This is a genomic window from Sphingomonas sp. (assembly GCF_035714405.1).
In the GTDB taxonomy this organism is placed as follows: domain Bacteria; phylum Pseudomonadota; class Alphaproteobacteria; order Sphingomonadales; family Sphingomonadaceae; genus Sphingomonas.
Map to the genome: position 1 here is coordinate 388,101 of NZ_DASTMA010000018.1, position 112,394 is coordinate 500,494.

Genomic DNA, 112,394 nt, shown 5'->3' on the forward strand with positions numbered 1-112,394 from the left:
CGGTTCCGTTCAGTGCCGCCTGCCATATCTTGCGCTCGCCCGCGGGTGGAGGGCTCAGGCCCCGGTCGGCCGCGAGTTGGGCATGAAGCGGTAGGATCGAGGGTCCGCCGCAGACCCGCTCCACCGAGACACGCCCGAACTCTGCGCGGAGCCGCGCCACCAAAGCATCCTCGAATGAGTCGGCCGGGGCAAAGCCGATATGGCCGCCCTCGGTCTCGATCACGTCGTAGCAGCCGGCGCCGCGCACAAGCTCGGCGCATCCCACGCCGGTGCCCGGGCCGCAGATGGTTATGACGCCGCCCGCAGGCAGCGGCGTGTCGGGGCCGCACAGATGCTGGAAGCCGGCCGAGTCCAGATGCTGCACCGCATGCCCGACGGCGCCGAAATCGTTGATGAGGAGGTGGGTGTCGACCCCCAACGCGGTGCGGAGCGCATCGTCGTCTAACGACCAGATGTCAGAGGTCAGGCCCCCGCTCGCGGCACCGGAGGACGAGGCGACGCCCAGTGCGGCGGCACGGGGGAGGGGGCGGCCGAAACGCGCGCCTGCCGCGCGCCATGCACTGTCCAGGTCGTCGTACTCGCGGGTGTCGAGCGTCACCGGCTCGCCGAGCCGGATAACCTTTCCGTTCGCGACTTCCGCCATCGCGAAGCGAGCGTGGGTGCCGCCGATGTCGGCCGCGACCAGCTCGGTCACGGGGCCCAGTGAATGTCCACCGGCAGCTCCACCTCGGCGAGCACCCGCCCGATTGGATAGGGGGATGATTCCCCCTGCTTGATCGCGTCCTCCAACACCTTGCGCTTCGCCGCGCCGGCAATGATGATGGTCAGCGCCTTGGCGGTGACGATGCCCTGGCGTGACAGGGTGACGCGCGCGACCGGCGCCTCCGGCGGCAGCGGATCGGGCATGACGCCGAGCGCGCGGCGCTCGCGCGGACCGGACAGCGCCTCGTCATAGTCCGCGCCGGGGAAGATCGACGCGGTATGGCCGTCCTCTCCAATCCCGAGCAGGCAGAGGTCGAGCGGCCAGTGCAGATCCTGCATCAGCGCGTCGGCGGAGCGCCCCGCCGCCTTGTGGTCCGTAGTCGCCTGCGGAACGATCGGCATGACGCGGGCGCCCTTGGGGATGAAGGTCTTGCCGATCATCGTCACGTTCGACAGCTTGTCGCCCAGCGGCACGATGCGCTCGTCGGTGGGGATGATCGTCACCCGCTTCCAATCGAGCTTGGCGGCGGCGAGCTTCGTATAGGCGGCGCTGGGCGTGTTGCCGCCGGCCAGCGCGATCACTGCGGTGCCACGGGCGTCGAGCGCCGATTCAATCACGAATTGGAGATCGCCAGCGACGGCGGCCGCGAGCTCCTCCGCGTCGTCATATTCCCACCACTCTACTTCGATCATCGTATTTCCTTGTTCAGTCGCACGCGCAAAACCCGCTCCCACAAACATCGGAGAGGGTTAGGCTCAATCATCTTGCCACGTCACGCCATCGCGCTCGGTCAGCGCAATCGCGGCCGATGGTCCCCAAGTGCCCGCCGGATAGCTTTTCGGCCTCACCCCGTTGGCCGCCCAGCCGGCGCGGATCGCATCGGTCCACGTCCATTGCGCCTCCACCTCGTCGCGCCGCACGAACAGCGTCTGGTCGCCCTCGATCAGGTCGAGCAGCAGGCGTTCATACGCGATCCGTCGCCGCGCGCCCTTGAACTCGGCGTCGAGGCTGAGGTTGAGCGGCACCTCGCGCAGGCGGACACCGTCACGGTCGAGCCCGGGCTCCTTGGCCATCACCAGCAGCTGGACATATTCCTCCGGCTGCAGGCGGATCACCAGCGTGTTGGGCTGCAGCAAGCCGCCGCGACCGACGAACATGGAATGCGGCACCGGCTTGAACTGGATCGCGATCTCGCTCCGCCGGGTGGTCATGCGCTTGCCGGTGCGCAGGTAGAAGGGGACGCCCTGCCATCGCCAGTTGTCGACGTGCGCCTTGACCGCGACGAAGGTCTCGACGTCGGACTCCTTGCCCAGCTCCTCGTCATAGCCCTTGACGATCTCACCCTTGACGGCGCCGCCGATATACTGGCCGGTGACGGTGGTCGCCTTGACGTCCTCGGCGGTCATGAGCCGCAGCGAGCGGAACACCTTTGCCTTTTCGTCACGGATCGCGCTCGGCTCATAGCGGGCGGGCGGCTCCATCGCGACCAGGGCCAGTAGCTGGAGGATGTGATTGGTCATCATGTCCCGCAGCGCGCCCGCGCTCTCATAATAGCCGGCGCGATCCTCCAGCCCGACCGTCTCGGCGATGGTGATCTGGACATTGTCGATCCCGCGCGCGTTCCAGACGGGCTCGAAGAAAGAATTGCCGAAGCGCAGCGTCAGGATGTTCTGTACCGTCTCCTTGCCCAGATAGTGGTCGATCCGGAAGATCCGATCCTCCGGGAAGACGGCGGCCACCGTGTCGTTGATCTCGCGGCTGGAGGCGAGATCATAGCCGAGCGGCTTTTCCAGGCCGATGCGCACCGTGGAGCCGGCGAGCCCAACCTTGTGCAGGCCCCGCACCGCCGGCTCGAACAGAAAAGGCGCGGTCGACAGGAAGATCGCCAGGCCGCCGGAAACATCGCCGACCTTGTCCGCCAGTGGCTGGAACGTCGCCTCGTCCGACAGGTCGGCGGGCTGATAGGTCAGGCGCTGGAGGAAGTCGGTGATCGCCTCCTCCTGCTTGCGGTCCGCGGGCAGGAACTCGTCCAGAGCCTTACGCGCGAAGTCGCGATAGCCTGCGTCGTCGAGCGGCTGCCGCGCCGAGCCGACGATCGCCAGCCCTGCCGGCAGCAGCGCGTCGGCATGAAGTCCATAGAGCGAGGGCAGCAGCATCCGCTTGGCCAGATCGCCCGTCGCCCCGAACAGGAGCAGTTTCGCCACCGGATCGCGCTGCATCACGGGCTCCTACAGGATCAACCCGGCGAGCGGATCAAGCCCGGCCATCAGGTTCAGGTTCTGCACCGCGGCACCACCGGCGCCCTTGCCGAGATTATCGAGGGTGGCGATCAGCCGCGCCTGCGTACTCGCGGCGTCCGTCGCGACATAGAGGTCGAGCCGGTCATTGGGTGCCTCGGCGGTGGCGATCAGCAGCTCGTCGGGCATGACGTCATGTACCCGGATCAAGGGTCGATCCTCGAACGCAGCGCCTAACGCGTCGAGCAAGGCCGCGCGCGACGGCTTGCCGGCGAGGGTGGCTAGGTGCAGCGGCACCTCGACGATCATGCCCCGGAACGCGCGTGTGACGCTCGGGGCAAAGATCGGCGAATGGATAAGCCCGGCATGGACCCGCATCTCGGGGACATGTTTGTGCTCCAGGCCGAAACCATAGCCGCGCAATGCCAGCCCCGCGTCCGCCTCGAACCGCTCAATCAGCGCCTTACCACCACCGGAATAGCCCGACACCGCGTTGACGGTCAGGGGCCAATCAACAGGCACCAGTCCCGCGCGCACCAGCGGTGTGATCAAGGCCAGAAAGCCGGTCGGATAGCAGCCGGGATTCGAAACGCGGGACGACGCTGCGACGTCGAAGCCGAGCTCGGGGAAGCCATAGGTCCAGCCGCCCGCCACGCGATGCGCGCTCGATGCATCGATGACCTTCGTATCCCCGTCGCCGATCAGCGCCACCGCCTCTCTCGCCGCCTCATCGGGGAGGCAGAGGATAGCGATATCGGCATCGTTGAGCGCCTCGGCCCGCGCCCGAGCGTCCTTGCGCCGCGCATCGTCGAGGACGATCAGTGCCAGGTCCGCGCGGGTGCCTAGCCGCTCGCGGATTTCCAGCCCGGTGGTTCCGGCCGCGCCGTCGATGAAGACGCTGACCGTCACGCCAGTTCTAGCGCGGTACGGTCGCAATACCCCACCAGCCCCGGCCCCGGCGCAATCCCCCAGGCATAGCGCCCGGCCAATTCGAGCAACTCGAAGTGGGTACCCGCGGTCAGTTCCGCCACCGGTTCGCCGCCTTCGGGCTTGCTCAACAGCGGCGTGGCACGGCTGATCAGGCATGCCATCGGCTGTGCGTAATGCGGAGCGAACACCTGCTCCGCCAGCCGCACGTCGGCGAGATCGCCGCGGACCGCGTGGATGCGCGGATCGAGCCGCGCCGAAGGTCCGGTCAGCGCGAAGCTCGGCCGCGAGCCGGCCTCAAGCGGGGACGTGCTGGGGGGCCGTGTGCCCGAAGAGCGCGGGCCGGGGCTCGCCTTCGCCGATGAATTGCCCGAACTCTTCAAGAAAGGCCGCCCCCTTGGGTGTACGCGCGACGAAGATGTTGCGCTTGTCGCTGTCATCGCGCTGGCGGCGCAGATAGCCGAGCGCACCCAATCTGTTCAAGGCGCGCGTCACCACCGGCTTGGACACGTTGAGCGCGCGCGCGAGACCGCGCACGGTGTGGGGTCCGGGATCGAGGTAGACCACCATGAGTAGCGCCATCTGCCGGTTGGTCAGGTCGGGCTCCCCCGAGCGGACATAGTCGACCAGGGTCGTCATCCAGCTCGACAGGGTTGGGATCAAACTCGCCACGACGTTGCTGCTTCCGCATACAGGCCCCGTGCGGGGCTTGTTTCGCGATCATAACGCCTTGGCTAATGGCTAGTTTCCGACGTCGCACATATTGCGTCGAGGCGTTCCGGTTGATCGCCGGAACGCCTCCGCCTATGTCGCCGGTCTTCACCCGCATTACCCGAGGCCGTTCCAGCCCATGTTTCCGTTTTTGCTCGTCGTCCACGCGATCGTCGCCGCCGTCCTGGTGACGGTCATCCTGATGCAGCGTTCGGAAGGCGGCGGACTGGGCATGGGCGGCAGCCCGTCGGGGCTGATGTCCGCGCGCGGCGCCGCCGACTTCCTGACCCGCGCGACCGCAGTGCTGGCGAGCGTGTTCGTCGCGCTCTCCATCCTGCTTGCGGTGCTCGCCGCCAGCCGGCAGAGCGCGGCCATCGACACGTCGCTGGCCAGGAGCAGGGCGCCCGCGCCTGCTTCCAACGCGCCGATCGTCGGCCCGGGCGCGTTGCCGGCCGCGGCACCCAACGTCGCCGATCCGGCAGCGCCGCCGGCAAACGGCCAGGTTCCGCTCGGCCAGTAATCCACAGATTAAGAACGTAGAGGCGCGTCCTGCGGCGAGCAGGCGCTTGCCGTTCGCGCGTGTTCCCGACTAAGCGAGTCCTCCCATGGCCCGGTTCATCTTCATCACCGGCGGCGTGGTGTCTTCGCTGGGCAAGGGCCTGATGGCCGCCAGTCTCGCCGCGTTGCTTCAGGCGCGCGGATACAGCGTGCGCATCCGCAAGTTCGATCCTTATCTGAACGTCGATCCTGGAACGATGAGCCCGTATCAGCATGGCGAGGTCTACGTCACCGACGATGGCGCGGAGACCGATCTCGACCTCGGTCATTACGAGCGTTTCACCGGCGTCGCATCGCGCCAATCGGACAATGTGACGTCCGGGCGCATCTACAAGCAGATCATCGAACGCGAGCGCCGCGGCGACTACCTCGGCGCGACGGTGCAGGTCATTCCGCACGTCACCGACGCGATCAAGGCCTTTGCCAAGGCCGAGACCGAGGACCTCGATTTCGTGCTGTGCGAGATCGGGGGCACTGTCGGCGACATCGAGTCGCTGCCCTTCATCGAGGCGATCCGGCAGCTCAAGAACGAGGTCGGGCGCGGCAACGCGATCTCGATCCACGTCACCTTGGTACCCTATATCTCCGCCGCCGGCGAGCTGAAGACCAAGCCAACCCAGCATTCGGTGCGCGAACTCGCGGCACTTGGGGTTCAGCCCGACGTGCTGGTGTGCCGCTGCGAACACCCGCTACCGCCGTCCGAGCGCGCCAAGATCGCGCTGTTCTGCAATGTGCCGGCCGCCGCCGTCATCCCCGCGCTCGACGCCAAGAGCATCTATGCGGTGCCGATGCAGTATCACGCCGAGGGGCTCGACTCCGAGGTGCTGCGCGCTTTCGGCATCGAGCCCGGCGCGGCGCCGGACCTCGGCCGCTGGGTCGATATCGTCGATCGTCTGACCAACCCGGAAGGGGAGGTCACGGTCGGTGTGGTCGGCAAATATGTCGGGCTGCAGGACGCGTACAAGTCGCTGAACGAGGCGCTGGTGCATGGCGGCATCGCCAACCGGGTGAAGGTCAACATCCGCTGGATCGACGCCGAGCTGTTCGAGGGCGAGCAGGCGCAGGTCGCCGCCGCGCTGGAGCCCTGCCACGCGATCCTCGTTCCCGGCGCGTTCGGCGAGCGTGGCGCAGAGGGCAAGATCGCCTCGGTACGCTTCGCCCGCGAGCGCCGCGTACCGTATTTCGGCATCTGCTTCGGGATGCAGATGGCGTGCGTCGAGGGCGCGCGCGACCTCGCCGGCATCGCGGCGGCGAGTTCGACCGAGTTCGGCCCGACCCCCGAGCCTGTGGTCGGGCTGATCACCGAATGGATGGGGCGCGACGGCCTGGAGAAGCGCGAGGCGCAGGGCGACCTCGGCGGCACGATGCGGCTGGGTGCCTATGAGGCGCGGCTCGACGGCAACTCGGTGGTGTCGAGCATCTATGGCGGCACGGCGATCACCGAGCGTCACCGCCACCGCTATGAGGTGAACACCGGCTACAAGGCCGCGCTCGAACAGGGTGGCCTCGTGTTCAGCGGCATGTCGCCCGACGGTACGCTGCCGGAGATCGTCGAGCGGCCGGACCATCCGTGGTTCGTCGGCGTCCAGTTTCACCCGGAGCTGAAGAGCAAACCGTTCGACCCGCATCCGCTGTTCGCGAGCTTCATCGAAGCGGCGGTCAAGCAGAGCCGGCTGGTCTGAGCTTTACCGCATCTTCACCATGATCCGGCATCGCTGGTGGTGCTCGCCGCTCGGCTGAAGCGCGGCCGGAGGGGAGGGGATGTTCGCTTACGATCGCCGGCCCCAGATCGGCTGGATGACGCGCGCGTTCGTAACGGCGGCTATCCTGGTCGTTGCGGCTACCCTGCTCACGCTCGCCTTCCTGCCCCGACCGCTGACCCCCGATGTCACCGGCCAGCTCTGGATCGCCGATCAGCTCCGCCACGGCGCCCGCCTGTATCTCGACATCAGCGAACCCAATCCGCCGCTGTGGTTCTGGCTGGCGATGCCGATCGACGCGATCGCGGACACGGTGCGGGCAAGAGCCGCCGACGTGCTGATCGTCGCGATAGGATGCGTGACGATGCTCAGCCTCGCCACCTGTGCGAGATTGGGCTCGGTCCGGCGGTTGTTGCTCGCCTATGCCGCGGCGATCCTCATCATCATGCCGATGCGCGACCTCGGGCAGCGCGAGCAGCTGACGCTGATCCTGTCGCTACCGTACATCTTCCTTGCAGCCATGCGCCGGGAGGGGATGGCCCTGCCGCTGTGGCTGGCGCTCCTTGTCGGGGTTCAGGCCGCGCTGGGCTTTGCGCTCAAGCACTATTTCGTCGCCGTGCCGGTGCTGCTCGAACTATGGCTTGCCGTGTCCCTTCGCCAGCGATGGCGCCCGCTGCGGATCGAGACGCTTACCCTCGCGGCCGGGGCCGTCGCTTACGCCGCCGCCGTGCACGTCCTGACGCCCGAGTTCCTCACCGCCTCTGTGCCAGCAACGATGCTGGCCTATCCGGCCGCGAGCACACCCGAGCTGCGCTTCATGATCCGTCCCGCGCAGCCGATCTGGGCGCTCGTGATCCTGGGCATCATCGGCTTGCGCCGATCGAGCGGGCGGGCGCTGCCCTCCTTGAGTGTCGCGTTCTTGCTCGCCGCTGCAGGCTTCGCGACGGCCTGGCTCATCCAGCTCAAGGGTTGGCCATATCACAGCATCCCGACCACCGGCTGCCTCGCTCTCGCGCTGGTGGCGTTTGCGTTTGGTGGGGCAGGGGATCGGGGGCTCCGACTCGGCGTGCTCCCGCTCGCCGGGTTGATCTTGCCACTCCTCCTGTTCGCCATCCCGACGCAGTGGCGCCCGGACGCGCGAACCGACATCGCGCCGGCCTTTGTCGGGCTCGGGGAAGGCGATGTGGTCGCGGTTATCGCCAGGGAGGGCTGGACCAGCTGGCCTGGTCTCGCGAACCGCGGCCTGCGCTTCGCCGGCCAGGGCGGGTCGCTGTGGATCCTGCAAGCCGTTGACGGCAATGAGGCAGGCGCCCGCGATCCGCGCATCGCGGAGCTCGGTCGGCAAATGGTGCGCAAGACCGCGCACACGTTCCGGTGCCTGCCGCCTCGGCGCGTCGTCTTCTATCCGGGCCGGGTGCCCGACATAGTCACCAGCGCGGCCGATAACCCACGGCGCTATTTTCTTCAGGGCGCTGACTTCGCGAGGGTGATGGATCACTATCGACAGGTGCCGACCACAGGCCTGTTCGACGCCTTCGAACAGGTCCGCCCGCTTGCGCCGCCCGTTAGAGGTCACTGCCCTCGGCGACCCTGAAGCGGTTAAAAGATGAGGAGCGCCCGTCCGTTCTCGGTGCGGGCGCTCCCCTGTACGGCTAATGACGACTTAGGCGGCCTGCGCCTGATCGTCGGCCTTGTTCTCGACCGCGGCGAGCGGCGTGCCGGTCTTGATCGCCACCGTCTTGGGCTTCATCGCCTCGGGCACCTCGCGCACCAGGTCGACAACGAGCAGCCCGTCGTTCAGCCGGGCGTCCTGCACCAGCACGAAGTCGGCGAGCTCGAAGCGGCGCTCGAACGAACGGTTGGCGATGCCGACGTGGAGGAAGTCGCCGTTCGGCGCCTTCTCGTCCTTGCGGCCGGTGACGAGCAGCAGGTTCTGCTGCGCGGTGATCTCGATCTCGTCACGGGTGAAGCCGGCCACCGCCAGCGTGATGCGGTAGCGGTCTTCGGCGACGCGCTCGAGGTTGAAGGGAGGATAATTGTCGCTGGTCGCAGCCTTGGCGCTGGTCTCCAGCAGGTCGAAGAGCCGGTCGAAGCCGATGGTCGAACGGCGGTAGGGGGTCAGGTCCAGACGCATGATCAAATCCTCATCAGAGCGAGTTGACAATGGGGCCGCCCGCCGGAGCCGGCGTCCCACGCGGCCCTTCAGAGGCGCCGCGCGGCGAGGAAATGGGATCGCATTCCGTAGCGTCAAGAGGAGTTCAGGCCCCGATCTCGCAATTTTTCGAAGCGACTAAAGCTGCCCTTCACGCCCCCCAACATTCGCCTCCGCGCATTTCCCATCGAACGAGTAGAGGTTCGGCTCTCCTGATCGCGGAGCCTTCCATGTCGCTGACGCTAGCCCTGTTGCTCGCCGGACAAGCCGCGGGTGCGTCCGCGCCGGTCGACCAGACCGCCGGTCCGCCTGCTCCGCAAGAGGAGGTCACCGGCCGTCTGGGCACCGCCCAGCAAGGCGGCGGCGACGTGGTTGTGACCGCGCGGCGACGGGCCGAGACGGTGCAGCGTGTGCCGATCGCGATTTCGGTAATCGGCGGCTCTGCCATCGCGGAGACCGGCGCTTACAACGTCAACCGGATCACCCAGCTGCAGCCGTCGTTGCAATTCTATTCGACCAACCCGCGCAACTCGGCTGCCAACATCCGCGGTCTGGGCGCGCCGTTCGGCCTGACCAACGACGGCATCGAGCAGGGCGTCGGCATCTATGTCGACCAGGTCTATTATAGCCGCATCGCGTCGGCGACGTTCGACTTCACCGATACCGAGCGGATCGAGATCCTGCGCGGGCCGCAGGGCACGCTGTACGGCAAGAACACGACCGCAGGCGCGATCAACATCACCACGCGGCCGCCGAGTTTCGAGCCGGAGGCGCGCGCCGAGCTGTCGATCGGCAACTACGACTTCTTCCAAGGCAAGGCGTCGATCTCCGGACCGCTGGTCGCCGACACGATCGCGATCCGCCTGTCGACCTCCGTTACGACGCGGCGCGGGACGATCTACAATGTCCGCCAGGACGAATGGCAGAACAGCCAGGACAATCTGAGCGGCCGGGCCCAGATCCTGTGGCGGGCGAGCCCCAATCTCGACCTGACGCTGTATGGCGATTACAACCGCCAGAACCCGAACTGCTGCGTCCAATATTATGTGCGCACCGGTGCGACGCAGCGGCCGCTCAACCGGCAATACGCCGCCCTGACCGCAGCGCAGGGCTATGCCGTGCCGTCGACCAACGCGTTCGACCGGATCACCGATGTCGACACCGATTTGCGCGCCAAGCAGGAGTTGGGCGGTCTGTCGCTGGTCGGTCGCCTCGACCTGGGAGGGGCGGAGCTGACCTCGGTCACCGCGTGGCGGTTCTGGCACTGGGACCCATCGAACGACCGCGATTTCATCGGGCTGCCCATCACCACCGTGTCGGCCAACCCGTCGCAGCAGAGCCAGTTCAGTCAGGAGTTGCGGATCGGCTCCACCGGCGAGAACCGCGTCGACTATACCCTAGGCGCATTCTATTTCTATCAGACGATCGACACTCAGGGGCTGCAGGTGCAGGGCCCCGCGGCGAGTGCGTTTTTGCTCAATCCGACCAGCGTCGGCGGCCGCAACCCCGCGACGCTCAATGGACTGACCAGCACCAATACGATCGGCTTCACCAACACTAGCGCGGCGCTGTTCGGCAAGCTGACGTGGAACGTCAGCGAGCGCCTGTCGATTGCGCCGGGGCTGCGGCTGAACTATGACAAGAAGGACGGCGACTATGTCTCCGTCGTGCGCACCGGCGGCGGCGAGCTGGTGACCGGCGAGGCGCGCTTCGCCGACCAACGCGGGGTGCTGGCGCCGCAGAGCTATCAGCCCGCATTCGACAACTGGAACCTCTCGGGCGACATCACCGCCGCTTTCCGCGTGACGCCGGACATCAATGCCTATGCGACCTTCGCGCGAAGCTACAAGTCCGGCGGCATCAACCTGTCAGGCCTGCCGCTCGACCTCGCCAACAATCCGATCCTCGCGGCCGCGACCGTGCGGCCGGAAAAGGTCAACCATTTCGAGCTCGGATTGAAGACGCAGTTCCTGGACCGGCGCGCGACGGTCAATTTGGCAGCTTTCCGCACCGACATTTCCGATTATCAGGCGACGGTCACCAATGGGCAACTCGGCGTGCTGCGCGGCTATCTCGCCAACGCGGGCAAGGTGCGGACCCAGGGGATTGAGATCGACTCGGCGTTCCGTCCGACCGCACGGCTCAATCTGTACCTCAACGCCGCTTATACGGACGCCAAATACGTCCGCTTCGTCGACGCGCCGTGCCCGCCCGAGCTGTCGGGCGGCAGCGCCGCGTCGGCGACCAGCCCCGCGAGCCCGGCCGGGACGATCGGCGGCGCATCGCCGGCGAATTGCGACATCTCCGGACAGCGCCTGCCGGGCGTATCGAAATGGGCGCTGTCCTATGGCGCGGAATACGGCATCCCCGCGCAACTCGGTGGCCTCGATGGCCAATTTTATCTGGGTTATGACGGCAGCTATCGGTCCGGCTTCTCGTCCAACCCGTCGCCGTCGGCCTATACGAATGTCGCCGGCTACGCGCTCAGCAACTTCCGTGCAGGCTACAAGGTGCGGGACAGTTGGAACGTGTTCGGCTGGGTGCGCAACGCCTTCGACCGAGACTATTACGAGGTGCTGGCGGTGCAGTCCGGCAGCACCGGATTGGTCGTGGGGCAGCCGGGCGATCCGCGGACGTACGGGGTGACGGTGTCGCGCTCGTTTTGAAGGAAGTGCGGCGCGGCAAAGCCGCACCGTGACGTCGGACGGGTCGGCCCGGCCGCCCGCCGGCCGGTTGCGGCGCTGCTCGGCTGGGCCGCGCAACGGCGCGGACGTTGCCGCGCCTGCGCCACAACGCAAACGCCCGGGCCGCTCTCGCGACCCGGGCGCCTGCGTGACGATCGCTCGTCAGCCCCCAATCCTGGCTCCCCGCCCGCGCGCTTCGATCAGAAGCGGGGCAGGAGCGCCTGCATCCCCGAACCACGGCCATTGCCTGTGTCTCGATACAGCGCGGCTAGGTCCAAGCGACGGCCTTGTCACTAGCGGGCGCTACGCTCCCGTATCGATTGCGGCGACTCTGTGGCCGTCGCGCCACAGGGCTGGCGGTTGCCGCGCCGTCCCCCGCCCCCTAGAGCCCCATCATGCTGCTTTCTCGATATGAACGGATGATCGTCCGGCGCTATCTGCTGCCGGGCAAGGGGGAGCGGTTCATTGTCCTTGTCGCCGGCTTCAGCTTGGGCGCGGTGATGCTCGGCGTCGCGGCACTGGTGATCGTGATGAGCGTGATGAACGGTTTTCGCGCGGAGCTGTTCGACAAGATTGTCGGGTTGAACGGTCATGCCGTCATCCAGGGTGTCGGCGGCCGGCTGCCGAATTGGCGAGACATCGCCGAGGAAGCGCGGCGGACGCCGGGCGTCGTCCGCGCGACGCCGCTGATCGAACAGCCGCTCGCCGCCACCTATAACGGCCGCGCGGAGGCGGTGCTGGTGCGGGGCATGCGCGTCGAGGATATCCGCGCCAACCCGACGCTGAAGGGCAAGGTCGTCGCCGGCGACCTGGCGAGCCTGGCGCCCGGAGGCAACCGCATAGGTTTGGGTTCGCGGCTGGCCGAAAGCCTGGGTGCGCAGGTCGGGTCGGAGGTCTCGCTGTTCTCGCCACAAGGGCAGACGACACCGTTCGGCACCGTGCCGCGCATCGTCAGCTATCAGGTCGGGGCAATCTTCGAGATCGGTGTTTGGGATCTCGACAAGGCCTATGTGGTGATGCCGATCGAGGACGCGCAGACCTTGCTGCTCATGGGCGATCAGGCCGGGATGATCGAGGTGCAGACCACCGACGCCGACCGCGTCGGCGAGATCCTGGCGCCGTTGCAGCGCAGGATCGGCGGCGAGGCGGTGATCCAGGACTGGCGCTCGATGAACGCGCAGCTGTTCGGCGCGCTGGCGGTCGAGCGGGTGGCGATGTTCGTGGTGTTGTGCATCATCATCCTGGTCGCCGCCTTCAATATCGCGTCCAGCCTGATCATGCTGGTCCGCGCCAAGACCCGGGATATCGCCATCCTGCGGACGATGGGCGCGGGGCGGGGCGCGATGCTGCGCATCTTCATGACTGTCGGCACCTCGATCGGGGTGCTGGGGACCATCGCGGGGCTGCTGCTCGGCTTTTTCTTTCTGTTCTACCGGCAGGGCGTGGTCGGCATCGTGCAGTTCGTGACCGGCCAGAACCTGTGGGATCCGTCTGTGCGCATCCTCACCGAGCTGCCGTCCCAGCCCGACCCGGTCGAGATCACGCTGATCGTGGCGATGGCGTTGCTGTTCAGCTTCCTGGCGACGCTATATCCGGCCTGGAAGGCGGCGAATACCGATCCCGTGCAGGTGCTGCGCTATGAATGAGCCGGTCCTTGCCACCACCGGTCTGGCGCGGGCCTTCACCCAGGGCGGCGAGACGATCGAGGTGCTACGCGGCGTCGATCTTCAGGTCGCGCCCGGCGAGATCGTCGCGCTGCTGGGGCCGTCCGGCTCTGGCAAGTCGACGCTGCTGCAGGCGGTTGGGCTGCTCGAAGGCGGCTTCGCGGGGTCGATCCGCATCGCCGGCGTCGAGGCGGCGCAGCTTTCGGCCGCGGAGCGGACGGTGCTGCGACGCGACAAGCTCGGCTTCGTGTATCAATTCCACCACCTGCTGCCCGACTTCAGCGCGCTCGAGAACGTTGTCCTTCCACAGCTGATCGGCGGGCGCGCTCGGGCGGATGCGGACGCCCGCGCGGCCGAGCTGTTGACGGCGCTCGGCGTCGGCCATCGCCTCCAGCATCGCCCGTCCAAGCTGTCGGGTGGTGAGCAGCAGCGCGTTGCCGTGGCCCGTGCCCTCGCCAACCGCCCGGCGCTGGTGCTCGCCGACGAGCCCACCGGCAATCTCGACGAACAGACCGCCGATCGCGTCTTGGCAGAGTTCCTGCGCCTGGTGCGCGGCGAACGCTCCGCCGCGCTGGTCGCCACCCACAACGAGCGGCTCGCGGCCAAGATGGACCGGGTGGTGCGGCTGCACGAGGGCACGCTCGCGTGAACGTGTGGCGCGAGACCCCATCGCTGAGCGGAGAGCATGTGACGTTGCGCCCGCTCGCTGCCGACGACCTCCCTGCGATTGCCGCCGCCGCCGCGGAAGACGATTTGTGGGACACCTTCTACGCGGTGGTGGCGCAGTTGAAGCAGCCCGATCAGTGGCTGGCGTCGACGCTGGCACAGCGCGAGGCGGGGCGGGCGCTGCCGTTCACCGTGCTGGACGCCGTTGGCGAGATCGTCGGGACCACCCGGTTCATGCGCATGAGCGAGCGTGATCGCCGCGTCGAGATCGGCGGCACCTTCTACGCACGCCGGGTGCAGCGGACCGGCGTGAACACCCAGGCCAAGCTGCTGCTGCTCGGCCATGCGTTCGAGGCGCTGGAGTGCCAATGCGTGCAGATCCGGACTGACTGGCTCAACGGCAACAGCCGTCGCGCGATCGAGCGATTGGGCGCCAAGCTGGACGGGGTGCTGAGGGGGCATCAGCGGCTGCCCGACGGCCGCTTGCGCGATACCGCGGTCTACTCCATCCTCGACCGCGAATGGCCGGGCGTGCGCGACAACCTGCGCCTGTTGCTCAAGGGCGGAGGACGGCGATGACCGCAATCACCGACATGGAGGTGCGAGCAGCCGATGGCGGCGTCGTCAGCCTCGACACTTGGCGCGGCAAGGTGCTGCTGATCGTCAACACCGCGTCCAAATGCGGTTTCACCCCGCAATATGAGGGGTTGGAGCAGCTCCATCGCGACTATGGCAATCGGGGCTTCGAGGTGCTCGCATTCCCGTGCAATCAGTTCGGGGCGCAGGAGCCCGGCGACGCGGCCGAGATCGCGAACTTCTGCTCGCTGACCTATGATGTGACGTTCCCGGTGTTCGCCAAGGTCGACGTCAACGGCCCGGGGACCGACCCGCTGTTCCAGCGGCTGAAGGAGGCTGCACCCGGCGTGCTCGGCTCGCGCGGCGTGAAGTGGAACTTCACCAAGTTCCTGGTCGACCGTTCCGGCAATCCCGTGCGGCGTTATGCCCCGACCGTGAAGCCGGAGGCGCTAACCGCGGACATCGAGGCGTTGCTTTAGGCGTTTCCCGAATCGGCGGCGGCGGCCATGGTGGCGCGATGCATGCCGGCTTTGTCCCTCTTCGCGTTTTCTCCTCCTACACGATGCTCGATGGCGCGATCGAGCCGAAGGACATCGCCGCCCATGCCGCCAAGCTCGGCTTTCCTGCGGCGGCGCTGACCGACCGCAACGGGCTCTACGCCGCGATGGCGTTCTCCGAAGCGGCGCGGAAGAAGGGTGTGCAGCCGATCATCGGCACCATGCTCGCGATCGCGCGGCCCGACATGCCGGAGGGCACCGCGCCCGTGCTCGACTGGCTCGCGCTGTATGCGCAGGACGAGGGCGGTTACCAGACGCTCTGCGCGCTGGTCAGCGAGGCGCATCTCGACCGGCCGATCGAGCAACCGGCGCATGTCACCTTCGCCGCGCTGGAGGGCCGCACCGCCGGCTTGCTGGCGCTGACGGCGGGAGGCGAGGGCGCCGTGGCGCGGCTGCTGGCGGAGGGCCAGGCGGCGCGCGCGTCCGCCTATCTCGATCATCTCGAAGCGTTGTTTCCGGAGCGGCTGTATGTCGAGCTCTGCCGCCGCGACGACGCGACCGAAACGGTGGCGGAAGCGGGGCTGATCGATCTTGCCTATGCGCGCGACCTGCCGCTGGTCGCCACCAACCCCAGCTGCTTTGCCGAAGCGCAGTTCGGCGACGCGCATGACGTCATGCTGTGCATCGCCAGCTCGTCCTATGTCGACAGCGAGGACCGGCAGCGGAGCTGCCCGCACGCCTGGATCAAGCCGGCCGCGGCGATGGTCGAGCTCTTCGCCGACGTGCCGGAGGCGATCGCCAACACGCTGGTCGTCGCGCAACGCTGCGCGGTGGCGGCGCCGTCGCGCAAGCCGATCCTGCCCAGTCTCGCAGGCGACCCGGCCGCCGAGGCGGAGCTTCTGCGCACGGACGCGCGAGCAGGGTTGGAGGTGCGGCTCAACCGGATCGTCGCGCTCGGCTTGGCGGGCGAGGGCGACTGGCAAACGCCCTATCGCGAGCGGCTGGAGTTCGAGCTCGACGTCATCATCCAGATGGGTTTCCCCGGCTATTTCCTGATCGTCGCCGACTTCATCGGCTGGGCAAAAGACCATGACATTCCAGTGGGGCCGGGGCGCGGCTCGGGTGCGGGCTCCGTCGTCGCCTGGGCGCTGCGGATCACCGATCTCGACCCGCTGCAGCTCGGGCTGCTGTTCGAACGCTTCCTGAACCCTGAGCGCGTATCGATGCCGGACTTCGATATCGACTTCTGCGAAACCCGGCGCGGCGAGGTGATCCGTTACGTCCAGGAGAAGTACGGACGCGACCAGGTGGCGCAGATCATCACCTTCGGGAAGCTGAAGGCGCGTGCGGTGCTCAAGGACACGGGGCGGGTGCTGCAGATGAGCTATGGCCAGGTCGACCGGCTGGCGAAGCTGGTCCCCAACCACCCGACCGATCCGTGGACACTCGACCGCGCGCTGAACGGCGTCAGCGAGTTGGCGCGCGAATATGCCAACGACAATCAGGTCCGGCGGCTGCTCGACCTGGCGATGAAGCTGGAGGGGCTGCCCCGCCACGCCTCGACCCATGCCGCCGGCGTGGTGATCGGCGATCGGCCGCTGGCGGAGCTGGTGCCGCTGTATCGCGATCCGCGTTCCGACATGCCGGTCACGCAGTTCGACATGAAATATGTCGAAGGCGCAGGCCTGGTGAAGTTCGACTTCCTGGGTTTGAAGACGCTGTCGGTGCTGCAAAAGGCGCTGCAGCTGCTCGCCAAGCAAGGCATCACGGTCGACCTCGACGCGCTGACCTGGGACGATCCGGAGGTCTACAAGCTGCTGCAGCGCGGCGATACGGTGGGCGTGTTCCAGCTGGAGTCGGAGGGAATGCGCCGGACGCTCAGCGCGGTGCGGCCGTCCAACTTCGGCGACATCATCGCGCTGGTGTCGCTCTACCGTCCCGGACCGATGGATAACATCCCCAGCTTCGGGCGCCGCAAGCAAGGGCAGGAGCCGATCAGCTATCCGCACAAGCTGCTCGAGCCGATTCTCGCCGAGACCTATGGCATCTTCGTCTATCAGGAACAGGTGATGCAGGCAGCACAGGTGCTCGCCGGCTTCAGCCTCGGAGGTGCCGACCTGCTGCGCCGCGCGATGGGCAAGAAGGTGAAGGCGGAGATGGACGCTCAGCGCGCCGGCTTTGTCGAGGGCTGCGCGAGCGTCAACGGCATCGGCCGGCAGCAGGCCAACGAGCTGTTCGACCTGATCGACAAGTTCGCAGGCTATGGCTTCAACAAGTCGCACGCCGCCGCTTACGCGCTGCTCGCCTATCAGACCGCCTGGCTGAAGGCGCACCATCCGGCCGAGTTCTACGCAGCGTCGATGTGCTACGACATGGCGCTGACCGACAAGCTGGGCTTGTTCGTCGAGGACGCGCGCCGGCTTGGCGTGCCGGTGCTGCCGCCCTGCATCCACGCGAGCGCGGCCGAGTTCGACGTCGAACAGGCGGCGGACGGTCCCGCTGTTCGCTATGCGCTGGGGGCGCTCAAGTCGGTGGGCGAGGGGGCGATGGATCGACTGGTGGCGGAACGCTCGGCTGCCGGGCCCTTCAAGAGCCTGGACGATCTCGCCGCCAGGGTCGATCCGCGCCTGCTCAACAAGCGGCAGCTGGAAACGCTGGCCGCGGCGGGGGCCCTGGACGCGATCGACGCCAACCGGGCCGGCGTGTTCGCGGTGGCGGAGACGGTGCTGGCCGTCGCCGCTCGGACGCATGCCAATCGGACCAGCGGCCAGGGCGGGCTGTTCGGCGAGACCGAGGTCGCGGGTAATGCGATTACGCTGCCGATCTCCGCGCAATGGAGCCTGGCGCAGCGGATGGAGCAGGAAAAGGAGGCATTCGGCTTCTACTTCTCCGCGCATCCGATCGACCGCCATGCGCATCTCGCGCGGATGCACGGCGCGCGTGCCTATGCGAAGCTGGGCGAGTTGCAGATCCCCGACGACGGGACGCGGGCGGGCGCAACGATGGCGGTGCTGGTCGAGGAAGCGCGCTGGCGCACCTCGGCGCGGGGCAAGCGATACCTGATGGCAACGCTGTCGGACGCATCGGGTCAGTTCGTCGCCACCTGCTTCGAGGACTCGGTGGCCAAGGACCTGGAGGAGGCGGCGGCGAACGGCGGCTGTGGCCTCGCCACCGTGGAACTGGATCGGCGGCCGGGAGAAGAAGCGCCGCGTGTCACCGTCAAGCGCATCCAGCCGTTCGAGGCGCTCGCCTCAACCGCGCGCTTCGCTGTCGAGCTGACCGTGACAGATCGGTCGGCGTTCACTGATCTGGCGACGCTCCTCGTCCATCACCGCGGTGCGCGCGGAGAGATACGCGCGCGGGTGACGCTTGCCGACGGCCGCGAAGCGCGGCTGCTGCTCGGGCGCGACTTCCTGCTCGACGCCGAGCTTGCGGGACGACTGGAGTCGTTGCACGGTATCTCGACGGTCGAATTCAAGCAGGCCGAAACGCGCCTGCAGCTCGTCGGCTAGAGGAGAGAAGCGTTGATGCTGGGCGGAATGCAGGACTTCGAACTGCGGGTGCCGCGGCTCCTCGAACACGCCGAGCGCGAGCATGGACGGCGTGAGATCGTATCGCGCTGGGCCGATGGATCGGAGACGCGCAGCGACTGGGCGACGGTCGCCATGAATGCGAGGAAGCTCGCCCAGGCGCTCGAGAAGCTCGGCTGCGGCGTCGGCGACCGGGTCGCGACCTTGGGCATGAACCATGCCCATCACCTCACCGCCTGGTACGGCGCGATCGGCATGGGTGGCGTCATCCACACCATCAACCCGCGGCTGTTCGACGAGCAGCTGGTCTATATCGCCAACCATGCCGAGGACCGCGTGTTGTTCTATGATCGGGCCTTCCAGCCGATCGTGGACCGGCTGAAGCGGCAGTGGACCAGCATCGAACATTATGTCTGCTTCGACGATGGAAGCTTCGACCGGCTGATCGGGGCGGAGAACGGCGATTACGCGTGGCACGAGGGCCCGGAGCGCGAGCCGTGCATGCTCTGCTACACGAGCGGGACGACCGGCCACCCCAAGGGCGTGCTCTACGAACACCGCTCCACCATGATCCACGCCATGGCCGAGATCGCGCCCGCGGTGTTCAATCTCGACACGCGATCCGTCGTGCTGCCGATCGTGCCGATGTTCCATGCCGCGGCGTGGGGGTTACCCTTCGCCGGCGCGCTGGCGGGCGCGAAGTTCGTCTATTCGGCGACCAATGACGCGACCGTGCTGTGCGACCTGATGAACCGCGAGAAGGTCACGCATTCCGCAGGCGTGCCGACCGTGTGGCTGGCCCTGTTCGGTCATATGGATGTAACCGGCGAGGCGCCGCGCTACCTGCAACAGGTGACGATCGGCGGCTCGGCGGCACCGCGAGCGATGATCGAGCGGATCATGGGCATGGGCGTGGAGGTCAAGCACCTGTGGGGCATGACGGAGACCTCCCCGATCGGCACCGCCGGGTCGCCGCCGCCCGACTGGGACGAATATACCCACGATCAGAAGCTCGACCGGATCAGCAAGCAGGGCCAGGTGCCGTTCGGGGTCGAGCTGCGCGTCGTCGACGATGCAGGTGCCGAGCAGCCGCGCGACGGCCTCAGCTCGGGGCGGCTGCAGGTGCGCGGACCGTGGGTGGTCAAACGTTATTTCCAGGCCGAGGCGGACGCGATCGACGCCGATGGCTGGTTCGATACCGGGGACGTGTCGGTGATGCACCCTGACGGCACGATGCAGATCACCGACCGCGCCAAGGACGTCATCAAGTCGGGCGGTGAGTGGATCAGCTCGGTCGAGCTGGAGAATGCCGCGGTCGGCTGCCCGGGCGTGGCCGAGGCCGCGGCGATCGGCATATATCATCCGAAATGGGACGAGCGGCCGCTGCTGCTGGTCGTGCGCAAGCCGGGGAGCGACGTGACCGAGGCGGCGGTTCGCGCGCATCTTTCCGGCACGGTCGCGAAATGGTGGCTGCCGGACGCGATCCTGTTCGTCGACTCGCTACCCCACACCGCGACGGGCAAGCTGCTGAAGACCGCGCTGCGTGACACTTACAAGGACTTCAAGCTGGAAACAGCCTGACCGGTCAGCCCGACCCGCCGATCGCGCAAGCAACCGGCGGGTGTTAACCCTTACTGCGTGCCTGCGGCTGGCTCGTCCGGCTTCTCGGTTTCCTGCGCATGGCTGCCATAGCCGGCGCCGGACTCAGCTTCGGGTTCCGCACCGTTACGGTTGAGCTTGTCGGCCGCGGCCTCGCGATCGCTGTCGCCCACGATCAGTGACCCGCCGTCTCGCCGGCGGAGCGGAGCTCGGCATATTTACGGGTGACGGCGGGGATGCTGTCGAGCACCAGCTGCGCCATGCGCTGCTCTTCGCCCAACGACTGCTGCAATGCCACGGTGGCGTGGCCAAAGCTGCCCAGATCCGCCATCGTCAGCAGGGACGTATAAGCGGCGATCTCAAAATTCTCGAATGCGTGGTTGGCGAAGCTGTTCTTCAGGATTTCGTCGGGTGCGGGCATGTGCGCAAGCGCCGCCATGTTGCCGGTGAAGCTCAGCACCGCGTCCTTCAGCGCGGACGCTTCGGTGCCGAAGCCGGCGAGCAGCTCGTCGATGCGGGCGATCTGCTGTTCGGTCTCGACGCGGTGCATCCGCAGCATGTCGGCGACCTCCGGGTAGTTCCGCAGATGCTCGATCTGCCGGTCCATCAGCTGCAGCGCCTGGTGTTCGACACCGTGCGCGTTCTTGAGGCCGGTGATGAAGAGTTCCTGCATGTAAGCCTGATCGGGCATGACGCGATTCCTTGTTCGATTGTAATGCTCTAACGGTCCGTCATCGCGATTGGTTCACCCGAACAGCTCGCCTTGGGGCCCGCGCGGCGGGCAAAAGAGATCGGAGCGGAGCTGTATCCGCTCGCTATTCAATCCATGTTTTCGGCACGCCCGATGAAAGCGGGTGCGGAGCAGCTCCGCCCAGGGGCCGCTGCCGCGCATTCGCGTGCCGAAATCGGGATCATTGTCGCGGCCGCCGCGCAACGACTGGATGATGCTCATCACCTTGCCCGCGCGCTCAGGAAAATGCTCGTCCAGCCAGGCGCGGAACAGCGGCGCGACCTCGTGCGGGAGGCGCACCGGAATGAAGAAGCAACCGCGCGCGCCGGCCTCGGCCGCGCGTTCGATCAGATGTTCCAGCTCGTGATCGGTGATCGCTGGGATGACGGGAGCGATGGAGACGAAGACCGGAACGCCGGCATCGGCCAGCCTCCGCACCGCCGTAAGCCGGCGCTCTGGCGAGGGCGCGCGCGGCTCCACGGTCATCGCAACCTTGCGATTGAGCGACGTGATCGAAAGGCACACCACCGACAGCCGTTTCGCCGCCATCGGCGCCAGCAGATCGAGATCGCGGACGACGCGGTCCGACTTGGTGGTGATGGTGACCGGATGATCACAGTCGCGCAGAACCTCGAGCACCGAGCGGGTCACCCGCCACTCCGCCTCGATCGGCTGATAAGGATCGGTGTTGGTGCCCAGCGCCATCGGCCGAGCCTCATAGCCGGGCTTGCCGAGTTCCGCCCGCAGCAGAGCGGCGGCGGTCGGCTTGGCGAATAGCTTGCTTTCGAAGTCGAGCCCCGGCGACAGATCATGAAAGGCGTGGGTAGGGCGAGCGAAACAGTAGACGCAGCCATGTTCGCAGCCGCGATACGGGTTGATCGAGCGATCGAACGGGATGTCGGGTGACGTAACCCGGTTGATGATCGTACGCGGCTGCTCGACGGTGACGGTGGTCCTCAGCGGCGGCGGCGCACCGTCCACATCGCCCCGCGCGTCGAGCCAATCGCCGTCGGCCTCGGTCGAGGGCAGATTAAACCGGCGGCTCTCCGCATTTAGCGTCGCGCCCCGGACGGGGCGAGTCCCGGCCATCGCGGCAGGCTAAGCCCACCAACGGAACATAGCAAGAACTAGTGCACTGCCGCCCGGAGCAGCAGCGATCGCATTAGACCTTGACTGATCGGAGTGTCGAAGCGGCAGCCCGCACGCCCATCGCTGGCCCACGCGACGCGCGCGGTGATCGGAGCGGCATGAGGCAGTCTGAGCCAGATGCGCTTGCCGCTCTCCAGCGGTTCCGCTTCTATCAGCCGGCAGCCGAAGGTGGAGATATCCTCGAGCTGTGCGACGAACGACTCCTCCGTTTCGCCGCCGGCGGTGGCGCGCACGCACTCGACCCGGTGACGCGGTTCGTTCCGCTGATCGTAGTATGCTGATTCCCGTCGGCTGAACGCAACGCGTGTCGCCATATCCCAACTTCCCCGGCGGTTTGCTCACCCATGTTTGCGCAGGCCGAAGCTGCAGGGAAGATGAACGGACTGTCAGTTCAGGGCCGCGGCGCGACGAGGTGCGTCGCGGAGACGATGAACCGAAACCTTTCCAGCGGCTTGGGTCGCATTGCTCAAGCCCGAGTCAACGTTCGGTGAGTCTCGGCATCAGTTCGACGAAGTTGCAGGGTCGATGGCGGCTGTCGAGCTGGTCCTTGAGGATGCCATCCCAGCCGTCCTTCACCGCGCCGGTGGAGCCGGGCAGCGCGAAGAGATAGGTGCCGTGCGCCACCCCAGCGCAGGCGCGCGACTGGATGGTGGAAGTTCCGATCGTCTGGAAACTCTGCCACCGAAACAGCTCGCCGAACCCGGGAATCTCTTTCTCCCACACCCGTGCGAAGGCTTCGGGCGTCACGTCGCGGCCGGTGACCCCGGTGCCGCCGGTCGAGATTACGCAATCCACCTGCGGATCGGCGATCCAGGTCGCGAGCCGCGCCACGATCGCATCCGCATCGTCCCGTTCGATCGCGCGGTCTGCCAGGACGTGCCCGGCGTCGCTCAGCCGGCCGACCAGGATGTCGCCCGACCGATCATTCGCCAGCCCGCGCGTGTCGGAGACCGTGAGGACAGCGATGCGGACAGGAAGAAAGGTCAGTGCCGAGTCGATCGGCATCCGGTCAGTCGGTTCCGGAAGAGGGTGCTACCGACGCAACCGCGGTGGTATTCGGCCGCGCGTCGAGCCGGACCGCGGGGGCGCCGGGCAGGCCCGGAAAGCGCGGCCACATGCCCTGCGCAAGTGCCGCGCGGCTGACCGATTTCGGTTTCCCCGTCTGCGCCTCATAGACCCAGTAGTTGCGCAGCACGGTGGTAACGTAGCCGCGGGTCTCCCAGTAGGGGATGCTTTCGATGTAGAGCAGCGGGTCGCCGCCGTCACGGACGATGGCGTTCCACTCGCCGACCGGTTTCGCGCCGGCATTGTAGGCGGCGATGACCTTGGGCAGCAGCCCGCCGGTGGTACTGGTCATGTCCCGCAGCCGCTCAAGATGGCGCTGGCCGACATCCATGTTGACCGACGGGCGGGTCAGCGCGGCGCGATCGACCTCGGGCAGCCCGCGCTCACGCGCGAAATCGGTCGCCGCCGCCGGCATGATCTGCATGAGGCCGTATGCGCCGGCGGGGCTGATGACCTTATGCCGGAAGCCCGATTCCTGCAGCGTGTGCGCGTAGACCAGCGACGGATCGACCCGCCAGCCGCTGTCCGGCTTCCACTTCGGCATCGGAAAGCGCGCCTCGGGGGCGGCGCTCGAGCCCGCCGGCACGTTGTGCGCCATCCAGACGGTGGTCGCGGGGAGGTCGAGTGCCTCGGTCAGCCGCACCAGCGACGCGAACTCGCGCGGCTCGCCGATGCGGGCCTGCTGGCGCACGACCCTGTCGGCCAGTTCGGTCTCGCCGATCTCGGCCAGCGCGGCCGCGACGCGGACATTGGGGCGCTTGTCGAGCGCCGCCCAGTCGGCCGGGATCATGCCGCCGGTTGCCTTGGCGGGGTTGCGCAGCCCCAGCGCCTGGCGGGAGAGCTGGCCGTAGAAGCTCTCGTTCCATTGCGCCGCAGTTTTCAACCGCGCCTCGATCTTGTCGGGCCGGCCGGCGGCCATGTCGGCGCGTGCCGCCCAGTACAGCGCGGCGGCGCGCAGATCGACATCGCCCGCGCGCGCGGCGACGCCTTCGAAGGTCGTGCCCGCGACCGCGAAGTCGCGCTGGCGCCAGGCGGTTAGGGCCAAGACCCAGCGCGCCTGGATCGCCCAGTCGCCAACGCCTTCGGCGCCCTCTGCCGCAACCCGGCGCGCGTCGGCATCGCGGCCGGACAGATAATACATCCACGCGACGCGCTGGCGCCATTCGGTCAATGCTTCCGGTGTCAGGCCCTCCGTCGCCAGTAACAACGCCTCCGCTGAAGCCCCGTCGTCGACCTTGACGAAGGGCTGCATGGCGAGCGCGAGGTCGGCGGCGACTTGATCGCCCTTGGTCGCCTTGGCGCGGAGGCGGGCGGGGGCGCCGGCCTGCCAGATCAGCGCCCGCGTGACGGGCAGCGGCGGCAGCTCGACCGCACCGCGCGCCCTGGCGAGCCGGGACAGCGCCTCGCTCTGGGGCAGTTCGGGCGCTTCCGTGAGCAGCTGGACGACGGGTTCGAGTTCGACCTTTGGAGAGCCTTTGGCGGTATACAGCTCGGCGCGCGCGATCGCGTGGAGCGGACCCGGCTTGATGGTCTGGAGCAGCAGCTGCGCGTCCTGCCAGCGCGATGCCCGGATCGCGGCGAACACCGAGCGATAGCCCTCGCGCTGCGTGCCATCGAGTTGCGCGGGCACCGTCGCCGTCCCGGCCAGCCGTGCCTCCGCCACCGGCTCCGCCGCCAACACGGGTAGAGGCGACGTCGCACCGAGCAGCGCCACGAACGTTGCGAACTTCATCGTGATCCCATCAGCATTTGCAAATCCCGCCAGGCGTCCGCCTTCTGCGCCGGCCGCTCGAGCAGCAGGCGCGGATGGAAGGTCGCCACGGTCAGGCTTTCACCACCCGCATGGTTAAAGGCGCGTAAAGTCCCGCGTGCGCGCAGCACTTCCGATCCCGTGACCGCGCGGCTCGCGGCGTCACCCATCAGCAGCAGTCGCTCGGGCGCGAGCAGGCCTACGTGGTGCACCGCAAGCCGGTGCAGCTCCGCCTCGATCTCGCGCGGCATCCGGCCCGCGAGCGGGCGGCGGCTACATACCGCTGCAAGGTGGACGTGCCCGCGACTGAGCCCGATCGCCGCGAGCATGCGGTCGAACAGCCTGCCCGCCGCGCCGTCGAGCAGGCAGTCCCGGTCGTCGCGGTCGGGGCAATCGACCAGCACCATCAGCTTGGCGTCGAGCGGCCCGGCGGCGCTGATCGAGGCACCGCGCCATGCCGTCTCCGGCGCGGCGCCGCTCACGCGCCAGGCGAGGAATTCCGGGAGGGTGACGGGCAGGGCGGTGGGCGCCGCAAGCGGTGTGACGACGGCCGCAGTCTGCGTGGGCCGTGCGAGCCAGTCGCGTGGCGCATCATCGACCAGGGTGTCGACGCCGGCCTCGCGCCACCAGTCGAGCGTGCTGATCGCCGCCGCCTGCCATTGACCCAGATGCTCGACACCCACATCTGCCGGGTTCACGCGGTTGACGCGGCGGTCAACTTACTTGATCGGCTTATACGTCAAGACGTTGCGCCGCCGCGATATGCCGCGCGGACGGCCCGGGAGCGAAGAGAATGTCCGAACGCGAGTCGATGCCCTATGACGTGGTGATCGTCGGCGCGGGGCCCGCCGGCCTGTCCGCCGCGATCCGCCTGAAACAGCTCGCCGAGGAGCAGGGCAAGGAGCTGTCGGTCTGCATCCTCGAGAAGGGGTCGGAAGTCGGCGCCCACATCCTGTCGGGCGCGGTGATCGACCCGAGCGGGCTCGACAGGCTGATCCCGGACTGGCGCGACACCGACTGCCCGCTGGCGCAGACGCCCGTGACACAGAACCTGCACTGGGTGCTGACGCCCAAGAAGAAGTTCAACCTGCCGCACCTGTGGACGCCGCCCTTCCTGCACAACAAGGGGACGTACACCGGCAGTCTCGGCAGCCTGTGCCGCTGGCTGGCGGGGCGCGCCGAGGCGCTGGGCGTCGAGATCTTTCCCGGCTTCGCCGCTGCCGAGATCCTGTTCCACGAAGATGGGCGGGTGAAGGGCGTCGCGACCGGCGACATGGGCGTCGCGCGCGACGGAACGCGCAAACCGGACTACCAGCCGGGGCTGGAGCTGCACGCCAAATACACCTTTTTCGCCGAGGGTGTGCGCGGGCATCTGACCAAGGAGGTGATCCGGACCTTCGACCTCGCGCGCGATTCGCAACCGCAGGTCTATGGCCTTGGAATCAAGGAATTGTGGGACATTGCTCCCGACAAGCATGAGCCCGGCAAGGTCGTGCACACCCAGGGCTGGCCGCTGAGCGAGACCGAAGGATCGAACGGCGGCGGCTGGATCTATCACCAGGCGAACGGCCAGGTATCGATCGGCTTCGTCACCTGGCTGAGCTATACCAACCCGTACCTGTCGCCGTTCCACGAGATGCAGCGCTGGAAGACGCATCCGGCGGTGGCCGAGCTGCTGGAGGGCGGTAAGCGCGTCTCCTATGGCGCCCGCGCGATCAACGATGGCGGGTTGCAGTCCATGCCCAAGCTGGTGTTCCCCGGCGGCGCGCTGATCGGATGCTCGGCCGGCTTCCTCAACGTGCCGCGGATCAAGGGCACGCATGGGGCGATGCTGAGCGCGATGATGGCGGCGGAAGCGGCATTCGAGGCGGTGCAGGGCGGGCGCGAGGGCGACGAGCTCCACGCCTATCCGGACGCGTTCGACCGATCGGACCTCAAGAAGGAGCTATCTACCGTCCGCAACGTCGTCCCGCTGGTCAAGAAGTTCGGCGACCTGATGGGTTCCGGGATTTCCGGCATCGCGATGTGGACTGAGCATTTCGGCTTGAAATGGCCGGTGACGCTGAAGCACCATCCCGACCACCAATCATTGTGGCGCAAGGACATGGTTCAGCCGATCGCCTATCCCAAGCCGGACGGCGTGCTAACCTTCGACCGGCTGTCGAGCGTGTTCCTGTCGAATACCAACCATGAGGAGGACCAGCCGGTCCACCTGACGTTGCGCGATCCCGATGTCCCGATCGAGTACGACCTGCCGATGTATGACGAACCGGCGCAGCGATACTGCCCGGCCGGCGTGTACGAAGTGGTGGGTGAGGAAACGGACGACCCGAAGTTCGTGATCAACGCGCAGAACTGCGTCCACTGCAAGACCTGCGACATCAAGGATCCGCTGCAGAACATCAACTGGGTGGTGCCGGAGGGCGGCGGGGGGCCGAACTACCCGAATATGTAGCGCAGCCGGCACGCCGCAGCGCAAGCTGCTGGCGAGACCGGCAAGCTCGGCCGGCCTCAGCACCGAGGTTCGACGACGCGGCTTTGCCGCGGCGTGGCGTTGAACTTGATCCGCGAAAGCCGGACTCCAGAACGAGCGTTCCGCGAGGGCGGTCCGACCCAGTGGCTTCATCGCAACTGGGCCCCCGCCTTCGCAGGGAAAGACTTGACGCTTACCCGTCGGCCAACTTACCGCCGCCGCTTCCGGCTCTGCTCGTCATACGCCTGGCGGAACTCCTTCGCGAACACGTCCATGAACGCCTCGTCCGACCCTTGTGCGACGCCGGAGAATTCGCGCTCGTAGGTCGTCCAAAGCGTCGCCTCGCGGCCGCCCGGCAGTAGCCGTTGTAGGAAGCCACCCGTCTCCGCCCTCTTCCGGATCGCATCCGGCGAGAACCGGTCCAGGGTCGCGCGCAGCGCACCCTGCATTGCCTTCAGCGTCGCCATCTGGTGCGACTGCAGGTCGAAATAGGCGTCCTCGATCGCCTTTTCCGCCGGCATGAAGCCGCGCTCGGGCGGGTTCAGCAAGGCGGCGAGCGCCTGATCGGGGCTGCGCGCGAACTTGATCGGGTTGTTGCCGTCGAATTCGAGGCCGGTCTGCTCCGCGCCCATCTGCGACTTGGCGCGCGCTCGGGCCTCAACCATCACGACCAGACCGGAAATCAGGCGCCGCAGCAGCTCGCCGGCGCGGGTCAGCGTCTCGGGTCCGGGTTGCGTGACCTGCTCGGGCTTCAGACCCGCGGCCATTGCGAGCGCCATCGCCAGAGCCGCCGCATCCGGTGCGGGCGGCGCGGCGACACGCGGCGGCGGCGCTGACGGCAGGGACGCAGCACGATTCGTCGGCTCGACAGCCGGGGTAGCAGCTGCGGCAGCAGAGGGCGCGGCGACCGCTCCCCATCCACCGGGTGCCATCGGCGCCCCTTGAGGCGCGCTACTCCAACCCCCGTCGCCGGCGGGTGGCGCCTGTGGTTGCGGCCCCGTCGGCAACTGCCTCGGCAGCGCATCCGCGGCGAGCTTGTTCAGGCCGAGCGGATCGGCGTTCTCCGCCTGCTTCTGGCCGAAGTCGGCGCGCGCCCAATCGACGACATTGCTGTTCTCCATCGACCCCCAGATGTCGTTGGGGGTGGCGGCCTTGGGTCGGTCCGGCACCGCGCTCGACCAGGCGGAGGATTGCTGCACGGGCGCCTGCGCCGAGTCCCAGGGGGAGGCGGCGCGCGCCTCCGCCTGCACCGGCGCCGGCGTCCAGCTGTTGCCGCTATCCATTGGACCCGACGGCGGCGCCGCACCACCAGCGCCGCCGCGCGCGGCATAGGGGGTCGGGGCGCTGAGGCTCGGGCCTGCTTGCGGCGCCCAGGCGGCGGCGTCCGGCGCGGTCGGAGCCAGTGCCGCGCCCCAGCCATCGTTCGAAGAGCGTGCACCGCCCCAGTCGCCACCAGACGAGGGTGCCGGAGCATCGTCCCACCCGCCGCCACCACCCGTCGGCGCGCTCCAGCCGCCATCGAGTGGCGCGGCCGCGCCGCCCATCCCGCTGGCGAGACCGCTGTTCGCGGGCGCGTCACCCCAGCCACCGCGCTCGGGCTCCGGTGGTGGAGTGCTCGCTCCGCCATGCGCGTCCCAGCCCCAACCGCCTTGCTCGTGCGCGGCGCTCGCCTGCTGCGCGTCATGACGCTCGACGGCCGCCGCCGCTTCGCCCGAAAGCGACGCGACCACTTCATAGTGGCCGACCAGGAACAAGTCGCCATGCTCGATCCGGTGCGGATCGGTCATCCGCTCGCCGTCGCCATTCAGGAAGGTGCCGTTGGTGCTGATGTCGTTGAACAGGTAGAAGCCGTCGCGGTACACGATCTCGCCGTGCCGCGAAGAAATGTAGTTGCGCGGGTCGGGCAGGCTCCAATCGCAGGTGGCGGCGCGCCCGATCATCGCGCCGCGCCGGTTGAGCACGAATTCGCACGGCATGCCGTTGTCGAGCCTGTCGACGTTCCGGATGGTAAGCGTCAGCGTCATCGCAGCGCGGTTGTCCCTTCGGCGGCGATTCGTTCGCCGAGGTCAAGCGCACGGTCGAGCAACGCGTTCCCGTCCTGCACCCGCGCCGCGGCCAGGATCACCGCAACGGCGGCGAACCGGCCCGCAAGTTCGGGCGCGGGCAGGATCACCGGCAGGTCCGGTTCGGAGATCGACCCGCCGGAGAAGAACACGCCGGTGGCCAACATCCGCTCCGGGCTGCGCTCGCCCGCCGACTCGGCCGCCTCCATCGCGGTACGCCTCGTCGCATCGCCGGGATCGCCGAGCCACCGCAGCGCATGTTCCAGCGCCTGTTGGTCGGGACGGCGGAGCTCGCGGGTCGCAGCTTCGGTCTCCAGAACGCGTCCGGCCCAGGCGAGCGCCTCAAGCCGGGGCAGGGCATGACCCAGGAACGTGACCGCGGTGCGGCGGTCACCCGCCGATCGAAGGCCCGCGAAATGGACGTGCGGCGCGATGCCCGATTCGGGCAGGGCCTCGTCCTCCACCCCCATCAAAGAGGCGATCTGATGCGCCTCCGTCCACCTGACCTGATTCCACCCCATGACGGGCGTTTTAGTTGATCATGACGACTCCGCCAGTGATCTTGTTCATGCCCGACCCCTCCAATTGGGTCAGGGGGCTGGACAGCTTCGCCATCGCCTGACCCTTGATGTTGATCATGATGCCATCGAGCGTGATGCCGCTCTGGTCGATGATGATCTTGTTGCCACCGACCTGCAGCGTGATCGACTGGTTAGCGGTGACGGAGATGGTGGTGCCCGCCTCCACCGTCTGGGTCATGCCTACCGTCAGCTTGTCGTCGGCCTTGACCTCGATCGTGCGGTCGGCCTTGATCGTTTCGGTCTGGTTGCCGGTGACCGTCAGCGTCTGGTCCTTGCCGATGATCGTCCGCTCGTCGTTCTTGATCTCGTCGTCGCGGTCGTAGCCGATCGTCAGCTTCTCGTTGTGACCGACCTGCAGCGTCGAGTCGTGGCGAACGCGGGTGTTCAGGTCCTTCTCGGCGTGGAAGAAGACCTCCTCCTTGCCCGACTTGTCCTCAAAGCGGAGCTCGTTGGCGCCGGGGTCGCCGGTGTCGAGCTTCATGGTGTCGGGAAAGGACGACGACTTGCCGCCCGGATAGCTCCGCGTCCGCCACAGCGCACGCGTCTTGTTATCGGGCAGCGGATAAACCGGCATGTGCGCCTTGTTGAACACCCAACCCATCACGATCGGGTCGTCGGGGTTGCCGTGCAGGAAGTCGACCATGACCTCTTGATGGACGCGCGGCAGGATGATGTTGCCGAGCCCGCCGAACTGCGCGACGCGGATCCAGCAGGTGCTCTTCTCGCCGGTCGTGTCGGCGCGATCCCAGTGGAACCGGACCTTCACCCGGCCATATTCATCGGTGTAGATCTCTTCGCCATCGGGGCCGCTGACGATCGCCGTTTCCAACCCCTGCACCACCGGCTTGGGAGTGACGACAGGACTGTGGAAGGTCGTGCTCGCGGGGATCGCGTGAAACTCGACATGGGTGTCCTCCTCGTCGTCGAGCTTCTCTTGATCGTCGCCGCCGCGATAGTCTTCGGCCTGCACGACATGAACGGTGTGGGTAATGAGATAGGTGGAATTGAGCCGCCCGGCGGGATGCTTCGTCACCGCGAGCGTGGTGCCGCAGGCGAGGCTGATCGCCCGGGTGCGACCCAGATATTCCTGTCGATCACGGCGGAGTGCCGCAAGCTGGACGGCGGTCAGGGCGGCCCCGTCCGACTCCTGCGTATAGCGGCCGGGATAGGTGTAGAATTCCTTCTCGTCGTGCGGGTGCTTGCCCTTGTCCTGCGACTGCGCCTGCAACGGCCGCTCCGGTTTTTCGAAGTCGAAGGCGCGGAGCGTGACCAGCGACTCGCCGCCGCTCGAGACCTTCTCTCCCAGTTTCTCCAGGAAGTGCCGGTGCTCGCCGCGTTGCGAGGAACCGACGCGGTTGATCGAGGCGGTCGTGATACTGCACTCGAGATGAGCGGGCTTGCCGGGCGAATGGCCTGATGGCGCGTCGGCGAAGACCATGACATGCTTGCTCGGTTCGTGGCGCCAATAGTAATAGATGCCCTCCTCCTCCATCAGCCGCGTGAGAAAGGCGAAGTCGCTTTCGCGATACTGTACGCAATAGGTGCGCGGCCGGTAGGCTCTGGTCGTCTTGAACTCGAAATCCGTGATCCCGCCCGCGCCGAATACTTTCTTGATGATGTCGAGGACGCTCAGATCCTGGAAGATGGCCATGTCGCGATTGTGCGACAAGAACCAGGTGAATGGCCGGGCGATCAGACGATAGTGAAAGCCGGTCTGGCTTTCATGCGTGAACTCGCCGGCGGTGATGAGGCCGTGGAACTCCCGCACCAGATCATCATCTTCGTACAGGTGAACCGCGATCGGTTTGCCGAGATGAGGCATCAGGTCGATCTCGCCGAGCGCCGCGATGATGTCGACCTGCAGCAAAAAGGGCTGGCCAAGTGTCTCGGTGCATCTGGCCCGTTCCAGCACCACCTGTTCGCCGCCCAGATCGACGGTCATCTGCGCTTGCCGGGTGTCGCTTACAGCGGCCATTGCCGTCTTCCCCTGTTTCTCGTCCGGGCGGCGGCGCAACACCGTCGCGCCCCCACCGAACGGCCTGGCGTCCGTACTCTACTATGGTGCGGGCGCCAAACCTGTCTTAACCCGCGACAGGCGGGTCGCTTGTCAACATGGCCGGATTGGAGTACGCCGCGCTTCTGCTTTGGGCTCAGTATGAGACGAACAGGGGGAATTATGCGCGGTATTTTTGCGACTGCGACGGCGATGGCCGTGGCGATCACCGGCGCGCCCGCCATCGCGCAGGACGCGGACGTGAACAGCTATCTGTGCACCTTTGCCGGCAAGTGCGGCGCAGAGACCGCGCCGGAGGCAACGCCGACCAAGGCCGCGCCGGCGACCAAGGGATTCCGTCTCGCGACGTCGCAGCAGCCGACCCTGCCGGCACCCGCGACCAAGGGGTTTCGGCTGGCCACCGGTGTGAACCAGCCAACCGTCGCCGCGCCGTCGACGCGTGGCTTCCGGGTGGCGAGGACGCCGTCGGTGGCGGCCATCGGGCCCGCCCGTCGTGCACCGCGCATGGCCATCGCTTCGCCCAGGCGGAACTATGCCGCCGCTACTCGTCCCGAGACATCGACGCCGGGCGCGGCTCGCGCCGATCTGATGCTGACCTTCGAGTACAACTCGGCAGCGATGACCAAGGCGGCCGAGGGCCGCGCCCGCGGCTTCGCGCAGGCGCTGCTGCTCCCGGAACTGAAGGATAAACGTTTCCTGATCGAGGGGCACACCGATGCGCGTGGATCGCGCGCGGTCAACATCGACCTGTCCCGTCGCAGGGCGCAGGCGGTGGCCGACTTTCTCATCGCGCAGGGTGTCGAGCGGAGCCGGGTCGAGACCAAGGGCTATGGGCCCGACGAGCCGCTGCCCGGCCGCGCCGCCAGTGCCGAGGCCAACCGTCGTGTCGAGGCGGTGTTGCTCTCCTGAGCTGAGCTGCAAGGCTGATGGCCGGCCTCTGGGGGGAGGGTTGACGCGACGTGAATGTTGAAGCGTTGGTGACGCCGCTCTCCGAAGAGGAGGGCGCCAAAGCTGGGCCCGACCTCGGCTATTCGGATGCGCGCGCGACCATCGAGGCGCCGTTCCAGCTCGACGCCAACGGCAGCGAAGTCGATGCCGGCGCCTGGCGCGACTCGATCAAGGCGATCATCACGCAATCGGAGGAAACCCGCGACCTTTGGCTTGCAGTGTATCTCGCGCGCGCCGGTGCAAAGGTCGGCGATCTCCAGGTCGTTACCGACGGTACCGAGATGCTGGCCGGCTTGCTCGAGGGTTTGTGGGACGAGGTGCATCCGACGCTGGAGGAGGCTGACTTCGTCGGTCGTAAGACATCGTGCGACTCGCTGACTAAGATCCGCGAGTTCCTGGGCCCGCTTAAGAAGGTGATAGTTTTCGAGCATCGCCAGGGCAAGGTCTCGGGCGAGGACCTTGAGCGGTTTGCTACCGAGGGTGGCGCGGCCGATGGTTATGCGCAGTTCCGCAGCGCGATCGAGACCAACGATCCGGAGCGCAAGGCGGAGATTACCGAAGCGTTCGCGGCGGCGGTCGGGAAGCTCGATAGGATCCGCGACGCGCTGAAGCGCACCGATGCGGTGCTGGTTGCGCACGCGGGCAACGATACGGGCACCAACTTCAGCGCGACCTACGAGGCGCTCGCCTCGCTGCGTCAGGCGGTCGCTCCCTATGCCGGCCTTCGCGAGGAGCCGGCGGGGGAGGCGCCGCCGAGCGGGGCGGGCGAGGCCGGGTCGACGGGCGGCGGCGCGGTGGCGGCCGGTCCTGGCCTGACCGGCCGGGTAAACACGCGCGAAGACGTCTTGCGCGCGATCGACGGAATCGTCGAATATTATATGGCGCGGGAGCCCGGAAGCCCCGTGCCGATACTGATGAAGCGCGCGCGCCATTGGGTCGGCATGGACTTCCTCGAGGTTCTGGACGATCTCGTCCCCGACAGCATGGTCGATGCCAAGCGGGTGCTCGTCTCGAAACTCGACGAGGCCGCGGCGGAATCGGACTATTGATTCAAGGCGCGATGGGCGTAACCTCCGGCTAGCATGGGGCCGGCGGGTGCGACTCGGAAACGCTCGGCAGGTAAACTGGGGGAACGGCAATGGCGGGAAAGAGCGGACAGCGATTCATCCGGGAAAACCGGGCGCCGCGAGTGCACATCGAGTATGAGGTCGAAACCTACGGCGCCAAGCAGAAGGTCGAGTTGCCTTTCGTGATGGGTGTGATGTCCGATCTGTCGGGCAAGAGTCATGTCGAGAAGAAGGAAGCGTCCAAGCGCGACTTCGTGGAGTTCGACATGGACAATTTCGAGCAGCGCATGGAGGCGATCGCGCCCCGGGCCGCCTTCAACGTCGAGAATTCGCTGACCGGCGAGGGCAAGCTGGCGGTCGACCTGACCTTCAAGAGCATGGACGATTTCGCTCCGGGAGAAGTCGCCAAGAAGGTGCCCGCGATGGCCAAGCTGCTGGAAGCGCGCCAGCAACTGAACGACTTGATGCTGTATATGGACGGCAAGGACGGGGCGCAGGAGTTGCTCGACAAGGTCTTGAAGGATCCCTCGCTGATGCAGGCGCTGTCCTCGGCGAATCAGAACAGCGAAGCACCGGCTGCGGACGACGCTCCGGCGGCACAATAGAGCATCCACGGCGGCCGTAGCGGTCGCCGTCTTTCTTTCAGCGACAGGCCCGATGGCGGGCGCGGAGACGTGGCATGGCCGAGCAAGCACTTCAGGGCGGTGGGCAGACCCAGGGCGAGACGATCGCGTTCGATGACTTTTCCTCGCTCCTGCAAAAGGAGTTCAAGCCACAGGACGACAAGAAGGCCGATCGCATCAGCCTCGCGGTACAGACCCTGGCGCAACAGGCGCTCGCGGACGCGGCGGTGATCGGCGACGACGTATTCACCACGGTGGACGCGATGCGCTCCGCGCTCGACCGAAAGATTTCCGAGCAGATGGACGCCGTCATCCATCACCCCGATTTTCAAAAGCTCGAGTCGGCTTGGCGTGGGTTGCAATACCTCGTCATGAACACGTCGACCGGCAAGGACATGAAGATCCGGGTGATGAACATGTCCAAGGACGAGTGCCGGAAGATGTTTCGGCAATATCGCGACGCGGCCTGGGACCAGAGCCCGCTGTTCAAGAAGATCTATGAGTCGGAATTCGGGCAGCTCGGCGGCCAGCCTTATGGCGCCTTCACCTGCGACTACAGCTTCGACCACAGCGCCCCCGACCTGGAGGTCATGCGTGGCCTCGCCAAGATCGGTGCCGCGGCACATGCGCCGTTCATCGCCGGCGCCGCGCCGACACTGTTCGGCATGCAGTCCTGGACGGAGCTCGCCAACCCCCGCGATCTCGCCAAGCTGTTCGATGCTACCGACTATGCCGCCTGGCGTTCCTTCCGCGAGTCCGACGATGCGCGCTACCTCGCGCTGACGATGCCGCGCTTTCTCGGCCGACCGGTTTATGGCGCGAAGACGGAGCCGGTCGACGCTTTCGACTATGAGGAGAACACCGCGGGCGATCACGACAACCACCTGTGGGTCAACGCCGCCTATGCCATGGCGACGCGGATCACCGAGGCGTTCCAGACCTGGGGTTGGTGCACGCGTATCCGTGGCGTCGAGTCTGGCGGGACGGTCGAGGGGCTGCCGACCGCGACCTTCCCGACCGACGATGGTGGGGTGGATATGAAGTGTCCGACCGAGATCGCAATTTCCGATCGACGCGAGGCGGAGCTGTCCGCAGCCGGGCTGCTCGCGCTGGTGCACCGCAAGAACACCGATCAGGCGACCTTTATCGGGGGGCAGACGCTCCACCGCCCAAAGGCGTATGACAACCAGGATGCGACCGCCAACGCCAATCTGTCGGCCCGGCTGCCCTATATCTTCGCCTCGTGCCGCTTTGCGCATTATCTGAAGTGCATGGTCCGCGACTGGATCGGCGGTACCCGGGAAGCGCCGCAGCTGCAGCGCGATCTGAACGACTGGGTCATGCAATACGTCGACGGTTCGCCGCAAAGTTCGAGCGAAGCGACCAAGGCCAAACTACCTCTCAAGGGGGCGCAAGTAGAGATCCTGCCCGACCCGGAGAACCCGGGTTACTACAAGGGGAAGTTTATGTTCGTTCCACATTACCAGATGGAGGGCATGGACATCGCCATGAGCATGGTCTCGCGTCTGCCCAAGGCCGCCTGATACCCAGGCAGCACAACATCGGGGCCTGCCGACAGTGAAGGCGGGCGGCCACAATGGAGGATAGATCAATGTCAGCCGACTTTTTCCTGAAGATCGACGGTATCGAGGGCGAGTGCACGAAGCGGGGTCACGAAAAGGAGATCGACATCCACTCGATGAGCTTCGGCGTCAGCCAGCCGTTGCAGGTTGGACGTGGCGGCGCGGGTCTTTCGGCCGGCAAGGCCTCGTTTGGCGAGATCCACTTCACCAAATTCACGGACAAGGCGTCGCCCAAGCTGTTCCAGGCAGCCGGCGGCGGCACGCACATCCCCTCGGTCGTATTCACCAGCCAGAAGGCTGCGGGTGACAAGCCGATGCTTTATTACAAGGTCACCCTCACCGACGTGATGGTGTCGAGCTTTCAAAACGCGGGCGCGTCGGGTAGCGAGATGACCGAGCAGGTCTCGATCGGCTATTCGAAGATCGAGTTCGAGTATATCGAGCAAGGCAAGACCGGCGGAGCCGGTGCCAAGAACATGGCGTCGTTCAACGTCGTCGAGGGCGAGGCGGCCTAACCACTACAAGAGCGCGGCAGGGGGCGGCGATGGCGACGGATGCCGACCAACTGCTGCGAGCAGGGGACCTCGACGGAGCGCGACGCGCGCTCGTCGAGGTCGTCCGTGCCAAGCCCTCCGACGAGGGCGCGCGCATGTTCCTGTTTCAGCTGCTCGCGATCGCGGGCGAATGGGACAAGGCGCGGACTCAGCTGAGCCTGCTCGCCCAGCTCTCGCCCGAGGCGCAGATGCTGAGCACCGCCTATGGCCAGGCGCTCGAGGCGGAGCGCGAGCGCGCCGATGTGTTCGCAGGCAAGACGCGCATGCAGCTGCTTCTCGCCAGCGACTGGGCCGAGGGCCTGTGCGACGCGATCCAGCTCTACGGCAACGGTCGCGCCGATGAAGGCAGCGATCGGCGCGACGCGGCGTTCGAGGCAGCGCCCGACACGCCAGGCGCACTTGACGGCACCGCTTTCGATTGGATCGGCGATGCCGACAGCCGCTTTGGTCCATCCCTCGAGGCGATCATCGGCGGGCGCTATGGTCTGGTGCCGTTCGATACGGTCGCGAGCATCAAGAGCGAAGGGCCCAAGGACCTGCGCGATACGGTCTGGTACCCCGTCCAGCTCGCCTTCAAGTCCGGCCAATCGGTCGCGGCGCTGCTGCCGACCCGCTACCCGGGCAGCGAAGCGTCGAACGACGTGAACGAGCGGCTCGGCCGCGCCACCCGCTGGCGCGACACCGACTGGGGTCAGGTCGGCAGCGGCCAGCACCTCTGGGCGCTCTCGAGCGAGGACGAGCGCGACCTGCTGTCGGTCCGCCATCTCGTCTTCGCCTGAACGGACGCGCATGGCCGCCGTCAAGCACCGCCTGACGCCCACCCTGTTCGACAAACTCGTCGCCGACATCGACATGGCCGGCCTGGTCGATAATGAATCCGACCGCACCACCGTCGCGCGCGAGAACTTCCGCTTCTACACGGTACCGCAGATCGAGCGCTTCAACGAGGCGGCACTACGATCCACCATCAAGCGTGAGCTCGGCTGGCTGCTCAACACGACAAACCTGGGCGCCACCCGATCGCTCGAAGCCTATCCCCAGGTCGAGACGTCCGTGCTCAACTATGGCCTGCCGGACATGGCAGGCCGCGCGCAGCACCGCCGCTCCGTGCTGCAGCGCGCGCGCGAGATCCGCACCGCGATCCGCTATTTCGAGCCGCGTATCGAACCAAAGTCGCTGGTGGTCGACCTGATCGAGCGCGCTGAGCATGTCCACCAGGTCACGTTTGTGATCCAGGGCGACATCACCGCGGCCGCGTTTGCCATGCCGGTCAAGTTCCACACGCATATCGACCCCGACACCGCCTCCGTTGCGGTCGAGGAATAGGCACCGGTGGACCCGCGCCTGCTCCGCTTCTACAATGACGAGCTAGGCTATCTCCGCGAAGCCGCGCGTGAATTCGGCGAGGAGAATGAGACCGTCGCCGGTCGCCTCGGCCTCAAGACGCCGACCGATCCCGATCCCTATGTCGAACGGCTGCTCGAGGGCGTCGCGTTCCTGGGGGCGCGCGTCCAGCTCAAGCTCAACGATCAATATCCCGAGTTCACCCAGCATCTGCTCCATGCCGTCCAGCCGCATTACCTGGCGCCGATGCCGTCGATCTGCGTCGCGGGCTTCGACCCCAAGGAAGGCGACCAGATCCTGATCAAGGGGCACAAGGTGCCACGCGGGACCGAGCTGGTGGCGACTGCGAGCGATCAGGGTAATGCCGCGGTTCCGTTTCGGACCGGTCACGAGGTTACCCTGTGGCCGCTGCGGATCAGCGAAGTCGAGTATCTGTCCAGCCGCGCCGCCGTCGCTCCGTTCGCCGCCGCCGCCGATGTGCGCGCGGAAGCGGGTCTGCGCATCCGCTTCGAAGCGACGGGTGGCGCGGAGCTGCCCAAGGTACTGCCTTCGAATCTACCGATCTATCTGGCCGGGGCGGAGTCGGTGCCGGGCGAGTTGTACCGCCAGTTGATCGGCGAAAACCTGGCGGTGCTCGCACGGTCCAGCGACGCCGCCGCCAATGCGCCCTGGGTGCGGCTGCCCGACCCGGTCCAGCGCGGTTTCGACGACGACGAAGCACTCCTGCCGGCAGAGGAACGCTCGTTTCGTGGCTATCGCCTGCTGTCGGAATATTTTGCGTGCCCCGAACGCTTCCTGTTCGTCGACGTGCTCGAGCTGGCGCGCGCCTTCAAGCAGTCGCCGACCGCATGCGACGTGGTGTTCCTGTTCTCGCGCTCGTCGGCCGTGCTCACCGGCGCGATCGAGCCTAGCAACTTCCGGCTCTATGCGACGCCCGCGATCAACCTGTTCGAAAAGCAGCTCGGGCGGGTTCAGATCACGCCCTATGAGCATGAATACCACGTCGTTCCCGATCGGACGAGGCCGCTCGATTTCGAGGTGTTCCGGCTCCTTGAGGTCAAGGCCTATGACCGCGAGAACGTCAACGCCCGCACTGTGGCGCCGCTCTATGCCTTCGGCGCGCTGCTCTATGACTGGCGGGAGGCGCTGTTCTATACCTCGCAGCTGCGCGCACGGCGCCTGTCGACGCGCGAGCAGCGGCTGCGCAGGCGAACCGAATATGTCGGCACGGAGACCTGGATAAGCCTGACCGCGCCCGGCGATGCATCACGCCTCGACGATATCCAGGAGCTGTCGGTGCGTGCGCTGGTCACCAATCGCGAGCTGCCCGAGCTGTTGCAGTTTCGCGGCGATAAGCATTTCCTGATCTCCGGCGTGCCCGCGCGTGGCGTATCCGTGCTGCGCGCGCCGACCCGACCCAGGCCGCCACTGGGGTTGGGCGACGCAGCCTGGCGCGTGATCGGTCATCTGACGCCCAACTATATGACGCTGGCGCCGGAGGATCACAGCGACCCCTCGGTGCTACGCGATCATCTCGCGCTTTATGGCCGCCAGGACGACGCATCGCTGCGGCGGCAGATCGACGGTGTGCTGTCGATCCAGTCGCGCAAGGTCGCGCGTCGGGTGCCGGGTCTGGACCGCATGGCGATCGCGCGCGGGCATCGCATCGCGATCAAGCTCGATGATGCCGCCTTCGACCGCAGCCGCATGTTCCTGTTCTCGGCGGTGCTCGAACGCTTCCTGTGCGAGTTCGCCAGCATCAACTCGTTCACCGAAACATGTTTCGAGAGCCCGCTAGAAGGAGAGTTCGCGCGATGGTCGCCGCGGATCGGCCGCCGGCCGAACATCTGACTTTCCTGCAACGCGCGGGCGCGCAGGTCCGCCGATACGGCATGTTCCCGCTCGTCCGTGGTGCCGAGGCACGCGCGCCGGCGATGCCACGCGTCGGCCGATCGCGGCTGCCGGCCCAGAGCATCGTCGACCTCGCTCAGGTACCGCATCTGGGCTTCCCCGATTCGACGATGCAGGAGGTCGAGGTTCGCCATGGCCGCCCGACCGCGCACGGGCTGTGGCTCGGCCTGACCGGACCGATGGGGCCGCTGCCGACCCACCTCACCGAATTTGCGTTGTACGAGCGGCGCTACGGCACGACGCGGCCGTTCGGGCGATGGCTGGACGTCATCGCCAACCGCATGCTCCAGCTCTTCTACCGCGTGTGGGGCGACTCTCAGCCTGCGGTGCAGGCGGACCGGCCCGAGGATGACCGCTTTGCCCATTATCTCGGCGCGCTGTCGGGCGCGGCGGAAGGGGTGGGGGAGGATGCGCTGTTCCCGGCCAGAGCGCGCCTCTATTATGCGGCGTTGTTCGGATCGCGGCGCTCGGCCGTGGCGATCGAGGACGCGCTCGGCCACCTGCTGCGGCAGCCCGTCCGGGTGCTGGAGTACCAGCCCCGCTGGCGCGACATCGAGGTCGCCGACCAGACCCGGTTGGGGCGCAGCTTCGCCCGGCTGGACGAAGGCGTGGTGGTCGGTGCGCGGACCCGGGAGGCGTCCGACGCCTTCCGGGTCGCGATCCGCGCCAATTCGATGAAGGAATATGAGCGGCTGCTGCCGTCGAGCCCGCGCTTCGCGATCGCGTCCGAGGCGCTCGACGCTTTCGCACCCAGCCATCTGGAATGGGACATCATGATCGAGATGGAGGAGCGGCACGCCCGTCCGGCGCATCTCGACGGGCGCACGCAGCTGGGTTGGACGGGCTGGCTCAAACCCGGCAGCGGCGATAACATCCGTTCGGACGCACATCTGACACGTCGCGCGAGGGGAATGCGCGCGACACTTGGGGGGAACACCACATGACGGAGATCAGTCGTTCGGCCTTGTTCGGCCGACTCAATCCGACCGGGCTCAAGTCGGTCGAGACCGCCACGGGCTTCTGCAAGATGCGCGGCAACCCCTATGTCGAGCTGGTGCACTGGATCCACATCCTCGTGCAGGATGCGCAGAACGATCTGGCGGCGATCCGCACCGCGTTCGGACTAAACGACACCCAGCTGGCGCGCGACGTGGTGGCGCAGCTCGACTCGCTGCCGCGCGGGGCGACCGCGATCAGCGACTTCTCGCCCCAGATCGAAGAAGCGATCGAGAAGGGCTGGCTGTACGCCTCGCTGCAATTCTCGGCCGGCCGCATCCGCACCGGGCACCTGCTGTACGGCATGCTCAAGACCGCGACGCTCCGCAACGCGCTGTTCTCGATTTCGGGCGAGTTCCGCAAGGTCCAGGTCGAGAAGCTCGGCGCTGAGTTCGAACAGATCGTCCGTGCCTCGACCGAACAGACGCAGCGCGACGCTGGGCCGGGTGCCGTCGCCGAGGGCGGCGAGGGCGAAGCCGGCCCGGTCGTCGCGGGCGAGTCGCTCGCCAAGTTCTCGGTCGATCTGACCGCCAAGGCGCGGTCGGGCGAGATCGACACCATCGTCGGCCGCGACGCGGAAATCCGTCAGGTCGTCGACATCCTGCTTCGACGCCGCCAGAACAATCCGATCCTGGTCGGCGAGGCGGGCGTCGGCAAGACCGCCGTGGTCGAAGGTTTCGCCAAGCGCATCGTCGACGGCGACGTGCCGCCGAGCCTGCAAGGCGTGACGCTGCGCTCGCTCGACATCGGCCTGATGCAGGCGGGTGCGAGCATGAAGGGCGAGTTCGAGAAGCGGCTGCGCGCCGTCATCGACGAGGTCGAGTCGAGCCCCACCCCGATCATCCTGTTCATCGACGAGGCGCACACGCTGATCGGTGCCGGCGGCCAGGCCGGCACCGGCGACGCCGCCAACCTGCTCAAGCCCGCGCTGGCGCGTGGCCGCCTGCGCACCATCGCCGCGACCACCTATGCCGAGTACCGGCAGTATTTCGAAAAGGACCCGGCGCTGACCCGCCGCTTCCAGACCGTCGACGTCGCCGAGCCCGACACGGCCAAGGCGATCGCGATGATCCGCTCGGTATCGCCGATGATGGAAAGCCACCACAACGTCGTGGTGCTGGACGAGGCGGTCGCCGCCTCCGTTACCTTGTCGCAGCGCTACGTGCCGGCGCGGCAGCTGCCGGACAAGGCGGTGAGCCTGCTCGATACCGCCAGCGCGCGCGTCGCGGTGTCGCAGCATTCGACGCCGGCGCAGGTTGAAGACCGCAAGCGCCGCGTCGAGCTGCTCGACGTCGAGCGCGAGATCGTCCAGCGCGAACGTTCCGGTCAGTATCGCGCGGACGATCGCCTTGAGAAGATCGACGAGGAACTGACCGAAGCCCGTGCCGCGGCGGAGGCGATCAATGCGAAGTGGGCGGCCGAGAAGGCTGCGCTGGAGAAGCTGGTCGCCGCGCGGGATGCGCTCAAGAAGGGTCGGGACGATCACGCCGCCAGCGCCGGTCCCGAGGTTCCATTCCCGATGGAGGCGCAGCTCAAGGGCGACCTCGACACAGCCATCGGCGAGATGAAATCGGTACAGGGCGACCAGCCGATGGTGTTCGGCGTCGTCGACCAGGACGCGGTCGCCGCGGTCGTGGGCGACTGGACCGGCATCCCGATCGGTCGCATGGTCAAGGACGAGATCCAGTCGGTGCTCAAGATCGCCGATGAGCTCAAGAAGCGCGTGGTCGGCCAGGATCATGCGATGGATGCGATCGCCAAGCGCATTCAGACCAGCCGGGCCAAGCTCGACAACCCGAACAAGCCGGTCGGCGTGTTCATGCTCGCGGGCCCGTCGGGCGTCGGCAAGACCGAGACCGCGCATGTGCTCTCCGAGCTGCTCTATTCCGGCGACGATTCGATGATCGTCATCAACATGAGCGAGTTCCAGGAGGCGCATACCGTCTCGACGCTGAAGGGCGCGCCCGCCGGGTATGTCGGCTATGGCCAGGGCGGCGTGTTGACCGAGGCGGTACGGCGGCGACCCTATTCGGTGGTGCTGCTCGACGAGGTCGAGAAGGCGCACCCCGACGTCCACGAGATGTTCTTCCAGGTGTTCGACAAGGGGTTCATGAACGACTCCGAAGGGCGGTTCATCGACTTCAAGAACTGCCTCATCCTGCTCACCTCCAATGCCGGCACCGACCTCATCACCAGCATGTGCGAGGACCCGGAAATGGCGCCCGAGCCCGAAGCGCTGGCGACCTCGCTCCGCCCCGACCTGCTGAAGGTGTTCCCACCCGCACTGCTCGGACGCTTGGTGGTGCTGCCGTACTTCCCATTGTCGCCCGAGATGCTGGGCGGGATCGTCAAGCTCCAGCTCAACCGCATCAAGAAGCGCATCGCGGAAAACCACAAGATCCGCTTCGAATACGACCAGGCGGTGGTCGACCTGATCGTCAGCCGTTGCAACGAGGTTGCGTCCGGCGGCCGCATGATCGACGCGATCCTGACGAACACGATGCTGCCGGAGATGTCGATCGCGCTGCTGGGCAAGCAGATGTCCGGCGATGAGGTCGAGGGGATCGTGGTCGGGGTGGACGGCGCTAACGGGCAGGGCGGCTTCACCTACGACTTCCAGGAAAAGGGGCGGGGTGGTCGAGCCGCGCCTGCGCCCGAGGTGCAGGACGTCACGCTCGCCGATGACGAGATCGTCGCCGAACCGACCGACCGGGCGCAGAGAAAAAGCAGGACGGTCACGGCAGGTGCGGTGGGAACGGTGCCCGCCTGAGTCGAGGTCGGACGATCAGGTCCGGACGTACAGCCATCGGTCAGGCCCGCTTTCGCCGCCGACGAAGCTGTAGCCGTCCCAATCGAAGGCGCGCATGTCCTGAGGCTGCGTGACCCGGTGCTCGACCATCCAACGCGCCATCGCGCCGCGCGCGCGCTTGGCGTTGAAGCTGACAAACCTCCGCGTCTCGCCCTCGCGGAAATCGACGGCGATCACGGTTACGCTCGCGGGCAGCCGCCCCTCGACGGCGGCCCAATATTCATTGGATGCAAGGTTGAGGACCGTGCCCGAGCCCTCCTCCACGAGATCCTGGGCCAGCGCGGTCGCAATCCGGCCGCCCCACCAGTCGGTCAGGCGATCGCGCCGCGGCGCCCACCGCGTCCCCATCTCCAGCCGATAGGGCCGCATCAGGTCGAGCGGCCGCAGCAGGCCGTACAAGCCCGACAGCATCCGCAGGTGATCTTGCGCGAAGTCGATCGCCGGCTCATCCAGCGTCGCCGCGTCGAGCCCTTGGTACACGTCACCCGCAAAGGCGAACATCGCCGGCCGCTCGGGCGCGTAGGCGAAGTCGGTGAACCGCGCACGATTGAGCTTCGCCAGCGCCGGGGAGATATGCATCAGCTCGCGCAGCCGCTTCTGCGGCAATCGCGCCGCCGACCGGGCGAGTGCCGCCGCCTCGTCAGCGAAGCGCGGCACCGTCGGCGTCACCGACGGCAGGGCGGTCTGGTAGTCCAGCGTTTTTGCGGGCGAGATGACGGCGATCATGCGCGGACGGGTTAGCGGCCGTTCAATCTCCGTTCAACGCCGCGCCGCCACCGGGTACGGCGACGCAAGCCAAGGTCGCTTGAAGGGTTTATCCGGCGCCATTAGAGCCGTGCCGCGTAGGCGCGGGTGCTGACGCGCCCTGAAGGAGAGTAGTGATGAAGTCGATGTCCAAGCTATTGCTCGGGGCGCTGCTTGCCACCGGCGCGACCGGGGTCGTGCTGAGCGCACCCGCCGTCGCGCAGAAGAAGAAGGAGGAGGCAAAGGGTCCGACATTGAGCGCCAAGGCCGCACCGGCGGCCAAGGAGGCGCAGGACGCGCTCGCCCTCAACAACCCCGCGGCCGCCGACCCGCTCGTCACCGCGTTCGAGGCGGTCGCCACTTCCGATTTCGAGAAGTATATTGCCGCGCGCTTCCGCTACAGCGTCGAAGCGCAGAAGATCAACGCGCTCCGCACCGCCAATCCCAAGGCGGCGGTGGACGAGAACGGCCTCGCGCGCGCGCTCGACACGTTGATCGCCAACCCCGTCACTCCGGCGGAGGATCGGCCCAAGTTCCTCGTCGCACGCGGCGAGATGGCCTATGCGTCGCGCCAGTATCCGGTCGCGCTCGACTACTACAACCGTGCCCGCGCGGGCGGCTACACCAGCGACACGCTTGCGCTCGCGATCGTCAAGACGAAGGTGGACAGCGGTGACGTCGCCGGCGGCATGACCGAGCTGGAGCAGGTGATCGCCGCGACGACCGCGAAGGGGCAGAAGGCGCCGGTCGAGTATTACCGCTTCGCGATCAGTCAGTCGAACAAGAAGCGCCTCGGCCCGCAGACCGTCGCCTGGATGAATCGCTATCTGGCCGCGCATCCCAGCCCGCAGGCCTGGTACGAAGTCTTGGCGACCTATGGCTTCCAGCAGGGTTCGACCGCGACGCTGACCAACCCGCAGAAGATCGACCTCTTCCGCCTGATGCGCGCCTCCGGTGGATTGCCCGACCATTATTTCTACATCGAATATGCGCAAAAGGCGCAGAACGCCGGTCTGCCGCTGGAGGCGCAGGCGGTGTTGAAGGAGGGGATCGCCAACGGCAAGATCCCGGCCAGCAACACCGAAGCCAAGGCGCTGCTCCCCGAACTCGCCCGCGCCGCGGCGGCGGAGGGTTCGCTGGCCTCGTTGGAGACAAAGGCCAATGCGTCCCCGAACGGTCAGCTCGCCGGCCAGACCGGCGATGCCTATCTCAGCCAGGGGAATTACACCAAGGCGGCCGCGCTGTACCGCACCGCCCTGCAGAAGGGCGGCGGGGATACCGATGCGATCAACACGCATCTGGGGATCGCCCTCGCCCGCTCGGGTGACAAGGCGGGGGCACAGGCCGCGTTCGGCGCGGTGAAGACCGGGCCGCGCGCGGAGATCGCGTCGTTCTGGACCACCTGGCTGAACAACACGCCGTCTGCCTGATCCAAGGGCGACCCGCCGCGCCGTGCTGCGCGGCGGGTCATTCTATGGCGATCGGGATCCCCGACAATGCCTTGGCGGTGCGGATGGTCAGCGATGTCTTGACGCTTGCTACGTTGGGAGCGGAGGTGAGCTGGGTCATCAGGATCGTCTGGAAGGCGCTGAGATCATTTGCGACGATCTTCAGGATAAAATCGATCTCGCCATTCAGCATGTGGCACTCGCGCACCTCCGGAATAGCGGCCACATGGCGTTCGAACGCCGCCAGATCCTGTTCGGCCTGACTGCGCAGCGACACCATCGCGAACACCCTTAGTGAATAGCCCAGCTTCGCGGGATTGAGCTGTGCATGATAGCCGAGGATCGCGCCCGCTTCCTCCAACGCGCGCACACGCCGCAAACAGGGTGGGGCGGTCAGCCCGACGCGCTCGGCCAGATCGACATTGGTCATCCGGCCTTCGGTTTGCAGGAGCGACAAGATGTGTCGATCCGTCTTGTCGAGCGTCATGTCGGGCTCCCGTCGCGACGATTAACGTCCGCCGCCGTGGACGATCCTGTAATAAAATTGCGGGGTAACGCAATCGTCCCACATTGCGACGCGCTCAATTCTGTCATTCCCGACGACGCATGGTGTCGTTAAGGAATCCCTACCGCACCCGGCCTCTCGCCCGGCGCGGGGGAGAATTCCGGGTGCGGTTCGACGACAGCCTGGCCACCGTATTGGCGGCCGACACGGCAACGGACTTTGGCGCGCAATCGGCGTGGCGTCAGCTCGTCGACCTGATCGCGCGCCGTCGCGTTCCGGATCTGGCGGAGGCCGTTGGGCGGCTGCGCGCGCTGCGCGAGCAGGTACCCGACGCCGTCCGTGCCGCGAGCGGTCGCGCATTGGCATGGGGTGAGCCGCCGGCGGCGTTGGTCTCGTTCTTCGCGGAAGAGGAACTGGCGGTCGCAGCGCCGGTGTTGCGTACGGCGACGCTCACGGCACGCGAATGGGCGGCGCTGTTGCCGCGCCTGACGCCCGCGCAACGCGCGGTGCTTCGCCACCGCCGGGACTTGCCGGGAGAGGTAGAGCGCGCGCTCGGAAGCTTCGGCGCGACCGATTTCGTGCTCGATCATGAAGGCGCGCTCGCCGTGGCACCGCCGGCTCCCATCCATGAGCCCGCCGCGCCCCAGCCCCCTGTGCAATCGACGGGAACGCCTTTCGTGACGTTAGGCGAAGCCGCCCGCGCGCTACCCGTGGTCGCGGCGGCGATGCGGCACGCGCAAGATCCGTCGCGGTCGCAGATCGCCGATCTCGTCGCGCGGATCGACGCATTCCGGCGCGACAAGCCGGTGGCGACAACTCCTCTTGCGTCGGCCACGTCCGAGCCGCCGGAAAACTTCCGGTTCGAAACCGATGCGGCCGGCGTCATCCGCTGGGTAGACGGGGTCGCACGCGGCCCGCTGATCGGCCTCACCCTGGCGCACAGCGCCTTACAGGGCGTGGCACAGGTCGACGCGGCGGCGCGTGGTGCGCTGCGCACCCGCTCCACCTTCCGCGACGTGCGCCTGGAAGTGGCGGGCGATTCCGCCGCGGCAGGTTCGTGGCGGCTTTCGGGTGTGCCGCGTTTCGAACCGCTGAGCGGGCGCTTCGAAGGGCTGAGCGGCACCGCCCGCCGCCCGCGCCGCGAGGAAGCCGTCGCCGCGCCCGCAACCGCCTCGGATGCGTTGCGCCAGCTAGTTCATGAACTCCGCACCCCTGCCAACGCCATCGCCGGCTTTTCGGAGCTGATCGGCACCGAGCTGCTCGGCCCGGTGCCGATCGTCTATCGCGATCGGGCGCAGCTGATCCAGCGTCAGGCCGCGGCGCTGGTTGCGGCGATCGACGATCTCGACACCGCCGCCCGCATCGAAGGCAGCGCTCTGGAACTCCGACCCGACGCGCTGGACCTGGGTGTGCTGCTGAGCCGCATCGCCGCCGACCTGCGTCCGCTCGCAATCCAGCGTGGAGCGACCTTGATCGTCGACAGCGAGCAGGGTGCGCTGGTCCACGCCGACGACCGCGCCGTCGCGCGGCTGCTCGACCGGCTGCTGACCACCGCGCTGGCTGTCGCAGAGCCGGGCGAGCGGTTGCGCGCACAGCTCGCCGTCAAGACCCGCACCGTCCGATTGCACGTTACTCGGCCGCAAAGTCTGACCGCGACCGGCGATGACGCATTGCTCGCCATCGACACGGACGTGGAGCTGGTCGACGGACCGTTGCTCGGCACCGGCTTCACTCTACGCCTGGTGAGCAACCTGGCGACGGCGCTGGGTGGCTCCTTCACGGTCGCCGCCGATCGCTTGACACTGCGGCTCCCCGCCGCGCAATCGTCGGGCATGGAGCGGACGGCGTCGCAGTGACCGAAGGGGCAGGAAGGGAGTCCTTCCGCCCGGTGCCCGGCGATCCGGTGTGCTGGCCGGACAGCTTCGGCTCGCGCTTTCTGGTGACCGTCGATGTGGAGGAGGAGTTCGACTGGACGGCTCCGCTCGATCGCGCGCAGCGGTCGACGCAGGCGATGGCGGCCTTTCCCGACGCGCATCGCCGCTTTGCCGCGGCGGGAGTGCCGCTGACCTGCCTGGCCGATTACCCGATCGCCACCGATCCACGCTCGATCGACATCCTCCGCGCCGTCCACGGCGACGGGCGTTCCGCGATCGGCGCGCAGCTGCATGCCTGGGTCAATCCGCCGCATGAGGAGATCGTCAGCCCACGGACCAGCTTCTCCGGCAATCTGCCCCGCAGGCTGCAAGCCGCCAAGATCACCGCACTGACCGAGGCGATCACGCGCGCATTCGGGCATCCGCTGGCGTTTCGTGCAGGCCGCTATGGTCTGGGGCCGGACACGACCGCATTGTTGGTCGACGCGGGTTATCGGCTCGATAGCTCGGTGCGTGCGGGCTATGACTACACCGCGCAGGGCGGACCGAATTATTCGCGCGTCGGCAGCGATGCCTGGCGGATGGCGGGTCTGATCGAGCTACCGCTTACCACCGTATATACCGGCAGTGCGCGCGCGGGAGGCGCGGGGTTGTACAGTCTGCTCGGACACTTGCCGAAAGGGCGTGGCCTGTTCGCTCGCGCCGGTTTGCTGTCCCGCATCGCGCTGACGCCCGAGGACATGCCGCTCGCCGCTGCATCGGAGGCGGTCCGCGTCGCCGCAGGGGAGGGACTGCGCCTGCTCACCTTCTCCTTCCACTCGCCGTCCCTCGCGCCCGGACACACGCCGTATGTCCGCGACGCCGCCGATCTCCGGGCCTTTTGGCGCTGGTGGAATGAGATGCTCATCCTGCTCGACCGGCTCGGGATCCGTCCCGCTTCCTTGGTCGAGGTGCTGGCGGCGGCAGGATGATGGTCGGGGAGACAGGATTCGAACCTGCGACATCCTGCTCCCAAAGCAGGCGCGCTACCAGACTGCGCCACTCCCCGCCGGTTGCGGACGCCGGTAGCGGAGCTACCGCCGACGCGCAACCGGCGCGGACGGCGGGTCGGCGAACCCAAGCCCGTTCGACGTGAGCCGCGGGCATTCCCCGTGGCGTGGCCTTTCGCGTCGGGACTGCCTCCGCTAAGCCGCGCCCTGGTGGGGCCCGTAGCTCAATGGTTAGAGCTGGCCGCTCATAACGGCTAGGTTGCGGGTTCGAGTCCTGCCGGGCCCACCAGCTTCTCCATTCAAGAAAAAGGGCGCCCTCGCGAACGAGAGCGCCCCTCCTTTTCGGCTGGCCTGACGCGGACGTGACTTCCGCGTCGTCGAACAGGCCCGGCTTTGCCGACCTGCCGGCCGGACTTGCGCGAGTCCTGCGCCAGCATGGCGCAGGCCGCACGTCGCCTTATTGCAGGTTCGCCTTGGCGGCCTCGGCGGCATCCTCGACATTGTCCTTGACGTCTTCGACGTTGTCGGCGGCGGACTCGAGGGCGTCGGAGACGTTCTCGTCAGCGGCGTTCTCGGCAGCGGCTTCGAGGTTGTCGGCCTGGTTCTCCAGGCTGGCCTCCATCGCGGCGGCGTTGTTGTCGATGGCCGCAGCCTCGGGCGAGCTGTTGCCGCCGCAGGCGGTCAGCGACAGGAGGGCGCCGGCGACGGCGACGAGTGCGATCTTCTTCATGGGTATGTCTCCAGGTCAGTCAGGACGAAAACGCGGCCTCAGTTAACGTCGGTGGTGTCGTCGGCATGATCCTCGGCATTCGCCGCGGCGTCATGCTGGTTGGCGGCGGTGTTCTCGAGTGCCGCTTCGGCGACATCGTTGCCGGCGTCGTCGGCAGCCTCGGCTGCGGTGTCGTTCGCGTCTGCGGCGGCTTCGATGTTGTCGGCGACCGCTTCCCGGTTCTGCTCGACAGCTTCGTCGGCCTTGGAGTTGCAGGCGGTCAACGACATCAGGCCGGCGCCAAGCGCGACCAGAACGATCTTCTTCATCAGGGTTCCCCCAAGAGAGCCAATCGCGTCCAGCCCCGCGCCGTCGCGATGGGATTTCAATATCCTACCTAGTTGGGGGGTCAAGAAGAAAATGCGGCAGAAAAGTGGCAGCCATCACAATCCGCCTATTTGGCGGGCGTGACCGGCCCAATGTCCTCGGGCGCGTAGGCGACCACCGCGAGCATCGCGGTCCACGCCGCGACATTCTGTCGCAGCTGCTCCGGGTCGATCCGGTCGATCGTGTCGTTGGGCGTGTGGTGGGTGTCGAAGTAGCGGATGCCGGACTGGTTGAGGTCGATGGCCGCCGTGCCGCGCGCCATGATCGGGCCGACATCCGCGCCGTCGCCCGCGACGCCGGCGCCGCGTGGAATGCCGAGCGGGGCGAGTGCCGCCTGCAACCGGTCGCCGACCGCGTTGGCGCCGGCAGGCAGATTGGTCTCAAACCGCCAGATGCGGTCGGCACCGAAATCGGACTCCGCCGTCAACGCGTGACGCTCGGGATGCCGTTCGGCATAGGCGCGGCCGCCGAACACGCCGACCTCCTCCGCGCCAAACCAGACCACGCGGATGGTGCGGCGCGGCCGGCGCCCTGAATCCATGATCCGCTTCGCCGCCACCGCGGTAATGGCGACGCCGGCGGCATCGTCGATCGCGCCCGTGCCCAAGTCCCAACTGTCGAGGTGCCCGCCGATCAGCACCACGCCGGCGCCGGGATCCGTCCCGGGCACCTCGGCGATGACGTTGCCCGATTCCGCCTGGCCCAGGAAGCGCGGGGTGAGCACCAGACGCATCGTCACCGGCCGGCCGCGCGCCGCGATCCGCTCCAGCTGATCGGCGTCCGGGTTGGACAGCGCCGCTGCCGGGATCGGCGTCACCCCGGCGGGAAAGCTGGTGCCGCCGGTATGCGGCAGCCGATTGTCGCTGGTGCCGATCGAGCGGATCACCACCGCCACCGCACCCTTGCGCGCCGCCGCCGCCGGGCCAGCGCGACGGGCGGCGCCGTACGCGCCATAGCTCGATCCGTCCTGTGACGGCGCCATCGCATGGCCGATATAGACGATCTTGCTGGTCAGCGATCCGTCCGGCGCGGCGAGCAGATCATTATAGGTCGGGAACACCACCACCGGCGCGGTCAGCCCCTCAGGCGGCGTTGCGCCGGAATTGCCGAGCGCAGTCAGCACCAGCTTCTGCGCGAAGGGTGAAACGATCTCCGCCGTCTCCTCGCCGCGCACCCAGGCCGGCATCTGGAACGTCTCCACCCGCACGTTGCGGAAGCCCATCGCACGCAGCTTCGCCACCGCCCAGCTCCGCGCCCGCGCCTCCGCCTCGGTCGCCGCCAGCCGCTGCCCGACCTCCGTCGTCAGCCCCTCGACGAGGTCATACGCCATGTCGTCCTTCAGCGCCGTGTCCCGCAATCTGGCGACGAATGGGTCCACCTTCGCCGGGATCGAGGCAGGGGCGGCGGCGGGCGCTGCCGCGGGTGTCTGGGCCAAGCCGGGCAGGGCTGTCGCGGCGAGAAGGGTGGCAAGCAGGACCGAACGGCGACGCATGGGAAACTCCGGAAAGTCACGCGGTGTGCAGTATCGCCCTGACCCGGGCAAGAGATCAGTCGCGCTCATTCGCGTGCGGCCATCGACAGACCTCCCGCGCCATCGCCGACAGGCGCCACCGATCACGGGGGCGCCGTCGCCGAGCACCATCGCCGCCAGGAAGGCGGCGATCATCCGCAGCCGTTGGCGCCAGCTACTACGTCCCACGCTCGGCGCCGGTCGACACAGCGCGCCGTCGCCTTCGTCACCCGCGCGACCTCCGCCCGCACCGCCGCGACCAGCGCGGCCTGGGTGCCACAGCTACCTGTGAACTTGAAGCTGTACAGCGTGGCGCTCTCCAGCCCGTTCGAGAGCGCGAGTGGCCGAAAGCCGGGCTCGCGCGCGAGCATCGCGCCGACCGCGGCCATGATTGCGTCCGATTGATCGGGGGCGCCGTCGACAAGAATGTAGCTGCCGGCGACCGGCCGCGACAGCTCGTCGGTCTGGGCGCCGCCGTTGCAGCCGATCAGCAGCAAGGCCGCGACGCCACCCAGCAGCCCCATATGCCTGCTCACTGACCGGTGATCCACTGGATCACCCGCCGGTACAAGGGGGGATCGGTGCCGATCAGATCGATAACGCCGAACCCGCCGGGAAGCACCCGGGTCGTCGCTAAGCTGGTGGTGGGTATCCAGACGGCCAGATAGTTGTGGCCGCTGCGCAGTTGCTGCGCATTGGCGGAGCGGTTCGCATGCTGTCCTACGGTGACCAGGAACAGGTGCTTCCCGGGGAACACCTGGCGAAAGCGGCGACAGGACACGCCGCGGATCGTGCGTATGGGATCGGGCAGGGCGCCCCTCCTTGTTCACCTCCGAATACAACCCGCCGGCGCGCGTTGCGTTGCGGCGTGCTCGTCGCTATCTCGTGGGTACATCCTGCATCGTTGTAAGTTCGGAGTGCAAGCGACCATTATGGCCGGCCAATACGCCTATGTCATGAAGGACATGACCAAGACCTTCCCCGGCGCGAACAAGCCGGTGTTGTCGAACATCAACCTGCAATTCTACCACGGCGCGAAGATCGGGATCGTCGGTCCGAACGGCGCGGGCAAGTCGACGCTGATCAAGATCATGGCGGGCATCGACAAGGATTTCACCGGCGAGGCATGGCCGGGCGAGAACGTCACGGTCGGCTATCTGGAGCAGGAACCGCAGCTCGATCCGACCAAGACCGTGCTCGAGAACGTCAAGGACGGTGCGCGCGGCGTCGCCGACATGGTCGACCGGTTCAACGCGATCTCGGCCGAGATGGGCGATCCGAAGGACGACACCGACTTCGATGCCCTGATGGAGGAGATGGGCACGCTGCAGGAAAAGATCGACTCGGTCGACGGCTGGTCGCTCGACAACCAGCTCGAGATCGCGATGGAGGCGCTGCGCTGCCCGCCCGGCGACTGGCCGGTGGACAGCCTGTCGGGCGGTGAGAAGCGCCGCGTCGCGCTGACCCGTCTCCTCATCCAGAAGCCGTCGATCCTGCTCCTTGACGAGCCCACCAACCATCTCGACGCCGAGAGCGTCCAATGGCTGGAGAACCACCTGAAGGAATATGCCGGCGCGGTGCTGATGATCACCCATGACCGCTATTTTCTCGACAACGTCGTCGGCTGGGTGCTCGAACTCGATCGCGGCAAGTATTTCCCCTACGAGGGCAATTACTCCACCTATCTGGAGAAGAAGGCGAAGCGGCTGGAGCAGGAGGACCGGGAGGAGTCCGGCCGCCAGACCGCGATCCGCAACGAGCTCGAATGGATCCGACAGGGTGCCAAGGCCCGCCAGACTAAGTCCAAGGCGCGTATCGCCAACTTCGATCGCCTGGTCGCCGCGCAGGAGAACCGCACGCCGGGCAAGGCGCAGATCGTCATCCAGGTGCCCGAGCGCCTCGGCGGCAAGGTCATTAACGTCGAGAACGTATCCAAGAGCTATGGCGACAAGCTGTTGTTCGAGAACCTCAGCTTCACCTTGCCCGCCGGCGGGATCGTCGGCGTGATCGGCCCCAACGGTGCCGGCAAGTCGACGCTGTTCAAGCTCATTACCGGGCAGGAACAGCCCGACAGCGGCGTGATCGACAAGGGCTCGACCGTCCGCCTCGGCTATGTCGACCAGAGCCGCGATCACCTCGACAATTCGAAGAACGTCTGGGAGGAAATCTCCGACGGGCTTGATTCCATGAAGATCAACGGTTTCGACCAGTCGACCCGGGCCTATGTCGGCGCCTTCAACTTCAAGGGTCAGGACCAGCAGAAGAACGTCGGCAAGCTGTCCGGCGGTGAGCGCAACCGCGTCAACATCGCCAAGATGCTGAAGCGCGGCGGCAACGTGCTGCTGCTCGACGAGCCGACCAACGATCTCGACGTCGAGACGCTAGGGGCGCTGGAGGAGGCGATCGAGAATTTCGCCGGCTGCGCCGTTGTCATCAGCCACGACCGCTTCTTCCTGGATCGGCTCGCGACCCACATCCTCGCCTTCGAGGGCGACAGCCACGTCGAATGGTTCGAGGGCAATTTCGAAGGCTATGAGGAGGACAAGCGCCGCCGTCTCGGCGATGCCGCGGACCGGCCGACGCGATTGGCGTACAAGAAACTCACGCGGTGAGGCTCAGACAGGCCTGTTTCCTGCCTGCACCTCGGCTCAGAGCCCAGACGTTTCGATTACAAGCTGCTCGATCGTAGCGGAGGCGAGCGGTTCGCCGAAGGCGACTTCGTCTCGCTTGCCGAACTGCTCGCCCGCCGGTGCCCACATCCGGTGGATGACGCCTGCATTCACGTCCACGACCCAATATTCCGCGACCCTTGCCTCCGAGTAGATCCGGAGCTTTCGCCCCAGGTCCACATCCACTGTCGTGTCGGAGATTTCGATCACCAGGGCGACCTTCGCCAACGGGACGAAGCCTTGCTGATGCGGCACACCCAGAACCAAGTCCGGTTCGGGAAGAGACTTGTCGGAGATATCCACCGACGGAGCGATGTACGTCTTCAGCGGACTATTGAGGGCGGCGAGCGCTGTCCAAAGGCGGCCATGCAGTTCGGCTTGAACACCGGCATGGCGGCTGTGAATTGCGTTCACGACCCAGATTTCCCCATCGAGCAATTCGGTGCGGGCATAGCTGTCGAACGAGCCGTTCGCCTCCAGCAGCAGAAATTCATCCTGCCCGATCTTCCAGACCCGTCCGGTATCGGCGACGATAGGCTGATGAACCGTCATGCCACGAGTATAGTAGGGACGGCAGCGATTTGGAAGCTCACCGCACCCGCTTCACCCACAGTCCGTTCTCACGCCGGTCGACCTGGAAGATGTCGACCGACTCGATCAGGTCGCTCAACCGCTTGAACCCGTAGTTGCGCGCGTCGAAGCTCGACCGATTGCCGGCGAGCTGACCCATCGCGGACAGGCTGACGAAGCCCTTCGCGTCCTTCTTCACCGAGTCATACGCATCGACCAACAGCTTCACGAGCTCTGGATCGTCCTTCAGCCGCTTGGCGCGGATCGGCGGCGGCAGGCTGTCCGCCAGGGACCTTGGCTCGTCCGTGTCCGCGATGGCCACCGGCTCGGGTGTGGCCTCCCGCTCCACCGCGATGTCCGGCTCCTTGGCGGGCGGTGTGGTGACGAGCAGCGCGCCGACGTCGATAAAGCGCGAACATGCATTCTGGAATGCCTGCGGCGTCCGGCTGGTGCCGAAGCCATAGACCTCCAGCCCGTCCTGCCGCATCCGCATCGCCAGCGGCATGAAGTCGCTGTCGGACGACATGATGCCGAACGCGTCGATCCGCCCGCGATAGAGCAAGTCCATCGCGTCGATCGTCATCTTCATGTCCGTCGCGTTCTTGCCCTTGGTCAGGTCGAACTGCTGGAGCGGCTCGACGCCGTACTGGACGAGCTTCTCGCGCCAGCCCTTCAGCCGCCCTTCCGACCAGTTGCCATAGGCGCGGCGCACATTGACCGTGCCCAGCTCCGCCAACACCGTCAGGACGGGGTCGATCGCGCTCGGCTGCGCATTGTCGGCGTCGATCAGCAGGGCGACGTTGCGGGTGCGGATGTCGGTCATCCCCGCACCGTCGCCGCCGCCGCCGCCGCCGTCAACCGGTGCGGCCGGCGTCGTTGGGCGTGGCGTGGGGATAGGCCTGATTGTTGTGGATATCGTCCGACTTTTGCGGCCTGACGTTCGCGTCGGGCTCGGTCACCTGCGCGAGATCGGTTTGGGTGGCGACGTCGTTGCCGATGTTGTGGCTACCGCCCCCGCCGCCGATGCCGGGTACCGCTTCCGCTACGGCGGCGTCGATGATGGCGCTGTCGTCATTGTCACGCGCGGTGGTGGTGCGGGGGTTCTCGGCCATGGTCATTCTCCTTCGGCGCGAAGAACGGGCGAGGGCGGGGGAGCGTTCCTAATCCGGATAGCGGATCGCCAGCACCTCATACTCCCGCTCGCCGGCCGGCAGGTCGACGCGGCGCACGTCGCCGACGCCCGCGCCACGCAGCGCCCGCGCGAACGGCGAGTTCCACCCGACCCGCCCGGCGCCCGCGTCCGCCTCGTCGTCGCCGACCAGCGTCAGCGTCCGCTCGCGATCCTCTTCGTCGACGATCGTCACGCAGGCGCCGAACCACACGCGGCTCCGGTCTTCCTGCGCCGCCGGATCGACCACCTTGGCGGCCTTCATCCGCTTCGACAGCCAACCCAGCCGCCGGTCGATCTCGCGCAGCCGCTTGCGACCATAGATGTAATCGCCATTCTCCGACCGGTCACCATTGCCCGCCGCCCAGGCGATCGTCTCCACCAGCGCGGGACGTTCGGTGGCGAACAGCTGTTCGTATTCTTGCCTAAGGGCGGAGTAGCCTGCGGGCGTGATGTAGTTCGGCCTGTCCACAACCTCATCTTCCCCGGCGAAGGCCGGGGTCCAGTCTCGAGCTGCTCGCGGTACTTGTCCACCTTCTCGAGACCGCCGCAACTGGACCTCGGCCTTCGCCGGGGAAGATGCAACGCTGCGGCGCGCTCAACCCGGCCGCCGCCCCAAATACCAGCTCAGATGGTTCGGCCCCCGGCTCACCGCCCGGTCCGGCCGCATCAGGTCGTACACCACCGCATTCTCCAGCACCCGCTGGACATAGTTGCGCGTCTCCTGGATCGGGATCGCCTCGACCCAGTCGACCATGCTGATGCCGCCAGCGCGCGGGTCGCCATTGGCGCGCAGCCACTTGTTCACGTTTCCCGGCCCTGCATTGTACGCCGCCAGCGCCATCGGATAGCTGCCGTAAATGGCATGGACCCGGCGGAAGTAACCCGAGCCGAGCTTCATCGACAGGCTCGGATCGGTCAGCAGTTCGCTCGGCTGATAGCTGATCCCCATCTTGCCCGCCTGCTCCCGCGCGGTGCCCGGCATCAGCTGCAACAGCCCGCGCGCGCCGGCGGAGCTGATTGCGGCGCGGTTGAACTGGCTCTCCTGCCGGCCGATCGCGTGGATGAAGGTCCAGTCGCCCTCATAGCCCATCGGCACCGGCAGCGTCGGATAGCCCACCGAGGCCAGCGCCAGGTGGCCGTTGGTCAGCGCGCTGCGCCCGATCATCACCGCCAGGTCCGGGCGTTGCAGGTCGCGCGCCAGGTCGGCGGCGAGCAGATGATCGGGCTCGCTCTTCGCGTCGAGCGCGATCTGGCGGACGAAAGCGGTCTGCTCCTCATACATCCCGACATTGCCGAGGAAGCGCGCCGCGCGCACCACCTCGCGCGATCCGAACGCCGCCTTGACCAGCGGATCCACCATCCGCGCGGGCACCGGCGCCGGAGCGGAAAGCGAACGGCCGAGCTGCTCGTTGGCGAGCTGCCCGTAATAAGCCTCACGATGGCTCGCCGCCGCCGCCCACAGCCGCGCCGCCTCCGCCGTCAGCCCCGCGCGCTCGGCCGCGCGCGCCGCCCAGTACAGCCCCTTCGATCGCGTGGAGGGTGTCGGCGTGCCATTGGCATACCGCTCGAACAGCGTCATCGCGTCCGCCGGGCGGTTGAGCTGACGGAACGCCGCGGTCGCCGCCAGCCAGGCGAGGCTGGTGTAATCGTCGCGCTCGCCATAGCTGCGCGTCGCCACGTCCACGCCGGCCGGGAACACGTCGCCGATCTGGCGCGCGATGTCGTAGGCGGTCTGCCACTGCCCGTCTGCCGCAGCACCTCGCGCATGGGTGAGCAGCACCTCCATATACTCTTCCGCGTTTCCCGGCGGCGTCGCTAGCCGGCGCGGCTGCGCGAGCCAGGTCCGCGCGCTCGGCGCCGCATTGTTGGCGCGCAGCCAGGTGGCGCGATCGGCGACATAGCCGGCATCGTTGCCGTATAGCGCGGCCGTGCTCGCGGAGAGCTCCGACGCCTCCGGCGCGTTGGTCCGGAACGCGATGCGGGCCGTATCGATGGCGCGGCGTCCGGCGGAGACATAGGGCAGGCCCGGCCGCGCCGCAGCCGCGCGTCCACCCCAGAGCAGCGCGTCGACCCGGGCTTCGTGATCGGCCGTCGTCAGCTGGGCACCGAAGGCGGACAGCAGCAGGGCTTCGTCCTGAGCGCTCAGCGCACCGCCGCGCCACGCGGCCCGTGCGGCCACCAGCGCCTCCGCCGTCGAGCCGGTCGCCAGCAAAGCGCGGGCATAGGCGACCCGCCCCCCTGCGGTCAGCGGCGCTACGCTGCGGAACAGTCGCACCACATTGAACGGCGCCGCGACGCCCGCCTGCGCCTCCGCCGCCCGCCGGATCGCGGCCTCGTTCGGCCACCCGCGACGCGCGAGCAGGAAGTTGGCATAGCTGTCGAACGGCATCCGGCTGGTGTCGCTGAGCGTCCGCCACTCGGCCAAGGCCGAAGCGATACTGGTGTCAGCGGGCGCGGGCAGGCGTGGCTGGGACGCGAAGTCCTGCACCCCCGAGGCGCCGACGCTCGCCAGCGCGGCGGCGATGAAACTGATCTTCCAGACAGGAGCAAGCATGGTGGACAGCATACCGGCCCCACCCGTATCTGTCCTGAACGAAATGGGCGCGTGATCCGCCCAGGAGCAAGTTTTCCCAATGTTTTCCGGTTCCATCCCCGCGCTCGTCACCCCGTTCGAGGCCGACGGGAGCTTCGCGGAAGCCGCGTTCCGTGACCTCATCGAGTGGCAGATCGCGGAAGGCTCCTCCGGCTTGGTCGCGTGCGGCACGACCGGCGAGGCGGCCACGCTCGACAAGATCGAGCATTTCCACGTCGTTCGCGTCTGCGTCGAGCAGGCGAGGAACCGCGTGCCGGTGATCGCCGGCGCCGGCTCCAACGACACGCGTGTGGCGGTGGAAAACCTCGCCGCCGCCAAGGCTGCGGGCGCCGACGCCGCGCTGATGGTCCCGCCCTATTACAATCGCCCCAGCCAAGACGGCATCGCGCAGCATTTCGCTGTGCTCGCCGAAACCGCTCAGCTGCCGATCATCCTCTACAACGTCCCGGGCCGCACCGTGACCGATATCCTGCCGGCGACCGTGGCGCGGATCGTGGGGGCGCATCGGGACGTCTTCGTCGGCATCAAGGACGCGACGGGGGCGCTGCAGCGCATCTCCGAACATCGCGCCGCGGTGGGCGCGGACTGGTGCCAGCTGTCGGGCAATGACGACTTGGCGCTAGCCTTCAACGTCATGGGCGGGCGGGGCTGCATCTCGGTCACCGCCAACGCCGCCCCGCGTCTGTGCGTCGAGTTCCAGGCCGCCTGCGCCGCCGGCGACTACGCCCGCGCCCGCGACCTTCATGACCGCCTCTTCCCCCTCCATGTCGCCATGTTCACCGACGCCTCGCCGGGCCCGATCAAATACGCGCTGAGCCGGGTTCGCCCCGACACCCCACGCGGGCTGCGGCTGCCGATGACGTGGCCGTCCGAAACGGCGCAGCGCGCGATCGACGCAGCGCTTGCCCACGCCGGTCTTGTCTGAATGCTGGTGGCGCTGGTCCTGGCGCAGGGAGCCGCCGGCCCGGTGTTGCCCGTCGTCAGGTCGCCGGCCACGACGCGCTGTCCTGTCGAGTCCGGCGAGGAGGTGGTGGTCTGCGCGCAACGGCAGGATAGCTTCCGCCTTCAACCGCTACCGCCGCGCCCGGACGAGCCCGCACCAACCCGGGCCGAGATCGACTTGGGCAGTGCGAAGCTTAGCGCCGAGGCCGAACAGGCGACGCTTGCAAGCGGCCAGCAGAGTCGGCGTCTCATGTTTCGGCTGAAACTCCCGCTCGGCGGCGGCAAGCGGTAGCGGGTTCACCTATTCGGCGCTCGCGCCTACATGCGCCCGCATGGCCCGTCCGAAACCCGCTACCTTCGACAAGAAGAAGATCGTCGCCGAGAACCGTAGGGCGCGCTTCGAGTACGCGGTGGACACGGTCTATGAGGCCGGCATCGCGCTGACCGGCACCGAGGTGAAGTCGTTGCGGTTTGGCCAGGGTTCGATCGCCGAATCCTATGCCGAGGTGCGCGGCGAGGAGGTGTGGCTGGTCAACGCCAACGTGCCCGAGTTCAGCCACGGCAACCGCTACAATCACGAGGCCAAGCGCCCGCGCAAGCTGCTGCTCCACGAGCGTGAGATCAACAAGCTCCACGGCGCCGTTGCGCGCGAGGGCATGACGCTCGTGCCGCTGTCGGTCTATTTCAACAGCCACGGCCGCGCCAAGGTCGAACTCGCGCTGGCGAAGGGTCGAAAGGCGCACGACAAGCGCGAGCACATCAAGGAGCGCGAGTGGAAGAAAGAAGCCGGCCGGCTGCTCCGCGACAAGGGCTAAGCTTCGGCGCGACAATGGTTAATTGACGCCGCTCAGCCGACCGTTAGAACCCGCGCATCACGCTTTCCCAAGGAATCCCTATGCGCAAACCCGTCGTTGCCGCCCTGCTCGCCGCGACCGCCGTCGCCGCCGTTCATGCGCAGACGCGGTTGACCAGGCCTGATACTGGCGAGCCGTTCACTCGCTCGGTTCGCGCCGCCCCGAGCACCGCCCGGCCGCAGATCGGCGCCTGGGGCTTCGATCTCGCCGGCATGGACCGCACGATCGCGCCCGGCGACGACTTCTTCGGCTATGCGGGTGGCACCTGGGTCAGGAACACGCCGGTGCCGGCAGACAAGGGCAGCTACGGCGCCTTCGACACGCTCGCCGATCTGTCGCGTGAGCGCACCCGCGGCATCCTAGAGGCCAATCGCGGGAGCAAGATCGGCCAGGCTTACGCGACCTATCTCGACACCTCCGGGATCGAGGCGAAGGGGCTCGCCCCCGCCAAGCCGTGGCTCGACAAGATCAAGGGCCTGACCAGCAAGGCCGGCTACCCCGCGCTGCTGGCGGAGGCGAGCCGCAACGGCGTGGGGACCCCGTTCGGCGGCGGCGTCGGCCAGGACGCGAAGAACCCGGAAATCTACATAGTCGGCGTCCGCCAGTCCGGGCTGGGCCTGCCCGACCGCGACTATTACCTGTCGGCCGACCCCAAGCTGGTCGAAGCACGCACCGCCTACCAGGCCCACATCGCCAAGATGTTCACGCTCGCCGGTGAAGCCAACGCGGACGCGCGCGCCAAGGCGCTGGTCGACTTCGAGACCCGCATCGCGCAGGCGCACTGGACACGGGTGGAGAGCCGCAACGCCGACAAGACCTACAACAAGCTGACCGTCGCCCAGCTGCAGCAGGCCGCCCCCGGCTTCGACTTCGCCGCCTGGCTCGCGGCTGGCCGCACGCCGGTGACCGAGCTCGTCGTTGCGCAGCCCAGCGCGATCACCGGCATCGCGCAGGCGATCGCGGAGACGCCGCTCGACGTGCTTAAGGACCAGCTGATCCTGCGCTCGCTCGACGGCTATGCCGACGTGCTGCCGGCCACCTTCGATCGCGAGCAGTTCGCCTTTTACGGCACCCAGCTGCGCGGCGTGCCTGAGCAGGAAGCCCGGTGGAAACGCGCGGTCAGCTGGACCAGTGGTGCTGTGTCGGACGAGGTGTCGAAGCTCTACGTCGCGCAATATTTCCCGCCCGAGACCAAGGCAGAGGCCGACAAGCTGGTCCGCAACGTGCTCGACGCGATGGGCACGCGCATCGACAAGCTCAGCTGGATGGCGCCCGAGACCAAGGTCCGCGCCCGCGCCAAGCTCGCCGCCTTCACGCCCAAGATCGGTTATCCGTCGCGCTGGCGCGATTATTCCAACTTGACGATCACGCCCGGTGACGCCTTCGGAAACTCGGTCCGCGCGGCGCAGTGGCGCAGCGACTACAACATCAGCCGCCTCGGCAAGCCGCTGCAGCGCTGGGAGTGGGGCATGACCCCGATGACGGTCAACGCCTACGCCAATTTCGGCATGGTCGAGATCGTCTTCCCTGCCGCGATCCTGCAGCCGCCCTTCTTCGATCCCAAGGCCGATCCGGCGGTCAACTATGGCGGCATTGGCGCGGTTATCGGCCACGAGATCAGCCATCATTTCGACGACCAGGGTGCGAAGTTCGACGCCAAGGGTCAGCTCACCCAATGGTGGACCGACGCGGACGTGAAGAACTTCACCGCGCTCGGGGCAAAGCTGATCGCGCAGTACGACCAGTACGAGCCGCTGCCCGGCCAGCGGGTCAAGGGCGCGCTGACGCTGGGCGAGAATATCGGCGACCTCGCCGGCCTGTCGGTCGCGTACGACGCCTACAAGAAGTCGCTCGGCGGCCGCCCCGCGCCGGTCCTCAACGGCATGACCGGCGACCAGCGCTTCTATCTCGGCTGGAGCCAGGTCTGGCGCCGCAACTATCGCGAGGCGCAGCTCCGTCAGCAGCTCCTCACCGATCCCCACAGCCCGAGCCCGCAGCGCGCCGCCGTGGTCCGCAACATGGACCCCTGGTACGCGGCATTTCAGCCGAAGCCGGGCCAGAAGCTGTATCTGGCGCCGGAGCAAAGGGTGCGGATTTGGTAACGCAATCCTCCCCGTTTACGGGGAGGGGAGCGCGGCGCACCGCGCGGTGGTGGAGGGGCCGGGCTCGGGTGAACCGCAATGAGGCGAGGCCCCTCCGTCAGCCGCTGTCGCGGCTGCCATCTCCCCGTGGACGGGGAGGATCGTTCGGCTTGACCCAACCCTCTCCGGGCCCGAAGCACCCCACATGGCCACCGCCGCCCCGACCCTCACGCCCGCCCGCACCACCGCGCTCCTAGTCACCGGTGCGGGGCTGCTCGCCGCGCTACTCGCACTGTGGGCGGTCGGCTCCCCGATCGTCGCCGCAGGCTTTCTTGCCGCCGCGCTGATCGTGGCGGCCGCCGCCGCCGCCCACCGGCTGCTCGCTCCCAAAGCCGCTGAGCAGACCGCCGAGACCGACTGGACCCTCGCGCGCAGCCTCGCCGCCGCGAGCGACGACGCGGTCGCGGTCACCGACCGCGCCGGCCGGCTCGTCTGCGCCAACGACGCGTTCCAGACCCTCTTCCGCGGCTTCCCCACCCCGCCCAGCCTACCGCTCCCTGACGAGGCGGTCAGCGCGCTCGGAGCGGCCGGACGTGCGGCATGGCGCGACGGCGAGGGCAGGGCCGAACGCCTCCATCTCGACGGGCAGCAGCTTGCCGCCCTCGTCACCCGCGCCGGGACGGAGGCGGACCTGCTCGTCTGGCGCTTCACCGCCGCACGGGAACAGGATCTGACCGGAACGTTGATGGAGCTGCTCGCCGGCCCCACCGGGGCGCGGCTCGGCCGGAATGGCGTCATGGCCGCGCTGATCGATCCCGATGGCCGCATCCGCGCCGCCAATCCCGTGCTGGCGCAGCGCGCGCTGGGAAGTGGCGACGCCGATCTCGCCGGCCGCGATTTCGCGCACCTGCTCATCACCGACAGCCGAGGCCTGGTCCGCTTCGAGCGCGAGGGGCTGGAGGGGACGCCGCTGCGCATTGTGCAGCTGCCCTTCCTCGACGCAGAGGATGGCCCGGTACTCGTCGCACTGCTCGACGATGAGGAGGGGGCGCCCGCGATCGGCGGCTCGGCGGCGGCGCATGTCCGCAGCCTGGTGTCGCTGATGCCGTTCGGCATGGCGCTGGTCGATCGCGATGGGCGCTTCCTGCAGATGAACGACGCCTTCCTCCGCGCAGCGCAGGTCGATCCCGCCGCGCCGCCGCTCTACCCGGGCGATCTGGTGGTGCGCGAGGACAAGGCCGCCGTCGCCGACGCCGTGCGCCGCTTCGCCGGTGGCGCCACCCACTCCGCCGACATGGCGGTGCGGTTGAAGCGGCATCCCGACGAGCCGGTCGCGCTCACCATCGCCGGCGCGCGCGGGCTGGGCGACGCGGCGGTGCTGCTCAGCCTCAAGGACAATAGCGAGGAAGCCCGGCTCAAGCGCCAGGTCGAGCAGGCGACCAAGATGCGCGCGGTCGGCCAGCTCGCGGGCGGCGTCGCGCATGATTTCAACAATATCCTGACCGCGATCATCGGCCATTGCGACCTGATGATGATGCGCCACTCGCCCGGCGACAGCGACTATGACGACATCCAGCAGATCCGCGCGAACTCCAATCGCGCCGCCGGTTTGACCCGCCAGCTGCTCGCCTTCTCGCGGCAGCAGACGCTGCGCCCACAGGTACTGCAGCTCCCCGATGTCGTGTCGGAGGTGTCGAATCTCCTGAAGCGGCTGATGGGCGAGACCGTACGGCTGGACGTCCATCACGGCCGCAATCTGGGCGCGGTGCGCGCCGATCCGGGGCAGCTCGAGCAGGTCGTGGTCAACCTGGCGGTCAACGCCCGCGATGCGATCCTCAGCCACAATCCGCGCGGCGGTGGCACATTGACCATCCAGACCAAGTCGGTGTCCGCGGCCGAGGTCCGCGCGCTCGGCAACGACGTGCTGCCGCCGGCCGACTATACCGCGCTGATCGTCAGCGACAGCGGCGGCGGCATCCCGCCCGACGTGATCGGCAAGATCTTCGAACCGTTCTTCACGACCAAGGAGCTCGGCAAGGGCACCGGGCTGGGCCTTTCCACCGTATACGGCATCGTCAAACAGTCCGGCGGCTGGATCTTCGCCGATTCGAAGCCCGGGCAAGGTGCCACTTTTACCATCTATCTCCCCGTCCACGCCGCCGGGCCGGTCGTCCGCGCACCGACGCGTCCGCAGCCCAAGCCGGCGGAAACCTGGGGAACGGGCACCGTGTTGCTGGTCGAGGACGAGGACATGGTCCGCGCCGTCGCCGAACGCGCGCTGACCCGCCAGGGCTATAGCGTCCTCACGGCCGAGAATGGCGAGGTCGCGCTCGATCTGCTCGAAACCAGCGGCCGGCCCGACCTGCTGATCTCCGACGTGGTGATGCCGACGATGGACGGGCCGACGATGGTGGCCAAGGTCCGCGAACGCTATCCCGACCTGCCGGTCATCTTCATGTCGGGCTATGCCGAGGAACAGCTGCGTCGCTCAATCGACCTCGACCGCGTCGCCTTCCTGCCCAAGCCGTTCTCGGTGCAGCAGCTGGCGGGAGCCGCGCGTGACGCCCTGGCGCGCGGACAAGCCGCTGGCGGCGTTTGAAAAAGCTGCTAGGGGGCGGGTCATGACGGGGCCGCAACAGATCCTCATAGTCGAGGACGAACCACTGATCGCCATGATGCTCGAGGATTTTCTCGACGTTCTCGAGAAGCAGTCCGCCGGCACCGCCGACACTGTTGCAACCGCGCTGGCGCGGGTCGAACAGGGGGGCATCGATGCCGTGATCCTCGACCTCAATCTGCGTGGTGGCGAAAAGAGCACGCCGATCGCCGAGGCGCTGGCGGACAAGGGAATCCCCTTCGTCTTCGCCACCGGCGGCAGCGACGACAGCCTCGACCCCCGCTTCCGTGACCGGCCCTATCTGACCAAACCATTCACGATGGACGGTGTGGCAAAGGCGTTGGAGGCGCTCTGACCCGGTCCCCGGGCTCGGCCTGGGGTGACGAATAGATCGGCGCATGACATAGCTTCTCGCATGTCCCGCTTCGACAAATCCAAGCTCCCTTCGCGCCACGTCAGCGTCGGCCCAGAGCGCGCGCCGCACCGCTCCTATTACTATGCGATGGGCATCGCCGAAGAAGACATTGCCAAGCCCTTCGTGGCGCTCGCCAGCGCCGGCAATGACAGTGCGCCGTGCAACACCACGCTCGACGCCCAGGCCGACGCAGCGCGCGCGGGCGTGATCCAGGGCGGCGGCATGCCGCGCCGCTTCAACACCATCACCGTAACCGACGGCATCGCCATGGGCCACCAGGGCATGAAGGCGAGCCTGGTCAGCCGCGAGGTGATCGCGGACTCGGTCGAGCTGTCGGTGCGCGGCCATTGCTACGACGCGCTGGTCGGCTTCGCGGGCTGCGACAAGTCGCTGCCGGGCATGATGATGGCCATGCTGCGGCTCAACGTGCCGAGCATCTTCGTCTATGGCGGCTCGATCCTCCCGGGCCGGTACGAGGGCCGCGACGTGACCGTGGTCGACGTGTTCGAGGCGGTCGGGCGCTACGCCGCCGGCACCTGTCCGATCCACGACCTGACGGCGCTCGAAAAGGTCGCGTGCCCCGGCGATGGCGCCTGCGGGGGTCAGTTCACCGCCAACACCATGGCCTGCGTCGGCGAGGCGATCGGCCTGTCGCTGCCCAACAGCAACATGGTGCCGGCGCCGTACAGCTCGCGCGAGCAGATCGCGGTCGCGGCGGGCGCGCAGGTGATGGAGCTGGTCGCCCGCCAGCTCCGCCCGCGCGACATCTGCACCCGCGCCGCCTTCGAGAACGCCGCCCGCGTCGTCGCCGCGACGGGCGGCTCGACCAACGCGGCGCTGCACCTGCCGGCGATGGCGCACGAGGCCGGCATCGCGTTCGATCTCCACGACGTGGCGGAGGTGTTCAAGACCACCCCCTACATCGCCGACCTTAAACCGGGCGGCCAGTATGTCGCCAAGGATATGCACGAGGCCGGCGGCGTCTACATGCTGATGAAGACGCTGCTCGCCGGCGGCTTCCTCAATGGCGAATGCCTGACCGTCACCGGCCGGACGCTGGGCGAGAACATTGACGAGGTCACCTGGAACCCCGACCAGAAGGTCATCCACGACGTGAGGACACCGCTCAGCCCCACCGGCGGCGTCGTCGGCCTGCGCGGCAGCCTCGCCCCCGAGGGCGCGATCGTGAAGGTCGCCGGCATGCACCGTCTCCAGTTCGAAGGTCCGGCGCGCTGCTTCGACAGCGAGGAAGCGGCGTTTGCCGCAGTCGAGGCGCGGTCGATCAACGAGGGCGAGGTGGTCGTGATCCGCTATGAGGGGCCCAAGGGCGGCCCCGGCATGCGGGAGATGCTGTCCACCACCGCCGCGCTCTATGGTCTCGGCATGGGCGAGAAGGTCGCGCTGATCACCGACGGCCGCTTCTCCGGCGCGACACGCGGCTTCTGCATCGGCCATGTCGGGCCGGAGGCGGCGGATGGCGGCCCGATCGCGCTGGTCGAGGACGGCGACCCGATCCGCATCGACGCCGAGGCGGGCACGATCGACCTGCTGGTCGACGACGCCACCCTCGCGCGACGCCGCTCCACCTGGCGAGCGCGCGACCATGACTACGGCTCGGGTGTACTGTGGCGCTACGCCCGCAACGTCGGCCCCGCCTGGGCCGGCGCCGTCACCCACCCCGGCGCCAGGGCGGAGTCGCATGTCTATGCGGATATCTAGCCTCCTCCTGCTCCTGCCCCTCGCCGCCTGCGGCCAGCCCGAGCAGGAGCAGGCCCGTGCCGCCGAGCAGCGCGCGGTCGCCGAAGCGCCGAAGTTCCCCTGCGCTCATGGCGGCGGCGACCTCGTTGCGGAATGTACCGCCGAACGCACCCGCACCGCCCAGGGCTGGATCCTGACCCTGCGCCACCCCGACGGCCATTTCCGCCGGCTTGCCGTCAGCGCGGACGGTCAGTCGGTCGCATCGGCGGACGGCGCCCAACCCGCTACCGTCGAGAGGGGCGCGAACGGCATCGAAGTGACGATCGCCGGTGACCACTACCGCCTGCCGACCTTCTGATGCTCCCGATCGAAGGCCAGCCGATCCTCACCGCGACACAGATGCGTGCCGCGGAGACGGCGGCCGCGCCCACCCCCGACGCGATGTACGCGCTGATGGAGCGGGCCGGGGCAGGGGTCGCCGAGGCTGTCCGCCGCCTGGCGGCAGGGGCGGAGGTGCTGGTGCTGTGCGGACCTGGCAACAACGGCGGCGACGGCTATGTCGCCGCGCGGGTGCTGCGGGAATGGGGGCACCCGGTGCGGGTGGCTGCAACAGGGGAGCCTGCAACCGACCTCGCCCGCCGAGCGCGTTGGGGCTGGACTGGCCAGGTACAGTCGCTCGGCGATGCGGCCCCCGGGCCGATACTGGTCGACGCGCTATTTGGGACAGGCTTGTCCCACCCTCTCTCCGACGACGTGTCGGAGATGCTTGACGCGCAGTGTCTAAATGCCCGGCTGGCCCTGGCGGTCGATCTGCCCAGCGGCGTCGAAGCTGATACCGGGTCGTACCTTGGCGAGTGGCGCCGCCCGAGGTTCGATCTGACATTGGCACTGGGCGCACTGAAGCCCACCCACCTGCTCCAGCCCGCCGCCGATGCCTGCGGACAGGTCCGCTTGATCGACATCGGCCTGTCGCTCCACCCGGTGCAAAGTCCGCGCGAGCATGCGAATAGGGTCCAGACGATCGTGAGGCCCTTCCTGCCTGCACCGCAAACCGGGTCGCACAAGTTCAACCGCGGCATGGTCGCCGTCGTCGCCGGCGCGATGCACGGCGCGTCCGAGCTGGCCGCGCTTGCCGCCCATCGCGCCGGAGCCGGGTACGTCTTGTTGCTCACGGGTGGGCTCCCCCAGCCGCCACACGCGATCGTGCGCCGCGCCTGGTCACCCGATGCGCTTGTCGACACGCGGATCGGTGCCGTAGTGGTCGGGCCCGGGTTGGGCCGCGACGATCGCGCGCGGGCCAAGCTTGCGGCGGTGCTCGCCAGTCCGCATCCGCTGGTGATCGATGGCGACGGATTGCACGCCCTCGATCTGGACGCGGTTCGCACGCGCAAAGCCGCGACGATCCTGACCCCGCATGCGGGCGAGTTCGACAAGCTGTTCGGAAGAGGCGAGGGCGGCAAGATCGCGCGGACGCAGGACGCCGCCGCGCGCGCGGGTGCCGTCGTCGTCCATAAGGGCCCGGACACGGTGATCGCGCGCGCGGATGGTCGGACCAACGTCGCCTGCGAGACCGACTCGCGGCTGGCAGTTGCCGGCACGGGCGATGTGCTGGCGGGCACGGTCGGCACGATGCTCGCGCAGCAGCCGCACGATCCGCTTGGCGCCGCCACTGCCGCTGTGTGGCTCCATACGGCCGCCGCGCGCAGGCTGAAACACCCCTTCATCGCCGATGACCTCGCCGCCAGCCTGCCCGCGGCGGTCGCGGCGGCGACCTTCTGCGAAGCATGAGTACGATCATCCGCGTCGCCGCGCGCGGTGACGGCATCACCGTCGACGGCCGCCACGCCGCCTTTGCCGCTCCGGGCGACACGCTGACCGAGGCGGGCGAAGTCATCCCCGGTCCGCACCACCAGTCGCCGCCCTGCCGCCATTTCCCCGACTGCGGCGGCTGCCAGCTCCAGCATCTCGACGATGCCAGCTATGCCCGCTTCGTCGCCGACCGCATCGCCGGGGCACTCGACGCGCAGGGCCTCGCGACCACGATCCGCCCGACGCTGCTCTCGCCGCCGCGCACCCGCCGCCGCGCGACGCTCCATGCGGAGGGGAAGGGCGGGCGCGTCACGATCGGCTTCACCGCCGAGAAGAGCCACGCGATTATCGACATGCGCGAGTGCCACATCCTGCACCCGACGCTGTTCGCGCTGGTGGCGCCGCTGCGCGCCCTGTTGCAGCGCCTCCGCCTCAAACGCCGCGCCGACATCCACCTGACGCTCGCCGACCAGGGTCCGGACCTGCTGCTGACCGGCGTCACCGCCAACGATCTCGCCACGGCGGAGGCGATCACCGCCTTTGCCCAGGCGCACGGCGTCGCACGCATCGCGCTCGACGACGGCTTCGGTCCGGAGACGCGCTGGGAGCCGGAGGCGGTGACGATCACGCTCGGCGGCGTGCCCGTGTCGCTGCCTCCCGCCGCCTTCCTCCAGGCGACCGCCGAGGGCGAGGCCGCGCTGGTCGCCGCCGTCCGCGAGGCGACGCACGGCGCCACCACCATCGCGGACCTGTTCGCCGGCCTCGGCACCTTCGCGCTCGCGCTGCCCGGCCGCGTCTACGCAGCCGAGGGCGCGCGCGACGGGCTGCTGTCGCTCAAGGCCGCGGCGGAAGCCCGACAACGCCCCGTCTTCCCCGAGCACCGTGACCTGTTCCGCCGCCCGCTCACCTCCGTGGAGTTGGACCGCTTCGCCGCTGTGGTCATCGACCCGCCCCGCGCCGGCGCGCGCGAGCAGGTGATCCACCTGGCCGCCAGCAAGGTGCCGCGCCTCGCCTATGTCTCCTGCAATCCCAGCAGCTTCGCGCGCGATGCGAAGACGCTGTGCGACGGCGGCTGGCGGCTCGACTGGGTCCAGCCCGTCGGCCAGTTCCGCTGGTCGGCGCATGTCGAGCTGGCGTCGGCGTTCAGCCGGGCTCCGTCACCCTGAACTTGTTTCAGGGTTCATCCGCGACGTCAGCCCGGCCCGTGGCGGCGGATGCGCATGGATGCTGAAACAAGCCCAGCATGGCGGCTCAATAATCGGCCCCGACGAAGTACAGCCCATCCGGCGGCGCATTCAGCCCCAGCGCCGCTCGATCGCGCGCCGCCAAGGCAGCGCCCATGTTCGCCACCGACCACCGCCCCATGCCGACCAGCGCCAGGCACCCCACCATCGAGCGCACCTGATGATGCAGGAACGACCGCGCCGAGGCCTCCACCGTCACCCGCTCCCCTTCGCGTCGCACCGCGAGCCGATCGAGCGTCCGCACCGGACTGTCCGCCTGGCAATGCGCCGAGCGGAAGGTGGTGAAATCATGCCGCCCCACCAGCGCCCCCGCCGCCGCCGCCATCGTGCCCGCGTCCAGCGCCTGCGGCACCTGCCACGCCAATCCACGCTCCCAGGTCAGCGGTGCGCGCCGGTTCACAACGACATAGCGGTAATGCCTGGCACGACATGAGAAGCGCGCGTGCCAGTCATCCCCCACGATCTCGCACGCGGTCACCGCCGCCGGTGCCGGCCGCACCCGTGCGTTGAGTGCTTCCATCAGCCGAAACGGCGTCAATGCTTTCGCCAGATCGAGATGCGCGCGCATTGCCTCTGCATGCACACCCGCATCGGTCCGCCCGGCGGCATGCACCGCCACCCGCTCGCCAGTGACCGCGAACGCCGCCTCCTCCAGCGCCGCCTGCACCGAAGGTCCATGCGCCTGCCGCTGCCAGCCCTGGAACGGCCGACCGTCATATTCCACCGTCAGTGCAAAGCGCGTCAAAGCTGGGTCTCGGCAGGAATCGAAAACCCGCGCAGCAACTCGTCCGCTGTCTGAACCCCGCGCCCGGCGCGCTGCACCAGCCTCGGCCGGATCGCCCCATCGCCGCAAGCGACAGCGAGTTTGTCGTCGAGCACCAAGCCAACAGTGCCTCCCCGGCGGAAGCCGGGGCCCAGTCCGCCGCGTGGGCTCGGGCCCCGACTATCGCTGGGGAGGGTAGGGAATGGGGGTATTACCTCCGCCGCCAACACCTTCACCCGCTCGCCCGCCACCTCGAACCACGCCCCCGGCGCCGGGTTCATCGCCCGCACCAGGCGCTCCACCTCTGTCGGCGGACGCGACCAGTCGATCCGCGCCTCCGCCTTGTCGATCTTGGCGGCATAGGTCACGCCCGCCTCCGGCTGCGGCACCGCCACCCGCGCGTCGAGCGTCGCCAGCGTTTCCACCATCAGCGCCGCGCCCATCGTCGCCAGTTCCGCGGTCAGTTCGCCTGCGGTCTTGGCGCCGATCACCGCGCGGCCGTCGAGCAGCACCGGCCCCGTATCCAGCCCCGCCTCCATCTGCATGATGCACACGCCGGTCTCGTCATCCCCCGCCATGATCGCGCGCTGCACCGGCGCCGCCCCACGCCAGCGCGGCAGCAGCGAGCCATGGACGTTCAGGCACCCCCGCCGAGGCGCATCTAGCACCGCTTGCGGCAGGATCAGGCCATAGGCGGCGACCGCCCCGACATCCGCCTCCAGCGCCGCGAACGCCGCCTGCTCGTCCGCGCCGCGCAGCCGCACCGGCGAGCGTACCGGAATGCCCAGCTCTTCGGCCCGCCGCTGCACGGGCGAGGGCACCAGCTCGCGCCCCCGCCGCCCGCCGGGCCGCGGCGGCTGCGTATACGCCGCCAGCACCTCGTGCCCCGCCGCGACCAGCGCGTCGAGCGTCGGCACCGCGAAGTCGGGCGTACCCATGAAGACGATCCGCATGACAGGGCTTTGAGCACCTGCCGCCTGCAACACAAGCCACCGTCATCCTGAACTCGTTTCAGGATCCATGCGCGACGCCCGCCTCCGTCCGTGACGCCGAGGTGACGCATGGATGCTGAAACAAGTTCAGCATGACGAAGGAAGGCCGAGCACCTACATACCCCCCAATGGCCTCCCCCGAGATCGAGACTCTCACCCAGGCGCTCAGCCGCCTTCCCGGGCTCGGCCCCCGGTCGGCCCGCCGCGCCGTCCTCCACCTGCTGAAACGTCGCGAGGCAGCACTCGGCCCGCTCCTTGCCGCGTTGCAGGCGGTGGAGGCGCGGCTCGCCACCTGCTCGACCTGCGGCAATGTCGACACCTCCGACCCGTGCAGCATCTGCGCCGACCCGCGCCGCGACGCCCGCGCGCTGTGCGTGGTGGAGGAGGTCGCCGACCTGTGGGCGCTCGACCGCTCGCGCCTGTTCCCCGGCCGCTTCCATGTGCTCGGCGGCCGCCTGTCCGCGCTGGAGGGGGTCCGCCCGGAGGATCTCGCCATCGACACGCTGATCCGCCGCGTCGAGGCCGGCGGCGTCGACGAGGTCGTCCTCGCCATGAACGCGACGCTGGAAGGCCAGACCACCGCTCATTACGTCGCCGAGCGCATCGAGCGCTTTCCTGTCCGCGTCACCCAGCTCGCCCACGGCCTGCCGGTCGGCGGCGAGCTCGACTATCTCGACGAAGGCACGCTAGCCCAAGCTTTGCGGGCGAGGCGGCCCGTCGCTTGACGCTCGCGGGCGCGCGACTTAGCTCGGCGCGCATGGCCGTCCTCCCCATCGTCGAAGTTCCCGATCCGCGCCTGCGCCTCGTCTCCAAGCCCGTCGAGCAGGTAGACGACACCACCCGCCAGCTCGTTGCCGACATGATCGAGACCATGTACGCCGCCAGCGGCATCGGCCTCGCCGCGATCCAGGTCGGCGTCGCGTCGCGCGTCCTCGTCATCGATCTGCAGGCGGAGGAGGACGCCGACGGCAAGCCGGTCCGCGACCCGAAGGCGTATATCAATCCTGAAGTCGTGTCGGTCTCCGACGAGCTCTCGACCTACAACGAAGGCTGCCTCTCGATCCCCGAGCAATATGCCGAGGTCGCCCGCCCCGCCGCCTGCCGCGTCCGCTGGCTCGACGAACAGGGCGGCGCCCATGAGGAGGAGCTGGACGGCCTGCTCGCCACCTGCATGCAGCACGAGATCGACCACCTCAACGGCGTCCTGTTCATCGACCACCTCAGCCGCCTCAAGCGCGACATGGTGCTCAAGAAGCTGACCAAGCTCCGCAAGGTGGCTTAGCCTTCCCCTTGCATCTTCTCAGGCGGAGCCTGTCCTGAGCGACTGCCGCAGGCAGGCAGTCGAAGGGGCCGGGGCCCAGTTGCAGTGCGCGCTCTGATGGAGCGTGAGGCTCACCAAAATACCCTCTGTCCTACAGCCGACGTTCCGGCTACGTTCCGTGAGCCCGCCACCTTGGGTGCAGGCCGAGGGGAGCCGTCGCGAATGAATGCCGATCGCGCCAACTTCGACAACTTCGCGGGTCTCCTCCGCAGCGAAATCGGACGCGTTTATGCCTAAACTTTCCCTAAACTTCCGGGCCGCAGCATGCGTCCTGAGCTGACCCTGACGCTGGTCGCCGTACTCGCACTCGCCGCCGGGCTGTTGATCGGTTGGCTGATCGCCAGCCGGCGGTCCGCCACGCTCGCCAACAGCCTCGCGGTGGCGGAGACCAGGATCGCGGACGCCGATCTCGTCCGCCAGACCCGCGACGCCGTCGAGCGCGAGCGCAACGAGGCGCTTCAGGCCCTGGCGGCCGCCCGCGCCGAAGCCGGCGCGCGTGACGAGGCGCTGGTCCAGTCAGGGCAGCAGCTCACCGCCCTGAGCGCGAGGTTGGAGAAGATCGACACCGAGCGTGGCCAGCTCGCGACCGAGCTTGCCGCGCTGCGCTCGCAGTCCGCCGCCCGTGACGAGGCGCACCGCGCCAACCTCGAAGCCATGCGCACCCATTTCGAGGCTGCGGCGGGCAAGGCGCTCGAAACCGCGCAGACCAAGTTCCTCGACCGCGCGCACCAGCGTTTCGCCGAGTCGGAGAAGCTGCAGGGCGAGAAGCTGTCGCAGCTGCTCGCCCCCGTGAACGACCGCCTGCAACGCTATGAGGAGACGGTCACCAAGGTCGAACAGGAGCGCCGCTCCGCGTTCGGCGAGCTGGACGGCCAGATCAAGGCGATGCGCGAAGGGCAGGAGCGCGTCTCGTCCGAGGCCGCGCGCCTTGTCAACGCGCTCCGCAACGCCCCCAAGGCGCGTGGCCGCTGGGGCGAGCAGCAGCTCCGCAACGTGCTGGAGACCTGTGGGCTCGCGGAGCATACCGACTTTGCGATGGAGGTCAGCGTCGCGGACGGGGAGGGCGGCCGCCTGCGCCCCGACGCGATCGTGCGCGTGCCCGGCGGCAAGTCGCTGATCATCGACGCCAAGGTCTCGCTCAACAGCTATCAGGACGCGATCAACGCGATCGACGAGGTCGACCGCAAGCGCGCGCACGAAGCGCATGCGCTGTCGATGCGCACCCATGTCAACGGTCTGTCGGGCAAGAGCTATTGGCAGCAGTTCGAGGACACGCCCGAATATGTCGTCATGTTCGTCCCCGGCGAACACTTCCTCACCGCAGCACTCGAGCACGACCCCGACCTGTGGGACCACGCCTTCGACAAGCGCGTCCTGCTCGCGACGCCGACCAACCTCATTGCCATCGCGCGCACGGTCGATGCGGTCTGGAAGCAGGAAAAGCTCGCCAAGGAAGCGCGCGAGATCGGCGCGCTCGGCAAGGACATGTATGCCCGCATCCAAGTCATGGCCGAACACGTCATGCGTATGGGCAAGAGCCTCGACGGCACGGTCGAGCACTTCAACAAGTTCATCGGAAGTCTGGACCGTAACGTCTTGACGACGGCGAAGAAGCTGGAGGCTTACAAGATGGACGCCGGCGGCAAGCTGATCGACACGCCCGCGCTGGTGGACCGCAACGCCAGCAGCTCGGCCAAGCTCGTCGCGCTTCCCGAGGCGGCTGAGTAAGCGTCCTCAGCCCCGCTGCCGCGCCAGCACTTCATACGCCATCACTGCGGTGGCGACCGCGGCGTTGAGGCTGTCCGCCTTGCCCAGCATCGGGATCTTGACCAGCAGGTCGCACGCGGCGGCATACTCCGCCGGCATCCCCTGCGCCTCGTTGCCGGTCAGCAGAAACGTCGGTGCTTCATAATGGGCACCGCGGTAATCGGAATTGGTGTCGAGGCTCAGCCCCACCAGCTGCCCCGGCCCGCCTCGCAGCCAGGGCAGGAACTCCGCCCATTCCGCCCGCGCCACCGGCACCGTGAACAGCGCCCCCATGCTCGCCCGCACCGCCTCGACCGAGAACGGGTCGACGCACTCGCCGATCAGGATCAGCCCGCCCGCAGCCACCGCGTCGCCGGTCCTCAGGATAGTGCCCAGATTGCCCGGATCGCGCAGCCGCTCGGCCACCAGCCAGATGCCGCTCGCGTTCCGGTCGAGCACCTCGAGCGATGTGTCCCAGGCCTCGAACACACCGACCACGGCCTGCGGATTGTCCTTGCCCGACAGCTTGGAGAGGATATCCGGATCGGTCTCGATCGCCTCGCCCCCGGCCGTCTCGACCGCGATGATGAGCTCGCGCACCAGGTCATGCCCCGCGCTGGGGCCGGCAAAGAACAACAGCACCGGCAGCCGCCCCGCCTCACGCGCCTCGGTGAGGATGCGCAGCCCCTCGGCAAGGAACTGCCCGCTCGCCCGCCGGTGCCGCTTGTCGCGCAGCTCCCGGACCTGCTTGATCAGCGGGTTGGAAAAGGCCGTGATGACGCGGGGCACTCAGTCCTCCCCGAACTTGCCCTCGACCAGCGCGGCCATCGCCTCGACCGTGCTCTCGGCACCTTCACCATCAGCGACGATGCGGATGGAGTCGCCCATCGCCGCGCCCAGCATCATCAGCCCCATGATCGACGTGCCTGTCACCTGGTCGCCGCCACCCTCCCGCTCGACCCGGACCTCGCAGGGCTGCTGCGTCGCCAGCGTCACGAACTTGGCCGAGGCGCGCGCATGCAACCCGCGCTTGTTGGTAATCAGGATCGTGCGGCTGACCTCAGTCACGCCGCCGCTTCGCCCAGCACTTCGGAGGCTACCGAGATGTACTTGCGCCCCGCCTCCCGCGCCGCGGCAACCGCGTCGGTCACCTTCATCGCCTGGCGCGCGGAGCCCAGCCGGATCAGCATCGGCAGGTTCATGCCCGCGATCACCTCGACCCGGCCGCGTTCCATCAGCGAGATGGCGAGGTTGGACGGCGTGCCCCCGAACAGGTCGGTCAGCACGATCACGCCGCGCCCGACATCGACCTCGGCGATCGCCGACGCGATGTCCTCGCGACGAGACTCCATGTCGTCCTCAGGCCCGATCGCCACCGTCGCGACCTGCTCCTGCGGGCCGACGACGTGGATCATCGCGGTGACGAACTCCTCCGCCAGCCGTCCGTGGGTCACCAGAACCAAGCCGATCATGCAGTCGTTGTTTCTCTACCTGCGCCGGTGGGACGGCGATATTCCAAGGAGTCCTGCGGCGCGGCCCGGAGGTCGCGGTGGGTCACCGTGGGCGAAAAGCCGCGCGCGCGCAACCATGCGCCGATCCGCTCGGCGACATGGACCGACCGGTGTCTCCCGCCGGTACAGCCGATCGCGACGGTGATATAGGACTTACCCTCAGCCCGATACCGCGGGAGCAGGAAGGCCACGAGCTCCTCGATCCGCCGTACCGCCTCCTCGTAGGCCGGGTCGACGGCGACATAGGCGGCGACCTCCGGATCCAAGCCGGTCCCCGGCCGCAGCGCCGGCACCCAGTGTGGATTGCGCAGGAAGCGCATGTCGAACACCAGGTCCGCGTTGCGCGGCAGCCCACGCGAGAAGCCAAAGGATAGAACCGATAGCACCGGCTCGTCGTCTCCGCCCGCGAAGCTCTCGCGCACCTGGCCGGCGAGATCGTGCGCGCTCAGCGTCGTCGTATCGATCAGCCGGTTCGCCCAATCCCGGAGCGGTGCGAGCAGCTCGCGCTCGCGGCCAATACCATCCGATGCAGGCCGATCGTCCGCCAGTGGATGCCGCCGCCGCGTCTCGGCATAGCGGCGCTCCAGCTCGGCGCCCGCGCAATCAAGGAACAACGTGCCGATCTCGAGTCCGCGTGAGCGGCTCAATTCGCCCACCCGCGCGATCACCTTGGCCGGGTCGAAGTCGCGGGTGGTGGTGCCCAACCCGAGCGCGAGTGGCCGCGGCTCCTCGTCGCCCTCCGGCGACGCGCCGAGCACCCGGCCGAGCAGCGGCAGCGGCAGGTTGTCTACCACCTCCCAGCCGAGGTCCTCGAGTGTCTTGAGCACGGTCGACTTGCCCGCACCCGACATGCCGGTGACGATCAGGATCGGCGCGCTCATGCCGGTGGCAGCTCCGGCGCCTTCAACGCCCACTCGACCTTGAGCGGCGCCGACGCGCGGAATGGATCGATCACCATCTCGCGCACCGCGATCCCGGCGATCCGCCGCAGCCGTCGCTCGGGAAAGCGTTGATCCTCGTCCGCCAGTCGCACGACCAGGGAGACCGGCGCCTCGGCGAGGTACGGCACGACCACGATCCCCAGCCCACGGACCTCGATCCGCCCCGTCATCTGCGCGGGACTGCGCGCCACCAGCCGGTCGCCGTCGCGCACCAGCAGCACGCGGTCGTCGCTGATCAACACCGCGCCGCGATCGATCAGCCTGAGCGCAAGATCGGACTTGCCCGCACCGGAGCGACCCTCGATCACCACCGCCTGCCCGTGGATCGCCACGGCGGTGGCGTGGAGCGTTTCGGACGAGAGCTGTGCCACGTCAGCCTTCCAGGATCGGGGCCTGCGTCAGCGGCAGGCGAATGACGAAGCGTGCCCCTGCGAGCCTATCCTCGCGCGACTCGACGGTGATCTGTCCCTGATGCCCCTCGACGATCGTCCGCGCAATCGCGAGGCCCAGGCCCGAATGCTGCCCGAACGCCTCGGTCGCAGGGCGGATCGACTGGAAACGCCGGAACACGTCTTCGCGCGCGTCCTCCGGCACACCGGGGCCTTCGTCCTCGACCCGCACGACCAACTCGTTGCGTTCACGCGCCGCCGCGACCGTAACCAGCCCGCCTTCGGGCGAGAAGGAGAGGGCGTTGTCGAGCAGGTTCTCGAACACCCGCTCCAGCCGCGCGCCTTCACCGAGCACCAGGAAAGGCCCGGAGCCGAGCCGGTCGAAACGGATGCGGACGCCGCGCTCCACACCGCGTTCGCCACGTTGCCCGAGCAACCCCTCCAGCATGGCAGCGACATCGACCGGCTCGAACGTCGCTCGGCTGAGCTGGGCGTCGAGGCGCGACGCTTCCGAGATGTCGGTGATCAGCCGGTCGAGCCGATGCACGTCATCGTGGACGATCTGCAGGAGCTTGGCTTGAAGTGCCGGATCCTTGACCCGGCCGAGACCATCGACGGCTGAGCGCAGCGACGCGAGAGGGTTCTTCAACTCATGCGTCACATCGGCCGCAAACGCCTCCGTCGCATCGATCCGGGCCCGCAAGGCCAGGCTCATGTCGGACAGCGCCCGCGCTAAGCTGCCGATCTCGTCGCGGCGATCCGGCAGCCGCGGCACCACGACCTCACGCGCCCGCCCGAGTCGCACCCTCACCGCCGCACGCGCCAGCCGCCGCAATGGCCGGACGATGGTACGCGCCAGGAACAACGACACCAGCACCGACACTAGGGTAACGACCAGCAGCACGACGCCGAGGCGATAGCGCTCGACGCGTACCGTCTGGGTGATGTCGCGCGCGTTGACGGTGGTCAGCACCACGCCGTCGCCGCCGATCGGCGCGGCGGCGGTTATTACGGGTGTGCGGTCGGGTGCGCGCCAGACTGTTGCAGAAACGATGCGTTGCTCGCGGGCGGTATGGGCGTCAGGCCATTCCGCGCCCAGCCGGCGTTCACGATACAGCGGCGCGCGAGGCGCGTTCACCACCGTATCGACCGTGGTGTCGAGAAAGCGCGCGATGCCCTGGCCCGTGGGGTCGCGATCCGGGTCCGCGAGCCGGAAGTTGCGCACGCCTAGTCGGCGGCTGTCCGCCACCAGCTTGCCGTCCGGCCCATATAGTCGCACCCGCACGCCGGTGTCCTGCGCCAGCCGCACCACCAGCTCGTCGCGATGCCGCGCGCCGCCGGCGGTGATCGCCTCGCCGATCAGCCGCGCCTCTCGCAACGCCTGCGCCACGCGGCTGTCGACGATGCGCGAGCGGTAGGAATCGAGATAGAAGAAGCCGCCCGCGATGAGCAGCAGCACGAAGATGTTTACCGCGAGGATGCGCCGGGTGAGTGAGATCTGCCCCGACCAGCGGAGCGCGAGATCGCCGGCCTCCGGCTCCCACTCACTCTTCGGAGAAGCGATAACCGGCGCCATAAAGGGTCTCGATGGCATCGAAGCCGGGATCGACCTGCCGGAACTTGCGCCGGAGCCGCTTGATGTGGCTGTCGATGGTGCGATCGTCGACATAGATGTCGTCCTGATAGGCCGCGTCCATCAGCTGATTGCGCGTTTTCACGATGCCCGGCCGCTGCGCCAGCGTTTCCAGGATCATGAACTCGGTGACGGTCAGCGTCACCGGCTTGCCGTCCCAGTGGGTGCGGTGGCGCGCCGGGTCCATCGCCAGGCGCCCGCGCTCGAGCGCCTCCACCGGCTCACCCTCGGCGGCTTCCGCCTCCTGCGCGCGCGCTTCGGTGCGGCGCAGGATGGCGCGGATGCGCGCGCTCACCAGCCGCGGCGAGAAGGGCTTGGCGATATAATCGTCCGCCCCCATCGCCAGGCCCAGCGCCTCGTCCAGCTCGTCGTCCTTGCTGGTCAAGAAGATCACCGGCAGCTGGCTCTTCTCGCGCAGCCGCCGCAGCAGCTCCAGCCCGTCCATGCGCGGCATCTTGATATCGAAGACGCCGAGATCGGGCGGATTGTCGATCAGCGCCCGCAGCGCAGTCTCGCCGTCCGAATAGACGCGCGTCAGGAACCCCTCTGTCTGGAGGTACACCGACAGCGAGGTCAGGATGTTGCGGTCGTCGTCGACCAGGGCGATCGTGGCCGTCATGTACGGAGCAAGGTAGGGCAAGATCGCCCGGCACTCAACGCATCGTGGTTACCGGTTTGACCGTCACCGCCGCGTCCAATAAGCGCGAACCGGATGGGGCCACGCCCAAGCACTTGGTCAGAAAAGGAACAGGGTTGAACCAGCGCATTCCCGCCACCGGGCTGGCGGAGGGTCTCGGCGGCGCCGTGAACACCGACGCCACGCTTTATTGGAACTTGACCGCGCCGGCGCTCGTCGAAGCGGCGGTGGCGCGTGGCGAGGGCAAGCTCGCGGCCGATGGTCCGTTGGTGGTCGAGACGGGGCCGCATACCGGCCGATCGGTGAAGGACCGCTTCATCGTCCGCGACGCGACCACCGAGAGCACGGTCTGGTGGGGCAAGTCGAACCAGTCCATGGAGCCCGACGCCTTTGCGCGCCTGAAGGAGGATTTCCTCGCCGCGCTGGGCGAACGCAAGGAGCTGTTCGTCCAGGACCTGTACGGCGGTTCGCAGCCTAGCCATCGCGTTCGGGTGCGGGTCATCAACGAGCTCGCCTGGCACAACCTGTTCATCCGCACGATGCTGGTCCGGCCCGAGGAAAAGGACCTGGCGGGGTTCGCGCCCGAATACACGATCATCGACCTGCCCAGCTTCCGCGCCGATCCCGCGCGCCACGGCTGCCGGTCGGAGACGGTGATCGCGGTCTCCTTCACCGATCGCCTGATCCTGATCGGCGGCACCCGCTATGGCGGCGAGATGAAGAAGTCGGTGTTTAGCCTGCTGAACTACCTGCTGCCGCCGACCGGCGTGATGCCGATGCATTGCTCCGCGAATATCGGGCCGAAGGGTGACACGGCGGTGTTCTTCGGCCTGTCCGGCACCGGCAAGACGACGCTGTCGGCCGACTCGAACCGGACGCTGATCGGCGACGACGAGCATGGCTGGTCGGACACCGCGGTCTTCAACTTCGAGGGCGGCTGCTATGCCAAGATGATCCGGCTGTCGGCCGAAGCCGAGCCGGTGATCTTCGCGACCACCAAGCGATTCGGCACCGTGCTCGAGAATGTGGTGATGGACCCCGACGCGCGGACGCTCGACCTCGACGACGCGACGCTCGCCGAGAACAGCCGTGGTCTGTACCCGATCGAGTTCATCCCGAACGCCAGCAAGGACAATCTCGGCCCCGTCCCCAAGAACATGATCTTCCTGACGGCGGACGCCTATGGGGTGATGCCGCCAATCGCAAAGCTGACGCCCGACCAGGCGATGTACCACTTCCTCTCCGGCTATACCGCGCGGGTCGCCGGCACCGAGATGGGCGTGGTCGAGCCCGATGCGACCTTCTCCACCTGCTTCGGCGCGCCGTTCATGCCGCGCCACCCCTCCGTCTACGGCAATCTGCTCAAGGAGCGGATCGCGGCCGGCGGCGTTGATTGCTGGCTGGTCAACACCGGCTGGACCGGCGGCAAATACGGCGTCGGCCACCGCATGCCGATCAAGGTCACGCGCGCGCTGCTCAGCGCGGCGCTCGACGGCAGCCTTAACGACGCCGAGATGCGCACCGATCCGAACTTCGGCTTCCAGGTTCCGGTCAGCGTTCAGGGCGTCGACTCCCAGATCCTCGACCCTCGCCGCACCTGGACCGACAAGGCCGAATATGACGCGACGGCGGCGCAGCTGGTTGATCGCTTCGTCGCAAATTTCGCGCAGTTCGAGAGCCAGGTCGACGAGGGCGTCCGCCAGGCCGCGCCACGGGTGATGCAGCCGGCCTGACGATCAGGCGGCGGACGCTAGACCAGCGTCCGCCGCACCATGTCGTCCAGCACCGTCATCGGCACCGCGCCCGTGCCGACCACCAGATCGTTGAACGCGCGCACGTCGTATCGTGCGCCCAGCCGGGTCCGCGCCGCGTCCCGCATCCGGTTGATCTCGCTGTGCCCGACCTTGTACGCGCACGCCTGACCCGGCCACGAGCAATAGCGGTCAACCTCGCTGGCGACCTCACCCGGCTCCTGCCCATTGGCCTCAGCGAACCAGGCGATCGCCTGCGCCCGCGTCCAGCGCCTCGCATGGAGGCCGGTGTCCACCACCAGCCGGCAGGCGCGGAACGCCATCGCCTGCAGATAGCCGAGCCGCGCCACGGTATCGTCGGCATAGACGCCGAGCTCGTCCGCCAGCTGTTCGGCATAGAGCGCCCAGCCCTCGCCATAGGCGCTGAACGACAGCAGCGAGCGGATCAGCGGCAGCCGGTGGCTGTACTCGCCCTGCCAGACATGGCCTGGGATCGCCTCGTGATATGTGGTCGACGCGATCGCAAATTGCGGCCAGCGCGCGGTGGTCGACAGGTTCATCCAGTATTTGCCCGGGATCGTCCCGTCGATAGAACCCGCCCCGCCATAGGCACCCGCGGCACCCGGCTCTTCCGCCAGCGGCACTCGGAGCACCTCGACATTCCCCTGAACCGGATTTGCGAAAGCGCGCGGCATCAGCGGCCGGATCGCGTCGATCCGCGCCCGCGCATAGGCTAGCACCTGCGCCCGCCCGGCGTCGGTCTCCGGAAATAGGTATTTGGGATCGCGACCCAGCGCCGCCATCCGCGCGCCGACGCTGCCCTGCGTAAGCCCAAGCCGCCGCAGGATCGCGTCCATCTGCGCCTGATAGCGTTTGAGCTCGTCCAAGCCCTGCGCGTGGATCTCTTCGGGTGTCCGCGTGCTCGTCGTCGCCGCGCCCAGCGCCCAACGATAATAGGCATCGCCATCGGGCAGCCGCCACACGCCCGCATCCTGTCCGGCGCGCCTGCGCTGCGCCTTCAACGCCGCGATCTGCCGGTCGAATGCGGGGACGATGGCGGCCCGCGCGATCTCGACTGCGCGGGCACCCTCCGCCGGGTACTTCGCGGCCAATCGCGCGATCCACGGCCACTTCGCAGGATCGCCACCGCGCGCGCCCGTCAGCTGCGGGATTGCCTTGTCGAGCAGGAAGGCCGGAGGGATCACCCCGCGTGCCGTCGCCGCCTGCAGCCGCTCGGTTTCACCGTCCAGCGCCGCCGCATAGCCGCCCACCCGAGCAAGGTACGCAGCCGCATCGGCCGGGCTGTCGAGCTTCTGCGTCGACTCGAGCAGTCGCGGCATGTCGATGAACGCGCCGACATTCTGGATCACGACATAGGGCGAGTTGCGCCACTCGCCGACCGCGACATCGCCACAGGGGAAGGCAAAGCCCTTCAACGCGGTGTCGAACGAGGTCCGCACCACCTCCAGATGCACCCGCTCGGCCGGCGCGACCGACGCCATGTCGAGCCGGTCGATCTCACGCAACCGCCGCCGCAATTGATCGGCGATCGCGCGCTGCCCGGCGGTGCTGCGATCCACCAGGCTGCCGCGCAGCGCCGCCCGCGCTCCAGTGTCGATCCCTAGGTCGGATGCACGCTCCGGGAACAGTCGCAGCAGGTCGTCGGTGATTGCCTCTAGCAGCGCCGACGCGGGCCTCGCCGGTTGCGCCATCAGCCTGGGGGCGAGAGCGGCCGACAGCCCTGCGCCCATGACCGTACGCCGCGTAAGCTCCATGCCAAATCCACTTCTAGTCATCGTGTTGTTCGAGCAGGCGTCCACGAAGCTCACCTGCGAGCCATCGGAGCCAGTCGCGGGCCTCATCGTCATTCTGTCCGATGGTGATGTCGGGGCGGAAGGCGCGCTCAAAAGCGGCAAGCAGATCGCTTGGGTGATCTTTTAGGAAATCGTCGGCCTCCGCCGCTGTCGCGCGCACGACGGACGGATCGGTGGTGCTGACGAAGTTGGCAACCACGCCACTCAAGCTGTCCTGCTCCAAGTCCCAATCCTGGTGGAAGTACCCACCAAGCATGGCTGATAATTCGGGATACGACATTACGCCTCTCAGGGAATCGGGAAAGCCGTCAGGACGTAATAAAGACGGCCATTCGCCACCTGCTTCCGCAGAACCACGCGCACGCTGTTCACTCGCGTCAGCTGGCCCGTAGCGCGGACGACGCCGCTGCCGGCATTGGCGAATGGGCCGACGAACGCTCGCGTGGCGCCTGGCGTGGCGGTTCCCGCCCAGGCGGCGATCGCCTGACTGTTCGCCGAAGAACGGAACCCACCGCGCGTTCGGCATGTGCTAGGTAGCGAAGGTCGAGGCGGCGGGGATGGTTGACTGGCTCGCCAGTTGTGCGTGTAGCTGTGCCTCGGTGCGGCCGACATGGCGGGCGATCGTGTGTCCACCTGCGGCCTCCTGAGCAGCTAGGCTCAGACGGCCGCCACGAATTGCCGCCACCCGCGCAGCCGCCAGTCCGCCCGAGACCGCAAGCGGTACGAGGATGTCAACGCCATCGCCGATCCGTTCGGCGGTAGCCGGGTCAACGCCCAGCCGCTCCGCTAGCGCGGTGGTCGCATCGCTGGTCATGCTGTCGGTGCCGAGCCCGCTGATCGCTTGACGGACGCCTGCTTGGAAGCCGTCGATGCCGTGGACCGCCAGGGCGCCACCGCCGACCTTGGTGACCATGGTTGGCTCCGGCACCACCAGCATAGCACCGCCGCCCAGAACTTCGACGGCACCGAAGATCGCGCGGGCCGCACCCCAGCCGCGGGCTGCGAAGCTCGGCTGCTCCAACGTACCGTTCGCCAGCACCGCGGCCAATTGCGGCGGCGTCGGCACGATCCGCAGGCCGTCTTCGTCAGGCATCGCTTGCGACTCCGCGCGTGGCACCGCGCCCGGTTAGCATTGCTCGTCTTCGCGCACCAACCGGCTTGGTTGGCGACGCTTTAAGCAGCGGTGGCGGCGCGGCCCGGCAACACGCAAATTGCGCCTGCGCCATCCGCTAGCTAAGGGCCGGCATGGACATTCGCCTCGGCCTCACCTTTGATGATGTGTTGCTCGTGCCGGCGGAGTCGGAGGTGCTGCCGAGCATGGCCGACACTCGCACCCAGCTGACCCGCGGCATCGCGCTCAACATCCCGATCATCTCGTCGGCGATGGACACGGTGACGGAAGGCCAGATGGCGATCGCGATGGCGCAGCTCGGCGGCATCGGCGTGCTCCACCGCAACCTGTCGGTGGAAGAACAGGTCGCTGCCGTCCGTCAGGTCAAGCGCTACGAATCGGGCATGGTGGTCAACCCGATCACCATCGCGCCCGACGCGACGCTGGCCGACGCGCAGGGGCTGATGACGCGCAATCGGATCAGCGGCATCCCGGTGGTGGAGGCGGACGGCAAGCTGGTCGGCATCCTCACCAACCGCGACGTCCGCTTCGCCGAGCATCCGGGCCAGCCCGTCGCCGAGCTGATGACCCACGACAACCTCGCCACCGTGTCGGTTGGCGTCGGTCAGGAGGAGGCCCGCCGTCTGCTCCACCAGCGCAGGATCGAGAAGCTGCTGGTGGTGGATGAGGCCTATCGCTGCGTCGGCCTCATTACCGTCAAGGACATCGAAAAGGCGGTCACCTATCCCTCGGCGACCAAGGACGCGGCCGGGCGCCTTCGCGTGGCGGCGGCGACGACGGTGGGCGATGCCGGTTTCGACCGCACCGAGGCGCTGGTCGACGCCGAGTGCGACCTGATCGTCATCGACACCGCCCACGGCCATAACCGCGACGTCGCGCGCGCGGTGGAGCGCGTGAAAAAGCTCTCCAATTCGGTCCAGGTCGTCGCCGGCAACGTCGCCACCGCGGAGGCGACGCGGGCGCTGGCGGATGCGGGCGCGGACGCGGTCAAGGTCGGCATCGGCCCTGGCTCGATCTGCACCACCCGCGTCGTCGCCGGCGTCGGCGTGCCGCAGCTCACCGCCGTGCTCGAATGCGCCGAGGCCGGGCGCGCCGTCGGCGTGCCGGTAATCGCCGACGGCGGCATCCGCACCAGCGGCGACATCGCCAAGGCGCTGGCGGCGGGTGCCTCCACCGTAATGATCGGCTCACTGCTCGCCGGCACCGACGAGGCGCCGGGGGAGACCTTCCTGTACCAGGGCCGCGCCTACAAATCCTATCGCGGCATGGGGTCGGTCGGCGCAATGGGCCGCGGCTCCGCCGACCGCTATTTCCAGGGCGACGTGCGCGACCAGATGAAGCTGGTCCCGGAGGGAATCGAGGGGCAGGTGCCGTTCAAGGGGCCGGCGCGCGAGGTCGTCCACCAGCTGGTCGGCGGCGTGAAGGCGGCGATGGGCTATACCGGTTCCGCCACGCTCGCGGCCCTGCGCGAGCGGGCGAGGTTCGTCCAAATTACTGGCGCTGGGCTGATGGAAAGCCATGTCCACGACGTGACGATCACAAGGGAAGCGCCGAACTACCCGACACGTTAGTCATTGCTGTCCTACAAGCGCGCGACATGCCATGCGGCGATCATGCCCGGTCAGCCTTATCATGAGTCCTCGACCCATCCCTATGGCTGGTCGACTGGCCGACGTTTCGCGGTGACGTGACGTGAAGATCGTGAACTTCCGATGACACCTCCCGCCCGCACCCAGGCCGCGATCGAGTTGCTCGACGCCATCATCGCAGCCGCGCGAGAGGGTGGCGCGGCCGCGGATACGTTAATTCAGCGCTATTTCGCCACGCGCCGCTACGCCGGCTCCAAGGACCGCCGCGCCGTTCGCGAGCTCGTCTACGCTGCGATCCGCGCCGCGGGCGAACGACCGGGGGGCGGCCGCGCCGCGATGCTGCTGCTCGCCGACCGCGACGCGGGCATCGCCGCGACCTTCGACGGTGAGGGCCATGGACCGCCTCCGATCCACCCCGACGAGCCGAAGGCCAAGGCGGGTGTGGTGCCGATCTGGCTGGGCAAGCGCCTGACCGCGTCGGGCATCGGCCGCGCCGAACAGGAGGCGCTGGTGGCCCGCGCGCCGCTCGACCTGCGCGTCAACACGCTGTTGGCCAGTCCGGCGGAGGTCGCAGCGGAGACCGGCGGGGAGCTGATCCCGGGCCTCCCCGCCGGTGTGCGCCTGCCGACGGGCACTGACGTGTCGGCTTTGGCGGGCCGTGCCGAGATACAGGACGCCGGCAGCCAGGTCGTCACGCTCGCTGCGCGGGCCCGGCGCGGGCAGAACGTCATCGACCTGTGCGCCGGCGCTGGCGGCAAGTCGCTGGCCCTCGCCGCCGTCATGGACAACGACGGCGCGATCATCGCCACCGATACCGATCGCGGCCGTCTGTCCCACCTGTTGCCACGCGCGGAGCGGGCAGGGGCGAGCATCATCGCCACGCGGCTCCTCGACCCCGGCCATGAACTGAGCACGCTGACGGATGTGCGTGGCCGGGCCGATACGGTTCTGATCGATGCGCCCTGCTCGGGCAGTGGCACTTGGCGGCGAAACCCGGAAGCGCGCTGGCGGCTCACCCCCGATCGCATCGAGCGCCTCGTCGCCACGCAGGCGCGGCTGATCGGCATCGGCGCGGCATTGGTGCGGCCGGGCGGTGCGCTGGTGTTCATCGTTTGCTCGCTGCTTGACGAGGAGGGCAGGGGCCAGGTGGCCGCCTTCCTTGCGGATCGCCCGGACTGGGCCGCCGATCCGCTCGACCTGCCGGCCGGGCGAGCTCATGGCGACGGTTGGCGACTGGACCCGGCGCACGACGGCACCGACGGCTTTTTTGTCGCGCGCCTCCTGGCCCCATGCTAGCGGTGTTTGGGTGGGGCCTCGTCTGGAGCTGATCATGCGTTACATGCCCGTCGCCGTCGCCGCCTCGTTGGCGCTGGTGTCGATCTCCACCTCGTTGCAGGGCCAGCGCGCCGCACCGCCGATCGATCCCCGCTCGCTGCAACTGCTCGCGGACGGCCGGGCTGCGCGCGCCGCGGGTGATCTCAACGGCGCGGTCGACGCGTTCGAGACTGCGGTCGCGGTTGATCCGCGCAATCGCGCGGCGTTCGTGGCGCTGGCCGATGCGGCCGAGGCCCGCGGGCTGCCGGGCAAGGCGATCCGCCTCTACCGCGAGGCGCTGCTGCTCGACCCGAACGACGTGACCGCGCTCGCCGGGCAAGGCGAGGCGCTGGTCGCCAAGGGGGCGGTCAATCGCGCGCGGGAGAACCTCGCCAAGGTGCGCGCGCTGTGCAAGACCGGCTGCGCGCCGGCTACCCAGCTCGCCGCCGCAATCGCCAAGGGTCCGCCCGTCGCCACCGCGCAGGTGACCCCAAAGCCGACGACCCAGACGCCCTAGTCGGCGCTGCTACTAGCGAGCGTCCTCAAGCCGCGGGCGAGCGCCACCCACTCGGCGACGGTGACGGTCTCCGCCCGCCGCGCCGGGTCGATCCCCAGCGCCTCCGCCGTGCCGAGCGCGCCCGGCACGCCTTTCAGGCTCTGGCGCAGCATCTTGCGCCGCTGCCCGAACGCCGCTGCCGTGAGTCGCTCCAGATCGCGCACCTCCACCCCGGCCGGCGCTTCCACAGGCACGATATGCACCACCGCCGACATGACCTTGGGCGGCGGCGTGAAGGCGGAGCGATGCACCGGCATCGCGATCCGCGCGGTCGAGCGCCATTGCGCAAGCACCGCCAGCCTGCCGTAGGCGTCGTCGCCGGCGCCTGCGACGATCCGTTCGGCGACCTCCTTCTGGAACATCAGCGTCGCCGATGCCCACCAAGGCGGCCAGTCCGCGGTCAGCCATCCGACCAGCAGCGCGGTCCCAACATTATAGGGCAGATTCGAGACGATATGCGGGCGCGAGCCGAATTGCGCCGACAGCTCGACGGTGAGCGCATCGCCCTCGATCACCCTCAACCGTCCGGGATAAGCCTCGCCCAGTTCCGCCAGCGCCGGCATGCACCGCCGGTCGCGCTCTACCGCAGTCACCCGCGCACCTGCCGCCAATAACGCCCGTGTTAGCCCGCCCGGCCCCGGCCCGACCTCCAACACCTCTGCGTCGGTGAGATCGCCCGGCACCGCCGCGATGCGCGCAAGCAGCTGGCCGTCGAACAGGAAGTTCTGTCCTAACGCCTTGCTCGCCTGCAGCCCATGTCGCGCCACCACGTCACGCAAGGGCGGTAGCTCAGCCAAGCCGACGCCCAGCCATCTCGCCCGCCATCGCGATCGCCGCGATCATCGCGCCGGGCTCCGCCACATCCTTGCCGGCGATATCAAAGGCGGTGCCGTGATCGGGCGAGGTCCGCACGATCGGCAGCCCCAGCGTGACGTTCACCCCTTCATCGAAGTGGATCGTCTTCAACGGGATCAGTGCCTGGTCGTGGGTCGGACACAGCACCGCGTCGTAGCGCGCCCGGGCGCGCGGGTGGAACAGCGTGTCCGCGGCGTGCGGCCCGCTCGCGTCAATGCCCTCGGCGCGCAGCTCGGCGATCGCGGGCACCATCGCGTCGATCTCCTCGCGACCGATCGTGCCGCTTTCGCCGGCATGAGGATTGAGGCCGGCAAAGGCGAGCCGCGGTGCCGCGATGCCGAAGCTCCGCTGCAAGCCGCGCGCCGTCGCGCGTCCCTTCGCCACGATCAGCTCGCATGTCATCAGGCGGGATACGTCCGCCAGCGGCACATGGCCGGTGATCGGTACCACCCGCAGGCTCGGTCCCGCCAGCATCATCACCGCGTTGCGCGCGGTCACGCCGCACCGTTCCGCCACGAACTCGGTTTGGCCCGGATGGGTAAAGCCGACGGCATAGAGCGCCGCCTTCGAGACCGGGCCCGTCACCAGCGCGCTGGCCGCACCCTGGCGTACCAGTCCGACCGCCATCTCCAGCGCCTGCAAAGCGCTGCCGGCGCCGGCTTCGTCAGGTGAGCCGGGCGTACGGACACCCGTCTCGCCCGTGCTGAGCACCGGCAGTGCCCGGCCGAACGCGGCCAGTCCTTGCTCCAGCGTCTCCACGACCGCGACCGGCCCGGACCAGACTGCGCGCACCGCGGCGGCATCGCCGATCATCACAAACGGCGGCAACACACTGCGCGCGCCCCACGCCTTGGCGACGATCTCCGGCCCGATCCCGGCGGGATCGCCCATCGAGACCGCAACCGGCGTCACATCAGCGATAATCAACCACCGCGTCGCGGCGCAGGTCGCGCAGCTTCTGCTGCGCGCGCAGGTTCACCCGCGTCTGCTCCAGTTGGTTCTGCACTTGGTCCGCGCGCGGCAGCGTCGCGGTGCGCGCGTCGTCGCGTCCGCACAGCACAAGCGCCCGCACGCCCTCGTCCGGTGAACCGAACGGCGGCGTCGCCTGGCCGATCTGCAGCTTCAGCACAATCTCCTGCAACTGCGGTGGCAGAGCGCGGACCTGCACCGTGTCATTGTCCACCACCTCGGCCCCGAGCGAGGCGCCCACCTTATCGGCGGTGCCGCAGCCCTGCAGCGACTTCAACCCGTTGGCGAAGGTCGCGGCACGCGCGGTCGCCTCGGCCTGGGTCAGACCGGGCGGAAACTTGATCGTCAGCTGCTTCAGGCTCAGCTTCGCGTCGCGCGGATCGGCGGTCAGCACCTGACGCTTGTCGGTCAGGTACAGTATCGAAAAGCCTCCCGACGTCTGAATTGGTCCGGCGACCTGGCCGACCTGCATCTCCTGCGCCGCCTGCGCGAGCTCGGGCGGCAGCACCGCGGCCCGCACCCAGCCCAGGTCGCCGCCCTGGCCGCGCAGGGTGGTCTCGGTGTTCTGGCGCGCCAGCACCTCGAACGGCACCTGCCCCTTGCCCAGCTCCTGGATCAGCGTCCGCGCCTTGGCGAACACCTGCTGCTCGTTTGCGGGCGTGGCGTTGAGGAAGATCTCCTTGAGGTTGTACTCCTGCGTCCCCTGCGCCGCCTGCAGGCGGCCGAGGATACCCTTCACCTCCTGCTCGCTAACGTTGACGAACGGCTCGACCCGGCGACGCAGATACCGCTGCCATGCCAGCTCCGCCTCGATCTCACGCTTCAGCGACCGCTCGGACGATCCGGCGGCGGTCAGCAGCGCCGGGATCTTGTCGGGCGTGGTCTTGAAGCTGGCCTGCGCGGTCCGAGCATAAGCCTGGGTGATCTCGGCCGGGGTAACGGTGATCTCGGCGGTCTTCGCCTCCTGGATCTGCAGCGTCTCGTCGATCAGCTGGCGCAGGATCTGCAGCCGCAGCCGGTCACGCTCCTCGCCGGTAATGCGGCTGACGGGTACGTTGTTGAATAGCGCGATCAGCGCCATCCGATGATCCACATCGGTACCGGTGATGACGGTGTCGTTGACGATCGCGGTCGGCTTGCGGACATTGGGGTCGAGCTTGCCGAAAATCTGCAGATTTGCCGGAATGTCGAGACCCGTTTCGGGAACGCTGGTGTCCTTCACGGTCTGCGCGGTGCCCGCCACCGCCAGCGCAGCCACCGCCGCGCCGATCACCGATCGCCTGAAAACGCTAGTCACTTGTATCCCACTCCTCGCGCACCGCCGTCGCCCTCAGCCCGCGCCTGCCCCGGTGATGCTGAACGCGCGCTTAGCGCCCGGGCCTGGTGAACGCCAGTGACAACAGGAAGCTGTTGCCGCGCCGCGCGTCCCCGGTGTCCTGGTAATCACGCCGCCAGGTCAACCCGATCCGGAGGCAATCGTCCTCATATTGCACGCCGATCCGGTGGCGGATCGGGTCGAAACCGTCGGCCAAGCTCAGCGGGTCTTCGCGCCGGTTGGTGAGGTCGACGACGCCGCTGGCGAACGCCGACCAGAACGGCGCGAACTGCACCCGCCCGGCGACGCGCACCTCCTCGCGGTCCTGCAAATCCTCGATCGCCGGGAAGATGTTCCGATCGAGGCGCAGGTAGCCGAGCAGCACATAGTTGTTTTGCGAACCGATCGTCGCGTCGATCTCGTTGCGGCGGAAAGCAAAGCTGTCCTTGTCCAGCCGGTAGCGGTGGGTAAACGAGATGAAGTCGCGCAGGCGCACCTCCGTCCGCCCGGTGATGTCGGACAGGCGGTCCGACAGTCCGGTTCCGTCAGGCAGGATCGTCGCGCGGCGTGACAGGCGATAGCTCTGCCCCGCCACCGCGTTGATGCGCAGGCCGGGCAGGTCAAGGGTCCATTCGGCGCCATAGGTGGCGCGGGTGGAGTCCTCGAACCGGTCGTAGCCGGGGAAGCGGTTGAGCGCGAACAGGTTGCTGTCGTCGAGGTCGAGCGCACGGGAGTCCTCGTTTGGCAGCGACAGGTTGGCGATGCGTGGGCTGGCGACAACCTGGAACCGTGGCGTCAACCGCTGGGTGCCGCCCCACAGCGCGCCGATCAGCGGCCAGCGCAGGTCGGCCGCCACCGCGCCGATCGCGCGGGTGCGGAACCCCTCGATGCCGCGATAGCTCGCCACCGCCGTCGTCAAAGTGTCGCGCGTATTGTAGGCGTCGCCGCGGGCAAAGGCGGTCAGCGTCAGTTCCTGCCCACGGCCGGTCAGCAGCCGCCGGTCCCAGCGCGCGCTGGCAAAGGCGCGTTGCGTGTCCTGGCCGGCGGTCCGCGTCAGCGCCAGGCTGTTGAGCTGCACCTCGATCCGCCCGCCGACCACGTCGTTGAAACGACGGCGAAAGTCGACCTCCGGCAGCGCGACCGGCTGCAGTCCCTGATCGTCGGCGACCCGCAGCGTCTGCACCGACCAGCCGGTCAGCGCGAAATAGCTGTCGCGGTCGATCCGCTCCAGCGAGGCGGTGGAGCGCAGCCGGTCGTCGCGCGAAATGTCGTAGCGGCGGAGGAACGTTCGATCGGTGGTGCGGCGCAACGAGCCACTGGCCGACCAGTTCGGCGACAGCTGGTAGCGCGCGACCGCGTCCACATACCCCCGGAACGCCATCTCAGTCGAAAGGCCGGTCGCCCTGGACAGGTCGTCGCTGCGGCGGCTGGCGGTGGCATAGCCGGTCACCCGGAACGCGCCGGACGTGCCGAGCGAGTCATATTGCAGCTGCAGCATCGGCAGCACCGAGGTAAAGACATGCGGCGCGATCGTCAGCCCGCGATTGGGCGCGATCGACCAATAATAGGGCGTCGTGACCTCCAGACCGTTGACCGCCTTGTAGCGGATGTCTGGGGTCAACCAGCCGCTGTCGCTGTTCTCACCGATCGGCACCGACAATTTGGGCAGCGGGATCGACGCCAGCCCGAACAGATGGAAACGCCCGCCGACGAAGTAGATGCGCTCACGCTCGGGGCGATAGGTGACGCGCACCGCGGTGATCTTCCACGACGGCTCCTTGGGACAGCCGGCGCTGTTGACCACGGCGCACGGCGTATAGGCGGCGCTGTTGAGGTTGATGGTGCCGTCTTCCTCCCGCGAACCGCGTACGGCCGCGAGCCGGTCGCCGCGTTCCAGCACCACCAGCATGTTGTCGATCACGCCGTCGCGCAGAGAATCGGTGAGCTCGATCGAGTCGCCATAGGCGATGTCACCCTGCGGATTGGTGACCGCGATGTTGCCGGTCGCCACCACCTGGCCGGTCTTGCGGTCCCAGACGACCCGGTCGGCGCGCAGACGGCTGCCTTGGCGCGCCATCCGCACGTCGCCCAGCGACGTCACGACATCGGCGTTGCCATCATATTCCAGCGCGTCGGAGGAGAACTGCACCTGGTTCGGGTCGGCCGGCGACGCCTCGGGGCTGGGCGGCGGCACCTGGACGGGCCGGTCCTGCAACTCCTGCGCATCACCCGGCGCGGCCACGGCCAAGGCGATGGCGGCCGAACTCGCCCACAGAAGGTGACGCAACACGAGTATTCCAGACCCCTTCACGCGGACGCCGTTCGCCTATCGGAAGCCTGCCCGCCCCGCAATCGCGCGCTTGCCTCCCGCCGCCGGTAACCTAGATGGACATAGCTTCAAGACCTTGCAGGACTTCTTCGCACATGCAGATCACCTTCGCGCCCGCCGCTCCGACCGCGGCGATCCTGGTCCTGCCGGTCGAAAAGGACGGGCTGGACAGGCTGGCGTTGGGGGAGGGCGCGCCGATCGCCGCCGCCGCCGCCACCGCCGCGCGCTTCACCGGCGAGGCGGGCACGGCGCTCGACCTCTTCGTGCCGGGCGAGACGGTACGGCGCATAGTTCTGCTCGGCGTCGGCGGGGGTGACGAGCCCGATTGGGCCAAGGCCGGCGGCGCGCTGACTGCCAAACTGCTGACCTCCGGCGCTATCGAGGCGACCGTCGACCTGGCGAACGTCACGCCGAGCGCGGCGGCCGTGGCGCGCTTCGCCGGTGCCGCCGCGCAGCGCGCCTGGCGGCACGATGTCTACCGGACCAAGCTGCCCGACAACCAGAAGCCGAGCCTGACGACGCTGACCATCGCCGGTGCTCCCGCCGGCGTCGACGCGGCGTGGGCGACACAGTCGGCGGTGACCGACGGCATGGCGCTGACCCGCCAGCTCGTCTCCGAGCCGCCCAACATCCTCTATCCCGAGAGCTTCGTCGACCAGGTGACGCGCTCGGTCGAAGGGCTGGGCCTCGAGATCACCGTGCTCGACCAGGATCAGATGGCGGCGCTCGGCATGGGCGCCATACTCGGCGTCGCGCAGGGCTCGTCGCGCCCCGGCCGGCTGCTCGCGCTCAAGTGGAACGGGGGAGGAGACGCGCCCGCCGTGGCGCTGGTCGGCAAGGGCGTGACCTTCGACACCGGCGGCATTTCCATCAAGCCGGCGGCCGGCATGGAGGACATGAAGTGGGACATGGGCGGCGCGGGCGCGGTCGCGGGCGCGATGAAGGCGCTTGCCGCGCGCAAGGCGAAGGCGAACGTCATCGGCGTCATGGGGCTGGTCGAGAACATGCCTGACGGCAACGCCACGCGCCCTGGTGACGTGCTGACCAGCATGTCGGGCCAGACGATCGAGGTGCTCAACACCGATGCCGAAGGACGGCTGGTCCTTGCCGACGCGATCACCTGGGTGCAGCGGACGCACGGCGTGAAGACGATCGTCGATCTCGCCACCCTGACCGGCGCGATGATCGTCGCACTGGGCAATGAATATGGCGGGCTGTTCTCGAACGATGAGAGGCTGGCAGCGCATCTGACCGCGGCGGGGCTGGCGACCGACGACAAGCTGTGGCGCTTTCCGCTCTCGCCCACCTACGACAAGATGATCGATTCACCGATCGCGGACATGAAGAACATCGGCGGCAAAGGCGCGGGCTCGATCACCGCGGCGCAGTTCATCCAGCGTTTCGTCGAGGAGGGTGTCGCCTGGGCCCATCTCGACATCGCCGGCATGGTGTGGAGCGACAAGCCCGGCACCCACCACGACAAGGGCGCGACAGGGTACGGCGTGCGGCTGCTCGACCGCTTCATCCGCGACAATTTCGAGGGTTGAATACACCTCCCGCTTGCGGGAGGGGCCCAGCTATTCTCCCCTCCCGTTTGCGGGAGGGGCTGGGGGGAGGGGATGTAAGCTCCATGCTATCGGACAATTCCTCCTCCAACTCTTCCCGCAGGCGGGAGGGGAGCTAGTGCAGGTCGACTTCTATCACCTCACCCGCCAGCCGCTCGACCGCGTCCTGCCGCAGATCGCGGAAAAGGTGCTCGCCAGCGGCGCACGTCTGCTGATCGTGGTCGCCGACGACGACGAGCGCGCCCGCCTCGACCGGCACCTGTGGACCTATGCCACCGACAGCTTTCTCCCCCACGCGCAACTGGGCGCCGGTGACGATGCGGCGCAGCCGATCCTTTTCGCCCCCGACATCAACGCCGCCAACGGCGCGCGGAACATCGCGCTGGCGGACGGCATCTGGCGCCCCGACGCGCTCGATTTCCACCGCGCCTTCCACGTCTTCGACGAGGAGCGGATCAAGGACGCGCGCGCCGCTTGGCGTCTGCTGAAGAACCGGGACGGCGTTGAGCCGCGCTACTGGAAGCAGAACGAGGCGGGCAGGTGGAAGCAGGTGACCTGAGTCGGAAGGGCCGGCTCCGGTCCTTGACGGTTCACCCGAACAGGCGCACCATCGTGCTACATCCAACGGAGGATGGGATAAAGAGCGGGGGCTCTTATGGACCTGGTGATCTATTGAAGGCGTGGGCCGTCGCTTCGGTGGCGGCCCCGCCGGATCACGCCGCACCCTGGGTTTTTACCGTTTGCTATTATCCAGCCCCAGCGACTCCCGCGTGATCGGGTCGGCGATGGCGTCCCGCACCATCCTACCGCCCGGCGCCGCGCCATAGTTCGCCGGGATGTTGCTGCCGATGGGCCGGCAGATCGGGAAGGCGGAGCGTGGCCGCTGCCCATAGAGCGCCGCTTCCTTCTTATCGTAACCAAGCTGGTAAGCGGTCGTCACCTGCTTCATTCGCACACCGTTCAGCGCCACCATTCGGTTCGCCAGCCGCGCCTGCGCGATCGTGTGCCGCAGGGATCGCGCCTCGTCGCCACCGAACGGCCGCCCGGGACCGGACAGCGCGTAAAGGCTCGTCCAGATGTCGAGTTCACGCCGGCCGTGGAAGCCGATCTGCTCCGCGAAGTCATAGGCAGTTGAATAATTATCGAGGACCTCGCGATCGAGATGCGCGGCGGTCTGCGCGCTCAGCGTGCTTTGCCACACGCCGACTGGCCAGGTGCGATAGGGCGGTGCGCTCGGCTCACCCAGGGGCGGCAGGCGCCCCGCCTGCCCGGCGTCCGCGACGATCCGCGCCAACTCGTCCAAGCGGCGCTCGACACAGGCGTCAATGGTGACGCGCTCCTCGCCCTGGCCGATCAGCTCGCCCAGCTCCACCGCCATCGCGTCGCGAGCGCCGCGCACCTCGATCCGCCAGCCGATCTCAGTCGCGATCGCGCCGAGGCCGAGCGCGACCAGCACACCCAGCACCACGCTCGCGAACTCGCGCAGCTATTTGCGCGTGGCATCGCGCTGCCACAGGCGGTGCAGCCTGCCGCGCGTCGTCGCTGTCGCCTCGGTCACGTGGCCCCCGCTTGCATCGCCCCGAGCGCCAGCCTAGGGCGCGCGCAACTTCCGAACAACCAAATCAGGAGAACGTGTCCGTCATGGCCGCGACCAGAACCTTTTCGATCATCAAGCCGGACGCCACGCGCCGCAACCTGACCGGCGCGGTCACCAAGATGCTGGAGGAAGCCGGCCTGCGCGTCGTCGCCTCCAAGCGCATCCAGATGACCCGCGAGCAGGCGGAGGGCTTCTATGCCGTCCACCGGGAGCGGCCGTTCTTCAACGACCTCGTCTCCTTCATGATCTCCGGCCCGGTGGTCGTGCAGGTGTTGGAGGGCGAGAACGCGATGCAGCGCAACCGCGACGTGATGGGCGCCACCAATCCCGCCAATGCGGAGCCCGGCACGATCCGCAAGGAGCTGGCCGAGTCGATCGAGGCCAATTCGGTCCACGGCTCGGACTCCGACGAGAACGCCGCGACGGAGATCGCCTATTTCTTCAAGCCCGAAGAGATCGTCGGCTGATGCCCGACTGGCGGCTGCGGCGGGCAGGGCCCGACGACGCCGCCGCCGTGGCGCTGGTCTCGGGCTCGACGTTCCTGGAGACCTATGCCGGCATGCTGCCCGGCCGCGATATCGTCGCGCATTGCGGCAGGAACGGCGCCGACGCCTATGCGGGTTTCGCGGCCGATCCCCGCGTCGTGCTGACCGTTGCCGAGCATCCGGACGGCGGCGCGCCGGTCGGTTTCACGCTGCTGGCGCCGCCCGACCTGCCGATCGGGGTCGGCCCCGACGATCTGGAGCTCCGCCGCATCTATGCGCTCGCCACCACGTACGGCACCGGGCTGGGATGGGCGCTGATGACGCGCGCGATCGAGGACGCGCGCGGCCTCGGCGCCAAACGGCTGCTGCTCGGCATGAACAAGCTCAACCACCGTGCCCACACCTTCTACGAGCGTCAGGGTTTCGCGGTGATCGGCGAGCGCATCTTCGTGGTCGGCGATACGCCCAACCAAGACTTCATCCTCGCCCGCGCTATCTAGCGTTTCGGCGGGCTCCACAGCGCGTCGAGCCGCTGCGCCGATCCGCCGCGCTCGCGGAGCACCAGCCCGGTCAGGTCGAGCGAGCGCCCCGCGAACATGCCGCCGCCCCGCGTCCGCCACGCCACATCATAGATCGCCCGGTCGCTGCGCTTCACGTCCGCGTCCCACCAATAGGCGGTCACCAGCACCGGCAGCCGCCCATCCGCGTCGTCGCGCCCGCCATCGGTCGCCTTGAGCAGCGCGGAGCGGAACCAGTCCGCCTCGATCCGCGGCTGCGGCACGCCGTCGCGTGGCGTCACGCCCAGCCCCGCCGGGAAGCGGACGTCGACCGACTCGATCTTGTGCGTCGCATCGGCCAGCGTCAGCGTCTCGCCGCCGCTCGACACCGTGCCTTCCAGCCGCACGATCCGTTGCACCTTCGCCTCCTTGGCCACCGCCGCCGCGCGCTCCGCCGCGCTCTCCCGCCGATCCGACCAGGAGAGGTACAGCCCGATCGCGCCGATCAGTACGCTCGCCACCGCGACGAGCTCCGCCAGCGTCAGCCAGCGCCGCCGCCGGGTGCGCTGCTCGGTCGTCTCGCGTCCCGGTTCGCTCATCGTCCGCCGGCCTCCAGCAGCCCCCGCGGCGCCACCAGCTCCCAGCTCATCGCGACCCGCTCGCCGACCCGGTCCCAGTCGGTGTCCGCGGCCCCGATGCGCATCGCCACCCAGCCCGATGGCCCGAGATAGGGCGGCGAGTAGTAGAAGTCCGGATCGTGCTCGATCAGCATCGCCTGCTCGTCACGCCCCGCTGTCTTGACGATCACCGCCGTCTCGCCGTCGCCGTGATGATTGTGCCAGATATAGGCGAAGAACTTGCCCTTCTCGATGTGGAACCCCGGCGAGCCATGCGACAGCCGTTCTGCCGTCTCCGGCAGCTTCAGCGCGATTGCGCGCAGCCGTGCGAGGTCGGCGGGATAGTCTGGGCTCATTGCGTCACGAACTCCGCCAGCACTCGGGGGTAGAGCCGATGTTCTTCCACCAGCACGCGCGTGGCAAGCGTATCCGGCGTATCGCCCGGCAGCACCGGCACCCGCGCCTGGCCCAGCACCGCGCCGCCGTCGAGCTCCTCCGTCACCAGGTGCACGGAGCACCCCGCTTCCGCATCGCCCGCGGCGATGGCGCGGCTGTGGGTGTCGAGCCCCTTGTATCTGGGCAGCAGGGAAGGGTGGACGTTGACGATCCGCCCGCGCCACCGCGCCACGAACGCGTCCGACAGCAGCCGCATGTATCCGGCCAGCGCGATCACCTCCGCACCCGCCTCGCGCAACGCGGCATCGAGCTGCTCCTCGTACGCCGCCTTGCCGATCCCCTTCGGTGACAAGGCCCATGTAGCGAGTCCATGCTCCTGCGCCCAAGCCAGCCCGGCAGCTTCGGGCTTGTCGGAAGCGACCAGCGCGACGCGGTAGCCGTCTGCGCGCTCAACGAGCGCCTGCATGTTGGACCCCCGCCCGGAAATCAGGATGCCGACCTTCACCTGGCACCCTGCCGGGCGAACGCCGGGGCCCGGATGCTGGTCATCCGGCTGAGGCTGGTGACGAGAACCCGGCTCGGCCGACCGGGCCCCGGCGTCCGCCGGGGAGGGTGCCTAAACCCCATGCGTCGCACGCCAACTCTCCCGCGCGCTCCAGGTCTCCGCCGACCCCCGCACGGTGCAGCCCCGCTCGCCCGCCTCGACGCCGCCGATCCGGAACACCGTCTCACCCGCCGCGATCAGCGCCTCGGTAACCCCATCCACCTCGTCGGGCGCGAGCACCACCACCATGCCAATGCCGGTATTGAACGTCCGCGCCATCTCCTCAGGCTCTATCGCGCCCTGCGCCTGCAGCCAGCCCATCAGCCGCGGCAGCGTCCAGCGGTCCGCGTCCAACACCGCGTGGCACTCCGCCGGCAGTACCCGGGGCACATTTTCCAGCAATCCGCCGCCGGTGATATGCGCCAATCCCTTGATCCGCCCGGCGCGCAGCAGTGGCAGCAGCGACGCCACATAGATTCGGGTCGGCGCCATGAGCGTGTCGATCAACAGCCGGTCGGGGTTGAAGATCGCCGGTCGGTCCAAACGCCAGCCCTTGTCCGCGGCCAGCCTGCGCACCAGCGAGAAGCCGTTGGAATGCACCCCCGTCGAGGCGAGCCCCAGCAGCACGTCACCCGGCGCGATGGTCGCACCGGTCAGCAGCCGGTCCCGCTCGACCGCCCCGACCGCAAAGCCCGCCAGGTCGTAATCTCCGGCGGCGTACATCCCCGGCATCTCGGCCGTCTCGCCGCCGATCAGCGCGCAACCGGCGAGTTTGCACCCCTCCGCGATAGAGGCGACGACCCGCTCCGCCACCGCTGCATTCAGCCGGCCCGTGGCGTAATAGTCGAGGAAGAACAGCGGCTCCGCGCCCTGCACGATCAGGTCGTTGACGCACATTGCGACCAGGTCGACGCCCACCCCGTCGTGCCGGTCCCATTCGATTGCCAACTTCAGCTTGGTGCCGACGCCATCGTTGGCCGCGACCAGCAGCGGATCGGTAAACCCGGCCGCCTTCAGGTCGAACACGCCGCCGAAACCGCCCAGCTCCGCGTCCGCGCCCGCGCGCCGCGTGGCCCGTGCCAATGGTGCGATGGCGCGCACCAGAGCGTTGCCTGCCGCAATGGAGACCCCCGCATCGGCATAGCTATAGGGTGCGGTGCGGCGGTCGTCGCTCATGGCTGAGCCGCCTAGCCCGAAACCCGCTTGGATTTCCACCGCCGCTTCGCCTAGGCAGAAGCCCGATGCGTATCCGCGTTCCCATTCTCCTCGCCGGTGCCGCCATTGCCGCCGCCGCCTTTGCCCAGATCGAGGGCAGCGACCGCGGCGTCGTACCGGTCGCGAGCACGTCGTCCTATGAGGTCAACGGCGTCACCGTCGACGTTGCTGCAAAGACTCCCGACGAGGCGCGGTATGGCGGCTGGCGCAGCGCACAGCGCAAGGCATGGGTGCAGCTGTCCAAGCGGCTCGGCGGCGGTGGTGGCGCGGTCGGCGACGCGACGCTCGACCAGCTCGTCTCCGGCATCGTCGTCGAGCATGAACAGATCGGCCCGACCCGGTACATCGCCCGGTTGGGTGTGCTGTTCAATCGTGCCCGCACGGCGGCGCTGCTTGGCATCGTCGATCAGGCTGCGCGGTCCGCGCCGATGCTCGTCATCCCGATCGAACATTCGGGCGGGGTCGCGCAGGCGATGGAGCGCCGGACCGAGTGGCAGGCGGCCTGGGCCCGCTACCGTACCGGCAACAGCGCGATCGACTATGTCCGCGTCGCCGGCACCGGCCCGGATTCGCTGCTACTCAACTATGGGCAGACGCAGCGCCGCGGGCGCACCTGGTGGCGGCGGCTGCTCGATCAATACGGTGCGTCCGACATCCTGGTACCTTCGGTGCGGCTGACGCGGCAATGGCCGGGTGGGCCGGTGATCGGCGTCTTTCAGGCGCGCCACGGCCCAGACGGCGATCTGCTCGACAGTTTCACGCTGCGCGTCAATTCGAGCGACGGCATCCCCCAGCTGCTCGATGCCGGCGTCAAGCGCATGGACGAGCTGTACGGCCGCGCCCTGTCGGCCGGCGCCCTGTCGACCGATCCGGCGCTGCGGCCGCCGCCGCAGCCTGCTCCGGTGCCGACCGATGAGGTCGGTGATCTGATCGAGGAGAGCGACACCGTCGAGGAAACGTCGACACCGACGCTGGCTGGGCAGGGTGTGGCGGTGACGATCCAGTACGACTCGCCCACCGCCTCGTCCGTGGCAAACACCGAATCATCGCTGCGCGGGGTCGCCGGGGTCCGCTCCGCCAGCACCACCAGCCTGGCACTCGGCGGCGTGTCGCTGATGCGCGTGGCGTTCGACGGCGATCCTGCCGCCTTGCGCGCGGCGCTGGAGGCCCGCGGCTTCCAGGTGATCGGCAGCGGCACGACGCTGCGCATCCGCCGCGCGCCGCAGTTGCTGCCGCCGGATATCCCCCCGGACAGCGCGCCGAGCGAGTGATGAGGCGATCCGGCGGACAGATCGCCCCGTCGCCATGAGCGGCCAGATGGGTTTGCCGCTCGGCTGGCCGCCGCGAGCGCGCGACGATGCCTTCCTCGTCACCGCGTCCAACGCCCGCGCGGCGCACCTGCTCGAACACTGGGGCGCATGGCCGGTGATGACCGCCTTGCTCGTCGGCCCGCGCAAGTCGGGACGCAGCCTGCTTGCGCGGCTGTTCGCGGCGAAGAGCGGCGGCTCGGTTATCGACGATGCCGAGAGCGCGCCCGAAGAGCACCTGTTCCATGCCTGGAACCGCGCCCAGATCGCGCGCCGCCCGTTGGTGATCGTCGCCGACACCCCGCCCCCCGCCTGGGACATCCAGCTGCCCGACCTTCGCTCCCGCCTCGCCGCTGGCATCGTTGCAGAGATCGGTCCCCCCGACGACCAGCTCGTGCGCGCGCTACTGGCAGCGCAGTTCGAACGCCGCGGCCTTGATGCGCGGCCCGACCTTCTCGACTGGCTGGTCCCGCGGTTGGAGCGCAGTCACATCGCCGTCCTGCGCGCCGTCGACGCGCTTGATCAGCAGCTACTGGAAACCCGCAAGCGGCTATCGGTGCCGCTCGCGCGTACTGTGCTCGCGGCGGCCGGGCTGGTCGCGTCGGCGGAGGAAGCATGAAGGAGGCCACGACCCTGAAGCGCCTGTCCGAGCCCGGCGAGGCGGCGTTCGCGGGCACCGGGGGAGACCGCTATTTCAATCGCGAGCTCTCCTGGCTGGCCTTCAACCGACGCGTGCTGGAGGAAGCCTGCAACGAGGCGCACCCGCTGCTCGAGCGGCTGCGCTTCCTGTCGATCTCCGGCTCCAACCTCGACGAGTTCTTTATGGTCCGGGTCGCCGGGCTGAAGGGGCAGCAGCTTCAGGACGTCGACCACCGTTCCGCCGATGGGCTGACGGTCAGCCAGCAGCTCGCCGCCATCACCGCCGAGGCCGACCGGTTGATGGCCTCGCAGCAGCGCGTCTGGGGCGACCTACGCAATGCGCTGGACGAAGCGGGGCTGCTGGTGCTGCGCCGCGACGAGATCGACGACGAGGCGTCCGATTGGCTGGAACAGCATCTTCGCGACCAAGTCTTTCCGACCCTCACTCCGCAGGCGCTCGATCCCGCGCACCCGTTTCCGTTCATCCCCAACGGCGGGCTGTCGGTGATCTTCGATCTCACCCGCGCATCGGACGGAGCGCAGATTCGCGAGCTGGTGATGCTTCCCACCGCCACCCCGCGCTTCGTGCGGCTGCCGGGCAAACCCGCGCGCTTCGTTGCGATCGAGGCCGCATTGAAGCGGTTCGCGCCCTTGCTGTTCCCCGGCTATGCGATCGACGCCGCCGCCACCTTCCGCGTGCTGCGCGACAGCGACATCGAGTTGGAGGAGGAGGCGGAGGATCTGGTCCGCTACTTTGCTAATGCCATCAAGCGTCGCCGCCGCGGCCGTGTCATCCGCATGGAGCTTGAGACCGGCACCCCCGACACGTTGGCGGCGGTACTCCGCGAGGAGCTGGGCGGCGCCAGCGCGATCATCACCGAATCAGGCCAGCTATTGGGGCTGGCCGATCTCGAGGCACTGGTCGATCAGGATCGCCCCGACCTCAAATTCCCACTTTTCACGCCGCGCTTCCCCGAGCGCATCCGTGAATATGGTGGCGACTGTTTCGCGGCGATTCGCGCCAAGGACATCGTCGTCCATCATCCGTACGAGACCTTTGACGTCGTCGTCGCTTTCGTGAAACAGGCGGCCGCCGACCCTGACGTCGTCGCGATCAAGCAGACGCTCTACCGCGCCGGCAAGCAATCCGCGGTCATCGCCGCACTGATCGCCGCGGCGGAGGCCGGCAAGTCGGTGACCGCGGTGGTCGAGCTCAAGGCGCGCTTCGACGAGGAACAGAACCTCGCCTGGGCCTCGGCGCTGGAGCGGGCAGGGGTGCAGGTCGTCTATGGCTTCATCGACTGGAAGACCCATGCCAAATGTGCGATGGTCGTCCGGCGAGAGGGCGGTTATTTCCGCACCTACTGCCATTTCGGCACCGGCAATTATCACCCGGTCACGGCCCGCATCTATACCGACCTGAGCTTCTTCACCGCCGATCAGGCGACCGGGCGCGACGCCGCGCAGATGTTCAACTACATCACCGGCTATGTCGAACCTACCAACTTGACCAAGCTGGGCCTCAGCCCGCGCGACATGCGCCACCGGCTGACGGCGCTGATCGACGCCGAGATCGCCCACGCCCGCGCCGGCCAGCCCTCGGGCATCTGGGCAAAGATGAATAGCCTGGTGGATCCGGCGGTGATCGAGAAGCTCTACGAGGCGAGCGGCGCCGGGGTGGAGGTGGAGCTCATCATCCGCGGCATCTGCTGCCTGCGCCCGCAGGTGCCCGGCCTGTCCGAGAACATCCGGGTCAAGTCGATTGTCGGCCGGTTCCTGGAGCACAGCCGCATCTGGGCCTTTGGCAATGGCGCGAAGTTGCCCAACGAGACAGCCGGCCTCTACATCTCGTCCGCTGACTGGATGCCGCGCAACTTCGACCGCCGAGTCGAATACATGCTCCCGATCGAAAACGACACCGTTCACGAGCAGATCCTCGACCAGGTCATGGTCGCCAGCCTGATCGACGACGAACAAAGCTGGGTGCTTGGCCCCGATGGCGACTATACGCGGGTGACGCCGGGCGAACGCCCGTTCAATCTGCACCGCTACTTCATGACCAACCCATCGCTTTCGGGACGCGGCGCCGCGGGTGAGGACGGCGAAGAAGTGCCGACGCTGTCGCTGAGGCGCGGCGTTTGACCAACGGCTGCCGATCCGCGCGATGAACCTCCTCGCTCCGCTCACGCGCGTCCTCACGCGATCGTCGGACGAACCCCGCACCGCGATTATCGACATCGGGTCGAACTCGATCCGTCTGGTCGTCTATCAGGGCTCGCCACGCCTGCCTGCCGTGCTGTTCAATGAAAAGGTGCTCGCCGGTCTCGGACGCGGCCTCGCCACCACCGGGACGATCGCTCCGGAGGGCATGGCGCTCGCCCGCACCACGCTGTCGCGCTTCGCGCGTCTGGCCCGCGAGATGGAGGTGACGCGGCTGCGCACCGTCGCCACCGCCGCCGTGCGAGACGCGGCCAACGGGCCCGAGCTGATCGCCCATGCAGAAGCCGCCGGCCTGTCCGTCGAGCTGCTGTCGGGCGAGCAGGAGGCGCTCGCCGCCGGCTACGGCGTGCTTTCCGCGTTTCCCGAGGCGGACGGAATCGTCGGCGATCTCGGCGGAGGCAGCCTGGAGCTGGTGCGCGTCAGGAAGGGCAAGCCCGGCGATCGCGTCTCCTTTCCGCTCGGCGTTCTGCGGCTCGCCGCGATTCGAGCCAAGGGGGACGACGCGCTGAACAAGCAGGTCGCCCGCGCGATCGACAAGGCCGGCTGGACGGGCAAGGGCAAGGGGCTGCCCCTCTATCTCGTCGGCGGTTCCTGGCGCGCGCTGGCCCGGTTGGACATGGGCCTGACTGGTTACCCGCTCCCGATCATCCACGGCTATTGCATGAGCGCCGAGCGCATCGAGGGCTTGACCGGCACCATCGCGCAGGCATCGCGTAGCCAACTACGAGCGACCCCCGGCCTTTCTGCCGGCCGCGTTTCGACGTTGAGCGATGCGGCCGCGATCCTGACCCTACTGCTCCGTCATCTCGGCAGCATTAGCACGATCGTCTCCGCCTATGGCCTGCGCGAGGGGCTGCTCTTCCAAGAGCTCGACGCCCCGACCCGCGCCGAGGATCCGTTGACGGTGGCCACACGCGACGAGGGCCGCAGGGCAGGGCGCTTCCCCGAACATGGCGATCTGCTCGACCGCTGGCTGGCACCGCTGTTCGACCGCGACCAACCCGACGCCGCGCGCATCCGCAACGCTGCGTGCCAGCTCGCCGATGTGGGTTGGCGCGCCAACCCCGATTTCCGAGCCGAGCTGGGGTTCGAAGTCGCGCTGCACGGCAACTGGGTCGGTGTCGACGCCACCGGCCGCGCGCAGATGGCGCAGACGCTGCATGCCAGCCTCGGCGGCAACGGTATCCCCGCGCCGCTGCTCGCGCTCGCACCGCGCGAGAAACTCGACCGCGCCATCGCATGGGGCTTGGCGATCCGTCTCGGCCAGCGCCTCAGCGGCGGCCTTGCTGGCCCGCTGCGGCGTTCGCGCCTGTCGTCCGATGAGGACACCATCACCCTTCATTTGGCGCCGGAGGACCGCGCACTCTACGGCGAAATGGTCGAGCGCCGGCACTCCGCGCTGGCGACCTTCCTAAACCGTTCGGCCGTCCTTGGCGTCTAGCCGCAGCGAACCGCGACGATCCGGCGGCGGTAGTCGACCCGCACGTTGATCCGATCCTCGCGGAAATCCATGGTGACCATCTGGCCCGGCCACATCACGCGGACCGTCCGTGCGCCCGAAAGCCGCTTCGCCCGCGTCGGCACGCCGCGTCGATACCGCTCGCCGACCAGCACCTCCGCCTGGCCCGCCGCACAGACACCCGCGTCCTCCTGCGGCCCCACTTCCTCCTGCGGCATCGCCGCCAGCACCAACAGCCACAGCATCACGCCATCTCCTCCACGTCCACCGACCGAGTCATCTTGAGCTTGCCGCCGACCACCGCAAACGCCAGCCGCCCCTCGACCAGATCGACCGCGTCGCGCCCGAACTGCTCGTAACGCCAGCCCTCCAGCATCGGCAGCCCGGTGCGCACTCCTGCCGCCAGCAGCTCGAGCTCCTCGCTCCGCGCCAGCAGCTTGGACGCCACGTCGATGTCGCGCGAGCGGATCTTGAGCAGCAGCTTGAGCAGGTCCGCGACCAAAGCGCCGTCCTTGCCCAGCCCGGGCTTGCGGTCGTCGCGCGGCGGCAGCTCGTCGTCGCTCAGCGGCTGCGCGTCTGCCAGCGCCGCCATCAGCCGCGCGCCGATCTCGTTCCCGGCCCACCCCGCCGACAGCCCCCTCACCTTGGCGAGATCGGCCTGCTTGCGCGGCGGATGTCCGGCGATGTCCGCCAGCGTCTCGTCCTTCATGATCCGCCCGCGCGGCAGGTCCTTGCCCTGCGCCTCCAGCTCGCGCCACTTCGCGATCGCCTTGACGCGGCCGAGCACGTCCGGCTTGCGGCTCGGCGCGCGCACGCGCTTCCAGGCCTGCTCCGGGTCGTTGGCATAGTTGGCGGGATCGCCCAGCCGCTCCATCTCCTGGTCCAGCCAGCCGCCGCGCCCGGTCTTCTTCAGCCGCTGCAGCATCTTGGGGAAGATCGCGGCGAGATGCGTCACGTCGCCGATCGCGTATTCGATCTGACGCGGCTCCAGCGGTCGCTTCGCCCAGTCGGTAAAGCGCGCGCCCTTATCGATCTGGACGCCAAGCCAGCTGTCGACCAAGTTCGAATAGCCGATCTGCTCGCCTTGCCCGAGCGCCATCGCCGCGACCTGCGTGTCGAACAGCGGATGCGGCGTCTTGCCGGTCAGGTTGTAGACGATCTCCAGATCCTGCCCGCCCGCGTGGAAGACCTTCAGCACGTCGTCGTTGGCAGTCATCAGCTCCAGCAGCGGAGCCAGGTCGATGCCCGGCGCCATCGGATCGATCGCCGCCGCCTCGTTCACGTCGGCCACCTGGATCAGGCAGAGCTCGGGGTAGAAGGTGTTCTCCCGCATGAACTCCGTGTCGACGGTGATGAAGTCGGCCTCGGCCCAGCGGGCGCAGAGATTGGCGAGCGTGGCGGAGTCGGTGACCAGCGGGTGGATGTGCATGGCGGCGCCATAGCCACGCGCGCTCGGGTTGACAAAGCGGGGAGGGGAGGGGACGGCCGCGCCTTCGTTTCACAGCCGCTCGGAAGACCCGCGCTCATGCACGCCTATCGTACCCACACCTGCGCCGCGCTTGACGCAGCCACCGTCGGCCAGACCGTACGCCTATCCGGCTGGGTCCACCGCAAGCGCGATCACGGCGGAGTGCTCTTTATCGACCTGCGCGATCATTACGGCATCACGCAGGTCGTGGCCAAGTCGGGCAGCGCTGTGCTGGAGCTGCTCGAGGGGCTGCGGATCGAAAGCGTCATCACGGTCACCGGCGAAGTGGTGGTACGCGAGGCGGGGCAGGCCAATCCGAACCTCGCAACCGGGGAGATCGAGGTCGTAGCCGACGCGGTGCTGGTCCAGTCGCCGGCCCACGAGCTGCCGCTGCCCGTGTTCGGCGACGCCGAGTATCCGGAGGACATTCGCCTCCGTTACCGCTTCCTCGACCTGCGTCGCGAGCGCCTCCACGCCAACATCATGCTGCGGTCGCAGGTCATCGCCGCGATCCGTCAGCGCATGATCGACCAGGGGTTCTTCGAGTTTCAGACCCCGATCCTGACCGCGTCCAGTCCTGAGGGCGCGCGCGACTACCTCGTCCCGAGCCGCGTCCACCCCGGCAAGTTCTACGCGCTCCCGCAGGCGCCACAGATGTTCAAGCAGCTGCTGATGGTCGCGGGCTTCGACCGCTATTTTCAGATCGCGCCCTGCTTCCGCGACGAGGACGCGCGCGCCGACCGCTCGCCCGGCGAATTCTACCAGCTCGACTTCGAGATGAGCTTCGTCACGCAAGAGGACGTGTTCGCCGCGATCGAGCCGGTCCTCCACGGCCTGTTCGAGCAGTTCGCCGACTGGCAGGGTAGGGGACGGCAAGTCTCGGCCCTCCCGTTCCGCCGCATCCCATTCCGCGAGGCGATGCTGAAGTACGGCAACGACAAGCCCGACCTGCGCAACCCGATCCTCATCAGCGACGTGAGCGAGCAGTTCCGCGCCTCAGGCTTCGGCCGCTTCGCGTCGATCGTCGAGGCCGGCGATGTCGTCCGCGCCATCCCCGCCCCCAACACCGCCGGCAAGAGCCGCAAGTTCTTCGACGACATGAACGCGTGGGCGCAATCCGAGGGGTTCGCGGGCCTCGGCTATGCGACGCGCAAAGGCGGCACCTGGGGCGGACCGATCGCCAACAACCATGGCGCGGACAAGATGGACGCGCTGGCCGACGCAATCGGCCTCGGACTCGACGACGGGCTGTTCTTCGCCGCCGGCAAGGAAGGGCAGGCGGCCAAGCTCGCCGGCCTCGCGCGCACCCGCGTTGGCGAGCAGCTCGGCCTGATCGACGCCAACTGCTTTGAGTTCTGCTGGATCGTCGACTTCCCGATGTTCGAATATGACGACGACGCCAAGAAGGTCGATTTCAGCCACAATCCCTTCTCGATGCCGCAGGGCGAGTTGGAGGCGCTGGAGACAAAGGATCCGCTCGACATCCTCGCCTATCAATATGACATCGTCTGCAACGGCATCGAGCTGTCGTCGGGCGCGATCCGTAACCACCGGCCCGAGATCATGTACAAAGCGTTCGAGATCGCCGGTTACACCCGCGACGATGTCGACAAGAACTTCGCCGGCATGATCAACGCCTTTAAATACGGCGCGCCTCCCCATGGCGGCTCCGCCCCGGGCATCGACCGTATGGTGATGCTGCTCGCGGGCGAACCCAACATCCGCGAGGTGGTGCTGTTCCCGATGAACCAGCGCGCCGAGGATCTGATGATGGGCGCCCCCAGCTTCGTCTCCGCCAAGCAGCTCAAGGAACTCAACCTGCGCAGCACAGCCGAGGTCAAAGCGACGACGGCTACGGTGGCGCCGAGCGCGAGCTAGTCTCGCGCTGCCTTGCCGCCCGCTTTGCGCGGCGTCCCGCCCTTCAGCGCGGCGAGTCGGGCGGCGACTGCCTCCTGCTTCTGCATCGCGGTGATGTCCGCGACGGCATCTGGATCGTCGGTCCGGGCGCGGCCGGTGGCGCCGCCGGCTTCCTCCATCGCGCGTTCGAACGCCTCCTCGGCGCGGCTCACCTTTCGGGCCATGCGCAGGTCGATCGGCATTGCGACGTCATCCACGGCCGCCGCAGCGCTCTCGGCAGAGCGGAAGGCGGCCAGCTCCTCCTTCATCTGCTGCCGCCGCACCCGAAGACCGGCGGCGACGCCGTCCAGCCGTTCGGCGTCCGACAGCGCCTCGCTCCGTGAGGCCTCCAGCTGCGCGACTTGGTCCTCCAGCTCGACCTGGCGCGTCACCGCTACCTCCGCCAGATCGTCGCGCTGCTTGCCGACCGCGAAGCGCGCCTGTTCATCCAGCTTCGCCAGCTCCCGCCGGATCGCCGCCACGCGTGCCTCGGCATTGCGCGCGCGCGCCTCCGCCGCCTCGCGCTCGGTCACCAGCCGGTCGATCGCCCGATCAGCTTCGCGCATGGCGTCGCGCATCAGGCCGGTGCTGCTGGCCCGCTCGACCGTCTCGACCGCGCTGCCGACCCCTGCCGACACCACGCGCTGCACCCGCACGAAGATCGATTCGCTCATTCCGGCTCCCCCATATCTCGCACGACACTAGCGAGCGGCCCGTTACCCATCGGTAAAGCGGCGGCTAGGCGTAGCTTCTTAACCATGCCAACACAAAGGCCGGTTATCGGGGGCGCGATGCAGGACGGGCAGTTACAACCGGCTACCCCGGCGCCCTTCGTCCGCTCGCTGGGCGTTCTGGGCGTGCTGTTCCTGACCTTGTCGGTGACCACCCCCGCCTCGTCGGTCTTCGTCTTTCTCCCGGACATGATCGGCATTGCCGGCACCGGCGCGATCTGGGCGTTCCTGATCGCGGCACTCGTCTGCGTCGCCACCGCCTTCATCTATGCTGAGCTGTCCTCCGCTTGGCCGGTCGCGGGCGGCGAATACGTCATGGTGGCGCGAACAATGGGCCCGTTCGCCGGCTTCGTGATGCTTGGCGTCAACGTCTTCAACAACCTCATCTTTCTCCCGGTCGCCGGACTCGGGATCAGCGCGGTGCTGTCCGCTGTAATCCCCGGCCTGCCGACGGTCCCCGTCGCGCTAGTGGTGGTCGCCGCCTGCACCCTGGTCGGATTGTTCGACATCCGGATCAACGCAACGATCACCGGCTGCTTTCTCCTGCTCGAGGTGCTGGCACTGGTCGCCGTCGTCTGGCTAGGCTTCGGCGACGCGATCCGGTCGCCTAGCGACTTCCTTGCCGCGCCGGTCGCGCCGGGGGCGGCCGGCCTCGCGCCGACCGGTATGGCGTCGATCGGAGTGGCCACGTCGATCGCGATCTTCGCGCTCAACGGTTATGGCGCGGCGGTCTATTTCGGTGAGGAGATGCGTGAGGCGCCTGCGCGGATCGCACGCACCATCATCCTCGCCCTGGTGATAACCCTCGCGCTGGAGGGCCTGCCGCTGCTGGCGCTGTTGATCGCCGCGCCCGATCTCGCCGCCACCTTCGCCAGCGACAACCCGTTCGGCGATTCCGTCGCGCGCCTGGGCGGCGAGGGCTTGGCGAAGTGGGTCGCGGTCGGTGTGGCGCTGGCGATCGTCAACGCGCTGATCGCCTGGGTGCTCGCCTGCGCGCGCTTCTTCTATGGCACCGGCCGTGATCGTAGCTGGGGGCGTCCGCTAGACGGCTGGCTGACGACGCTGCACCCGCGCTTCGGCTCGCCGTGGCTGGGCACGCTGCTGATCGGGGCGGCCGGTATGGCGCTTTGCTTCCTGCCAAAGGCCAGTCTTGAGGTGTGGAGCGGCACCGGGCTGGTCGCGATCTACGCCGGGATCGCGGTGGCGGTGATGATCGGCCGCCGCACCGGCGCCAGCGCGCATGCCCGCTACCGGATGCCTCTGTACCCGCTCTGGCCGCTGATCACGATCGCGGCGCTGGTCTACATCGCCTGGACCAACTGGCTCGACGTGGAGACGGGCCGCCCGGCATTGATCGCCACCGTCGCCCAGATTGCGGTGGCGGCGTCCTACTACTGGCTGGTGTTGCGACGGCGGGGCGAGTGGACGGTGCAGGTTCCGGATTAGTGAACACCTAGCGCCGCCAGCTACCCTCCCCGGGCAGGCCGGGTCCAGTCGCCACGGATGAA

106 protein-coding genes and 2 tRNA genes (1 of these 108 only partly in view) are annotated in these 112,394 nt (G+C 68.1%); 53 read left to right on the forward strand and 55 right to left on the reverse strand.

Annotated features, from left to right (window positions below):
* From VFQ64_RS08800 to VFQ64_RS08825, 6 genes are all read right to left on the reverse strand, one after another.
* Positions 1-694 carry the 5' portion of a glucokinase gene (locus VFQ64_RS08800; RefSeq protein ID WP_325102913.1) on the reverse strand. 278 nt of this gene lie to the left of the window's left edge, so 694 of the gene's 972 nt are visible here — the first part of the coding sequence; it begins with the start codon at positions 692-694; its stop codon lies beyond the left edge, outside the window.
* The gene (gene pgl, locus VFQ64_RS08805; RefSeq protein WP_325102914.1) at positions 691-1,395 is read right to left on the reverse strand and encodes a 6-phosphogluconolactonase; all 705 of its coding nucleotides are present in this window, start codon (positions 1,393-1,395) and stop codon (positions 691-693) included. The genes VFQ64_RS08800 and pgl overlap by 4 nt, the downstream gene beginning before the upstream one ends.
* Positions 1,396-1,458: 63 nt before the next feature.
* Entirely contained in the window at positions 1,459-2,922 is a 1,464-nt protein-coding gene (zwf, locus tag VFQ64_RS08810; protein ID WP_325102915.1) for a glucose-6-phosphate dehydrogenase, read from the reverse strand.
* A 9-nt stretch (positions 2,923-2,931) separates the two neighbouring features.
* Entirely contained in the window at positions 2,932-3,849 is a 918-nt protein-coding gene (gene argC / locus VFQ64_RS08815) for an N-acetyl-gamma-glutamyl-phosphate reductase (protein WP_325102916.1), read from the reverse strand.
* Positions 3,846-4,250, reverse strand: a complete 405-nt coding sequence (locus VFQ64_RS08820; protein WP_325102917.1) for an SH3 domain-containing protein — start codon at positions 4,248-4,250, stop codon at positions 3,846-3,848. Before VFQ64_RS08820 ends, argC begins: the two co-directional genes overlap by 4 nt.
* A complete protein-coding gene (locus VFQ64_RS08825) occupies positions 4,165-4,506 on the reverse strand; it encodes a MarR family transcriptional regulator (protein ID WP_325103428.1) in 342 nt (113 codons plus the stop codon). The genes VFQ64_RS08820 and VFQ64_RS08825 overlap by 86 nt, the downstream gene beginning before the upstream one ends.
* A gap of 211 nt (positions 4,507-4,717) precedes the next feature.
* Here VFQ64_RS08825 and secG point away from each other — a divergent pair, with 211 nt between their 5' ends.
* The 3 genes from secG (at position 4,718) to VFQ64_RS08840 (ending at position 8,430) form a co-directional block, all read left to right on the forward strand.
* Positions 4,718-5,098 carry a preprotein translocase subunit SecG gene (secG, locus tag VFQ64_RS08830; RefSeq protein WP_325102918.1) on the forward strand — a complete coding sequence of 127 codons (381 nt, stop codon included), beginning with the start codon at positions 4,718-4,720 and terminating at the stop codon, positions 5,096-5,098.
* A gap of 85 nt (positions 5,099-5,183) precedes the next feature.
* The gene (locus VFQ64_RS08835) at positions 5,184-6,818 is read left to right on the forward strand and encodes a CTP synthase (RefSeq protein ID WP_325102919.1); all 1,635 of its coding nucleotides are present in this window, start codon (positions 5,184-5,186) and stop codon (positions 6,816-6,818) included.
* A gap of 79 nt (positions 6,819-6,897) precedes the next feature.
* Positions 6,898-8,430, forward strand: a complete 1,533-nt coding sequence (locus tag VFQ64_RS08840) for a hypothetical protein (protein WP_325102920.1) — start codon at positions 6,898-6,900, stop codon at positions 8,428-8,430.
* Between the two features lie 69 nt (positions 8,431-8,499).
* Here the strand turns inward: VFQ64_RS08840 and VFQ64_RS08845 are convergent, their stop codons facing one another.
* A complete protein-coding gene (locus VFQ64_RS08845; protein ID WP_325102921.1) occupies positions 8,500-8,970 on the reverse strand; it encodes an Hsp20 family protein in 471 nt (156 codons plus the stop codon).
* 248 nt (positions 8,971-9,218) lie between these two features.
* Here VFQ64_RS08845 and VFQ64_RS08850 point away from each other — a divergent pair, with 248 nt between their 5' ends.
* The 7 genes from VFQ64_RS08850 (at position 9,219) to VFQ64_RS08880 (ending at position 20,186) form a co-directional block, all read left to right on the forward strand.
* Positions 9,219-11,654 (forward strand): TonB-dependent receptor, encoded by a 2,436-nt coding sequence (locus VFQ64_RS08850; RefSeq protein ID WP_325102922.1) that lies wholly within the window; start codon positions 9,219-9,221, stop codon positions 11,652-11,654.
* Between the two features lie 413 nt (positions 11,655-12,067).
* Positions 12,068-13,318, forward strand: coding sequence for a lipoprotein-releasing ABC transporter permease subunit (locus VFQ64_RS08855; protein WP_325102923.1), 1,251 nt, complete (start codon positions 12,068-12,070; stop codon positions 13,316-13,318).
* Positions 13,311-13,985: an ABC transporter ATP-binding protein gene (locus VFQ64_RS08860; RefSeq protein WP_325102924.1), complete on the forward strand. Its 675-nt coding sequence runs from the start codon at positions 13,311-13,313 to the stop codon at positions 13,983-13,985. Before VFQ64_RS08855 ends, VFQ64_RS08860 begins: the two co-directional genes overlap by 8 nt.
* A complete protein-coding gene (locus VFQ64_RS08865) occupies positions 13,982-14,581 on the forward strand; it encodes a GNAT family protein (protein WP_325102925.1) in 600 nt (199 codons plus the stop codon). Before VFQ64_RS08860 ends, VFQ64_RS08865 begins: the two co-directional genes overlap by 4 nt.
* The gene (locus VFQ64_RS08870) at positions 14,578-15,057 is read left to right on the forward strand and encodes a glutathione peroxidase (RefSeq protein WP_325102926.1); all 480 of its coding nucleotides are present in this window, start codon (positions 14,578-14,580) and stop codon (positions 15,055-15,057) included. The genes VFQ64_RS08865 and VFQ64_RS08870 overlap by 4 nt, the downstream gene beginning before the upstream one ends.
* Before the next feature lie 38 nt (positions 15,058-15,095).
* Complete coding sequence (dnaE, locus tag VFQ64_RS08875; protein ID WP_325102927.1) at positions 15,096-18,587, forward strand: DNA polymerase III subunit alpha; 3,492 nt, start codon at positions 15,096-15,098, stop codon at positions 18,585-18,587.
* A gap of 15 nt (positions 18,588-18,602) precedes the next feature.
* Positions 18,603-20,186 (forward strand): long-chain fatty acid--CoA ligase, encoded by a 1,584-nt coding sequence (locus VFQ64_RS08880; RefSeq protein WP_325103429.1) that lies wholly within the window; start codon positions 18,603-18,605, stop codon positions 20,184-20,186.
* A 50-nt stretch (positions 20,187-20,236) separates the two neighbouring features.
* On the opposite strand, the gene VFQ64_RS08885 is transcribed toward VFQ64_RS08880, so the two are convergent.
* The 7 genes from VFQ64_RS08885 to VFQ64_RS08915 all read right to left on the reverse strand — a co-directional run bounded on the left by VFQ64_RS08885 (position 20,237) and on the right by VFQ64_RS08915 (position 25,596).
* On the reverse strand, positions 20,237-20,377 hold the full coding sequence (locus VFQ64_RS08885) for a hypothetical protein (protein WP_325102928.1): 141 nt from the start codon (positions 20,375-20,377) through the stop codon (positions 20,237-20,239).
* A 2-nt stretch (positions 20,378-20,379) separates the two neighbouring features.
* Positions 20,380-20,895: a ferritin-like domain-containing protein gene (locus tag VFQ64_RS08890; protein WP_325102929.1), complete on the reverse strand. Its 516-nt coding sequence runs from the start codon at positions 20,893-20,895 to the stop codon at positions 20,380-20,382.
* Between the two features lie 54 nt (positions 20,896-20,949).
* A complete protein-coding gene (locus VFQ64_RS08895; RefSeq protein WP_325102930.1) occupies positions 20,950-22,023 on the reverse strand; it encodes a PA0069 family radical SAM protein in 1,074 nt (357 codons plus the stop codon).
* A 38-nt stretch (positions 22,024-22,061) separates the two neighbouring features.
* Positions 22,062-22,397 (reverse strand): PilZ domain-containing protein, encoded by a 336-nt coding sequence (locus tag VFQ64_RS08900; protein ID WP_325102931.1) that lies wholly within the window; start codon positions 22,395-22,397, stop codon positions 22,062-22,064.
* 163 nt (positions 22,398-22,560) lie between these two features.
* Positions 22,561-23,088 (reverse strand): molybdenum cofactor biosynthesis protein B, encoded by a 528-nt coding sequence (moaB, locus tag VFQ64_RS08905; protein ID WP_325102932.1) that lies wholly within the window; start codon positions 23,086-23,088, stop codon positions 22,561-22,563.
* Positions 23,089-23,092: 4 nt separating this feature from the next.
* Complete coding sequence (locus VFQ64_RS08910) at positions 23,093-24,880, reverse strand: lytic transglycosylase domain-containing protein (RefSeq protein ID WP_325102933.1); 1,788 nt, start codon at positions 24,878-24,880, stop codon at positions 23,093-23,095.
* Positions 24,877-25,596 carry a uracil-DNA glycosylase family protein gene (locus VFQ64_RS08915; RefSeq protein WP_325102934.1) on the reverse strand — a complete coding sequence of 240 codons (720 nt, stop codon included), beginning with the start codon at positions 25,594-25,596 and terminating at the stop codon, positions 24,877-24,879. Before VFQ64_RS08915 ends, VFQ64_RS08910 begins: the two co-directional genes overlap by 4 nt.
* Before the next feature lie 95 nt (positions 25,597-25,691).
* Here VFQ64_RS08915 and VFQ64_RS08920 point away from each other — a divergent pair, with 95 nt between their 5' ends.
* The gene (locus tag VFQ64_RS08920) at positions 25,692-27,353 is read left to right on the forward strand and encodes an electron transfer flavoprotein-ubiquinone oxidoreductase (RefSeq protein WP_325102935.1); all 1,662 of its coding nucleotides are present in this window, start codon (positions 25,692-25,694) and stop codon (positions 27,351-27,353) included.
* A 227-nt stretch (positions 27,354-27,580) separates the two neighbouring features.
* Here the strand turns inward: VFQ64_RS08920 and tagH are convergent, their stop codons facing one another.
* From tagH to VFQ64_RS08935, 3 genes are read right to left on the reverse strand one after another with little or no spacing between them, the layout of a single operon-like run.
* On the reverse strand, positions 27,581-29,395 hold the full coding sequence (gene tagH, locus VFQ64_RS08925; protein ID WP_325102936.1) for a type VI secretion system-associated FHA domain protein TagH: 1,815 nt from the start codon (positions 29,393-29,395) through the stop codon (positions 27,581-27,583).
* Positions 29,392-29,955 carry a DUF6931 family protein gene (locus tag VFQ64_RS08930; RefSeq protein WP_325102937.1) on the reverse strand — a complete coding sequence of 188 codons (564 nt, stop codon included), beginning with the start codon at positions 29,953-29,955 and terminating at the stop codon, positions 29,392-29,394. The genes tagH and VFQ64_RS08930 overlap by 4 nt, the downstream gene beginning before the upstream one ends.
* A 10-nt stretch (positions 29,956-29,965) precedes the next feature.
* Positions 29,966-31,990 carry a type VI secretion system Vgr family protein gene (locus tag VFQ64_RS08935; RefSeq protein WP_325102938.1) on the reverse strand — a complete coding sequence of 675 codons (2,025 nt, stop codon included), beginning with the start codon at positions 31,988-31,990 and terminating at the stop codon, positions 29,966-29,968.
* A 201-nt stretch (positions 31,991-32,191) separates the two neighbouring features.
* On the opposite strand from VFQ64_RS08935, the gene VFQ64_RS08940 reads away from it, so the two are divergent.
* The 10 genes from VFQ64_RS08940 to tssH all read left to right on the forward strand — a co-directional run bounded on the left by VFQ64_RS08940 (position 32,192) and on the right by tssH (position 43,825).
* Positions 32,192-32,938 (forward strand): OmpA family protein, encoded by a 747-nt coding sequence (locus tag VFQ64_RS08940; RefSeq protein WP_325102939.1) that lies wholly within the window; start codon positions 32,192-32,194, stop codon positions 32,936-32,938.
* Between the two features lie 50 nt (positions 32,939-32,988).
* The gene (locus VFQ64_RS08945; RefSeq protein WP_325102940.1) at positions 32,989-34,026 is read left to right on the forward strand and encodes an ImpA family type VI secretion system protein; all 1,038 of its coding nucleotides are present in this window, start codon (positions 32,989-32,991) and stop codon (positions 34,024-34,026) included.
* Between the two features lie 89 nt (positions 34,027-34,115).
* Entirely contained in the window at positions 34,116-34,649 is a 534-nt protein-coding gene (tssB, locus tag VFQ64_RS08950; protein ID WP_325102941.1) for a type VI secretion system contractile sheath small subunit, read from the forward strand.
* 74 nt (positions 34,650-34,723) lie between these two features.
* Complete coding sequence (gene tssC, locus VFQ64_RS08955) at positions 34,724-36,211, forward strand: type VI secretion system contractile sheath large subunit (protein ID WP_325102942.1); 1,488 nt, start codon at positions 34,724-34,726, stop codon at positions 36,209-36,211.
* 68 nt (positions 36,212-36,279) lie between these two features.
* A complete protein-coding gene (locus VFQ64_RS08960) occupies positions 36,280-36,765 on the forward strand; it encodes a type VI secretion system tube protein Hcp (protein WP_325102943.1) in 486 nt (161 codons plus the stop codon).
* Positions 36,766-36,794: 29 nt separating this feature from the next.
* Entirely contained in the window at positions 36,795-37,583 is a 789-nt protein-coding gene (locus VFQ64_RS08965; protein WP_325102944.1) for a type VI secretion system accessory protein TagJ, read from the forward strand.
* Between the two features lie 10 nt (positions 37,584-37,593).
* Positions 37,594-38,130, forward strand: coding sequence for a type VI secretion system baseplate subunit TssE (gene tssE / locus VFQ64_RS08970; protein WP_325102945.1), 537 nt, complete (start codon positions 37,594-37,596; stop codon positions 38,128-38,130).
* A gap of 6 nt (positions 38,131-38,136) precedes the next feature.
* Positions 38,137-39,999 carry a type VI secretion system baseplate subunit TssF gene (gene tssF / locus VFQ64_RS08975; protein WP_325102946.1) on the forward strand — a complete coding sequence of 621 codons (1,863 nt, stop codon included), beginning with the start codon at positions 38,137-38,139 and terminating at the stop codon, positions 39,997-39,999.
* Positions 39,963-41,003: a type VI secretion system baseplate subunit TssG gene (gene tssG, locus VFQ64_RS08980; protein WP_325102947.1), complete on the forward strand. Its 1,041-nt coding sequence runs from the start codon at positions 39,963-39,965 to the stop codon at positions 41,001-41,003. Before tssF ends, tssG begins: the two co-directional genes overlap by 37 nt.
* Positions 41,000-43,825, forward strand: a complete 2,826-nt coding sequence (tssH, locus tag VFQ64_RS08985; RefSeq protein ID WP_325102948.1) for a type VI secretion system ATPase TssH — start codon at positions 41,000-41,002, stop codon at positions 43,823-43,825. Before tssG ends, tssH begins: the two co-directional genes overlap by 4 nt.
* A 15-nt stretch (positions 43,826-43,840) precedes the next feature.
* Here tssH and VFQ64_RS08990 read toward each other — a convergent pair whose 3' ends face one another.
* Positions 43,841-44,590, reverse strand: coding sequence for a YaaA family protein (locus tag VFQ64_RS08990; protein ID WP_325102949.1), 750 nt, complete (start codon positions 44,588-44,590; stop codon positions 43,841-43,843).
* A 155-nt stretch (positions 44,591-44,745) separates the two neighbouring features.
* Here VFQ64_RS08990 and VFQ64_RS08995 point away from each other — a divergent pair, with 155 nt between their 5' ends.
* Entirely contained in the window at positions 44,746-46,038 is a 1,293-nt protein-coding gene (locus VFQ64_RS08995; protein ID WP_325102950.1) for a hypothetical protein, read from the forward strand.
* Between the two features lie 37 nt (positions 46,039-46,075).
* Here VFQ64_RS08995 and VFQ64_RS09000 read toward each other — a convergent pair whose 3' ends face one another.
* A complete protein-coding gene (locus VFQ64_RS09000; RefSeq protein ID WP_325102951.1) occupies positions 46,076-46,543 on the reverse strand; it encodes an Lrp/AsnC family transcriptional regulator in 468 nt (155 codons plus the stop codon).
* 182 nt (positions 46,544-46,725) lie between these two features.
* Between VFQ64_RS09000 and VFQ64_RS09005 the strand changes: the two genes are divergently transcribed.
* Positions 46,726-48,417: a HAMP domain-containing sensor histidine kinase gene (locus VFQ64_RS09005; protein ID WP_325102952.1), complete on the forward strand. Its 1,692-nt coding sequence runs from the start codon at positions 46,726-46,728 to the stop codon at positions 48,415-48,417.
* Positions 48,414-49,406, forward strand: a complete 993-nt coding sequence (locus VFQ64_RS09010) for a polysaccharide deacetylase family protein (RefSeq protein ID WP_325102953.1) — start codon at positions 48,414-48,416, stop codon at positions 49,404-49,406. The genes VFQ64_RS09005 and VFQ64_RS09010 overlap by 4 nt, the downstream gene beginning before the upstream one ends.
* Here VFQ64_RS09010 and VFQ64_RS09015 read toward each other — a convergent pair.
* Positions 49,407-49,483, reverse strand: a tRNA-Pro gene (locus VFQ64_RS09015).
* Between the two features lie 154 nt (positions 49,484-49,637).
* Between VFQ64_RS09015 and VFQ64_RS09020 the strand changes: the two genes are divergently transcribed.
* Positions 49,638-49,713: transfer RNA gene (locus VFQ64_RS09020), tRNA-Ile, on the forward strand.
* Positions 49,714-49,881: 168 nt separating this feature from the next.
* Here VFQ64_RS09020 and VFQ64_RS09025 read toward each other — a convergent pair.
* The 5 genes from VFQ64_RS09025 to VFQ64_RS09045 all read right to left on the reverse strand — a co-directional run bounded on the left by VFQ64_RS09025 (position 49,882) and on the right by VFQ64_RS09045 (position 52,811).
* The gene (locus tag VFQ64_RS09025; protein WP_325102954.1) at positions 49,882-50,154 is read right to left on the reverse strand and encodes a hypothetical protein; all 273 of its coding nucleotides are present in this window, start codon (positions 50,152-50,154) and stop codon (positions 49,882-49,884) included.
* Positions 50,155-50,192: 38 nt separating this feature from the next.
* Positions 50,193-50,462 carry a hypothetical protein gene (locus VFQ64_RS09030; RefSeq protein ID WP_325102955.1) on the reverse strand — a complete coding sequence of 90 codons (270 nt, stop codon included), beginning with the start codon at positions 50,460-50,462 and terminating at the stop codon, positions 50,193-50,195.
* A 125-nt stretch (positions 50,463-50,587) separates the two neighbouring features.
* Positions 50,588-52,012 (reverse strand): M20/M25/M40 family metallo-hydrolase, encoded by a 1,425-nt coding sequence (locus VFQ64_RS09035; protein ID WP_325102956.1) that lies wholly within the window; start codon positions 52,010-52,012, stop codon positions 50,588-50,590.
* A 170-nt stretch (positions 52,013-52,182) separates the two neighbouring features.
* Positions 52,183-52,566 (reverse strand): hypothetical protein, encoded by a 384-nt coding sequence (locus VFQ64_RS09040; RefSeq protein ID WP_325102957.1) that lies wholly within the window; start codon positions 52,564-52,566, stop codon positions 52,183-52,185.
* A complete protein-coding gene (locus VFQ64_RS09045; RefSeq protein WP_325102958.1) occupies positions 52,563-52,811 on the reverse strand; it encodes a hypothetical protein in 249 nt (82 codons plus the stop codon). The genes VFQ64_RS09040 and VFQ64_RS09045 overlap by 4 nt, the downstream gene beginning before the upstream one ends.
* A gap of 151 nt (positions 52,812-52,962) precedes the next feature.
* On the opposite strand from VFQ64_RS09045, the gene ettA reads away from it, so the two are divergent.
* On the forward strand, positions 52,963-54,642 hold the full coding sequence (gene ettA, locus VFQ64_RS09050) for an energy-dependent translational throttle protein EttA (protein WP_325102959.1): 1,680 nt from the start codon (positions 52,963-52,965) through the stop codon (positions 54,640-54,642).
* 36 nt (positions 54,643-54,678) lie between these two features.
* On the opposite strand, the gene VFQ64_RS09055 is transcribed toward ettA, so the two are convergent.
* From VFQ64_RS09055 to VFQ64_RS09075, 5 genes are all read right to left on the reverse strand, one after another.
* Positions 54,679-55,251 (reverse strand): Uma2 family endonuclease, encoded by a 573-nt coding sequence (locus VFQ64_RS09055; RefSeq protein WP_325102960.1) that lies wholly within the window; start codon positions 55,249-55,251, stop codon positions 54,679-54,681.
* 37 nt (positions 55,252-55,288) lie between these two features.
* Positions 55,289-56,092 (reverse strand): NYN domain-containing protein, encoded by an 804-nt coding sequence (locus VFQ64_RS09060; protein ID WP_325102961.1) that lies wholly within the window; start codon positions 56,090-56,092, stop codon positions 55,289-55,291.
* 31 nt (positions 56,093-56,123) lie between these two features.
* Positions 56,124-56,381: a hypothetical protein gene (locus VFQ64_RS09065; protein WP_325102962.1), complete on the reverse strand. Its 258-nt coding sequence runs from the start codon at positions 56,379-56,381 to the stop codon at positions 56,124-56,126.
* A gap of 48 nt (positions 56,382-56,429) precedes the next feature.
* Positions 56,430-56,909, reverse strand: a complete 480-nt coding sequence (gene greB, locus VFQ64_RS09070; RefSeq protein ID WP_325102963.1) for a transcription elongation factor GreB — start codon at positions 56,907-56,909, stop codon at positions 56,430-56,432.
* A 126-nt stretch (positions 56,910-57,035) separates the two neighbouring features.
* Entirely contained in the window at positions 57,036-58,994 is a 1,959-nt protein-coding gene (locus VFQ64_RS09075) for a lytic transglycosylase domain-containing protein (RefSeq protein WP_325102964.1), read from the reverse strand.
* A gap of 79 nt (positions 58,995-59,073) precedes the next feature.
* Here VFQ64_RS09075 and dapA point away from each other — a divergent pair, with 79 nt between their 5' ends.
* The 10 genes from dapA (at position 59,074) to VFQ64_RS09125 (ending at position 70,615) form a co-directional block, all read left to right on the forward strand.
* Positions 59,074-59,958 (forward strand): 4-hydroxy-tetrahydrodipicolinate synthase, encoded by an 885-nt coding sequence (gene dapA, locus VFQ64_RS09080; protein ID WP_325102965.1) that lies wholly within the window; start codon positions 59,074-59,076, stop codon positions 59,956-59,958.
* On the forward strand, positions 59,959-60,267 hold the full coding sequence (locus VFQ64_RS09085) for a hypothetical protein (protein WP_325102966.1): 309 nt from the start codon (positions 59,959-59,961) through the stop codon (positions 60,265-60,267).
* A 40-nt stretch (positions 60,268-60,307) separates the two neighbouring features.
* Positions 60,308-60,790 carry an SsrA-binding protein SmpB gene (smpB, locus tag VFQ64_RS09090; RefSeq protein ID WP_325102967.1) on the forward strand — a complete coding sequence of 161 codons (483 nt, stop codon included), beginning with the start codon at positions 60,308-60,310 and terminating at the stop codon, positions 60,788-60,790.
* An 80-nt stretch (positions 60,791-60,870) separates the two neighbouring features.
* The gene (locus tag VFQ64_RS09095) at positions 60,871-62,931 is read left to right on the forward strand and encodes a M13 family metallopeptidase (protein WP_325102968.1); all 2,061 of its coding nucleotides are present in this window, start codon (positions 60,871-60,873) and stop codon (positions 62,929-62,931) included.
* Between the two features lie 184 nt (positions 62,932-63,115).
* On the forward strand, positions 63,116-65,509 hold the full coding sequence (locus VFQ64_RS09100) for a hybrid sensor histidine kinase/response regulator (protein WP_325102969.1): 2,394 nt from the start codon (positions 63,116-63,118) through the stop codon (positions 65,507-65,509).
* Positions 65,510-65,531: 22 nt separating this feature from the next.
* The gene (locus tag VFQ64_RS09105; protein WP_325102970.1) at positions 65,532-65,882 is read left to right on the forward strand and encodes a response regulator; all 351 of its coding nucleotides are present in this window, start codon (positions 65,532-65,534) and stop codon (positions 65,880-65,882) included.
* A 60-nt stretch (positions 65,883-65,942) separates the two neighbouring features.
* Positions 65,943-67,661 carry a dihydroxy-acid dehydratase gene (gene ilvD / locus VFQ64_RS09110; protein ID WP_325102971.1) on the forward strand — a complete coding sequence of 573 codons (1,719 nt, stop codon included), beginning with the start codon at positions 65,943-65,945 and terminating at the stop codon, positions 67,659-67,661.
* Positions 67,648-67,998: a hypothetical protein gene (locus tag VFQ64_RS09115; protein ID WP_325102972.1), complete on the forward strand. Its 351-nt coding sequence runs from the start codon at positions 67,648-67,650 to the stop codon at positions 67,996-67,998. The genes ilvD and VFQ64_RS09115 overlap by 14 nt, the downstream gene beginning before the upstream one ends.
* On the forward strand, positions 67,998-69,428 hold the full coding sequence (locus VFQ64_RS09120) for an NAD(P)H-hydrate dehydratase (protein ID WP_325102973.1): 1,431 nt from the start codon (positions 67,998-68,000) through the stop codon (positions 69,426-69,428). The genes VFQ64_RS09115 and VFQ64_RS09120 overlap by 1 nt, the downstream gene beginning before the upstream one ends.
* Positions 69,425-70,615 carry a class I SAM-dependent RNA methyltransferase gene (locus tag VFQ64_RS09125; protein ID WP_325102974.1) on the forward strand — a complete coding sequence of 397 codons (1,191 nt, stop codon included), beginning with the start codon at positions 69,425-69,427 and terminating at the stop codon, positions 70,613-70,615. Before VFQ64_RS09120 ends, VFQ64_RS09125 begins: the two co-directional genes overlap by 4 nt.
* 85 nt (positions 70,616-70,700) lie before the next feature.
* Here the strand turns inward: VFQ64_RS09125 and truA are convergent, their stop codons facing one another.
* Together truA and fmt are read right to left on the reverse strand one after the other, a co-directional pair.
* Positions 70,701-71,438 (reverse strand): tRNA pseudouridine(38-40) synthase TruA, encoded by a 738-nt coding sequence (gene truA / locus VFQ64_RS09130; protein ID WP_325102975.1) that lies wholly within the window; start codon positions 71,436-71,438, stop codon positions 70,701-70,703.
* Positions 71,435-72,409, reverse strand: coding sequence for a methionyl-tRNA formyltransferase (gene fmt, locus VFQ64_RS09135; RefSeq protein ID WP_325102976.1), 975 nt, complete (start codon positions 72,407-72,409; stop codon positions 71,435-71,437). The genes truA and fmt overlap by 4 nt, the downstream gene beginning before the upstream one ends.
* A gap of 167 nt (positions 72,410-72,576) precedes the next feature.
* Here fmt and recR point away from each other — a divergent pair, with 167 nt between their 5' ends.
* The 3 genes from recR (at position 72,577) to rmuC (ending at position 75,497) form a co-directional block, all read left to right on the forward strand.
* Complete coding sequence (gene recR, locus VFQ64_RS09140) at positions 72,577-73,173, forward strand: recombination mediator RecR (RefSeq protein WP_325102977.1); 597 nt, start codon at positions 72,577-72,579, stop codon at positions 73,171-73,173.
* A 32-nt stretch (positions 73,174-73,205) separates the two neighbouring features.
* Complete coding sequence (gene def / locus VFQ64_RS09145) at positions 73,206-73,730, forward strand: peptide deformylase (RefSeq protein ID WP_325102978.1); 525 nt, start codon at positions 73,206-73,208, stop codon at positions 73,728-73,730.
* A 303-nt stretch (positions 73,731-74,033) separates the two neighbouring features.
* Entirely contained in the window at positions 74,034-75,497 is a 1,464-nt protein-coding gene (gene rmuC / locus VFQ64_RS09150) for a DNA recombination protein RmuC (RefSeq protein WP_325102979.1), read from the forward strand.
* 6 nt (positions 75,498-75,503) lie between these two features.
* On the opposite strand, the gene VFQ64_RS09155 is transcribed toward rmuC, so the two are convergent.
* Genes VFQ64_RS09155 through VFQ64_RS09185 form a run of 7 tightly spaced genes read right to left on the reverse strand, consistent with a single transcriptional unit; the run spans position 75,504 to position 80,608 of the window.
* Positions 75,504-76,304 (reverse strand): RNA methyltransferase, encoded by an 801-nt coding sequence (locus VFQ64_RS09155; RefSeq protein ID WP_325102980.1) that lies wholly within the window; start codon positions 76,302-76,304, stop codon positions 75,504-75,506.
* Entirely contained in the window at positions 76,305-76,583 is a 279-nt protein-coding gene (locus VFQ64_RS09160) for an HPr family phosphocarrier protein (protein WP_325102981.1), read from the reverse strand. It lies immediately after the preceding gene.
* Entirely contained in the window at positions 76,580-76,987 is a 408-nt protein-coding gene (locus tag VFQ64_RS09165; protein WP_325102982.1) for a PTS sugar transporter subunit IIA, read from the reverse strand. Before VFQ64_RS09165 ends, VFQ64_RS09160 begins: the two co-directional genes overlap by 4 nt.
* The gene (gene rapZ / locus VFQ64_RS09170; protein ID WP_325102983.1) at positions 76,984-77,907 is read right to left on the reverse strand and encodes an RNase adapter RapZ; all 924 of its coding nucleotides are present in this window, start codon (positions 77,905-77,907) and stop codon (positions 76,984-76,986) included. Before rapZ ends, VFQ64_RS09165 begins: the two co-directional genes overlap by 4 nt.
* Positions 77,904-78,338 carry an aldolase gene (locus VFQ64_RS09175; RefSeq protein WP_325102984.1) on the reverse strand — a complete coding sequence of 145 codons (435 nt, stop codon included), beginning with the start codon at positions 78,336-78,338 and terminating at the stop codon, positions 77,904-77,906. Before VFQ64_RS09175 ends, rapZ begins: the two co-directional genes overlap by 4 nt.
* A gap of 1 nt (position 78,339) precedes the next feature.
* Positions 78,340-79,932: a sensor histidine kinase gene (locus VFQ64_RS09180; protein ID WP_325102985.1), complete on the reverse strand. Its 1,593-nt coding sequence runs from the start codon at positions 79,930-79,932 to the stop codon at positions 78,340-78,342.
* Positions 79,901-80,608 carry a response regulator transcription factor gene (locus VFQ64_RS09185; protein WP_325102986.1) on the reverse strand — a complete coding sequence of 236 codons (708 nt, stop codon included), beginning with the start codon at positions 80,606-80,608 and terminating at the stop codon, positions 79,901-79,903. Before VFQ64_RS09185 ends, VFQ64_RS09180 begins: the two co-directional genes overlap by 32 nt.
* A gap of 134 nt (positions 80,609-80,742) precedes the next feature.
* Between VFQ64_RS09185 and VFQ64_RS09190 the strand changes: the two genes are divergently transcribed.
* Positions 80,743-82,359, forward strand: a complete 1,617-nt coding sequence (locus tag VFQ64_RS09190) for a phosphoenolpyruvate carboxykinase (protein WP_325102987.1) — start codon at positions 80,743-80,745, stop codon at positions 82,357-82,359.
* Positions 82,360-82,376: 17 nt separating this feature from the next.
* Here VFQ64_RS09190 and VFQ64_RS09195 read toward each other — a convergent pair whose 3' ends face one another.
* The 4 genes from VFQ64_RS09195 to VFQ64_RS09205 are packed head-to-tail and all read right to left on the reverse strand — an operon-like array spanning position 82,377 to position 85,284.
* A complete protein-coding gene (locus VFQ64_RS09195; protein ID WP_325102988.1) occupies positions 82,377-84,152 on the reverse strand; it encodes a DUF885 domain-containing protein in 1,776 nt (591 codons plus the stop codon).
* A 13-nt stretch (positions 84,153-84,165) separates the two neighbouring features.
* Entirely contained in the window at positions 84,166-84,471 is a 306-nt protein-coding gene (locus tag VFQ64_RS15605) for a contact-dependent growth inhibition system immunity protein (protein ID WP_414712882.1), read from the reverse strand.
* A gap of 8 nt (positions 84,472-84,479) precedes the next feature.
* Positions 84,480-84,803 carry an RNase A-like domain-containing protein gene (locus tag VFQ64_RS15610; protein ID WP_414712883.1) on the reverse strand — a complete coding sequence of 108 codons (324 nt, stop codon included), beginning with the start codon at positions 84,801-84,803 and terminating at the stop codon, positions 84,480-84,482.
* Entirely contained in the window at positions 84,721-85,284 is a 564-nt protein-coding gene (locus tag VFQ64_RS09205; protein WP_325102990.1) for an RNase A-like domain-containing protein, read from the reverse strand. Before VFQ64_RS09205 ends, VFQ64_RS15610 begins: the two co-directional genes overlap by 83 nt.
* 152 nt (positions 85,285-85,436) lie before the next feature.
* On the opposite strand from VFQ64_RS09205, the gene guaB reads away from it, so the two are divergent.
* The 3 genes from guaB (at position 85,437) to VFQ64_RS09220 (ending at position 88,743) form a co-directional block, all read left to right on the forward strand.
* Positions 85,437-86,894, forward strand: coding sequence for an IMP dehydrogenase (gene guaB, locus VFQ64_RS09210; RefSeq protein WP_325102991.1), 1,458 nt, complete (start codon positions 85,437-85,439; stop codon positions 86,892-86,894).
* 141 nt (positions 86,895-87,035) lie between these two features.
* Positions 87,036-88,208, forward strand: coding sequence for an RsmB/NOP family class I SAM-dependent RNA methyltransferase (locus VFQ64_RS09215; protein WP_325102992.1), 1,173 nt, complete (start codon positions 87,036-87,038; stop codon positions 88,206-88,208).
* A 34-nt stretch (positions 88,209-88,242) separates the two neighbouring features.
* Positions 88,243-88,743: a tetratricopeptide repeat protein gene (locus VFQ64_RS09220; protein WP_325102993.1), complete on the forward strand. Its 501-nt coding sequence runs from the start codon at positions 88,243-88,245 to the stop codon at positions 88,741-88,743.
* On the opposite strand, the gene rsmA is transcribed toward VFQ64_RS09220, so the two are convergent.
* The 4 genes from rsmA to VFQ64_RS09240 form a co-directional block, all read right to left on the reverse strand.
* Positions 88,740-89,579, reverse strand: a complete 840-nt coding sequence (gene rsmA, locus VFQ64_RS09225) for a 16S rRNA (adenine(1518)-N(6)/adenine(1519)-N(6))-dimethyltransferase RsmA (protein WP_325102994.1) — start codon at positions 89,577-89,579, stop codon at positions 88,740-88,742. The genes VFQ64_RS09220 and rsmA overlap by 4 nt on opposite strands.
* Entirely contained in the window at positions 89,572-90,564 is a 993-nt protein-coding gene (pdxA, locus tag VFQ64_RS09230; RefSeq protein ID WP_414712884.1) for a 4-hydroxythreonine-4-phosphate dehydrogenase PdxA, read from the reverse strand. The genes rsmA and pdxA overlap by 8 nt, the downstream gene beginning before the upstream one ends.
* Positions 90,551-91,903 (reverse strand): peptidylprolyl isomerase, encoded by a 1,353-nt coding sequence (locus VFQ64_RS09235; RefSeq protein WP_325102995.1) that lies wholly within the window; start codon positions 91,901-91,903, stop codon positions 90,551-90,553. Before VFQ64_RS09235 ends, pdxA begins: the two co-directional genes overlap by 14 nt.
* Positions 91,904-91,973: 70 nt before the next feature.
* The gene (locus VFQ64_RS09240) at positions 91,974-94,211 is read right to left on the reverse strand and encodes an LPS-assembly protein LptD (RefSeq protein ID WP_325102996.1); all 2,238 of its coding nucleotides are present in this window, start codon (positions 94,209-94,211) and stop codon (positions 91,974-91,976) included.
* Positions 94,212-94,345: 134 nt separating this feature from the next.
* On the opposite strand from VFQ64_RS09240, the gene VFQ64_RS09245 reads away from it, so the two are divergent.
* The gene (locus VFQ64_RS09245) at positions 94,346-95,797 is read left to right on the forward strand and encodes a leucyl aminopeptidase (RefSeq protein ID WP_325102997.1); all 1,452 of its coding nucleotides are present in this window, start codon (positions 94,346-94,348) and stop codon (positions 95,795-95,797) included.
* 136 nt (positions 95,798-95,933) lie between these two features.
* Positions 95,934-96,374: a DNA polymerase III subunit chi gene (locus VFQ64_RS09250; RefSeq protein WP_325102998.1), complete on the forward strand. Its 441-nt coding sequence runs from the start codon at positions 95,934-95,936 to the stop codon at positions 96,372-96,374.
* A 174-nt stretch (positions 96,375-96,548) separates the two neighbouring features.
* Here the strand turns inward: VFQ64_RS09250 and VFQ64_RS09255 are convergent, their stop codons facing one another.
* On the reverse strand, positions 96,549-97,283 hold the full coding sequence (locus VFQ64_RS09255) for a hypothetical protein (RefSeq protein WP_325102999.1): 735 nt from the start codon (positions 97,281-97,283) through the stop codon (positions 96,549-96,551).
* A 173-nt stretch (positions 97,284-97,456) separates the two neighbouring features.
* On the opposite strand from VFQ64_RS09255, the gene ndk reads away from it, so the two are divergent.
* Positions 97,457-97,879, forward strand: a complete 423-nt coding sequence (ndk, locus tag VFQ64_RS09260) for a nucleoside-diphosphate kinase (protein WP_325103000.1) — start codon at positions 97,457-97,459, stop codon at positions 97,877-97,879.
* Entirely contained in the window at positions 97,879-98,397 is a 519-nt protein-coding gene (locus VFQ64_RS09265; RefSeq protein ID WP_325103001.1) for a GNAT family N-acetyltransferase, read from the forward strand. The genes ndk and VFQ64_RS09265 overlap by 1 nt, the downstream gene beginning before the upstream one ends.
* On the opposite strand, the gene VFQ64_RS09270 is transcribed toward VFQ64_RS09265, so the two are convergent.
* The 4 genes from VFQ64_RS09270 to purM all read right to left on the reverse strand — a co-directional run bounded on the left by VFQ64_RS09270 (position 98,394) and on the right by purM (position 101,127).
* Positions 98,394-98,993: a hypothetical protein gene (locus VFQ64_RS09270; protein WP_325103002.1), complete on the reverse strand. Its 600-nt coding sequence runs from the start codon at positions 98,991-98,993 to the stop codon at positions 98,394-98,396. The two genes, VFQ64_RS09265 and VFQ64_RS09270, sit on opposite strands and share 4 nt — an antisense overlap.
* Complete coding sequence (locus VFQ64_RS09275; protein ID WP_325103003.1) at positions 98,990-99,367, reverse strand: MmcQ/YjbR family DNA-binding protein; 378 nt, start codon at positions 99,365-99,367, stop codon at positions 98,990-98,992. The genes VFQ64_RS09270 and VFQ64_RS09275 overlap by 4 nt, the downstream gene beginning before the upstream one ends.
* On the reverse strand, positions 99,364-99,873 hold the full coding sequence (gene purN / locus VFQ64_RS09280; RefSeq protein WP_325103004.1) for a phosphoribosylglycinamide formyltransferase: 510 nt from the start codon (positions 99,871-99,873) through the stop codon (positions 99,364-99,366). Before purN ends, VFQ64_RS09275 begins: the two co-directional genes overlap by 4 nt.
* A gap of 150 nt (positions 99,874-100,023) precedes the next feature.
* Positions 100,024-101,127 (reverse strand): phosphoribosylformylglycinamidine cyclo-ligase, encoded by a 1,104-nt coding sequence (gene purM / locus VFQ64_RS09285; RefSeq protein WP_325103005.1) that lies wholly within the window; start codon positions 101,125-101,127, stop codon positions 100,024-100,026.
* A gap of 65 nt (positions 101,128-101,192) precedes the next feature.
* On the opposite strand from purM, the gene VFQ64_RS09290 reads away from it, so the two are divergent.
* From VFQ64_RS09290 to VFQ64_RS09305, 4 genes are read left to right on the forward strand one after another with little or no spacing between them, the layout of a single operon-like run.
* Positions 101,193-102,437, forward strand: a complete 1,245-nt coding sequence (locus tag VFQ64_RS09290; protein ID WP_325103006.1) for a heavy-metal-associated domain-containing protein — start codon at positions 101,193-101,195, stop codon at positions 102,435-102,437.
* A 46-nt stretch (positions 102,438-102,483) separates the two neighbouring features.
* Positions 102,484-103,092: an HdaA/DnaA family protein gene (locus VFQ64_RS09295; protein WP_325103007.1), complete on the forward strand. Its 609-nt coding sequence runs from the start codon at positions 102,484-102,486 to the stop codon at positions 103,090-103,092.
* On the forward strand, positions 103,089-105,254 hold the full coding sequence (locus tag VFQ64_RS09300; RefSeq protein ID WP_325103008.1) for an RNA degradosome polyphosphate kinase: 2,166 nt from the start codon (positions 103,089-103,091) through the stop codon (positions 105,252-105,254). The genes VFQ64_RS09295 and VFQ64_RS09300 overlap by 4 nt, the downstream gene beginning before the upstream one ends.
* 22 nt (positions 105,255-105,276) lie before the next feature.
* Complete coding sequence (locus tag VFQ64_RS09305) at positions 105,277-106,773, forward strand: Ppx/GppA family phosphatase (RefSeq protein WP_325103009.1); 1,497 nt, start codon at positions 105,277-105,279, stop codon at positions 106,771-106,773.
* On the opposite strand, the gene VFQ64_RS09310 is transcribed toward VFQ64_RS09305, so the two are convergent.
* A complete protein-coding gene (locus VFQ64_RS09310; protein WP_325103010.1) occupies positions 106,770-107,036 on the reverse strand; it encodes an I78 family peptidase inhibitor in 267 nt (88 codons plus the stop codon). The two genes, VFQ64_RS09305 and VFQ64_RS09310, sit on opposite strands and share 4 nt — an antisense overlap.
* A complete protein-coding gene (gene rnd / locus VFQ64_RS09315) occupies positions 107,036-108,220 on the reverse strand; it encodes a ribonuclease D (RefSeq protein ID WP_325103011.1) in 1,185 nt (394 codons plus the stop codon). The genes VFQ64_RS09310 and rnd overlap by 1 nt, the downstream gene beginning before the upstream one ends.
* Positions 108,221-108,316: 96 nt before the next feature.
* On the opposite strand from rnd, the gene aspS reads away from it, so the two are divergent.
* Positions 108,317-110,137 carry an aspartate--tRNA ligase gene (gene aspS, locus VFQ64_RS09320; RefSeq protein ID WP_325103012.1) on the forward strand — a complete coding sequence of 607 codons (1,821 nt, stop codon included), beginning with the start codon at positions 108,317-108,319 and terminating at the stop codon, positions 110,135-110,137.
* Here aspS and VFQ64_RS09325 read toward each other — a convergent pair.
* Positions 110,134-110,829: a PspA/IM30 family protein gene (locus VFQ64_RS09325; RefSeq protein WP_325103013.1), complete on the reverse strand. Its 696-nt coding sequence runs from the start codon at positions 110,827-110,829 to the stop codon at positions 110,134-110,136. The genes aspS and VFQ64_RS09325 overlap by 4 nt on opposite strands.
* A gap of 117 nt (positions 110,830-110,946) precedes the next feature.
* Here VFQ64_RS09325 and VFQ64_RS09330 point away from each other — a divergent pair, with 117 nt between their 5' ends.
* On the forward strand, positions 110,947-112,332 hold the full coding sequence (locus tag VFQ64_RS09330; protein ID WP_325103014.1) for an APC family permease: 1,386 nt from the start codon (positions 110,947-110,949) through the stop codon (positions 112,330-112,332).
* The last annotated feature ends 62 nt before the right edge of the window (positions 112,333-112,394 follow it).

What these genes read in the sequence shown, in the direction of transcription:
- pgl (WP_325102914.1), bottom strand. Translation starts at nt 1,395, where the DNA reads ATGATCGAAGTAGAGTGGTGGGAATATGACGACGCGGAGGAGCTCGCG.
- zwf (WP_325102915.1), bottom strand. Translation starts at nt 2,922, where the DNA reads ATGCAGCGCGATCCGGTGGCGAAACTGCTCCTGTTCGGGGCGACGGGC.
- VFQ64_RS08825 (WP_325103428.1), bottom strand. Translation starts at nt 4,506, where the DNA reads ATGACGACCCTGGTCGACTATGTCCGCTCGGGGGAGCCCGACCTGACC.
- secG (WP_325102918.1), top strand. Translation starts at nt 4,718, where the DNA reads ATGTTTCCGTTTTTGCTCGTCGTCCACGCGATCGTCGCCGCCGTCCTG.
- VFQ64_RS08835 (WP_325102919.1), top strand. Translation starts at nt 5,184, where the DNA reads ATGGCCCGGTTCATCTTCATCACCGGCGGCGTGGTGTCTTCGCTGGGC.
- VFQ64_RS08840 (WP_325102920.1), top strand. Translation starts at nt 6,898, where the DNA reads ATGTTCGCTTACGATCGCCGGCCCCAGATCGGCTGGATGACGCGCGCG.
- VFQ64_RS08845 (WP_325102921.1), bottom strand. Translation starts at nt 8,970, where the DNA reads ATGCGTCTGGACCTGACCCCCTACCGCCGTTCGACCATCGGCTTCGAC.
- VFQ64_RS08850 (WP_325102922.1), top strand. Translation starts at nt 9,219, where the DNA reads ATGTCGCTGACGCTAGCCCTGTTGCTCGCCGGACAAGCCGCGGGTGCG.
- VFQ64_RS08855 (WP_325102923.1), top strand. Translation starts at nt 12,068, where the DNA reads ATGCTGCTTTCTCGATATGAACGGATGATCGTCCGGCGCTATCTGCTG.
- VFQ64_RS08860 (WP_325102924.1), top strand. Translation starts at nt 13,311, where the DNA reads ATGAATGAGCCGGTCCTTGCCACCACCGGTCTGGCGCGGGCCTTCACC.
- VFQ64_RS08870 (WP_325102926.1), top strand. Translation starts at nt 14,578, where the DNA reads ATGACCGCAATCACCGACATGGAGGTGCGAGCAGCCGATGGCGGCGTC.
- dnaE (WP_325102927.1), top strand. Translation starts at nt 15,096, where the DNA reads ATGCATGCCGGCTTTGTCCCTCTTCGCGTTTTCTCCTCCTACACGATG.
- VFQ64_RS08880 (WP_325103429.1), top strand. Translation starts at nt 18,603, where the DNA reads ATGCTGGGCGGAATGCAGGACTTCGAACTGCGGGTGCCGCGGCTCCTC.
- VFQ64_RS08890 (WP_325102929.1), bottom strand. Translation starts at nt 20,895, where the DNA reads ATGCCCGATCAGGCTTACATGCAGGAACTCTTCATCACCGGCCTCAAG.
- VFQ64_RS08895 (WP_325102930.1), bottom strand. Translation starts at nt 22,023, where the DNA reads ATGGCCGGGACTCGCCCCGTCCGGGGCGCGACGCTAAATGCGGAGAGC.
- VFQ64_RS08900 (WP_325102931.1), bottom strand. Translation starts at nt 22,397, where the DNA reads ATGGCGACACGCGTTGCGTTCAGCCGACGGGAATCAGCATACTACGAT.
- moaB (WP_325102932.1), bottom strand. Translation starts at nt 23,088, where the DNA reads ATGCCGATCGACTCGGCACTGACCTTTCTTCCTGTCCGCATCGCTGTC.
- VFQ64_RS08910 (WP_325102933.1), bottom strand. Translation starts at nt 24,880, where the DNA reads ATGAAGTTCGCAACGTTCGTGGCGCTGCTCGGTGCGACGTCGCCTCTA.
- VFQ64_RS08920 (WP_325102935.1), top strand. Translation starts at nt 25,692, where the DNA reads ATGTCCGAACGCGAGTCGATGCCCTATGACGTGGTGATCGTCGGCGCG.
- tagH (WP_325102936.1), bottom strand. Translation starts at nt 29,395, where the DNA reads ATGACGCTGACGCTTACCATCCGGAACGTCGACAGGCTCGACAACGGC.
- VFQ64_RS08930 (WP_325102937.1), bottom strand. Translation starts at nt 29,955, where the DNA reads ATGGGGTGGAATCAGGTCAGGTGGACGGAGGCGCATCAGATCGCCTCT.
- VFQ64_RS08935 (WP_325102938.1), bottom strand. Translation starts at nt 31,990, where the DNA reads ATGGCCGCTGTAAGCGACACCCGGCAAGCGCAGATGACCGTCGATCTG.
- VFQ64_RS08940 (WP_325102939.1), top strand. Translation starts at nt 32,192, where the DNA reads ATGCGCGGTATTTTTGCGACTGCGACGGCGATGGCCGTGGCGATCACC.
- tssB (WP_325102941.1), top strand. Translation starts at nt 34,116, where the DNA reads ATGGCGGGAAAGAGCGGACAGCGATTCATCCGGGAAAACCGGGCGCCG.
- tssC (WP_325102942.1), top strand. Translation starts at nt 34,724, where the DNA reads ATGGCCGAGCAAGCACTTCAGGGCGGTGGGCAGACCCAGGGCGAGACG.
- VFQ64_RS08960 (WP_325102943.1), top strand. Translation starts at nt 36,280, where the DNA reads ATGTCAGCCGACTTTTTCCTGAAGATCGACGGTATCGAGGGCGAGTGC.
- VFQ64_RS08965 (WP_325102944.1), top strand. Translation starts at nt 36,795, where the DNA reads ATGGCGACGGATGCCGACCAACTGCTGCGAGCAGGGGACCTCGACGGA.
- tssE (WP_325102945.1), top strand. Translation starts at nt 37,594, where the DNA reads ATGGCCGCCGTCAAGCACCGCCTGACGCCCACCCTGTTCGACAAACTC.
- tssG (WP_325102947.1), top strand. Translation starts at nt 39,963, where the DNA reads ATGGTCGCCGCGGATCGGCCGCCGGCCGAACATCTGACTTTCCTGCAA.
- tssH (WP_325102948.1), top strand. Translation starts at nt 41,000, where the DNA reads ATGACGGAGATCAGTCGTTCGGCCTTGTTCGGCCGACTCAATCCGACC.
- VFQ64_RS08990 (WP_325102949.1), bottom strand. Translation starts at nt 44,590, where the DNA reads ATGATCGCCGTCATCTCGCCCGCAAAAACGCTGGACTACCAGACCGCC.
- VFQ64_RS08995 (WP_325102950.1), top strand. Translation starts at nt 44,746, where the DNA reads ATGAAGTCGATGTCCAAGCTATTGCTCGGGGCGCTGCTTGCCACCGGC.
- VFQ64_RS09000 (WP_325102951.1), bottom strand. Translation starts at nt 46,543, where the DNA reads ATGACGCTCGACAAGACGGATCGACACATCTTGTCGCTCCTGCAAACC.
- VFQ64_RS09025 (WP_325102954.1), bottom strand. Translation starts at nt 50,154, where the DNA reads ATGAAGAAGATCGCACTCGTCGCCGTCGCCGGCGCCCTCCTGTCGCTG.
- VFQ64_RS09030 (WP_325102955.1), bottom strand. Translation starts at nt 50,462, where the DNA reads ATGAAGAAGATCGTTCTGGTCGCGCTTGGCGCCGGCCTGATGTCGTTG.
- VFQ64_RS09035 (WP_325102956.1), bottom strand. Translation starts at nt 52,012, where the DNA reads ATGCGTCGCCGTTCGGTCCTGCTTGCCACCCTTCTCGCCGCGACAGCC.
- ettA (WP_325102959.1), top strand. Translation starts at nt 52,963, where the DNA reads ATGGCCGGCCAATACGCCTATGTCATGAAGGACATGACCAAGACCTTC.
- VFQ64_RS09055 (WP_325102960.1), bottom strand. Translation starts at nt 55,251, where the DNA reads ATGACGGTTCATCAGCCTATCGTCGCCGATACCGGACGGGTCTGGAAG.
- VFQ64_RS09060 (WP_325102961.1), bottom strand. Translation starts at nt 56,092, where the DNA reads ATGACCGACATCCGCACCCGCAACGTCGCCCTGCTGATCGACGCCGAC.
- VFQ64_RS09065 (WP_325102962.1), bottom strand. Translation starts at nt 56,381, where the DNA reads ATGGCCGAGAACCCCCGCACCACCACCGCGCGTGACAATGACGACAGC.
- VFQ64_RS09075 (WP_325102964.1), bottom strand. Translation starts at nt 58,994, where the DNA reads ATGCTTGCTCCTGTCTGGAAGATCAGTTTCATCGCCGCCGCGCTGGCG.
- dapA (WP_325102965.1), top strand. Translation starts at nt 59,074, where the DNA reads ATGTTTTCCGGTTCCATCCCCGCGCTCGTCACCCCGTTCGAGGCCGAC.
- VFQ64_RS09085 (WP_325102966.1), top strand. Translation starts at nt 59,959, where the DNA reads ATGCTGGTGGCGCTGGTCCTGGCGCAGGGAGCCGCCGGCCCGGTGTTG.
- smpB (WP_325102967.1), top strand. Translation starts at nt 60,308, where the DNA reads ATGGCCCGTCCGAAACCCGCTACCTTCGACAAGAAGAAGATCGTCGCC.
- VFQ64_RS09095 (WP_325102968.1), top strand. Translation starts at nt 60,871, where the DNA reads ATGCGCAAACCCGTCGTTGCCGCCCTGCTCGCCGCGACCGCCGTCGCC.
- VFQ64_RS09100 (WP_325102969.1), top strand. Translation starts at nt 63,116, where the DNA reads ATGGCCACCGCCGCCCCGACCCTCACGCCCGCCCGCACCACCGCGCTC.
- VFQ64_RS09105 (WP_325102970.1), top strand. Translation starts at nt 65,532, where the DNA reads ATGACGGGGCCGCAACAGATCCTCATAGTCGAGGACGAACCACTGATC.
- ilvD (WP_325102971.1), top strand. Translation starts at nt 65,943, where the DNA reads ATGTCCCGCTTCGACAAATCCAAGCTCCCTTCGCGCCACGTCAGCGTC.
- VFQ64_RS09115 (WP_325102972.1), top strand. Translation starts at nt 67,648, where the DNA reads ATGCGGATATCTAGCCTCCTCCTGCTCCTGCCCCTCGCCGCCTGCGGC.
- VFQ64_RS09120 (WP_325102973.1), top strand. Translation starts at nt 67,998, where the DNA reads ATGCTCCCGATCGAAGGCCAGCCGATCCTCACCGCGACACAGATGCGT.
- VFQ64_RS09125 (WP_325102974.1), top strand. Translation starts at nt 69,425, where the DNA reads ATGAGTACGATCATCCGCGTCGCCGCGCGCGGTGACGGCATCACCGTC.
- fmt (WP_325102976.1), bottom strand. Translation starts at nt 72,409, where the DNA reads ATGCGGATCGTCTTCATGGGTACGCCCGACTTCGCGGTGCCGACGCTC.
- recR (WP_325102977.1), top strand. Translation starts at nt 72,577, where the DNA reads ATGGCCTCCCCCGAGATCGAGACTCTCACCCAGGCGCTCAGCCGCCTT.
- def (WP_325102978.1), top strand. Translation starts at nt 73,206, where the DNA reads ATGGCCGTCCTCCCCATCGTCGAAGTTCCCGATCCGCGCCTGCGCCTC.
- rmuC (WP_325102979.1), top strand. Translation starts at nt 74,034, where the DNA reads ATGCGTCCTGAGCTGACCCTGACGCTGGTCGCCGTACTCGCACTCGCC.
- VFQ64_RS09165 (WP_325102982.1), bottom strand. Translation starts at nt 76,987, where the DNA reads ATGATCGGCTTGGTTCTGGTGACCCACGGACGGCTGGCGGAGGAGTTC.
- rapZ (WP_325102983.1), bottom strand. Translation starts at nt 77,907, where the DNA reads ATGAGCGCGCCGATCCTGATCGTCACCGGCATGTCGGGTGCGGGCAAG.
- VFQ64_RS09180 (WP_325102985.1), bottom strand. Translation starts at nt 79,932, where the DNA reads ATGGCGCCGGTTATCGCTTCTCCGAAGAGTGAGTGGGAGCCGGAGGCC.
- VFQ64_RS09185 (WP_325102986.1), bottom strand. Translation starts at nt 80,608, where the DNA reads ATGACGGCCACGATCGCCCTGGTCGACGACGACCGCAACATCCTGACC.
- VFQ64_RS09195 (WP_325102988.1), bottom strand. Translation starts at nt 84,152, where the DNA reads ATGGAGCTTACGCGGCGTACGGTCATGGGCGCAGGGCTGTCGGCCGCT.
- VFQ64_RS15605 (WP_414712882.1), bottom strand. Translation starts at nt 84,471, where the DNA reads ATGTCGTATCCCGAATTATCAGCCATGCTTGGTGGGTACTTCCACCAG.
- VFQ64_RS15610 (WP_414712883.1), bottom strand. Translation starts at nt 84,803, where the DNA reads ATGTCGGCCGCACCGAGGCACAGCTACACGCACAACTGGCGAGCCAGT.
- VFQ64_RS09205 (WP_325102990.1), bottom strand. Translation starts at nt 85,284, where the DNA reads ATGCCTGACGAAGACGGCCTGCGGATCGTGCCGACGCCGCCGCAATTG.
- guaB (WP_325102991.1), top strand. Translation starts at nt 85,437, where the DNA reads ATGGACATTCGCCTCGGCCTCACCTTTGATGATGTGTTGCTCGTGCCG.
- VFQ64_RS09215 (WP_325102992.1), top strand. Translation starts at nt 87,036, where the DNA reads ATGACACCTCCCGCCCGCACCCAGGCCGCGATCGAGTTGCTCGACGCC.
- VFQ64_RS09220 (WP_325102993.1), top strand. Translation starts at nt 88,243, where the DNA reads ATGCGTTACATGCCCGTCGCCGTCGCCGCCTCGTTGGCGCTGGTGTCG.
- VFQ64_RS09245 (WP_325102997.1), top strand. Translation starts at nt 94,346, where the DNA reads ATGCAGATCACCTTCGCGCCCGCCGCTCCGACCGCGGCGATCCTGGTC.
- ndk (WP_325103000.1), top strand. Translation starts at nt 97,457, where the DNA reads ATGGCCGCGACCAGAACCTTTTCGATCATCAAGCCGGACGCCACGCGC.
- VFQ64_RS09265 (WP_325103001.1), top strand. Translation starts at nt 97,879, where the DNA reads ATGCCCGACTGGCGGCTGCGGCGGGCAGGGCCCGACGACGCCGCCGCC.
- VFQ64_RS09270 (WP_325103002.1), bottom strand. Translation starts at nt 98,993, where the DNA reads ATGAGCGAACCGGGACGCGAGACGACCGAGCAGCGCACCCGGCGGCGG.
- VFQ64_RS09275 (WP_325103003.1), bottom strand. Translation starts at nt 99,367, where the DNA reads ATGAGCCCAGACTATCCCGCCGACCTCGCACGGCTGCGCGCAATCGCG.
- purN (WP_325103004.1), bottom strand. Translation starts at nt 99,873, where the DNA reads ATGCAGGCGCTCGTTGAGCGCGCAGACGGCTACCGCGTCGCGCTGGTC.
- purM (WP_325103005.1), bottom strand. Translation starts at nt 101,127, where the DNA reads ATGAGCGACGACCGCCGCACCGCACCCTATAGCTATGCCGATGCGGGG.
- VFQ64_RS09290 (WP_325103006.1), top strand. Translation starts at nt 101,193, where the DNA reads ATGCGTATCCGCGTTCCCATTCTCCTCGCCGGTGCCGCCATTGCCGCC.
- VFQ64_RS09295 (WP_325103007.1), top strand. Translation starts at nt 102,484, where the DNA reads ATGGGTTTGCCGCTCGGCTGGCCGCCGCGAGCGCGCGACGATGCCTTC.
- VFQ64_RS09300 (WP_325103008.1), top strand. Translation starts at nt 103,089, where the DNA reads ATGAAGGAGGCCACGACCCTGAAGCGCCTGTCCGAGCCCGGCGAGGCG.
- VFQ64_RS09305 (WP_325103009.1), top strand. Translation starts at nt 105,277, where the DNA reads ATGAACCTCCTCGCTCCGCTCACGCGCGTCCTCACGCGATCGTCGGAC.
- VFQ64_RS09310 (WP_325103010.1), bottom strand. Translation starts at nt 107,036, where the DNA reads ATGCTGTGGCTGTTGGTGCTGGCGGCGATGCCGCAGGAGGAAGTGGGG.
- rnd (WP_325103011.1), bottom strand. Translation starts at nt 108,220, where the DNA reads ATGCACATCCACCCGCTGGTCACCGACTCCGCCACGCTCGCCAATCTC.
- aspS (WP_325103012.1), top strand. Translation starts at nt 108,317, where the DNA reads ATGCACGCCTATCGTACCCACACCTGCGCCGCGCTTGACGCAGCCACC.
- VFQ64_RS09325 (WP_325103013.1), bottom strand. Translation starts at nt 110,829, where the DNA reads ATGAGCGAATCGATCTTCGTGCGGGTGCAGCGCGTGGTGTCGGCAGGG.
- VFQ64_RS09330 (WP_325103014.1), top strand. Translation starts at nt 110,947, where the DNA reads ATGCAGGACGGGCAGTTACAACCGGCTACCCCGGCGCCCTTCGTCCGC.